The 110895-nt window shown below is 69.6% G+C and carries 116 protein-coding genes, 2 tRNA genes and 1 pseudogene (2 of these 119 only partly in view); 68 read left to right on the forward strand and 51 right to left on the reverse strand.

The window, feature by feature from the left end; all coding sequences use genetic code 11:
* Positions 1 to 1361: the start of a Na+/H+ antiporter subunit A gene (locus NQV15_RS01995; protein WP_255670291.1), read on the reverse strand. The gene continues 1516 nt to the left of window position 1, outside the view; 1361 of the gene's 2877 nt are visible here — the first part of the coding sequence; its start codon is at positions 1359 to 1361; its stop codon lies beyond the left edge, outside the window.
* 115 nt (positions 1362 to 1476) lie between these two features.
* On the opposite strand from NQV15_RS01995, the gene NQV15_RS02000 reads away from it, so the two are divergent.
* Together NQV15_RS02000 and NQV15_RS02005 are read left to right on the forward strand one after the other, a co-directional pair.
* A complete protein-coding gene (locus tag NQV15_RS02000) occupies positions 1477 to 2616 on the forward strand; it encodes a peptidoglycan-binding domain-containing protein (RefSeq protein ID WP_232403385.1) in 1140 nt (379 codons plus the stop codon).
* Positions 2617 to 2652: 36 nt separating this feature from the next.
* Positions 2653 to 3237: a hypothetical protein gene (locus NQV15_RS02005; RefSeq protein ID WP_232403387.1), complete on the forward strand. Its 585-nt coding sequence runs from the start codon at positions 2653 to 2655 to the stop codon at positions 3235 to 3237.
* 39 nt (positions 3238 to 3276) lie between these two features.
* Here the strand turns inward: NQV15_RS02005 and NQV15_RS02010 are convergent, their stop codons facing one another.
* Positions 3277 to 4536: an HNH endonuclease gene (locus NQV15_RS02010; RefSeq protein WP_232403389.1), complete on the reverse strand. Its 1260-nt coding sequence runs from the start codon at positions 4534 to 4536 to the stop codon at positions 3277 to 3279.
* 196 nt (positions 4537 to 4732) lie between these two features.
* Here NQV15_RS02010 and NQV15_RS02015 point away from each other — a divergent pair, with 196 nt between their 5' ends.
* Positions 4733 to 6283, forward strand: a complete 1551-nt coding sequence (locus tag NQV15_RS02015; RefSeq protein WP_232403390.1) for an amino acid permease — start codon at positions 4733 to 4735, stop codon at positions 6281 to 6283.
* A gap of 31 nt (positions 6284 to 6314) precedes the next feature.
* Here NQV15_RS02015 and NQV15_RS02020 read toward each other — a convergent pair whose 3' ends face one another.
* A complete protein-coding gene (locus tag NQV15_RS02020) occupies positions 6315 to 8138 on the reverse strand; it encodes an FUSC family protein (RefSeq protein ID WP_232403391.1) in 1824 nt (607 codons plus the stop codon).
* A 122-nt stretch (positions 8139 to 8260) separates the two neighbouring features.
* Between NQV15_RS02020 and NQV15_RS02025 the strand changes: the two genes are divergently transcribed.
* The 5 genes from NQV15_RS02025 to NQV15_RS02045 all read left to right on the forward strand — a co-directional run bounded on the left by NQV15_RS02025 (position 8261) and on the right by NQV15_RS02045 (position 13490).
* A complete protein-coding gene (locus tag NQV15_RS02025; RefSeq protein ID WP_232403392.1) occupies positions 8261 to 9622 on the forward strand; it encodes a glutamine synthetase family protein in 1362 nt (453 codons plus the stop codon).
* The gene (locus NQV15_RS02030) at positions 9619 to 10980 is read left to right on the forward strand and encodes an aldehyde dehydrogenase family protein (RefSeq protein ID WP_232403393.1); all 1362 of its coding nucleotides are present in this window, start codon (positions 9619 to 9621) and stop codon (positions 10978 to 10980) included. Before NQV15_RS02025 ends, NQV15_RS02030 begins: the two co-directional genes overlap by 4 nt.
* 97 nt (positions 10981 to 11077) lie before the next feature.
* Entirely contained in the window at positions 11078 to 11845 is a 768-nt protein-coding gene (locus NQV15_RS02035) for a 3-oxoacyl-ACP reductase (protein WP_232403394.1), read from the forward strand.
* A gap of 11 nt (positions 11846 to 11856) precedes the next feature.
* Positions 11857 to 12555, forward strand: a complete 699-nt coding sequence (locus NQV15_RS02040) for a gamma-glutamyl-gamma-aminobutyrate hydrolase family protein (RefSeq protein WP_232403395.1) — start codon at positions 11857 to 11859, stop codon at positions 12553 to 12555.
* A gap of 92 nt (positions 12556 to 12647) precedes the next feature.
* Positions 12648 to 13490 carry an exonuclease domain-containing protein gene (locus NQV15_RS02045; RefSeq protein WP_232403396.1) on the forward strand — a complete coding sequence of 281 codons (843 nt, stop codon included), beginning with the start codon at positions 12648 to 12650 and terminating at the stop codon, positions 13488 to 13490.
* 3 nt (positions 13491 to 13493) lie between these two features.
* On the opposite strand, the gene NQV15_RS02050 is transcribed toward NQV15_RS02045, so the two are convergent.
* Genes NQV15_RS02050 through NQV15_RS02060 form a run of 3 tightly spaced genes read right to left on the reverse strand, consistent with a single transcriptional unit; the run spans position 13494 to position 15819 of the window.
* On the reverse strand, positions 13494 to 14333 hold the full coding sequence (locus NQV15_RS02050) for an alpha/beta fold hydrolase (RefSeq protein WP_232403397.1): 840 nt from the start codon (positions 14331 to 14333) through the stop codon (positions 13494 to 13496).
* Positions 14334 to 14356: 23 nt separating this feature from the next.
* Complete coding sequence (locus tag NQV15_RS02055) at positions 14357 to 15115, reverse strand: lysophospholipid acyltransferase family protein (protein ID WP_232403398.1); 759 nt, start codon at positions 15113 to 15115, stop codon at positions 14357 to 14359.
* On the reverse strand, positions 15112 to 15819 hold the full coding sequence (locus NQV15_RS02060) for a lysoplasmalogenase (RefSeq protein WP_232403399.1): 708 nt from the start codon (positions 15817 to 15819) through the stop codon (positions 15112 to 15114). Before NQV15_RS02060 ends, NQV15_RS02055 begins: the two co-directional genes overlap by 4 nt.
* A 59-nt stretch (positions 15820 to 15878) precedes the next feature.
* On the opposite strand from NQV15_RS02060, the gene NQV15_RS02065 reads away from it, so the two are divergent.
* Complete coding sequence (locus NQV15_RS02065) at positions 15879 to 16217, forward strand: ArsR/SmtB family transcription factor (RefSeq protein WP_232403401.1); 339 nt, start codon at positions 15879 to 15881, stop codon at positions 16215 to 16217.
* A 1-nt stretch (position 16218) separates the two neighbouring features.
* Positions 16219 to 16695 carry an SRPBCC domain-containing protein gene (locus NQV15_RS02070; RefSeq protein ID WP_232403402.1) on the forward strand — a complete coding sequence of 159 codons (477 nt, stop codon included), beginning with the start codon at positions 16219 to 16221 and terminating at the stop codon, positions 16693 to 16695.
* On the opposite strand, the gene NQV15_RS02075 is transcribed toward NQV15_RS02070, so the two are convergent.
* Together NQV15_RS02075 and NQV15_RS02080 are read right to left on the reverse strand one after the other, a co-directional pair.
* Positions 16692 to 17630, reverse strand: a complete 939-nt coding sequence (locus NQV15_RS02075) for a sensor domain-containing diguanylate cyclase (protein ID WP_232403403.1) — start codon at positions 17628 to 17630, stop codon at positions 16692 to 16694. The two genes, NQV15_RS02070 and NQV15_RS02075, sit on opposite strands and share 4 nt — an antisense overlap.
* A gap of 52 nt (positions 17631 to 17682) precedes the next feature.
* A complete protein-coding gene (locus tag NQV15_RS02080) occupies positions 17683 to 18060 on the reverse strand; it encodes a VOC family protein (protein WP_232403404.1) in 378 nt (125 codons plus the stop codon).
* A 201-nt stretch (positions 18061 to 18261) separates the two neighbouring features.
* Here NQV15_RS02080 and NQV15_RS02085 point away from each other — a divergent pair, with 201 nt between their 5' ends.
* The gene (locus tag NQV15_RS02085) at positions 18262 to 18387 is read left to right on the forward strand and encodes a hypothetical protein (protein WP_255670292.1); all 126 of its coding nucleotides are present in this window, start codon (positions 18262 to 18264) and stop codon (positions 18385 to 18387) included.
* A 7-nt stretch (positions 18388 to 18394) separates the two neighbouring features.
* On the opposite strand, the gene NQV15_RS02090 is transcribed toward NQV15_RS02085, so the two are convergent.
* The 3 genes from NQV15_RS02090 to NQV15_RS02100 form a co-directional block, all read right to left on the reverse strand.
* Positions 18395 to 19807 (reverse strand): LCP family protein, encoded by a 1413-nt coding sequence (locus NQV15_RS02090; RefSeq protein ID WP_232403405.1) that lies wholly within the window; start codon positions 19805 to 19807, stop codon positions 18395 to 18397.
* 88 nt (positions 19808 to 19895) lie between these two features.
* Complete coding sequence (locus tag NQV15_RS02095; RefSeq protein ID WP_232403406.1) at positions 19896 to 20129, reverse strand: hypothetical protein; 234 nt, start codon at positions 20127 to 20129, stop codon at positions 19896 to 19898.
* Between the two features lie 63 nt (positions 20130 to 20192).
* Positions 20193 to 20948 (reverse strand): sigma-70 family RNA polymerase sigma factor, encoded by a 756-nt coding sequence (locus tag NQV15_RS02100; RefSeq protein WP_232403407.1) that lies wholly within the window; start codon positions 20946 to 20948, stop codon positions 20193 to 20195.
* A gap of 208 nt (positions 20949 to 21156) precedes the next feature.
* On the opposite strand from NQV15_RS02100, the gene NQV15_RS02105 reads away from it, so the two are divergent.
* The 11 genes from NQV15_RS02105 (at position 21157) to NQV15_RS02155 (ending at position 29051) form a co-directional block, all read left to right on the forward strand.
* Positions 21157 to 22020 carry a manganese catalase family protein gene (locus tag NQV15_RS02105; RefSeq protein WP_232403408.1) on the forward strand — a complete coding sequence of 288 codons (864 nt, stop codon included), beginning with the start codon at positions 21157 to 21159 and terminating at the stop codon, positions 22018 to 22020.
* The gene (locus NQV15_RS02110) at positions 22017 to 22211 is read left to right on the forward strand and encodes a hypothetical protein (protein WP_232403409.1); all 195 of its coding nucleotides are present in this window, start codon (positions 22017 to 22019) and stop codon (positions 22209 to 22211) included. The genes NQV15_RS02105 and NQV15_RS02110 overlap by 4 nt, the downstream gene beginning before the upstream one ends.
* A 51-nt stretch (positions 22212 to 22262) precedes the next feature.
* Positions 22263 to 23081: a hypothetical protein gene (locus NQV15_RS02115; RefSeq protein WP_232403411.1), complete on the forward strand. Its 819-nt coding sequence runs from the start codon at positions 22263 to 22265 to the stop codon at positions 23079 to 23081.
* Positions 23078 to 23485, forward strand: a complete 408-nt coding sequence (locus tag NQV15_RS02120; RefSeq protein WP_232403413.1) for a phage holin family protein — start codon at positions 23078 to 23080, stop codon at positions 23483 to 23485. Before NQV15_RS02115 ends, NQV15_RS02120 begins: the two co-directional genes overlap by 4 nt.
* Positions 23464 to 24024, forward strand: a complete 561-nt coding sequence (locus NQV15_RS02125) for a DUF3618 domain-containing protein (protein WP_232403415.1) — start codon at positions 23464 to 23466, stop codon at positions 24022 to 24024. The genes NQV15_RS02120 and NQV15_RS02125 overlap by 22 nt, the downstream gene beginning before the upstream one ends.
* Before the next feature lie 134 nt (positions 24025 to 24158).
* Positions 24159 to 24599 (forward strand): SRPBCC family protein, encoded by a 441-nt coding sequence (locus NQV15_RS02130; RefSeq protein ID WP_232403416.1) that lies wholly within the window; start codon positions 24159 to 24161, stop codon positions 24597 to 24599.
* Positions 24600 to 24640: 41 nt separating this feature from the next.
* Positions 24641 to 25822, forward strand: coding sequence for a zinc-dependent alcohol dehydrogenase (locus NQV15_RS02135; protein WP_232403419.1), 1182 nt, complete (start codon positions 24641 to 24643; stop codon positions 25820 to 25822).
* Positions 25823 to 25868: 46 nt separating this feature from the next.
* Positions 25869 to 27464: a phytoene desaturase family protein gene (locus NQV15_RS02140; RefSeq protein WP_232403420.1), complete on the forward strand. Its 1596-nt coding sequence runs from the start codon at positions 25869 to 25871 to the stop codon at positions 27462 to 27464.
* Positions 27465 to 27550: 86 nt separating this feature from the next.
* Positions 27551 to 27712 (forward strand): GPGG-motif small membrane protein, encoded by a 162-nt coding sequence (locus NQV15_RS02145; protein WP_232403422.1) that lies wholly within the window; start codon positions 27551 to 27553, stop codon positions 27710 to 27712.
* A gap of 139 nt (positions 27713 to 27851) precedes the next feature.
* Entirely contained in the window at positions 27852 to 28352 is a 501-nt protein-coding gene (locus tag NQV15_RS02150; RefSeq protein ID WP_232403423.1) for a hemerythrin domain-containing protein, read from the forward strand.
* A gap of 30 nt (positions 28353 to 28382) precedes the next feature.
* Positions 28383 to 29051 (forward strand): hypothetical protein, encoded by a 669-nt coding sequence (locus NQV15_RS02155; protein WP_232403424.1) that lies wholly within the window; start codon positions 28383 to 28385, stop codon positions 29049 to 29051.
* 70 nt (positions 29052 to 29121) lie between these two features.
* Here NQV15_RS02155 and NQV15_RS02160 read toward each other — a convergent pair whose 3' ends face one another.
* Together NQV15_RS02160 and NQV15_RS02165 are read right to left on the reverse strand one after the other, a co-directional pair.
* Positions 29122 to 29538 (reverse strand): Hsp20/alpha crystallin family protein, encoded by a 417-nt coding sequence (locus NQV15_RS02160; RefSeq protein WP_232403425.1) that lies wholly within the window; start codon positions 29536 to 29538, stop codon positions 29122 to 29124.
* A gap of 139 nt (positions 29539 to 29677) precedes the next feature.
* Positions 29678 to 30256 (reverse strand): TetR/AcrR family transcriptional regulator, encoded by a 579-nt coding sequence (locus tag NQV15_RS02165; protein WP_232403426.1) that lies wholly within the window; start codon positions 30254 to 30256, stop codon positions 29678 to 29680.
* Between the two features lie 19 nt (positions 30257 to 30275).
* Between NQV15_RS02165 and NQV15_RS02170 the strand changes: the two genes are divergently transcribed.
* Positions 30276 to 30824, forward strand: coding sequence for a hypothetical protein (locus NQV15_RS02170; protein WP_232403427.1), 549 nt, complete (start codon positions 30276 to 30278; stop codon positions 30822 to 30824).
* A 97-nt stretch (positions 30825 to 30921) separates the two neighbouring features.
* Here NQV15_RS02170 and NQV15_RS02175 read toward each other — a convergent pair.
* Both NQV15_RS02175 and NQV15_RS02180 read right to left on the reverse strand, forming a co-directional pair.
* Positions 30922 to 30994 (reverse strand) — tRNA-Lys (locus tag NQV15_RS02175).
* A 91-nt stretch (positions 30995 to 31085) separates the two neighbouring features.
* A complete protein-coding gene (locus NQV15_RS02180) occupies positions 31086 to 31247 on the reverse strand; it encodes a hypothetical protein (protein WP_232403428.1) in 162 nt (53 codons plus the stop codon).
* 73 nt (positions 31248 to 31320) lie between these two features.
* Here NQV15_RS02180 and NQV15_RS02185 point away from each other — a divergent pair, with 73 nt between their 5' ends.
* From NQV15_RS02185 to NQV15_RS02210, 6 genes are all read left to right on the forward strand, one after another.
* Entirely contained in the window at positions 31321 to 31461 is a 141-nt protein-coding gene (locus NQV15_RS02185) for a VOC family protein (protein ID WP_232403429.1), read from the forward strand.
* Positions 31462 to 31595: 134 nt separating this feature from the next.
* Positions 31596 to 33710 (forward strand): MMPL family transporter, encoded by a 2115-nt coding sequence (locus NQV15_RS02190; RefSeq protein ID WP_232403430.1) that lies wholly within the window; start codon positions 31596 to 31598, stop codon positions 33708 to 33710.
* Between the two features lie 24 nt (positions 33711 to 33734).
* Positions 33735 to 34889, forward strand: a complete 1155-nt coding sequence (locus NQV15_RS02195) for a sensor histidine kinase (RefSeq protein WP_232403431.1) — start codon at positions 33735 to 33737, stop codon at positions 34887 to 34889.
* Positions 34886 to 35530: a response regulator gene (locus tag NQV15_RS02200; RefSeq protein WP_232403432.1), complete on the forward strand. Its 645-nt coding sequence runs from the start codon at positions 34886 to 34888 to the stop codon at positions 35528 to 35530. Before NQV15_RS02195 ends, NQV15_RS02200 begins: the two co-directional genes overlap by 4 nt.
* A gap of 201 nt (positions 35531 to 35731) precedes the next feature.
* Positions 35732 to 36208 (forward strand): universal stress protein, encoded by a 477-nt coding sequence (locus NQV15_RS02205; protein WP_232403434.1) that lies wholly within the window; start codon positions 35732 to 35734, stop codon positions 36206 to 36208.
* A 59-nt stretch (positions 36209 to 36267) separates the two neighbouring features.
* Positions 36268 to 37860, forward strand: a complete 1593-nt coding sequence (locus NQV15_RS02210; protein WP_232403436.1) for an FMN-binding glutamate synthase family protein — start codon at positions 36268 to 36270, stop codon at positions 37858 to 37860.
* On the opposite strand, the gene NQV15_RS02215 is transcribed toward NQV15_RS02210, so the two are convergent.
* The 10 genes from NQV15_RS02215 to NQV15_RS02260 form a co-directional block, all read right to left on the reverse strand.
* On the reverse strand, positions 37853 to 39112 hold the full coding sequence (locus tag NQV15_RS02215; RefSeq protein ID WP_232403438.1) for a sensor histidine kinase: 1260 nt from the start codon (positions 39110 to 39112) through the stop codon (positions 37853 to 37855). The genes NQV15_RS02210 and NQV15_RS02215 overlap by 8 nt on opposite strands.
* Positions 39105 to 39998 carry a response regulator transcription factor gene (locus NQV15_RS18245; RefSeq protein ID WP_232403440.1) on the reverse strand — a complete coding sequence of 298 codons (894 nt, stop codon included), beginning with the start codon at positions 39996 to 39998 and terminating at the stop codon, positions 39105 to 39107. The genes NQV15_RS02215 and NQV15_RS18245 overlap by 8 nt, the downstream gene beginning before the upstream one ends.
* 1 nt (position 39999) lies before the next feature.
* Entirely contained in the window at positions 40000 to 40389 is a 390-nt protein-coding gene (locus NQV15_RS02225) for a hypothetical protein (protein WP_232403442.1), read from the reverse strand.
* Positions 40389 to 42188: an Ig-like domain-containing protein gene (locus NQV15_RS02230; RefSeq protein WP_232403444.1), complete on the reverse strand. Its 1800-nt coding sequence runs from the start codon at positions 42186 to 42188 to the stop codon at positions 40389 to 40391. The genes NQV15_RS02225 and NQV15_RS02230 overlap by 1 nt, the downstream gene beginning before the upstream one ends.
* Positions 42189 to 42333: 145 nt before the next feature.
* Positions 42334 to 42861, reverse strand: coding sequence for a TasA family protein (locus NQV15_RS02235; RefSeq protein ID WP_232403447.1), 528 nt, complete (start codon positions 42859 to 42861; stop codon positions 42334 to 42336).
* Between the two features lie 189 nt (positions 42862 to 43050).
* Positions 43051 to 43650, reverse strand: coding sequence for a signal peptidase I (locus NQV15_RS02240; protein WP_232403449.1), 600 nt, complete (start codon positions 43648 to 43650; stop codon positions 43051 to 43053).
* A gap of 323 nt (positions 43651 to 43973) precedes the next feature.
* Positions 43974 to 44501, reverse strand: a complete 528-nt coding sequence (locus tag NQV15_RS02245; protein WP_232403450.1) for a CalY family protein — start codon at positions 44499 to 44501, stop codon at positions 43974 to 43976.
* A gap of 297 nt (positions 44502 to 44798) precedes the next feature.
* Positions 44799 to 45326: a CalY family protein gene (locus NQV15_RS02250; RefSeq protein ID WP_232403450.1), complete on the reverse strand. Its 528-nt coding sequence runs from the start codon at positions 45324 to 45326 to the stop codon at positions 44799 to 44801.
* Between the two features lie 295 nt (positions 45327 to 45621).
* Positions 45622 to 46149: a CalY family protein gene (locus tag NQV15_RS02255; protein WP_232403450.1), complete on the reverse strand. Its 528-nt coding sequence runs from the start codon at positions 46147 to 46149 to the stop codon at positions 45622 to 45624.
* A gap of 146 nt (positions 46150 to 46295) precedes the next feature.
* Positions 46296 to 47507, reverse strand: a complete 1212-nt coding sequence (locus tag NQV15_RS02260; protein ID WP_232397982.1) for a sensor histidine kinase — start codon at positions 47505 to 47507, stop codon at positions 46296 to 46298.
* Between the two features lie 103 nt (positions 47508 to 47610).
* Between NQV15_RS02260 and NQV15_RS02265 the strand changes: the two genes are divergently transcribed.
* The 5 genes from NQV15_RS02265 (at position 47611) to NQV15_RS02285 (ending at position 52274) form a co-directional block, all read left to right on the forward strand.
* On the forward strand, positions 47611 to 49062 hold the full coding sequence (locus NQV15_RS02265) for an MFS transporter (RefSeq protein ID WP_232397983.1): 1452 nt from the start codon (positions 47611 to 47613) through the stop codon (positions 49060 to 49062).
* A gap of 124 nt (positions 49063 to 49186) precedes the next feature.
* A complete protein-coding gene (locus NQV15_RS02270; RefSeq protein ID WP_232397984.1) occupies positions 49187 to 49363 on the forward strand; it encodes a helix-turn-helix domain-containing protein in 177 nt (58 codons plus the stop codon).
* 62 nt (positions 49364 to 49425) lie between these two features.
* The gene (locus tag NQV15_RS02275; protein ID WP_232397985.1) at positions 49426 to 50043 is read left to right on the forward strand and encodes a DUF47 domain-containing protein; all 618 of its coding nucleotides are present in this window, start codon (positions 49426 to 49428) and stop codon (positions 50041 to 50043) included.
* A 3-nt stretch (positions 50044 to 50046) separates the two neighbouring features.
* On the forward strand, positions 50047 to 51069 hold the full coding sequence (locus NQV15_RS02280; protein ID WP_232397986.1) for an inorganic phosphate transporter: 1023 nt from the start codon (positions 50047 to 50049) through the stop codon (positions 51067 to 51069).
* 62 nt (positions 51070 to 51131) lie between these two features.
* Positions 51132 to 52274, forward strand: coding sequence for an NAD(P)/FAD-dependent oxidoreductase (locus NQV15_RS02285; RefSeq protein ID WP_232397987.1), 1143 nt, complete (start codon positions 51132 to 51134; stop codon positions 52272 to 52274).
* A gap of 6 nt (positions 52275 to 52280) precedes the next feature.
* Here NQV15_RS02285 and pstB read toward each other — a convergent pair whose 3' ends face one another.
* The 5 genes from pstB to NQV15_RS02310 form a co-directional block, all read right to left on the reverse strand.
* Positions 52281 to 53060 (reverse strand): phosphate ABC transporter ATP-binding protein PstB, encoded by a 780-nt coding sequence (gene pstB, locus NQV15_RS02290; RefSeq protein ID WP_232397988.1) that lies wholly within the window; start codon positions 53058 to 53060, stop codon positions 52281 to 52283.
* A gap of 21 nt (positions 53061 to 53081) precedes the next feature.
* On the reverse strand, positions 53082 to 54158 hold the full coding sequence (gene pstA / locus NQV15_RS02295; RefSeq protein ID WP_232397989.1) for a phosphate ABC transporter permease PstA: 1077 nt from the start codon (positions 54156 to 54158) through the stop codon (positions 53082 to 53084).
* Entirely contained in the window at positions 54158 to 55105 is a 948-nt protein-coding gene (pstC, locus tag NQV15_RS02300) for a phosphate ABC transporter permease subunit PstC (RefSeq protein WP_232397990.1), read from the reverse strand. Before pstC ends, pstA begins: the two co-directional genes overlap by 1 nt.
* A 107-nt stretch (positions 55106 to 55212) precedes the next feature.
* A complete protein-coding gene (gene pstS, locus NQV15_RS02305) occupies positions 55213 to 56316 on the reverse strand; it encodes a phosphate ABC transporter substrate-binding protein PstS (RefSeq protein ID WP_232397991.1) in 1104 nt (367 codons plus the stop codon).
* Between the two features lie 126 nt (positions 56317 to 56442).
* A complete protein-coding gene (locus NQV15_RS02310; protein ID WP_232397992.1) occupies positions 56443 to 57327 on the reverse strand; it encodes an NUDIX hydrolase in 885 nt (294 codons plus the stop codon).
* 54 nt (positions 57328 to 57381) lie between these two features.
* Between NQV15_RS02310 and NQV15_RS02315 the strand changes: the two genes are divergently transcribed.
* Positions 57382 to 58458 (forward strand): hypothetical protein, encoded by a 1077-nt coding sequence (locus NQV15_RS02315; RefSeq protein ID WP_232397993.1) that lies wholly within the window; start codon positions 57382 to 57384, stop codon positions 58456 to 58458.
* 15 nt (positions 58459 to 58473) lie between these two features.
* Here NQV15_RS02315 and NQV15_RS02320 read toward each other — a convergent pair whose 3' ends face one another.
* Positions 58474 to 60600: an RNA degradosome polyphosphate kinase gene (locus NQV15_RS02320; protein WP_232398015.1), complete on the reverse strand. Its 2127-nt coding sequence runs from the start codon at positions 60598 to 60600 to the stop codon at positions 58474 to 58476.
* Positions 60601 to 60693: 93 nt separating this feature from the next.
* Between NQV15_RS02320 and NQV15_RS02325 the strand changes: the two genes are divergently transcribed.
* Positions 60694 to 61737, forward strand: a complete 1044-nt coding sequence (locus NQV15_RS02325; protein WP_232397994.1) for an alpha/beta hydrolase — start codon at positions 60694 to 60696, stop codon at positions 61735 to 61737.
* Positions 61738 to 61759: 22 nt separating this feature from the next.
* Here NQV15_RS02325 and mshD read toward each other — a convergent pair whose 3' ends face one another.
* From mshD to NQV15_RS02340, 3 genes are read right to left on the reverse strand one after another with little or no spacing between them, the layout of a single operon-like run.
* Positions 61760 to 62587 (reverse strand): mycothiol synthase, encoded by an 828-nt coding sequence (gene mshD / locus NQV15_RS02330; RefSeq protein ID WP_232397995.1) that lies wholly within the window; start codon positions 62585 to 62587, stop codon positions 61760 to 61762.
* The gene (locus NQV15_RS02335) at positions 62584 to 64008 is read right to left on the reverse strand and encodes an acetyl-CoA carboxylase carboxyltransferase subunit alpha/beta (protein ID WP_232397996.1); all 1425 of its coding nucleotides are present in this window, start codon (positions 64006 to 64008) and stop codon (positions 62584 to 62586) included. The genes mshD and NQV15_RS02335 overlap by 4 nt, the downstream gene beginning before the upstream one ends.
* A gap of 36 nt (positions 64009 to 64044) precedes the next feature.
* A complete protein-coding gene (locus NQV15_RS02340) occupies positions 64045 to 64758 on the reverse strand; it encodes a winged helix-turn-helix transcriptional regulator (RefSeq protein ID WP_232397997.1) in 714 nt (237 codons plus the stop codon).
* 105 nt (positions 64759 to 64863) lie between these two features.
* On the opposite strand from NQV15_RS02340, the gene NQV15_RS02345 reads away from it, so the two are divergent.
* The 6 genes from NQV15_RS02345 (at position 64864) to NQV15_RS02370 (ending at position 68365) form a co-directional block, all read left to right on the forward strand.
* Positions 64864 to 65157 (forward strand): MoaD/ThiS family protein, encoded by a 294-nt coding sequence (locus NQV15_RS02345; RefSeq protein WP_232397998.1) that lies wholly within the window; start codon positions 64864 to 64866, stop codon positions 65155 to 65157.
* A 25-nt stretch (positions 65158 to 65182) separates the two neighbouring features.
* On the forward strand, positions 65183 to 65992 hold the full coding sequence (locus NQV15_RS02350) for a hypothetical protein (RefSeq protein WP_232397999.1): 810 nt from the start codon (positions 65183 to 65185) through the stop codon (positions 65990 to 65992).
* 28 nt (positions 65993 to 66020) lie between these two features.
* The gene (locus NQV15_RS02355) at positions 66021 to 66440 is read left to right on the forward strand and encodes a TlpA family protein disulfide reductase (RefSeq protein ID WP_232398000.1); all 420 of its coding nucleotides are present in this window, start codon (positions 66021 to 66023) and stop codon (positions 66438 to 66440) included.
* 274 nt (positions 66441 to 66714) lie between these two features.
* Complete coding sequence (locus NQV15_RS02360; RefSeq protein ID WP_232398001.1) at positions 66715 to 67155, forward strand: DUF4395 domain-containing protein; 441 nt, start codon at positions 66715 to 66717, stop codon at positions 67153 to 67155.
* Between the two features lie 65 nt (positions 67156 to 67220).
* On the forward strand, positions 67221 to 68069 hold the full coding sequence (locus NQV15_RS02365) for a sulfurtransferase (protein WP_232398002.1): 849 nt from the start codon (positions 67221 to 67223) through the stop codon (positions 68067 to 68069).
* Positions 68069 to 68365: a DUF1416 domain-containing protein gene (locus NQV15_RS02370; protein WP_232398003.1), complete on the forward strand. Its 297-nt coding sequence runs from the start codon at positions 68069 to 68071 to the stop codon at positions 68363 to 68365. Before NQV15_RS02365 ends, NQV15_RS02370 begins: the two co-directional genes overlap by 1 nt.
* 213 nt (positions 68366 to 68578) lie before the next feature.
* Here the strand turns inward: NQV15_RS02370 and dtd are convergent, their stop codons facing one another.
* Positions 68579 to 69001: a D-aminoacyl-tRNA deacylase gene (dtd, locus tag NQV15_RS02375; protein ID WP_232398004.1), complete on the reverse strand. Its 423-nt coding sequence runs from the start codon at positions 68999 to 69001 to the stop codon at positions 68579 to 68581.
* 36 nt (positions 69002 to 69037) lie between these two features.
* Between dtd and NQV15_RS02380 the strand changes: the two genes are divergently transcribed.
* The 5 genes from NQV15_RS02380 (at position 69038) to manA (ending at position 74335) form a co-directional block, all read left to right on the forward strand.
* Entirely contained in the window at positions 69038 to 69532 is a 495-nt protein-coding gene (locus NQV15_RS02380) for an FABP family protein (RefSeq protein ID WP_232398005.1), read from the forward strand.
* A complete protein-coding gene (gene ygfZ, locus NQV15_RS02385; protein ID WP_232398006.1) occupies positions 69525 to 70460 on the forward strand; it encodes a CAF17-like 4Fe-4S cluster assembly/insertion protein YgfZ in 936 nt (311 codons plus the stop codon). Before NQV15_RS02380 ends, ygfZ begins: the two co-directional genes overlap by 8 nt.
* Positions 70460 to 71014 carry an arsenate reductase/protein-tyrosine-phosphatase family protein gene (locus NQV15_RS02390; protein WP_255669591.1) on the forward strand — a complete coding sequence of 185 codons (555 nt, stop codon included), beginning with the start codon at positions 70460 to 70462 and terminating at the stop codon, positions 71012 to 71014. The genes ygfZ and NQV15_RS02390 overlap by 1 nt, the downstream gene beginning before the upstream one ends.
* 175 nt (positions 71015 to 71189) lie before the next feature.
* Positions 71190 to 73025, forward strand: coding sequence for a DEAD/DEAH box helicase (locus tag NQV15_RS02395; protein WP_232398007.1), 1836 nt, complete (start codon positions 71190 to 71192; stop codon positions 73023 to 73025).
* Positions 73026 to 73096: 71 nt separating this feature from the next.
* Entirely contained in the window at positions 73097 to 74335 is a 1239-nt protein-coding gene (gene manA / locus NQV15_RS02400; RefSeq protein WP_232398008.1) for a mannose-6-phosphate isomerase, class I, read from the forward strand.
* Here manA and NQV15_RS02405 read toward each other — a convergent pair.
* From NQV15_RS02405 to NQV15_RS02415, 3 genes are all read right to left on the reverse strand, one after another.
* On the reverse strand, positions 74304 to 75386 hold the full coding sequence (locus NQV15_RS02405; protein ID WP_232398009.1) for a mannose-1-phosphate guanylyltransferase: 1083 nt from the start codon (positions 75384 to 75386) through the stop codon (positions 74304 to 74306). The genes manA and NQV15_RS02405 overlap by 32 nt on opposite strands.
* A gap of 26 nt (positions 75387 to 75412) precedes the next feature.
* Complete coding sequence (locus NQV15_RS02410) at positions 75413 to 76882, reverse strand: fibronectin type III domain-containing protein (RefSeq protein ID WP_232398010.1); 1470 nt, start codon at positions 76880 to 76882, stop codon at positions 75413 to 75415.
* Between the two features lie 201 nt (positions 76883 to 77083).
* Positions 77084 to 78325: a hypothetical protein gene (locus NQV15_RS02415; protein ID WP_232398011.1), complete on the reverse strand. Its 1242-nt coding sequence runs from the start codon at positions 78323 to 78325 to the stop codon at positions 77084 to 77086.
* 126 nt (positions 78326 to 78451) lie between these two features.
* Between NQV15_RS02415 and NQV15_RS02420 the strand changes: the two genes are divergently transcribed.
* The 4 genes from NQV15_RS02420 (at position 78452) to NQV15_RS02435 (ending at position 80997) form a co-directional block, all read left to right on the forward strand.
* Complete coding sequence (locus NQV15_RS02420) at positions 78452 to 79381, forward strand: asparaginase (protein WP_232398012.1); 930 nt, start codon at positions 78452 to 78454, stop codon at positions 79379 to 79381.
* An 89-nt stretch (positions 79382 to 79470) separates the two neighbouring features.
* Positions 79471 to 79881 (forward strand): helix-turn-helix domain-containing protein, encoded by a 411-nt coding sequence (locus NQV15_RS02425; RefSeq protein ID WP_232398013.1) that lies wholly within the window; start codon positions 79471 to 79473, stop codon positions 79879 to 79881.
* Entirely contained in the window at positions 79878 to 80660 is a 783-nt protein-coding gene (locus NQV15_RS02430) for a hypothetical protein (RefSeq protein WP_232398014.1), read from the forward strand. The genes NQV15_RS02425 and NQV15_RS02430 overlap by 4 nt, the downstream gene beginning before the upstream one ends.
* Positions 80661 to 80730: 70 nt before the next feature.
* Positions 80731 to 80997, forward strand: coding sequence for a DUF2516 family protein (locus NQV15_RS02435; protein WP_232398017.1), 267 nt, complete (start codon positions 80731 to 80733; stop codon positions 80995 to 80997).
* 21 nt (positions 80998 to 81018) lie between these two features.
* Here the strand turns inward: NQV15_RS02435 and NQV15_RS02440 are convergent, their stop codons facing one another.
* Positions 81019 to 81312 carry a hypothetical protein gene (locus tag NQV15_RS02440; protein WP_232398018.1) on the reverse strand — a complete coding sequence of 98 codons (294 nt, stop codon included), beginning with the start codon at positions 81310 to 81312 and terminating at the stop codon, positions 81019 to 81021.
* 61 nt (positions 81313 to 81373) lie between these two features.
* Here NQV15_RS02440 and NQV15_RS02445 point away from each other — a divergent pair, with 61 nt between their 5' ends.
* Complete coding sequence (locus NQV15_RS02445; RefSeq protein WP_232398019.1) at positions 81374 to 81997, forward strand: alpha-ketoglutarate-dependent dioxygenase AlkB; 624 nt, start codon at positions 81374 to 81376, stop codon at positions 81995 to 81997.
* Between the two features lie 738 nt (positions 81998 to 82735).
* On the opposite strand, the gene typA is transcribed toward NQV15_RS02445, so the two are convergent.
* Entirely contained in the window at positions 82736 to 84601 is a 1866-nt protein-coding gene (gene typA / locus NQV15_RS02450) for a translational GTPase TypA (protein ID WP_232398020.1), read from the reverse strand.
* Between the two features lie 272 nt (positions 84602 to 84873).
* Between typA and NQV15_RS02455 the strand changes: the two genes are divergently transcribed.
* Together NQV15_RS02455 and NQV15_RS02460 are read left to right on the forward strand one after the other, a co-directional pair.
* Entirely contained in the window at positions 84874 to 86490 is a 1617-nt protein-coding gene (locus NQV15_RS02455; RefSeq protein WP_232398021.1) for a DHA2 family efflux MFS transporter permease subunit, read from the forward strand.
* 125 nt (positions 86491 to 86615) lie between these two features.
* Positions 86616 to 88127, forward strand: coding sequence for an acyl-CoA synthetase (locus tag NQV15_RS02460; RefSeq protein ID WP_232398022.1), 1512 nt, complete (start codon positions 86616 to 86618; stop codon positions 88125 to 88127).
* A 5-nt stretch (positions 88128 to 88132) separates the two neighbouring features.
* On the opposite strand, the gene NQV15_RS02465 is transcribed toward NQV15_RS02460, so the two are convergent.
* Positions 88133 to 88870 carry an SDR family NAD(P)-dependent oxidoreductase gene (locus tag NQV15_RS02465; RefSeq protein ID WP_232398023.1) on the reverse strand — a complete coding sequence of 246 codons (738 nt, stop codon included), beginning with the start codon at positions 88868 to 88870 and terminating at the stop codon, positions 88133 to 88135.
* 97 nt (positions 88871 to 88967) lie between these two features.
* Between NQV15_RS02465 and mshA the strand changes: the two genes are divergently transcribed.
* From mshA to NQV15_RS02485, 4 genes are all read left to right on the forward strand, one after another.
* Positions 88968 to 90221 (forward strand): D-inositol-3-phosphate glycosyltransferase, encoded by a 1254-nt coding sequence (mshA, locus tag NQV15_RS02470; protein WP_232398024.1) that lies wholly within the window; start codon positions 88968 to 88970, stop codon positions 90219 to 90221.
* Positions 90218 to 90700 carry a type III secretion system chaperone family protein gene (locus tag NQV15_RS02475; protein ID WP_232398025.1) on the forward strand — a complete coding sequence of 161 codons (483 nt, stop codon included), beginning with the start codon at positions 90218 to 90220 and terminating at the stop codon, positions 90698 to 90700. Before mshA ends, NQV15_RS02475 begins: the two co-directional genes overlap by 4 nt.
* A gap of 61 nt (positions 90701 to 90761) precedes the next feature.
* The gene (locus NQV15_RS02480) at positions 90762 to 91442 is read left to right on the forward strand and encodes a DsbA family oxidoreductase (RefSeq protein WP_232398026.1); all 681 of its coding nucleotides are present in this window, start codon (positions 90762 to 90764) and stop codon (positions 91440 to 91442) included.
* Positions 91443 to 91486: 44 nt separating this feature from the next.
* Entirely contained in the window at positions 91487 to 92230 is a 744-nt protein-coding gene (locus NQV15_RS02485; protein WP_232398027.1) for a phosphoglyceromutase, read from the forward strand.
* Positions 92231 to 92465: 235 nt separating this feature from the next.
* On the opposite strand, the gene NQV15_RS02490 is transcribed toward NQV15_RS02485, so the two are convergent.
* The gene (locus tag NQV15_RS02490) at positions 92466 to 93146 is read right to left on the reverse strand and encodes a response regulator transcription factor (RefSeq protein WP_232398028.1); all 681 of its coding nucleotides are present in this window, start codon (positions 93144 to 93146) and stop codon (positions 92466 to 92468) included.
* Entirely contained in the window at positions 93143 to 94279 is a 1137-nt protein-coding gene (locus NQV15_RS02495; RefSeq protein ID WP_232398029.1) for a sensor histidine kinase, read from the reverse strand. The genes NQV15_RS02490 and NQV15_RS02495 overlap by 4 nt, the downstream gene beginning before the upstream one ends.
* 132 nt (positions 94280 to 94411) lie before the next feature.
* Here NQV15_RS02495 and phoU point away from each other — a divergent pair, with 132 nt between their 5' ends.
* Positions 94412 to 95053 (forward strand): phosphate signaling complex protein PhoU, encoded by a 642-nt coding sequence (gene phoU / locus NQV15_RS02500; protein ID WP_232398030.1) that lies wholly within the window; start codon positions 94412 to 94414, stop codon positions 95051 to 95053.
* A gap of 82 nt (positions 95054 to 95135) precedes the next feature.
* Here the strand turns inward: phoU and NQV15_RS02505 are convergent, their stop codons facing one another.
* On the reverse strand, positions 95136 to 95747 hold the full coding sequence (locus NQV15_RS02505) for a hypothetical protein (protein ID WP_232398031.1): 612 nt from the start codon (positions 95745 to 95747) through the stop codon (positions 95136 to 95138).
* Between the two features lie 205 nt (positions 95748 to 95952).
* On the opposite strand from NQV15_RS02505, the gene NQV15_RS02510 reads away from it, so the two are divergent.
* Positions 95953 to 96438 carry a CarD family transcriptional regulator gene (locus tag NQV15_RS02510; RefSeq protein WP_056612020.1) on the forward strand — a complete coding sequence of 162 codons (486 nt, stop codon included), beginning with the start codon at positions 95953 to 95955 and terminating at the stop codon, positions 96436 to 96438.
* Positions 96439 to 96486: 48 nt separating this feature from the next.
* On the opposite strand, the gene ispF is transcribed toward NQV15_RS02510, so the two are convergent.
* Complete coding sequence (ispF, locus tag NQV15_RS02515) at positions 96487 to 96963, reverse strand: 2-C-methyl-D-erythritol 2,4-cyclodiphosphate synthase (protein WP_257125083.1); 477 nt, start codon at positions 96961 to 96963, stop codon at positions 96487 to 96489.
* Positions 96964 to 97021: 58 nt separating this feature from the next.
* Here ispF and NQV15_RS02520 point away from each other — a divergent pair, with 58 nt between their 5' ends.
* Positions 97022 to 98524 carry a molybdopterin-dependent oxidoreductase gene (locus tag NQV15_RS02520; protein ID WP_232398032.1) on the forward strand — a complete coding sequence of 501 codons (1503 nt, stop codon included), beginning with the start codon at positions 97022 to 97024 and terminating at the stop codon, positions 98522 to 98524.
* Here NQV15_RS02520 and NQV15_RS02525 read toward each other — a convergent pair.
* Complete coding sequence (locus NQV15_RS02525; protein ID WP_232398033.1) at positions 98521 to 99744, reverse strand: peptidase C39 family protein; 1224 nt, start codon at positions 99742 to 99744, stop codon at positions 98521 to 98523. The two genes, NQV15_RS02520 and NQV15_RS02525, sit on opposite strands and share 4 nt — an antisense overlap.
* Positions 99745 to 99845: 101 nt before the next feature.
* Here NQV15_RS02525 and cysS point away from each other — a divergent pair, with 101 nt between their 5' ends.
* The 3 genes from cysS (at position 99846) to NQV15_RS02540 (ending at position 103709) form a co-directional block, all read left to right on the forward strand.
* A complete protein-coding gene (gene cysS / locus NQV15_RS02530) occupies positions 99846 to 101255 on the forward strand; it encodes a cysteine--tRNA ligase (RefSeq protein WP_232398034.1) in 1410 nt (469 codons plus the stop codon).
* A 4-nt stretch (positions 101256 to 101259) separates the two neighbouring features.
* Complete coding sequence (rlmB, locus tag NQV15_RS02535) at positions 101260 to 102204, forward strand: 23S rRNA (guanosine(2251)-2'-O)-methyltransferase RlmB (protein ID WP_232398035.1); 945 nt, start codon at positions 101260 to 101262, stop codon at positions 102202 to 102204.
* 95 nt (positions 102205 to 102299) lie between these two features.
* Positions 102300 to 103709 (forward strand): MFS transporter, encoded by a 1410-nt coding sequence (locus NQV15_RS02540; protein WP_232398036.1) that lies wholly within the window; start codon positions 102300 to 102302, stop codon positions 103707 to 103709.
* Between the two features lie 25 nt (positions 103710 to 103734).
* Here NQV15_RS02540 and NQV15_RS02545 read toward each other — a convergent pair whose 3' ends face one another.
* From NQV15_RS02545 to NQV15_RS02560, 4 genes are read right to left on the reverse strand one after another with little or no spacing between them, the layout of a single operon-like run.
* Complete coding sequence (locus tag NQV15_RS02545) at positions 103735 to 104892, reverse strand: LLM class flavin-dependent oxidoreductase (RefSeq protein WP_257125084.1); 1158 nt, start codon at positions 104890 to 104892, stop codon at positions 103735 to 103737.
* A gap of 60 nt (positions 104893 to 104952) precedes the next feature.
* Complete coding sequence (locus tag NQV15_RS02550) at positions 104953 to 105465, reverse strand: hypothetical protein (protein ID WP_232398038.1); 513 nt, start codon at positions 105463 to 105465, stop codon at positions 104953 to 104955.
* A gap of 1 nt (position 105466) precedes the next feature.
* Positions 105467 to 106762 (reverse strand): D-arabinono-1,4-lactone oxidase, encoded by a 1296-nt coding sequence (locus tag NQV15_RS02555; RefSeq protein WP_232398039.1) that lies wholly within the window; start codon positions 106760 to 106762, stop codon positions 105467 to 105469.
* Positions 106755 to 107921 carry an amino acid deaminase/aldolase gene (locus NQV15_RS02560; RefSeq protein WP_232398040.1) on the reverse strand — a complete coding sequence of 389 codons (1167 nt, stop codon included), beginning with the start codon at positions 107919 to 107921 and terminating at the stop codon, positions 106755 to 106757. Before NQV15_RS02560 ends, NQV15_RS02555 begins: the two co-directional genes overlap by 8 nt.
* A 53-nt stretch (positions 107922 to 107974) precedes the next feature.
* On the opposite strand from NQV15_RS02560, the gene NQV15_RS02565 reads away from it, so the two are divergent.
* Positions 107975 to 108802 carry a hypothetical protein gene (locus NQV15_RS02565; RefSeq protein WP_232398041.1) on the forward strand — a complete coding sequence of 276 codons (828 nt, stop codon included), beginning with the start codon at positions 107975 to 107977 and terminating at the stop codon, positions 108800 to 108802.
* A gap of 74 nt (positions 108803 to 108876) precedes the next feature.
* Positions 108877 to 108952 (forward strand) — tRNA-Thr (locus NQV15_RS02570).
* A 34-nt stretch (positions 108953 to 108986) separates the two neighbouring features.
* On the opposite strand, the gene NQV15_RS02575 is transcribed toward NQV15_RS02570, so the two are convergent.
* On the reverse strand, positions 108987 to 110171 hold the full coding sequence (locus NQV15_RS02575; RefSeq protein ID WP_232398042.1) for an HNH endonuclease signature motif containing protein: 1185 nt from the start codon (positions 110169 to 110171) through the stop codon (positions 108987 to 108989).
* Positions 110172 to 110234: 63 nt separating this feature from the next.
* On the opposite strand from NQV15_RS02575, the pseudogene NQV15_RS02580 reads away from it, so the two are divergent.
* Together NQV15_RS02580 and NQV15_RS02585 are read left to right on the forward strand one after the other, a co-directional pair.
* Positions 110235 to 110396, forward strand: a pseudogene (locus NQV15_RS02580) (IS30 family transposase); the annotation flags it as partial.
* A gap of 105 nt (positions 110397 to 110501) precedes the next feature.
* Positions 110502 to 110895, forward strand: partial view of a nuclear transport factor 2 family protein gene (locus tag NQV15_RS02585; protein WP_232398043.1) — the 5' portion only. It continues 8 nt past the right edge of the window; only the first 394 of its 402 coding nucleotides appear in the window; its start codon is at positions 110502 to 110504; its stop codon lies beyond the right edge, outside the window.

Consider the following 110895-nt stretch of genomic DNA (forward strand, 5'->3'; position numbering starts at 1 on the left):
GCCTGGAACCAGGGCGAGAACTGCTTGGGCATGCAGATCGCGGTTCCGGGCTTGATGGCGAAGATGCCCCACACGAAGCGGGCCGAGTAGGCCACGGTCAGGATGCTGCCGACGACGATCCCGGCCAGCGCCAGCACCGACCAGCCGCCCCAGCCCAGGTCGTGCCCGAGGTCCTCGAAGGCGGCGAAGGCGCTTTCCTTGGCGGTGAACCCGAACAACGGGGGCAGTCCGGCCATCGAGCCGGCCGCGATGACCGAGACGACGAACAGGACCGGTCGCGCCTGGCGCATGCCGGACAGCTCGCGCAGGTCGCGGGTGCCGACGGACCGATCGACGATGCCCACCACGAGGAACAGCGTGGACTTGAACAGTGCGTGGGCGCAGACCAGGGCGAGGCCGGCGAAGGCGGCCGAGCGCGTCCCGGTGCCGACCATGGCGGTCAGGAAGCCGAGCTGGCTGACCGTTCCGTAGGCGAGCAGCAGCTTGACGTCGTACTGCCGCAGCGCCCGCAGGCCGCCCAGGATCATGGTCGTGATGCCCAGGACGATCAGCAGCGGACGCCACCCGGGCACGTCGGCGAAGGTCGGTGCGAGCAGCGCGATCAAGAAGATGCCGGCCTTGACCATGGCCGCGGCGTGCAGATAGGCGCTGACGGGCGTCGGTGCGGCCATCGCGCCGGGCAGCCAGAAGTGGAACGGCACCAGGGCGGACTTCGAGATCGCACCGACGAGGACCAGCATGACCGCGACCGTGACGACGGTGCCGGTCGGTCCGGCCGCGAGGATGCCCTGCAGGCGGGACGACCCGGCCTCGGCCGACAGCATCACGAGGCCGAGCAGCATGGCCAGACCGCCGAAGGTCGTGACCAGCAGGGCGTTCATCGCGGCGCGTCGGTTGGCCCGGCGCTCGGGGTTGTGCCCGATCAGCAGGTACGACAGGACGGTCGTGAGCTCCCAGAAGATGTAGAGCACGTAGACGTTGTCCGACAGGACGAGTCCGAGCATGGCTCCGGCGAACGCCGTCAGCACACCGGAGAACCGCCACATCTCCTGATCGGAGGGCCGGAAGTACCAGGTGCAGTACACCAGCACGAGGGCGCCCACGCCGGTCACGATCAGGGCGAGGATGCCGCTCAGTGGCGTGAGCACCAGATCGATGTGCAGGCCGATCGTGGGGATCCAGGTCAGGCGCTGCTCCAGCGGTGCGCCGCCGTCCGTGATCCGCAGCACGTGGGGCAGCAGCCAGGCGAACGAGCCGGCTGGCACGAGGGCGAGCATCAGGAAGGCTCGGCGGCCGATCATCCTGACGAGGACAGGAGCCCCCGCTCCTGCAAGGAAGTGGAGCGTCAGTAGGGCGATCATGGCGTCCCCCAATTCTAGCGGATGATGACTCGCCGTCAGTTCCCCCCGTATTCGGCGGACAGCCGAGGGGGATGGACCGCATCATGGAGGTCGTCTTCTCGGGGGTGGAACCGCCATGCGCAAGGTCTGGATCGTTGCCGTCGCGCTCGCGCTCGCGCTTGCGCTGGGCCTGACCGCGGCGCCCGCTGGCGCCGCGGCCGGCAAGCCCCCGATTCCGCTGCCGTCCGCTCCCACGGGGTTGGCGTCACCGGTCGCCCTGCCGCAGGTGGTCGACCCCGTCCCGGCCTACCAGCCGCAGGTCTCGTGCCATCCCGGCGACATGATCGGGCCGATCATGCTGCGGGACCTCGTCCTGGCCACCTATGGCATCGGCGGACGTGGCAACATCTCGCGGGGCTGCACGGAGGGGGTCTCCGAGCACAGTGAGGGGCGCGCCTGGGACTGGGCGGTCAACGTCAAGAACCCGGCCGAGCAGGCCGCTGCCGCCGACTTCATCGCCTGGCTGACTCGCGACGACGGGCTCAACGCGCGCCGCCTCGGGGTCATGTACGTCATCTACAACAAGAAGATCTGGGGCGCCTACAACACCCGGGCGGGGTGGCGCACGAGCTACGCGCACACCGATCACGTGCACATCTCGTTCAGCTGGAACGGGGCCCGCGGCAACACCTCGTTCTGGACCGGGACGGCCGGGACGACCGACCACGGGCCGTGCGCGCGCTTCAAGGGCTCGTACGCCGCACCGACCTCGGCGCCGCGTGCGGCACGGTGCGGCGCGCCGACCACAGCACTGGTCAAGACCTCGCGCCCCAATCGCCAGTACGGCAGCACCGGGGGGACGGTCGCGCGGCTGCAGACCCTGCTCGGCGTCCCGGTGACGCGCCGCTTCGACACCGCGACCCAGGCTGCGGTGCGCTCCTACCAGCGCGCCCACGACCTGCCGGTCACCGGCGCCGCTGACCAGCCGACCTGGGCGTCACTGGACCGCTCCAGCATCAAGAAGCGCACCGTCAGGGGATTCACGGCCTGGAAGGCGGCGAACCACGGTCGCAAGCACTACTCGCGCAACACGCTCTCGCAGGGGCGTGCGGCCAAGGCCGTGGTGATCCTCCAGACGGCGCTCGGGATGCGCGTGGCGGACCGCAATGGCTACTTCGGTCCGCTGACCCAGGCAGCGGTCATGAAGGTGCAGGCGAAGGCCGGGCTCGTCCCCGACGGCGTCGTCCGCGCCGAGGAGTGGCAGGCGATCCGGTGACCGAGCGCGACGACGAAGTGCTGCCATGATGGGCAGATGAGCACCGACGACTCGGCAGCCCGCCGTCCCGAGCACCAGGATGATGCCGTCGACCGCAGGACAGCGGGCCGGGCGGACGACGCTGGTCCGCAGCGGTGGGTCCGGCGGGTGGTCCTCGTTCTCGTCCTGATCGGCGTCGCTTATCTGGTCTACCTGATGTCGGCGGCATTCTTCCCGCGGTGGTGGGCGCAGCGCGTCGCCGACCAGGTCGGCGGCAGCATGTCGCGCGGCATCACGTGGGGCCTGTTCTACGGATTCGTGTTCACCGTCCTGCCGCTGCTGCTCCTGATGCAGGTGCGGCGGCAGTTCTTCAACTGGACGTGGCGCGGCATCGTGGCGTTGATCGCGATCGTCCTGGCCGCTCCCAACTGGCTGACGCTGTCGGTCGTGGCCGGCAACAGCAAGGCAGCGCACGCGGGCGAGCGGATCATGGACGTCGACGGTCCGGGGTTCCGGGCGGGGACGCTCATCGGCGTCATCGTCGGGGCGGTGCTGGCGCTGGGGATCATGTACGCCGGCGTGCGGATGCGCCAGCTGCGGCGCGAACGTGACGAGCTGCGGCGCACCCGCGACGACGGCTGACGGCGACACACGCGTGCCGGTGGGCCGCCGGACCAGAGGTCAGGCGGCTTGGCGGTAGCCGGTTCGTCTTCGGCGGCGCAGTGGGCGGCCAGCTCGGTTGGTGAAGGCGAACCCGTCCACGGCATTGCCCTCGATGTGCAGACGCCCACGGTGCAACAGGTGATGGCACCTGACGCAGAGCCCGATCAACTGGTCGACGTCGGTGCGACCACCCAGCGACCACCACACGACGTGGTGAATCTCGAGGTGGGTGTGGTTGCAGCCAGGAGTCGCGCACACCCCGCCCTGTCGGGCGATCACTGAACGGCGCTGCTTGAGGTTCGGCTGGTACTTCGCGGTGCCGGCGTTCAGGACCTGCGCCTGCCTGGTTCCGCCGTCCGTCTTCATCAGAAAAGCGGTGACCTCGCTGATGCACATGAAGTACATCAGCAGGTTGGGTCCGATCGCGCCGTGCCCGGCCAACGTCGCGGGCTCGGTCGGCGGCATCGGGTCGGGACGCAGGTACGGCTCCTCGGTCTGCTGACGCACCCGCTCAGCAGCGGCAGCAACGGTGTCGGCGTCAGCGAACACCGAAACGTGCGGCTTCAACCCCTTGTCCGAGGGCAGATGCCCGCTGCCGAGGATGCTCGAGAGCAGATCGTCCAGTCCTTGGACCCGCCGCTCGGACCCGGACCGGGTGTCCTCGGGGCCATCAGGCGCCGATACGGAGTCGAGGACCTTCTTCAGCTTCGCCCCGGTAATCGTGTTCAGGAACCCGGTCACGTGCCAGCCGTTGGGGAGTGCGTTGACCTGGAAGTCCTGCTTGTCCATGCCCTTCTCCCAGGCGTCGTCCAGGTCGTCGGGGTGGGCGCGGTCCTTCAAGTGCTTGACCGCCTCGAACAGCTCACCCGGCTCATGCTCACGGGCGACCTGGACGAACAGTTCTTCGTGCTGACGCATCAGCTCGAGCCCGACGTGGGCGAGTCCGTAGACGAACACCCGCACATGCGCGGCGCTGATCTGCCCGGTCACGGCGGCCTCGGCCACCAGCGACAGGTCGCGCAGGGCGCCAACGCTGCGCACCAACGCGGTCGCCTGACCGGCGTTCATCCGCAACTGGGTCCGCACCCAGGCGTTCAGCGTCGACGCTCCATCGATCTCGAAGTCCCTGGACGCCTCCAGCTCGGCCAGCGCGATCGCCTTCGCGGCGTCCAGGGCGTCCTGCGCCTTCTGGATCGCCACCGCACGCTCGCGCGCGTCCCCGACCCGCAACGACCGCGCGGCGGTCCGCATCGCGTCAATGGTGGGGGCCGGATCCATGCTTCATCCTACTCGAACACCTGTTCGAATCAATAGGGGCGAAGGTCCAAGACCTAGGTCCCGAGTTCCGCATCGGCAGGCGTGTTCCGTTGCGATTTCCGTACCGTGACGATCAAAAATCGCTGCAATCAAGGGTATTGCCAATCGCCTTTGCGGCAGTACAGTGCCTCAACTTCATCAGAGAGCTGGTGCACTCATGGCGGATCACCTCAACGACGACGAGCAGCTGCTCGCCAAGCTCGGCTACAAGCAGGAGCTCAACCGCAACTGGTCGAGCTTCTCGAACTTCGCCATCTCGTTCTCGATCATCTCGATCCTCGCCGGGTGCTTCACGACCTTCGGCCAGGCGTGGAACAACGGTGGACCGGTTGCCATCTCGTGGGGCTGGCCGATCATCTCGTTGTTCATCCTGATCATCGGGTTCACGATGTCGGAGCTGGTCTCGGCGTACCCGACCTCGGGCGGGATCTACTGGTGGGCCGCGAAGATGGGCGGACCGGCCGCAGGGTTCTTCACCGGCTGGCTCAACCTGATCGGCTTGCTGGCCGTCACCGCCTCGGTCGCGTACGGGTGCGCCACGTTCCTGGACCTGACCCTCAGCACGATCAGTGACGGCTGGGCCGAGAACTACTCGCTCACGCGGGTCTACCTGATCTTCGTGATCCTGCTGATCCTGGCCGCCGGGCTCAACATCTTCAGCGGGCACCTGCTGGCCGTGCTGAACAACATCTCGGTCTGGTGGCACGTCGCCGGCGTCGCGATCGTTATCGCGATCCTGGCGCTCGTCCCCGACAAGCACCAGAGCATCGGCTTCGTGTTCACCGAGCGCATCAACAACTCCGGCTACGACGGCGGCAGCATCGAGCACATGAGCTACTGGTTCCTGGTGCTCCCGCTCGGCTTCTTGCTGACGCAGTACACGATCACCGGCTTCGACGCCTCGGCCCACCTCTCCGAGGAGACCTCCGGCGCCGCAGAAGGTGCCGCGAAGGGCATCTGGCGCTCGATCGCCTACTCGGCGCTGGGCGGTTGGGTCCTGCTGCTGGCGTTCCTGTTCGCGGTGCAGGACAAGGATGGCGTCACCGAGGGCGGCGGCGCGGTCGACGTCATCTTCTCGCAGGCGCTGCCGGAGGGCTGGCACTTCATCGTGCTGGCCATCTCGACGGCCGGCCAGTTCTTCTGCACCGTGGCATGCCTGACCAGCGCGTCGCGCATGACCTTCGCCTTCAGCCGCGACGGCGCGATCCCGGGTTCGTCGCTGTGGTCGAAGGTCAACCCACAGACGAAGGTGCCCGCCAACGCGGTCATGTTCGTGGCCGTCATCGGGGCGATCATCACGCTCCCGGCGCTCAAGGGCATCGGCGGCATCCCGATCGCGTTCTTCGCCGTCACCTCGGTCGCCGTCATCGGGCTGTACCTGGCCTTCCTGATCCCGATCTACCTGCGCTGGCGGATGGGCGACGAGTTCGAGCCCGGCTCGTGGACCAATGGTCCCAAGTACAAGTGGATGAACCTGGTCGCGGTGGTCGAGATCGCGATCATCTGCGTGTACTTCGTCCTGCCGTTCGTCCCGGCCGGCATCCCGTTCAACGACGACTTCAGCTGGGAGAGCGTCAACTACGCGCCGATCCTGACCGGCGGCACGCTGATCGCGCTGGCGATCTGGTGGCAGGTGTCGGCCAAGAACTGGTTCACCGGGCCGAAGCAGACGATCGACACGGCCGTGACAGATGCCTTCCGGGACTAGGAGAACCACCAGGACCAGTGGCCCGCCGGCCTCAGACGGTCGCCGGCAGCGTCCGCAGCAGGGCACGCTCGGCGTCGCCGGCCTGCTGGGCCAGGTCCAGCGCCATCGAGGACGCCTCCTGGGCCGGCGCGCCCGCGCGGCCGTCGTCGAGGGCGGGGACGGGTGCCCCCGCCGGGCTGAGCGCGCGCACGACGCGGTCCAGCGCGGCGGGGTCCAGCCGGGTCACCTCCGACAGCGCGGTCAGGTCCTGCAGGCTGGTCCTGAGCCGGTCCAGCTGGTCGAGCTGCGCATCGTCCAGGTGGTCGTGATCGGGCACCAGCTCCTCCTGCTTCTGCACGGCCTGGCGCTGCAGTGCCGCGTGATCGGGCCGGGCCGGCGCCGAGCCGTTGGAGGAGGCGCGCAGCGCGGCGGCCGTCGCCTCGGTGGCCGACTGGATGCGACCACGCAGCGGCGGGGCGCGGAACGCAGGAACGACCGCGAACCCGACGACCAGCCCGACGACCACGGCGGCCGCCGTGAGGCCCACGTACTGCAGCAGCAGGTTCACAGGATCCAGGTCGCGGCTCACGGCGTTGAAGCCGACGCTCACGACGACCATGAACCCGTAGCCGAGCGCGGGGCGGCTGACGATGTACCACAGGCCCAGGCACAGGGAGACGGCTGCGATCGCGACCAGAAAGCGTTCCGGCACGACCAGCAGGATCACCGCGGCCGCGATCGAGCCGCTCGCCACGCCGATGACCTTGTTGGTCGCCTTCGTCAGGGTGTCACGCCAGCTGGCCTGCAGGATGCTGAAGGTCGCCAGCAGCACGGTGGAGACCAGCGGGTCGCCCCGATCCAGGCCGGACGTGATGATCAGCATCAGCAGCAGGCCGAGCGCCATGCGCAGAGCGTGCCGCAGCTGGATCGACTGCACCCGGTCGGAGGGGTGCAGCAGGGCGCCCTTGAGCTGGTGGCGCTGGTCGTGTTCGATCTGGACGGGGGTGGTGTCCCGCTGCCGGACCGCCTGCTCGATGTCGTCCAGGGCCCGGCTCGCCGCGGCGAGACCGGCGTGCTCGGGAACCGGGGCCTGCGGGGAAGCGGCGTCCTCCGGGTCGGCCGGCTTCTTGCCGGGCTTGGCCTTGATCTGGTCGGAGAGCCGCCTGGCCCGGTCGTGCAGGGCAACCACATCGTCCGCGGGGACCGTTCGCGACCGCTCGGCGATGTGCAGGTCCGCCCGGTAGCGCGAGGACGCATCCAGGACGTCCGCGAGCCATCGCGGCCGGCCGTCGTCGAGCCACATGCCGAACGCGTGGGAGGTGGCGGTCGTCGGGTCGTCGGAGACCAGCACCTCGGCAACCTGCTCGCGGGTCGGCTTGGAAGGGTCGCCGGCGCTCATCAGGAGCCGCAGCGCAAGGGCCACCGCGACGCCGGCGACAGCCGCCGCGAAGACCTGCCGGTGGTCGGCGCCACCCTGCGGGGCGTACCCGTAGCTGAACACCGTCGTCATGCCCAGTCCCATGCCGGCGTTGGCGAACCGCGGGCCGAGCACCGGCAACAGTGCCGCCACGAATCCCAGCAGGACGACGAGCGCGATCGCCGCCGGGCGGGAGCTCTCGGCCACGAGTCGCGGGACGGCCGCGGCGAAGACCAGCAGGGGCGCCATCACGGTCACGACCCGCAGGTCGGCGCGCAGCGATCCGCCCATGAACACCACCAGGGAGAACAGCCCCGTCAGGCCGCCGATGATCCCGGCCGAGCCGGCTCCCCACTCGTCCGCGAGCACCACCGCAGGGACCACCACGATCAGCATCAGCGCGAACAGCATGGGGCTGCCCTTGGGTGGCTTCTTCAGGTGCTTGCCGCCAGCTGCCACGATCGCGCCTCCTTCGTGGCGGCACGGCGTGCCCCCGTCTCGACCGTAGGGAGCAACATCCGGTGCCAGCAGGGGCTTTCGACCCGCGGCACCGCTCCGGCGTCCGATGTGAAGGAGAGCTCATGACCGTCCGCAACTCCCGCTACCTGAGCCTTGACCAGCTCCGCGCCCGGATCGCCGAGGGCGAGATCGACACCGTCGTCGTCGCGTTCACCGACATGCAGGGACGGCTGCAGGGCAAGCGCCTGCACGCGGCCTACTTCCTGGACGTGGTGATCGAGCACGGCACTGAGGGCTGCAACTACCTGCTGAGCGTCGACGTCGACATGAACACCGTCGACGGCTATGCCATGAGCTCGTGGGAGACGGGCTACGGCGACATGGAGTTCGAGCTGGACATGGACACCATCCGCGTCCTGACCCACCTGCCCGCGACCGTCATGATCCAGTGCGATCTGGTGTGGCTCGACCACAGCCCCGTGGTGCAGTCCCCGCGGACGATCCTGCAGGCGCAGGTCGAGCGGGCCGCGGAGTCGGGGTACGTCGCCTTGGCCGGCACCGAGCTGGAGTTCATCGTGTTCGACACGACGTACGAGCAGGCGTGGAGCTCCGGCTACCGCGACCTCGTCCCGGCCAACCAGTACAACGTCGACTACTCGGTGCTCGGGACGTCGCGGGTCGAGCCGTTGCTGCGCGACATCCGCAACACCATGTACGCCGCCGGGATGAACGTGGAGGGCGCCAAGGGCGAGTGCAACTTCGGCCAGCACGAGATCGGCTTCCTGTTCGACGACGTCGTGGCGACCGCCGACAACCATGCCGTGTACAAGACCGCAGCCAAGGAGATCGCCGCCCAGCACGGCAAGGCGCTGACGTTCATGGCCAAGTACAACGAGCGGGAGGGGAGCTCGTGCCACATCCATCTCTCGTTGCGCGGCGAGGACGGCGAGCTGGTCTTCTGGGAGGACGGCCGGCGGACGCCGGTGTACGACCAGTTCATCGCCGGCATCCTGGCCACGATGCGCGACTTCACGCTGCTGTACGCGCCGAACATCAACTCCTACAAGCGGTTCGCCGACGGCTCGTTCGCGCCGACCGCGGTCGCGTGGGGCCTGGACAACCGGACGTGCGCGGTCCGGCTGGTGGGCCACGGCGAGAGCGCGCGGCTGGAGAACCGCGTCCCCGGCGGCGACGCCAATCCGTACCTCGCGCTGGCGGCGATGCTCGCCGGCGGCCTGTACGGCATCGAGCACCAGCTGGAGCTCGAGCCCGAGCAGACCGGCAATGCGTACACCTCGGGCAACGCCAAGGTGCCGACCACGATGCGCGAGGCCCGGGAGGCGTTCCACGGGTCCACGATCGCCCGCAAGGTGCTGGGCGACGAGGTCGTCGACCACTACACGAACCTGGCCGACGTCGAGATGAAGGCCTTCGATGCCGCCGTCACGGACTGGGAGCTGCGCCGGGGGTTCGAGCGCCTGTGACCGCGATCCACACCGTCGTCAACCCGGCGACCGAGCAAGCTGTCACGGACGTAGAGCTGGCCGATCTCGCCATGGCGGATGCCGCGATCGAGCGGGCCGCCGATGCGTTCCCCGCGTGGCGGGACGTCCCGCCGGGGGAGAAGGCCGCGCTGCTGCGCCGGTTCGCGGCCCTCGTGGACGAGCACGTCGAGGAGCTGGCCGAGCTGGAGGTGCGCAACTCCGGCCACACCTGGGGCAATGCGACCTGGGAGGCCGGCAACGTCCGCGACGTCCTCAACTACTACTCGGCGGCGCCCGAACGACTGACCGGGCACCAGATCCCGGTCGCCGGGGGCATCGACGTGACGTTCCACGAGCCGCTGGGCGTGGTGGGTGTCATCGTCCCGTGGAACTTCCCGATGCCGATCGCCGGCTGGGGGTTCGCGCCGGCGCTCGCGGCGGGCAACACCGTCGTGCTCAAGCCGGCGGAGCTGACCCCGCTGACGGCGATCCGGCTCGGCGAGCTGGGGCGGGAGGCCGGGCTGCCCGAGGGCGTGTTCACGGTCGTGCCGGGCAAGGGATCGGTCGTCGGCGAGCGGTTCGTGACGCATCCGGCGGTCCGCAAGGTCTGCTTCACCGGCTCCACGCAGGTCGGCAAGCAGATCATGGCCGGCTGCGCCGACCAGGTGAAGCGGGTGACGCTCGAGCTGGGCGGCAAGTCGGCCAACATCGTGTTCGCCGATGCCGACCTGGCGCGGGCCGCGGCGTCCGCACCGGCGGCCGTGTTCGACAACGCCGGGCAGGACTGCTGCGCCCGCTCGCGCATCCTGGTGCAGCGCTCGGCGTACGACGAGTTCATCTCGCTGCTGGAGCCGGCGGTCAAGGCCGTCAAGGTGCTCGACCCGTCAGACCGGTCGAGCGAGATGGGGCCGCTGATCTCGGCGGCGCAGCACGCGACCGTCGCCGGCTACGTCGACGCATCGCAGGTCGCGTTCGCCGGGTCGGCCCCGGACGGACCGGGCTTCTGGTTCCCGCCGACGGTCGTCCTGACCGACGACCCGCAGCAGCAGGTCTGGCGTGAGGAGGTGTTCGGGCCGGTCGTGGCGGTCATGCCGTTCGACGACGAGGCGCACGCGGTGCAGCTCGCGAACGACACGGAGTTCGGCCTCTCGGGGTCGATCTTCACCCGCGACATCGGCCGCGCGCTACGGGTGTCGCGGGCGGTCGAGTCCGGCGCGCTGAGCGTCAACTCGCACTCGTCGGTGCGGTACTGGACGCCGTTCGGCGGGTTCAAGCAGTCCGGCATCGGACGGGAGCTGGGGCCCGACGCCCCGCACTCCTTCACCGACGTCAAGAACGTCTTCATCAGCAACGAGTAACCACAACCCCGCTGGGCCTGACGTTCTGACCGACGCACACGGCGTGTCGACGTCAGAACGTCAGGCCCAGCGGGGACGTACCCCTAGGAGGCAGTGCATGGCTGGACGCATCGCGGGCAAGACGGCTGTCGTGACGGGCGGGTGCTCGGGGATCGGGCTGGCGACCGTCCGGCGCTTCGCCGAGGAGGGCGCCAAGATCGTGATCGGCGATCTCGACGACGACCGGGGACGCGACCTGGCCAAGGACGTCGGCGGCATCTACGTGCACGTCGACGTCACCGACAAGGACGGGGTCGACGCGCTGTTCGCGACCGCCCACGACACCTACGGCTCGGTCGACATCGCGTTCAACAACGCCGGCATCAGCCCGCCGGAGGACGACTCGATCCTGGACACCGATCTGGAGGCCTGGAAGCGGGTGCAGGACGTCAACCTCACCAGCGTCTACCTGTGCTGCAAGGCCGCGCTGCCGTACATGATCGAGCAGCGGTCCGGCTCGATCATCAACACCGCATCCTTCGTCGCCGTCATGGGCGCCGCGACATCGCAGATCTCCTACTCCGCGTCGAAGGGTGGCGTGCTGTCGATGTCGCGCGAGCTCGGCGTGCAGTTCGCCCGCGACGGCATCCGCGTCAACGCGCTGTGCCCCGGTCCGGTCAACACGCCCCTGCTGCAGGAGCTGTTCGCCGACGACCCGGAACGCGCGGCGCGCCGCCTGGTGCACGTGCCGGTCGGACGCTTCGCGGAGCCGGTCGAGATCGCCAACGCGGTGCTGTTCCTGGCCTCGGACGAGTCCAGCTTCATCACCGCGTCCACCTTCCTGGTCGACGGCGGCATCTCCGGTGCCTACGTGACCCCGCTGTGACCGGACCGGGCGTGACGCGCCCGCTCATCGGGATCTCGACCTACCGGGAGCAGGCGCGGTGGGGTGTCTGGGACCAGCCGGCCGATCTGCTGCCGACGGGGTACGCACGATCGATCGAGCGGGCCGGCGGGGTGCCGGTGCTGCTGCCGCCCGGTGACCCGGAGGCCGCCCGCACGGTCGTCGCCCGCCTCGACGGGCTCGTCATCGCCGGCGGTGCGGACGTCGAGCCCGCCCGATATGGCGCCGAGCCGCACGCGAGGACCACCGGATGGCGCGAGGACCGCGATGCCTGGGAGCTCGCGCTGCTCGACGCCGCCGCGCCCGACCTGCCCGTGCTCGGCATCTGTCGCGGCATGCAGGTCATGGCCGTCGCGGGCGGCGGATCGCTGGACCAGCACCTGCCGGACCGGGTGGGCAGCGACGCCCACTCGCCCGGCGGCGCCGCGTTCGGCCGGATCGACGTCGACGTCGTGGCCGGCACGATGCTGGCCGCGGCCATCGGCGACAAGGGCAGCGTCCGGTGCCACCACCACCAGGCGGTGCGCGACCACCCTGATTTCGTCCCGGCGGCGTGGGCCGCCGACGGGACGCTGGAGGCGATGGAGGACCCGGGGCACCGGTTCCGGCTCGCGGTGCAGTGGCACCCGGAGACCGCGGACGACGCCGGGCTGTTCCGTGCCCTCGTGGCTGCTGCGAGCCACGACGACTGACGCCTGCGTGTCGCTGGACGGACCTGTCATCGGCTGCGGCTAGCGTGACCCGCAGAGGTCGTCCGTGATGAACGAGCAGTGAGAAGTGCCCCGTGAGAACCAACAAGTACGCCGGACTGTGCGCCGACTGCGGTGTGATCGTCGCCATCGCAGCGGGCTGGCTGATCGGCCTTCCCGGTGCCTGGCGGACGATCTGCCCGGGATGCCAGCCCAAGCCCCCGGCGCGCGCTGACCACCCCGGCTGGCACGAGGTCCCGCTGGCCTCGCTCGACTTCGAAACGACGGGCGTGGACCCGCTGACCGACCGCGTGCTGAGCTTCGCACTGCTGGACGACCGGGGGCACGACTACACGGGCCTGATCGACCCGGGCGTCGAGATCCCGCCGGGCTCCGTGGCGGTGCACGGCCTGACCGCCGAGTCGTTGCGCGGTGCTCCCGCACCGGCCGAGGCGCTCGTCGAGGTGATCGCCTGGGTCCAGGACCTCATCGACCGCGGGGTGGGTCTGGTGGTCTTCAACGCGGCCTACGACCTGACGATGTTGCGCGCCGAGGCCGACCGCTGGGGACTGGGCCAGCCCGACTGGCACCGGCTGCTGGTGGTCGACCCCTTCGTCATCGACTGGGGCATCGAGCGCGGCGCACTCGGCCCGCGCCGGCTCACCGACGTCGCCGCGTACTACTCGGTGACGCTCGACAATGCGCACGACGCCGGCGCCGACGCCCGGGCGGCCCGCGAGATCGCGTACGAGATCGGTCGGCGCCAGCCGACCATCGCCGCGGGGACGCTGGACGACCTGATGGGGTGGCAGCGGTACTGGTTCGCCGAACGGGCGGAGGACTGGAACCGCTACGCGGCAACCGCCGGGCGCAGCCTTGACGACCCGCAGGGATGGCCGCTGGCGCGCACCACGGTCACCGCGGCGCGGACCGCCTGACGATCAGCCGAGCGCGCGGGCGAGGATCGCCTCGGTCAGTGCTTCTGGCGCCTGCTCGGGGATCCAGTGCCCGATGCCGTCGAGCCGGACGAACCGGAAGTCGGCGTCCACGAAGTCGCCGCAGGCCAGCGCCGCGACCGATCCGATCGCCTGGTCCTGGTCGCCCCACACGAACGTCGTGGGCACCTGGGTCCGCGGGGTCCGGCCCAGGTCGCCGGTCATCGCGCGGTACCAGTTGAGCACCGACGTCAACGCTCCCGGCTCGGCCAGGTGGGCGATATAACGGACCACGAGACCGACCGGCACGGCCGCCCCGTACATCGCGGTGAGCCGCCGTGCGCCGTCGGCCAGCAGCAGGTCCTCGGCCTTGCCCTCCTGGCGCAGCAGCGAGATGTACGACGCGCGCTGCTGCTGGTCGGGGTCGCTGCGCAGGGCCGCGTTGTAGGCCGACAGGTGCGGGATCGACACGGCCGTGAACGTGCGCACGCGCTCGGGCCACCGACCGGCGACGACCCATGACACCGCGCTGCCCCAGTCGTGCCCGACCAGGTGGAACCGGTCGATGCCGAGGGCGTCGGCGACCCCGATCACGTCCCCGGCCAGCAGCTCGGTCGCATAGTCCTGCACCAGCGCGGGACGAGCGCCGGGGGAGTAGCCCCGCTGGTCCAGTGCGATGACCCGCAGCCCGGCATCGGCCAGCCGGGGGGCGACCTGGTTCCATGACAAGGAGGTCTCCGGGAAGCCGTGCAGCAGCATGATCGCCGGTCCGTCCTCCGGGCCCGTGGTGCGCACGTCGAAGACCAGCTCGCCGACCGCGACCTGGGTCATGTCGTCATATGTCATGGGCTGTCCTCTCGATGGGTCTGTCACTCGAAGGTATCGCCGATGCGCGCAACGGCATCACGATCGAGCACGGCCGCGGTCTGCGGATCGGGTGCGCTGCCTCCCCGGTCGTGGGGCAGCCACCACCGGTCGGCGTCGTCGCGCGGCGCCTCCGGATAGGAGTCGATCGCCTCGGTGAGCAGCCGTTCCATGCGCCCGTGCAGACGGCGCGACAGCTCGTCGACCGATTCGCCGCCCCGGGCGTGCAGCGGCTCGCCGACGATGATCGTGATGGGGACCCGTCGCCGCAGCGACCAGTGACCGTCGACGGTCAGGACGCGGTGACCGCCCCACACCACCACCGGGACCAGCGGCACGCCGCGGTTGGCCGCGAGCGCCGCGGCACCGGGGCGGAACGGCTTGAGCAGCCAGGAGCGGCTGATGGTCGCCTCGGGGAACACGCCGACCAGCTCGCCGGCGTCGAGAAGCTGCAGCCCGCGCCGGTAGGCGCTGGCGCCGTGCATCCGGTCGACCGGGACGTGGTGCATCGCGCGCATGAACCGTCCGACGAGGGGCAGCCCGAACACCGAGCGCTTGGCCATGAACCGGATGATCCGGCCCCGGGTGCGGGCGGCGTGGCCGATGAAGGTGAAGTCGAGGAAGCCGATGTGGTTCCCGGCGATGACCGCAGGGCCGTGCGCCGGGACGTGCTCGGCGCCGCGGACGTCGAACCGGTAGCCCATGACGCGGAAGCCGGTCGCGAACAGGCGGACGGCGGTCCGGTAGGTCCGGTCCCGGCTCACTGCTGGGACGAGGGGACCCGCGGCCAGCAGTCGGTGTGGATCGTGGGGTCAAAGCTCGTGCCGGCGGCGACCGTCCGGCGCTCGCGGGCCATGATGCCCGTGGTCAGGCAGTAGATCGCCAGGCTGTACAGGGCCATGATCGCCAGCCCGGTCCACGTGGCGTCCGCGTCGATGCGTCCCGCCTCGCCCAGGGCGATGATGCCGTCCGACACCAGGAACAGCGCTCCGCCGATGCCGGCCAGCCGGTCGGTCGACCACGACACGGCTGCGGTGCCGACCAGCAACGCGGCGTACACCGGGATCGGCGCCTTGAGGCCCGGCTCCAGGCCGCCCCAGCACCAGGCGACGAGCGCGATCGCGGCCACGACGTACCCGATCAGGGGCAGCGGGTTCGCACGCAGGCGGTCGAGCGCCCCGCGCTGGACGAACAGTGTGATGAAGCTGATGTGGGCGATGGCGAAGGCCGCCATGCCGAGGATGAACATGCCCTCGATCTCGAGGAACAGGTCGCCCAGGAAGCAGAAGGCCAGCGCCACCACCAGCAGGCGCGGCCCGCGCTGCTGGACCACCCACGCGGCGAGCAGCGGTGCCAGCAGGCACTTGGTGATGCTTGCCCAGGGGGCGAGGTCGGCGCCGTTGAGGACCAGGTGCACGACGGCGGCCGTCCCGAATGCGATGAGCCAGATGCTGCGCGGGGCGGTCATGGACGCCACCGTATCGGCAACTGTTGACAGGCGGACAGCACCGACGAATACTTAAGTACATGGTTAAGTATTCGGAGCCTCTCGACACGATGTTCCGTGCACTCGCCGACAGCACCCGCCGCGCCATGGTCGAGCACCTGGTGCGCGGGCCCGCCTCGGTGAGCGAGCTGGCCCAGCCGTTCGACATGTCGATGCCCGCCGTCGTCCAGCACCTCACGGTGCTCGAGGACGCCGGGATCGTCACGTCGCACAAGACCGGCCGGGTCCGCACCGTCCAGCTCGCACCCGATGCCCTCGTGGCCGCGGGGGAGTGGATCGGCCGACAGCGGCTGCCGGCAGAGCGCCGGCTCGACCGGCTGGGAGAGCTCCTGGCCGCAGACGACACCGAGGAGAACTGACATGACCAGCACACGTACACAGACCCACGCGACCTTCGTCGTGGAGCGCGACTACGCGGCTCCGCTCGAGCGGGTGTGGGCGGCCTTCGCCGATGCCGACGTCAAGCGGCAGTGGTTCGGCGGACCGGAGTTCACCGATGTGGAGTTCTCGGAGGACTTCCGCGTGGGCGGCACCGCGATCGACAACGGGACGATCGGCGGGCACCGCAGCGAGTTCCGGGCCAGCTACACCGACATCGTCGAGCACGAGCGCATCGTCTACACCTACGACATGTGGGCCGACGGCGTCCATGCCTCGACGTCGATCAGCACGATCGTCCTGGAGCCGACGGACACCGGCACGCACCTGACGATCACCGAGCAGGGGGTGTACCTGGACGGGGTGCACGGTCCGGGGGCGGAGGCGGCAGCCGGCCGCGAGCAGGGAACCAGCGACCTGCTCGACAAGATCGCCCCTCTGGTGGAGGCCGCCGGCTAGGCTCGGCGGACCAACTTGGTCCGGTACATCGCGGCATCGGCGTGGCCGAACGCCTCGGCGACGCCGACATCGCCGGCACTCGCCGCGGCGTGCCCCGACGAGGCCCGGATGCCCTGAGCGGTCAGGGCGTCGACGAAGCGCGCGAAGTGCGCGTCCAGGTCAGCGAGCGGCACGTTGTTGGACAGGATCGCGAACTCGTCGCCGCCGTAGCGGGCCACCCGGTCGTCGCTGCTCGCGGTCGCGTCCAGCGTCGCGGCGGCACGGCGCAGCAGCTCGTCGCCGGCGGTGTGCCCCTGGGTGTCGTTGACGGTCTTGAGGCCGTCCAGGTCGATGACCGCGACGGCCACCGGGTCGCCGTACGCCGTGACCCTCTCCTGGGCGTCCTGGACCAGGAGGTCCCAGCCGCGGCGGTTGACCAGGCCCGTGAGGCCGTCTGTCTGGGCCAGTGCCTCGGCCAGCTCAGCGGCACGGCGCTCGCGGTCGGCGATCCGCGACATGTGCAGCTGGGAGGACAACAGGTCGCCCATCAGCTCGACGAGCTCGGCGTCGAGGTCATCGCTGCGGTGCAGCGGCTCGGTGCCGACGCCGCACAGGGTGCCGAACGTGTGGCCCTCGTCGTCCAGGATCGGGGTGCCGGCGTAGGCCCGGATGACGCTCGCCTCCGGGTGGTCGGAGTAGTCCGGATCGGCCAGCGCATCAGGGACGACGCGTGCGGCGCCCTTGGACATCCGGATGCAGAACGTGTCGTCCCACGGCACGCGTCGTCCGACGTGGAGCATGCCCTCGTCGTGCACGTGCAGATGGACCTGCTCGCCGCCGGCGACCCGCGAGACCGACCAGTCGGTCAGTGGCGTGTGGCCGTTCAGGTAGTCCACGATGCGCTGCGCGGCGGCGCTGAACAGGTCCGCGCCGTTCAGGGCGGTGGGAGTGGTCACGGCCCCATTGTGCCGGTCGGGCGACCGGCCCGTGGCGGCTGTGGCGAACCCCTCAGGTGACCAGGCAGAACGGGTGCCCGGCCGGGTCGGCGAACACCTGCCACACCCCGTCGTCCTCCGACTCGTCGATGACCTCGGACAGCTGGCGGGCGCCCAGCTCGAGCACCCGTGCCCGTGCGGTCTCCAGGTCGTCGACCTCGAGGTCGAGATGGCTCTGCTGCTCCCCGCTGGTGCCGGGCCACGCCGGGGGTTCGTAGCCGGGGGACACCTGGAAGGCCATGCGTGGACCGCCGGGTGAGGGCTCCAGATCCCACCAGTCGTCATCGCGGTTGACGATCGGCCGGTCCAGCACCGCCGACCAGAACTGCGCGAGCGGCTCGGGCGCGCTGCACTCCAGGACGATCGTGCGGATGCTCGCGACGGCCGTCATGACGGTTCCTCGTCGATCCCGTCGGCATCGGGGTTGGTGGCGCTCGGCTCAACGGGCTCCGGCTGGCCGTCGTTCTCGACGGGGGCGGACAGGGGCTCTGCAGGCTTCTCGGTCATGGCCGGCCCGTACCCATCGGCTCGGTCGGCATGCATCGGCCGGTTGCGGGTACGGAGGCGATGACATCGACCGCAGGGAGACCAGATGACCGACCAGCCCGACCCGAAGCCCACCGCGACGCCCCGACCGGGCAATCCGGCCAGTGCGCCCACCGACCCCGACTCCGAGGGCAATCAGGTCACGCCGCCCAATCCCGCAGAGGCGCCCTGACAGACGCTCAGCTGCAGAGGGTGTCGGTCGCCTTGCGGGTCGTGGCCTTGACCGGCTTGGGCTTGACCGGGTCCGTGCCGGCCTCGATCCGGTCCGAGCCGAGGATCAGCCAGACGCCGGTGATCGGCTGCTCGACGATCTGCGCCTCGAAGCCGAAGTCCGCATTGAGGGTCTCGGCGGTCTTGCGGGCCTCGGGCGTCCCGTCCACGAAGATGCGGGTCGCCGTCGCCGGCTTCTGCGCCGTGGCGACGCCGGTCACCGTGTAGCCCAGGCCCACCATCGAGGTCTGGGCCGAGGTGCCCAGGCCGGAGGTCTGCGCTGCGTTGAGCACCCTGACCGGCGTCGAGCGGGGATTGGCCGGCGGGGTCCCGCCGGAGTCGCCCGCGCCCTTGTCCGGGGTGTTCTCGCCCTCGACCGGCATCTCCCGATCGGCCTTGATCGCCTTGAAGATGACGTCCGCGTCGTCGGTCTTCACGACCCGGTTGGGGTCGGAGGGTGCGGCCCCGTTGGGCATCGACACGAAGGTGATGCCCGAGTCGGGGACGGCGCGGGCGCGCTTGGCCAGACCGGTCAGCTCGGGGATCGAGGAGATGCCCTCGTCGACCGTGATCGACTTGGTCAGGGCGTTGACGAACTTGAACAGCCGATCCGGCCGGGTCAGGACGCTGGTGCTGCGGGCCTGGCTGATGATCGAGGACATCACGACCTGCTGGTGGCCGAGGCGGCCGATGTCGCTGCCGTCGCCGACGGCGTGCCGGGTGCGCGCGAGCGCCAAGGCGTCCTTGCCCTTGATCTTCTGCTTGCCGGCCGGGAGGTCGAGCTTCGCGAGCGGGTCGACCAGCGGCTCGTCGAGGCAGACGTTGACCCCGCCGAGTGCGTTGACCATCGACGCGAAGCCCTCGAAGTCGAGCTGGACGAAGTGGTCGATGTGCACGTCCGAGAGCGTCTCGACGGCACGGACCGAGCACGCAGGCCCGCCGTCCAGCGCGGAGTTGATCATGACGTTCGCACCACCGGCGAAGGAACCGCTGCCGGTGTCCTTGCAGGCCGGCAGCTCCAGGATCGTGTCGCGGGGGATCTGCACCGCGTCGATCCTGGTGTTGCCCTTGGAGAAGTGCACCAGCATCAAGGCGTCGCTGCGCTGGGTGCCGGTCCCCTTGCCGTACTCCTTGGTCTTGAGGTCGCGCGAGTCCGATCCGATGAACAGGATGTTCAGCGCGCCCTTGGGTGTGTCGTCCTTCACGACCGAGCTGCCGAGCTCAGCGGTGTCGATGTTTCCCTGCAGCCTCCAGATGGCGGTGGCTGCTCCGACACCCAGCACGAGCACGAAGATGCCGGCGCCGAGCAGCACGCGCCGGACGATCTTGCGACGGCGCGAGGGCTCAGCCCTGCGCTTCGGCGCGACGTGGGGGGTCGTCACTCATGTCTCCTGTGCTCGGCAGAACTCCCAGAATACGAGGCTGACCTAAAACCCGGACGCGAACGGGGGGTGATGTGTCGCGCAGGCATCAGTCCAGGACGAGCTCGAAGTCCGCCCGCGCGCTGATCGCGCGGGCGTAGCCGGCGATGTCGTCCGCGCTCGGCTGCGCCTGCAGATGGGCGAATGCACGCTCGATCTCCGGCACGATGACGTCCGGGTCGAACCCTGAGAAGTTCTGCCGAAGCGCCTGGTCGGCGGCCTCGATCTCCTGACGTACGGCGGGGTCGGGCGTGCCGGACCGTGAGCTGACCTCGATGAGCATGCTGTGACGATAGGGCTCGCAGAGGACGGGCGCACGCGGACGTCCGGGCCCGGCGCGTGCCGGCTACGCCGCGTCGACGAGGGCGCGTTCGCGCAGCGCGTCGATGATGCGCCCGAGCGACCGGGACACCTGCTTCTGGGTCGAGTGCACCCTCTCCGCGATCTCGCGCTGGCTGAGCTCCTCGACGAACCGCAGCCGAAGGAGCTCCATCTCGTTCTCCTGCAGCTCGGTGCAGACCGAGGACAACAGGGAACGCGCCTCGGCGGCCTCGTACGGATCGTTCGAGTCCGCGAGCTGTTCGGCCAGGACCGGGCCACCCTCCTCGATGGGACGGTCCAGCGACAGGGAGCGGAAGCCACCGCGGGCGACCAGCACCTCGGTCACCAGGCAGGCATCGATGCCGAGGCTCTGCGCGACCATGCCGATGCGCGTCTGCTGGGGGAGATCCTCCCCGAGGTCGTGCATCGCGTCCAGGACCCGCGACTGCAGGTCCTGCACCTGCCGCGGCGGGCGGATGCACCAGGCGTGATCGCGGAAGTACTTCTTGATCTCGCCGAGCACCGTGGCCGTGACGTAGCCGCGCAGGCTGCCGGCCGTGGGGTCGAAGCGGCGCAGGGCCTTGACCAAGGCCAGATCCGCGACCTGTTCCAGGTCCTCAAGATCGACACCCCGAAGGCGGTACCGGCGCGCCAAGGAGTGGCTCACTGGCCGGTAGGCGGTGACGATCTCGGTCTCGAGCCGAGCACGCTCGGACGGTGGCGCGCCCTGGCAGGCGGCCAGGAGGCTCAGGATCGGTTCGTCGTCAGGAAACGGGGACATGAGAGCACCTCGGGGACGGCTGGCACGTTTCCCGGCTGCTCTTTAACCAGTGGTGTTGCAAGTGCCCCGCGAGTGCCGGTTCCAAACACGCCGCCTCGGCGGCGGCGTGGTCGATGGGGTGCGGCGAGCGGTCTGGCATCCCGAGGAGCCGGGTAACGGCACCGGCAAGCGGTCGCCCGGCCGTCCCCGAATCGCAGGAGGAAATTGTATGTTCACGCATCAAAAAGCTCCCCAGTTCGCCGCACGTCCGGAGGGCCCCGACCCGGCGTTCGCGCGCAAGTTCCAGGAGGTCCTGGGCGGCAAGTGGGGCGAGATGACCGTTGCGATGCAGTACCTGTACCAGGGCTGGAACGCGCGGCTGCCCGGCAAGTACAAGGACATGCTGATGGCGATCGGCACCGAGGAGCTGAGCCACGTCGAGATGATCGTGACGGCGATCGACCAGCTGCTCGACAAGGCGCCCCCGATGTCCGCCGACGACACCACGGGCTCGACGCAGGCCGCCGAGTTCGGTGCCGCGAACCCGCAGCACACGATCGTCAACGGCGGCGGTGCCTACCCGCACGACAGCAACGGCATCCCCTGGTCGGGCGCGTACGTCACCGCCAGCGGCAACCTGATGGCCGACTTCCACCTGAACGTCACGGCCGAGATGCAGGGCCGGCTGCAGGTCGCCCGCCTGTTCCACATGACCGACGACCCGGGCATGAAGGACCTCATCCGGTTCCTCACGACGCGTGACCACATGCACCAGATGCAGTGGCTGTCGGCGATCGAGGAGCTCAAGGCCGATGGGCTCGACGGGCTCCCGACCCCCGAGGCGTTCCCGCTGGAGGAGGAGTTCGACGAGTTCTCCCGCGTGTTCATCCAGGCCTCCGACGGTGAGGCCGCCACCGAGGGGCGCTGGGCCAGTGGGCCGGCTCCCGACGGCCGTGGCGACTTCCAGAGCGCGCTGATCCAGGCGCACGGTGAGCACACGGACCTGGCTCCGGGCGATCCTCGCCTGTACGGCACGAACCCGCTCATGGAGACCAAGGGCCTGATCGACAAGGCGAAGGACGCCCTCAAATGATCACCGTCGGCGACGGATTCTTCAGCGTCCTGGTCACCACGATGTTCGTGACCCTGCTGATGATCGCCGGCGGGATCGGCGTCGCCCTCGGGGTCACGCTCGCCGCATGCGGCATCTACCGCGCGCGCTGCTCACCGCTTCGCCTGCCGCGCGTCGACCGAGGCCACCTGCGAGACACCGTGCACGGCTGATGCCCGCAGGCACACACACGCCCCATCACGTCAACCAACCATGGAGGAAAGATGAGCACACCCACATATGGAGAGAACGATCCGCTCAGCACGCCCCACGTCGACCCGCTCGACACCCCGACGCCGATCGGTGACGGACTGATCGGCGAGGCAGGAATGGGGGAGCCCTCGTCCGCCGGCACGCCCCCCGCCACCGCCTCGTCCGGGACGTCCTCGAGCGGGCAGGACTCCTCCGGCGGAGGCGTCGACGCCGCCAAGGAGAAGGCCTCGGACGCGCTGGGAAGCGCAACCGAGCACGGCTCCGACGTCGTCGACACGGCCAAGGACGAGGCCGTGAAGGTCGCGACCGAGGCCAAGGAGAAGGCCACCGACCTGCTGGCCGACCTGCGCTCACAGGTCGAGGAGCAGTCCAAGACCCAGCTGAAGGGCCTGTCCGCCAAGCTCGGCGAGCTGGCCGACGAGATCCAGAGCATGGTGTCCTCGGCCGAGCAGAACGGCACCGTCAAGGACGTCGCCCAGCAGCTCGCCGACAAGACCCATCAGCTCAGCTCGCACCTCGAGGGCCGTCAGCCGGCGGACCTGCTGGAGGACCTGCGGGGATTCGCCCGTCGTCGTCCGGGAACCTTCCTGGCCGGAGCAGGGATCGCCGGTGTGCTCGCGGGTCGTCTGACCCGTGGCGCGAAGGCGGCGCCGGACACGACGTCGAGCTCTGACTCGAGCTCCGGCTCGAGCACGGGAACAGGCGGGTCGAGCCCGCTGGCGTCGACCGGGACCGTGAGCGATCCGCCGACGTTCGACGTCTCGCCGACGCCGGTCGGCACCCCGGGCGAGGACGTCCCGCTCGGGCAGAACACCGGAGGCCGGCAGTGACCGAGCAGCCGTCGACCGCAGCCCCTCAGGACGGCCGGTCGATCGGCGACATCGTCGGAGACATCGCTACCGATCTGAGCGCGATGGTGCGCTCCGAGCTGGAGCTCGCCAAGACCGAGGCCAAGGCCGAGGTCACCAAGGCCGGCAAGGGCGCGGGGATGCTGGGCGGAGCGGCCCTCGCCGGCTACTTCGCCCTGCTGTTCCTCTCACTGTTCGTCATGTACCTGCTCGGCGAGGCCATGGATCTGCAGTGGGCCGCACTGATCGTGTTCGCCGTGTGGCTCATCGCGGCGGCCGTGCTCGCCGTGCTCGGCCGCAACCGGCTCAAGACCGTGGACCCCGCACTCGACAGAACGCAAGAATCCCTCAAGGAGGATGTCCGATGGGCAAAGAACCAGAAGTGATCGAGGAAGACATCCAGAGCTCGCGCGAAGACCTCTCGCGCGACCTGGACGCCCTGGCCGACCGGGTGAGCCCCGGCCGGGTCGTGGGCCGCAAGGTCGACGGCGTCAAGGGCCGGCTGACCGGTGCCAGGGATGCCGTGATGGGCGCCGCAAGCTCGGTGACCGATGCCTCGGGATCGGCGGCGGGGTCGGTGTCCGGCACTGTCTCCGCCACGCCCGGCAAGGTCTCGAGCCAGGCCGCGGGCAATCCCCTGGCGGCCGGGATCATCGCCTTCGGGGCGGGATGGCTCGTGTCCTCGCTGCTCCCGGCCAGCAATGCCGAGGCGAAGCTGGCCGGGCAGGCGGTGGACATGGCCAAGGAGCAGGGCCAGCCGCTGATGGAGCACGCCAAGTCGGTGGGCCAGGAGATCGGTGACGATCTCAAGGACAAGGCCACCCAGGCCGCGTCCGATGTCAAGGACACTGCGACGGAATCGGCGCAGCACGTCAAGGACGAAGGACAGACAGCGACCGAGGGCGTCCGCAGCGACCTGTCCTGATCGCTGGCCCGTCACGCACCGGTCGGTCCACCTCGTGGGCCGACCGGTGCGTTGCTGTTAGGCCTCCGTCGGGAGGGGTAGTAAAAGAAGGTGGCACCGGACGCCACCTACGACCGAGCCTTTGGGAGAAGTCCATGAGCGTCAACAGCCGCATCCTCCGCACGACCCCCGAACGGGTGTGGGACGTCCTCGCCGACGGCTGGCTGTACCCGCTGTGGGTGGTGGGTGCGTCCCGAGTCCGCGACGTGGACGATTCGTTTCCGGCCAAGGGGTCACAGATCTACCACTCGGTCGGCGTCTGGCCGGCCCTGATCGACGACTCGACCGAGGTCCTGGACGTCGATCCGTACCAGCACATCCGGCTGCGGGCGCGCGGCTGGCCGATCGGTGAGGCCGAGGTCGTCATCGAGCTGGGGCCGTCCGGCGCCTTCACCGAGGTCGTGATCCGAGAGGACGCCGTCGCGGGCCCCGGAACCCTGATCCCCGAGCCGCTGAAGGGCCTGTCCCTGAAGTGGCGCAACACCGAGACGCTGCGACGGCTGGCCTACATCGCCGAGAACCGCACCGCGTCCTGATCCCACGATCCACCCCGAGCACCGACCCCGAGGAGACATGCATGAAGGCACTGACCTGGCAGGGCACCGAGAAGGTCTCGGTCGAGGACGTCCCCGACCCTCGCATCGAGCAGCCGAACGACGCGATCATCAAGGTGACGTCGGCGGCCATCTGCGGCTCCGATCTGCACCTGTACAAGGTGCTGGGCGCGTACCTGCACCCCGGAGACGTCCTGGGTCACGAGACGATGGGCATCGTCGAGGAGGTCGGGCCCGAGGCCGGTGACCTGAAGGTCGGCGACCGGGTCGTGGTGCCGTTCAACATCTCGTGCGGACACTGCTGGATGTGCTCCCGGGGTCTGTTCGCGCAGTGCGAGACGACCCAGGTCACCGAGTACGGCAAGGGAGCATCGCTGTTCGGGTTCACCGACATGTATGGCGCCGTCCCCGGCGGCCAGGCGGAGTACCTGCGCGTGCCGCAGGCCCAGTTCGGCCCGGTCAAGGTGCCCGAGGGCGTCTCGGACGAGCGGTACCTCTACGTCTCGGACGTCCTGCCCACGTCGTGGCAGGCCTTTGAGTACACCGGCCTCTCCAAGGGTGAGACGCTCGCCGTGTTCGGTCTGGGCCCGATCGGGCAGATGACCACACGCATCGCGCTGCACGCCGGCGTCCGTGTCATCGGCGTCGACCGGGTGCCCGAGCGGCTCGAGCTGGCCAAGGCCTGGGGTGCGGAGGTCATCGACCTGGACCAGGCCGGCGACGTGACCGCCGCGATCTTCGACCTCACGCAGGGGCGTGGCGCCGACGCCACCGTCGACGCCGTGGGCATGGAGGCGCACGGCAACCCGATCGCCGAGAAGGTCATCGGCGCGGTCGGCCTGCTGCCCGACGCGCTGGGCAAGCCGGCGATGGAGAAGCTCGGCATCGACCGGCTCGCGGCGCTGAACCTGGCGATCAAGTCGGTCCGCCGCGGCGGCACGGTCTCGGTCAGCGGTGTGTACGGCGGCGCGGTGGATCCCATGCCCATGATGGAGATGTTCGACCGCGGCATCACGATGCGGATGGGCCAGTGCCACGTCAAGCGCTGGACCGAGGACATCGTCAAGGTGCTGCAGCAGGACGAGGACGTGCTGGGCACCGAGTCACTCGCCACCCATCGCCTGCCGCTGGCCGAGGCGCCTGCCGCCTACGAGATGTTCCAGAAGAAGCAGGACGGTTGCGTCAAGGTCGTGCTGAAGCCGTGACGCACAGCTCGGGGGATCTCGAGGTCGCGCGGCGTCGGCCACCGGCATGACGGCACGCGCCCACGACGCCGTCGTGATCGGCGCCGGGCCCAACGGGCTCGTCGCCGCGAATCATCTCGCGGACGCCGGGTGGTCGGTGCTGGTGCTGGAGGCGCAGGACGATGTCGGCGGCGCGGTGCGAAGTGCGCGCGACGTCCACCCCGAGTTCGTGCACGACACGTTCAGCGCGTTCTATCCCCTGGCGCATGCCTCGGCGACGATCCGCTCCTTCGGCCTGGAGGAGCACGGACTCACGTGGAGGCATGCGCCGGCCGTCCTCGGGCACCCGACTCCCGACGGCAGCTGGGCCATGCTGCACCGCGACCGCGAGGTCACCGCCGGCCTGTTCGACCGGGCCCACGCCGGCGACGGCGAGGCGTGGCTCGCGCTGTGCTCCCAGTGGGACAGCATCGGCGACCAGATGATCGGTGCGCTGCTGTCGCCGTTCCCGCCCGTGCGCCACGGCCTCGGGGCGCTGACGAAGCTGCGCAGCGTCGGCGGTCTCGACTTCGTGAAGATGATGCTGACCCCGGCCAGCGATCTGGGCGCCTCGCGATTCGGGGGTGTCGGACCGCGGCTGGTCATCGCGGGCAACGCCGGTCACGCCGACATCCCGCTCAATGCCCCGGGGTCCGGCCTGATGGGTGTCCTGATGTCGATGCTCGGCCAGACGGTGGGCTTCCCGGTGCCCGAGGGCGGCGCCGGCGAGCTCACCCAGTCCCTGCGCCGCCGGTTCGAGTCGCTCGGGGGCGAGGTGCGGTGCTCGGCCGAGGTGACGCGCATCGAGGTCGCCGACCGCCGGGCCACCGCCGTCCGCACCCGGGACGGGGAACGATTCGCCGCCCACCGGGCCGTCATCGCCGATGTCGTGGCTCCGCACCTGTACGGCGGCCTTGTCGCGTGGGAGGACCTGCCCGCCAGGACGGCCTCGGGCATGCGGTCGTTCGAGCTGGACCCGTCCACCATCAAGGTCGACTGGGCGCTGGACGGCCCGGTGCCGTGGGCATCCCCGCCGCCGTACGACCCCGGCACGTTCCACGTCGCGGACTCGGTCGAGCAGATGACCGAGGCCCTCGGCCAGCTCTCGGCGCGGACGATCCCGGCCGCTCCCTTCCTGCTGGCCGGCCAGATGACCACCACCGACCCGACCAGGTCACCGGGCGGGACGGAGTCGATGTGGGCGTACACGCACGTGCCGCAGGAGTCCGTGGCCGATGCCGGCGGGGAGATCCGTGGCGTGTGGGACCGGGACGACTGCGAGAGGTTCGCCGATCGCATGCAGGCGCGCATCGAGCGGCTGGCGCCCGGTTTCGGCAGCAGGATCATGGAGCGTCGGGTGCTGGGCCCCCGCGAGCTGGAGCAGCGTGACAGCAACCTGATCGGCGGCGCGATCAACGGCGGCACGTCCCAGCTGCACCAGGAGCTCGTCTTCCGGCCGGTGCCCGGCCTGGGTCGGGCCGAGACACCCATCCGCGGGCTCTACCTGGGCTCGGCCTCCGCGCACCCGGGCGGGGGAGTGCACGGGGGTCCCGGCATGAACGCGGCCCGGGCCGCACTCACACACAGCCGGATACGTCGAGGGACCTTTGGCCTCTTTCGGTGATCGGATGATTACGTCCGGCGCAAGCGGGTACCCGGATGCCACACGCGGCGGGCCAACTCGGCCCGCTACCGACGAAAGGTCGTGACATGGGATTTCTTCTCTGGATCGCTGCGGTGATCCTCGTGATCGCCGGCATCGTGACACTCATCAATGGCAGCCTCCTGCTGGGCATCGTGCTCATCGTGGTCGGCCTGGCCGTCGGCCCCGGTGGCTGGAGCATCTTCAACAAGCGCGGAGCCCGCGCCTAACTGCGGACGCACCGGGCCCGCCCTGTTCTTCGGAACGGGGCGGGCCTGTCTGTTTTCCGGGCACGCCGCGGTTGTGGACGTCCCGAGGGGGTAACCGCCCTGTGTCCGCGCCCAGCCCGATGCCAGCCCAAGGAGCCCCGTGTCCACTGATGCCATCGTCCTGCTCAAAGAGGACCACAAGCACATCCTCAAGACCTTCAAGGATTTCCAGGACGCCGGCGACGACGCCCACAAGACCAAGGGCGATCTGGTCGACCGGATGATCGAGCTGCTGACCGTGCACACCTACATCGAGAACGAGGTCATGTACCCGCGTGTGCGTGAGCTGCTGCCCGAGCTGGAGGACGACGTCCTCGAGTCGTACGAGGAGCACCACGTCGCCGACGTGCTGGTGATGGAGCTGATGGGCATGAAGCCCACCGATGAGCGGTTCACGGCCAAGACCACGGTGCTGATCGAGAACGTCACGCACCACATCGAGGAGGAAGAGGACGAGTGGTTCCCCAAGGTGCGGGAGGCACTCGGTCGCAAGACGCTGCAGGAGATCGGTGCGGAGATGCTCGAGGCGAAGAAGAAGGCGCCGCGCAGTCCCGCCCAGCCCAGCGCGTTGAAGAAGACCATCGACGCCGTCGTCAAGTAAGCGGCCGTGCGATCCGGCGCGGGGGCGCGCATGGCGGCCGGCGTCGCCACCGTGCCGGGACTGGTCCTGCAGGCAGCCGCCGGGATCGCAGGACTCGTCCGGCCGGCTGCCAAGCCGCTGCACCCGGCGGGGTCGCTCGTCGCCGTCACGATCCACCGGTACGGGATGCGGGACGTCGAACGTCTCGGGGTGCCATTCGTCGACGAGCCGGGAACGACCGAGGCCTGGGTCAGGTTCTCCCGCGCCGCGGGCCTGCCCCGTTCGCTGCCTGACGTCCACGGCATCGCGTTGCGGATCCCCGGTGCGGCGGCGGACGGCGCAGACGCGGACGTCCTCCTGGCGACCACCGGGATGGGACGGATCTCCCGCTTCGTCCTGGTCCCCGCGCGATCACGCGGCAGCGCGGCGTACTCGACGCTGCTGCCGTACCGGTCGCCGCGCGGTGCGGTGGTGCTCGCGGCCGTGCCCGAGGACGAGGACGCCTCGACGATGACGCTGGCGGCGGCGACGCCCGGGGGCCAGTGGATCGCGTTCGCGGACCTGTGCGTTGCGGAGAGCTCCGCCTCCGGATCGGGGGACGAGATCTCCTTCGACCCGATCCTCAACATGCTCGACGGGCTGTCGTACTACCTCTGGGCCACACGGCTGCGCGAAGGTTCGTATCGAGCGGCACGGTGGTCGCGCCGAGTCCGCGACTGACCGGCGCACGTCGCGCGGACACAGGACGAGGCTCGATCGAGCGTGTCGACCGAGCCTCGTGTCCGTGACGCTAGGCGGAGATGGAGGTGTGGTCGTCCTTGGTGGACAGCGCGATCTTGCGCGGCTTCGAGCGCTCGCTGACGGGGATCATCAGCGAGAGCACCCCGTGGTCGTAGCTGGCCGAGATGCGCTCGGTGTCCAGCCCTTCGCCGAGGGTGAACTGGCGCATGTAGCTGCCCGCCCGGCGCTCCTGGACGAGCCACTGGGCGCCCTCATGCGGCGCGGGGGTGCGCTCGGCGCGGATCGTCAGCAGGTTGCCGTCCAGGTCGATGTCGATCGAGCCCGGGTCGACGCCCGGCAGGTCGGCGTTGAGGATGTAGCTGTCGCCTTCCTTGACCAGATCGACGGGAACGGCGCGGGGTCCGGTGCGCAGCTGGGTCAGCCCGTTCGCCAGGCGATCGAGCTCGCCGAAAGGATCAAAGGTCATAGCGTTCATGGCAGATCTCCTTCCAGTTCAAAGTTGAGTCCGATCGGCTCAACTAGGACTTTTATAGGGCCGGCTCAAATATTCGGTCAAGTAGGTTTTCTGAGAAATCCCTGAGACTTCTGCGACCCTGCTGCGGCACTCAGCGCAAGGCGTCGGCGTGGGCTCCGCCCCGGATGACGGCCCGGCAGCTGCGCAGGAATGACGCTCCCACGGTCGTGGGATCGCCGAGGTAGCCGGCGACCATGACGCCGTCGCGCAGCAGCATCAGGTCGTCGGCGACGGCCGCCGGGTCCGGCAGGTCCAGCGGCGCCACCAGCTGCTCGTAGGCGCTCTTGCACCATGCCCGGTGGGCGTCCACTGTCTTGCGCACGGCCGTCTCGGGATCGGGGTACTCCGCTGCGGCGTTGATGAACGGGCAGCCGCGGAAGCTGGCGGTGCACGCGGCCGTCCCGGTGTGGTCGGCGATCAGTCGCAGGGCTTCGTCGACGTCCCCGTCGGCATGGGCGATGGCGGCCCCCATGCCGTCGCGCTCGGCGGCGGCGCGGCCCTCGAGATAGGCGACCACGAGCTCGTCCTTGCTGCGGAAGTGGCGATAGAACGTCACCTTCGTCGTGCCGGCGCGCTCGATGACCTTGTCGACGCTGACCGCGCGCAGACCGTAGGCGTAGAACAGCTCGTTCGCGGCGTCGATCAGACGTTCCCGCACGGATCCCGGCACGGTCCCGATCATAGGTGCCATGTCCACCACCGAGACCCCGCGCATCGCCCCGGCGCTGCGCCAGCTGTACCTCGTCCGATTCGGCTTCGCCGTCATCTGGGCTGCCTTGCTGTTCGCCACCGGCTCCGACATCGGAGTCGTGAGCGGGACGCTGTTGATCGTCTACCCGCTGTTCGACGTCGCCGCCGCCCTCTTCGACCTCCGCACGTCCAGGGGCACCCGGCCCGCCGCGGGCCTGTACGTCAACATCGGCCTCAGTCTGCTGACTGCTATCGGACTGGCCGTCGCCGTCGGCTCCGGCATCCCCGACGTGCTGCGGGTGTGGGGCGTCTGGGCGATCACGGCCGGCCTCGTCCAGCTGGTCGTGGCGCTCGGGCGTCGTGGCATGGGTGGCCAGCTGCCCATGATCCTCAGCGGTGGCATCTCCGTGCTGGCCGGCGCCGGATTCGCGACGCAGGCATCTGCCGGCGACCCCTCGCTGACCAACCTCGCCGGCTACGCGACCCTCGGCGGCATCTTCTTCCTCGTCTCCGCGCTGCGCCTCGGGCGCACCGCGAAGGAGGCCTGACATGCCGGCACCAGCTTCGACGTCATCGTCATCGGCGCGAGATCTGGCTGCGCCTGCTGGAGACGTACGGCCGGGACGCCTGAGCGGCGCGGTTCGGTGGGCCCCGTGGGACTCGAACCCACAACCCGCGGATTAAAAGTCCGCTGCTCTGCCAATTGAGCTAGAGGCCCGGGTCGTGGGACGTCATGCACAAACCGACTGCACGGTGTCCGTACCCGATCACGAGTATCGCAGAGGTGTCCCGCCGGCGGCGGGCGGAGCCTACGCCGAGGTGCCCGCGCCGCCGATCGTCCGCAGCAGCGCGGCCGCGATCGGGGCTGAGTCGACGTCGCCCCGCACCGCCAGCTGCAGGCTGTAGCCGACGCAGATCGTCACGAACGCCTCGGCGGCCTGCTCGGCGCGCGATTCCGCCGCTGCGGGCATCGACGCGACGACGCTGGCGCGCGGCTCAGCCAGCTGGCGAGTGACCGCCTCGGCCAACGCTGGGGTCAGGGCCGTGGCACCGGATCACGACCAGGAGCTGGATCGCCTCCGAGGCCTCGGGGCGACCGTCGTGGCCGAGCAGACCGCCGGCAGCCTGCGGTGGACCACGCTCGCGGACCCCGAGGGCAACGAGTTCGACCTCATCGCGGGCTAGGACGGCCCGCTGAATCGCGGTTGAGCTCCGTCGATGTGCTCAACCGACCGGCCGGTCGTACGCCGAATGGAGTACGCCATAGTGCCTGCCGTGGCCGGACGTTTCGGCGCCGCTGGAATGACAGCGTGATCGGCATGACTATTCAACTCCCGGCGCCCGACCACACCGGTGCCGACAAGAAACCCAAACGATCACCGGCCAAGACCCTGCTGCCCTGGCTCGTGCTGGCTGCGTGGATCGGGCTGCTGGTGGGCGGCTTCTCGCTCGCCGGCAAGCTCGACTCCGTGACCCGCGACGGCCAGGCGGACTACCTGCCGGCCAACGCCCAGTCGACCAAGGTGCTTCAGGCTGAGGCAGGGCTGCCCGGCGGTGAGAACGGCCTGCTCGTGATCTTGTACGAGCGACCCGGCGGCCTCGACCCGGGCGATCGGGAAGCGGTCGTGAGCGGCCAGGCCGAGCTGGCGGAGCGGCTGGGCACCGACGCGGAGGTGTCGCCCGAGATCGTTCAGTCCGACGACGGCACGTCCCTGATGTACACGGCGTCGCTGGGGGGTGAGGCGGTCGCCGAGGAAGCCGGAGCCACCGCCGATGCGCGCAAGGCACTCACCGGCCATCCGGACGGTCTGGACGTCTACGTCACCGGTCCGACCGCGCTGGGGGCCGACATGGACGAGGTCTTCGACGCCGTGGACTCGACCTTGCTGCTCGCCACGGCCGTGGTGGTGGCGCTCCTGTTGATCGTGACGTACCGCAGTCCACTGCTGTGGCTGGTCCCGCTGGTCTCGGTCGGGGCCGCCGCGATCGCGTCGATGGGTGTCGTCTACGCACTGACCCAGATGTTCGACTTCACGATCACGAGCATGAGCTCAGCGCTGCTGATCGTCCTGGTCTTCGGCGCGGGCACCGACTACGCCTTGCTGCTGGTGGCTCGCTACCGCGAAGAGCTGCACCGCCACGAACGACCCATCGACGCGATGCTGGCGGCACTGCGCGGAGCCGGACCGGCCATCCTTGCTTCGGCCGCGACGGTGGTCGCGGGCCTGTTGTGCCTCCTGGCCGCGGATCTCAACAGCATCAGCAGTCTCGGCCCGGTGGGTGCGGCGGGCATCGGCGCCGCACTGGCGGTCATGCTGACCCTCTTCCCGGCCCTGCTGGTCCTGCTCGGACGCCGGATCTTCTGGCCGTTCGTGCCGCGCGTCGGCGATGAGGTCCGCGCGTCCGGATCGAGGTGGGCTCGACTCGGCGAGCTGGTCGCGCGCCGACGCGTCATTGGCTGGGTGGCGCCGCTGGTGGTCCTGGGCGGTCTCGCGCTGGGCACCGTCGGCGTCAACAGCGCACTTCCACAGCTGGAGCAGTTCGCCCGTTCGACACCGGACTCGGTGACCGGGGCGAAACTGATCGAGGATCGCTATCCCGACCAGGGCGGTCAGCCGCTGACCGTGATGAGCCGACCGGACAACAGTCGTGAGGTCCTGGCAGCCGTCGAAAGCACGTCGGGGGTCGCCAGCGCCGAGATCGGCCGGGCCGGCGCCGACTGGGTGGAGATCTCGGCGATGCCGGTCGACGCGGCGGAAAGCGCGGGCGAGACCGCGACGATCAAGGACCTTCGGGAGAACGTGCGAGAGGTCGCCGGTGAGGACGCGCTGGTCGGCGGCTCGAGCGCCGAGAAGCTCGACGAGGCCGAGACCAACAAGAGCGACCGCAATCTGGTGATGCCGCTGATCCTGCTGGTGGTGCTTGCCATCCTCGGGCTGCTGCTGCGGGCAGTCGTGGCACCGCTGGTGCTGGTCGCCACCGTCGTGGTGTCCTACTTCGGAGCCCTCGGACTGTGCAACCTGGTGTTCGACCACGTGTTCGGGTTCGCCGGGATGGAGTCGTCGGTGCCCCTGATCGGGTTCCTCTTCCTGGTCGCGCTCGGTGTCGACTACAACATCTTCTTGATGAGCCGGGTCCGTGAAGAAGCCGTCCGGCACGGGACTGTCGAGGGCACGAAGCGTGCCCTTGCCACGACCGGTGGCGTGATCACCTCGGCCGGCGTCGTGCTGGCGGCGACGTTCGTGGTGCTCGCCTCGCTGCCGCTGGTCATGCTGGTCGAGATCGGGGTCCTGGTGGCCGTCGGCGTGCTCATCGACACCTTGCTGGTGCGGTCCATCGTGGTTCCAGCGCTGACGATGTCGCTGGGTTCGCGGATATGGTGGCCCAGCAGGCTCTGGCGTGCAGAACAGGACCGTGTCGATGACCGTGCGTGAACGATGATGGTGCTTCGTCCGCCAGTGGCCGATTGGCTGCTGGCGGCGGGGTCGTTCGTGCTCGGCGTCGTCGGCGCGGTGACGCTCGAGTCGGTTGACTACGACGGCGAGCGCCGTGTCGATCTGTTGGCGATCGCGCTGCTGGGCGCGATGTCGGCGCTGTTGCTGGCTCGCCGGCGATGGCCGATCCTCGTCGTCCTGGCGGTCATCGCCGTGTCGACGCCGTACCACCTGCTCGACTACCCCCACGAGGCCACGATGGCGGCCTCACTGGTGGCTGCCTTCACGGCGGCGCGCTACAGCGAACCGCAGCGGCGGGCGGTCGCCGCGCTGGTGGCGGTGGCCGCGGTGACCGTGCCGGTCCTCGCCGACGAGGCATCAGGGGGATCCGGCGATGCCCTCCTCGGCGCCGGCTGGCTGTTCATGGCCTTCTTTGCCGGGCTGGCGGTCCGCTTCTACCAGAACTGGACCGCCGCCGTCGCCGCGCGGGTCGAGCAGGAACGGGCCGACGAGGTCGAGCGGCGGGTCGCCGAGGAGCGGGTGCTGATCGCCGCCGAGCTGCACGACGTCCTGGCGCACGGCCTCGCGATCGCCAACGTCCAGGCATCCGTCGCTGCGCACCTGATAGACCAGCTGCCGATGCGCGGGGATGCGTCGCTGCGGGAGGTGTCCAGCACCTTGCACGGCCTGGCAGACACGAGTCGGGCCACGCTGCATGAGCTGCGTGCCGTGCTGGACGTGCTCCATGGTGGCGAGGGCGAGCCGACCGAGCCGGCGCCCCACCTCGGTGAGCTGCAGAGGCTGGTGGAGATGGCCGAGGCGGCTGATCTCCGGGTCGATGTGGAGGCGGACGGGCTGTCGGGCGAGCTGCCGGCGACGGTTTCCGTCGTGGCCTATCGGATCATCCAGGAGTCGCTCACGAACGTCGTTCGACACTCGACGGCCGATCACGCGACCGTCCGACTCGACCAGGACGGCCGCCGGCTCCGCATCGCGGTTGTCGATCAGGGGCCCGCGCGACCGAGCCCAGCCCGGGCGTCACCCGGATTCGGGATCGTCGGCATGTCGGGGCGAGCGCAGGCCGTCGGTGGACAGCTGTCCGCCGGGCCGGGGGAGTCCGGAGGATTCGAGGTGTGGGCCACTCTGCCTCTGCCGGATGCCTGGCCGGTGCCATCATGATCCGGGTGCTGCTCGCCGATGACCAGGCTCTGGTGCGCGGCGCCTTCGCGCTGCTGGTCAACTCCGCTGATGGCATGGAAGTGGTCGGGGAAGCCGGCACCGGCGACGAGGCAGTGGCGCTGACTCGGGACCTGCGCCCGGATGTCGTCCTGATGGACATCAGGATGCCGAGCACCGACGGCATCGAAGCCACGCGGCGGATCTTCGCCGACGAGGGAGCCACCAGCAGCAAGGTGCTGATCCTGACCACGTTCGAGACGGACGTGAACGTACTGCGGAGCCTGCGCGCCGGGGCGTGCGGATTCCTGCCCAAGGACACCCGCCCGGATGCGCTGCTGGAGGCCATCCGTACCGTCGCGGCGGGGGCGGCGCTGCTGTCACCCGGCGCAACCAGAGCGGTCATCACCCGTGCGCTGAGTCGTCCCGACGCGACCGCGCCCGAGCGGCTGGCCAGCCTGACGGCGCGCGAACGTGAGGTGCTTCAGCTGGTCGCCGCGGGCCGAAGCAATCAGGAGATCGCGGACGAGCTGATCGTCAGCCCGCTGACGGCCAAGACCCATGTGGGCCGCATCCTCGCGAAGATGGGCGCTCGCGACCGGGTCCACCTCGTGATCGCCGCATACGAAGCAGGACTTCTCTAGGTTCTTCGCCAAGCAGGGCGTTGCTGTCCGAGGGCATGATGCGGACCGGTTGCGCGTCGCCGAGTGGGAAACATGAGCGCATCTTCCCTTGCAGTGCCGGGGCCGAGGGCCGCCCAGCGCCCCGTGGGCCGACCGTACGGCAACCGCGCTGTGGGTGGAAGGCTACGGTGAGAGCCCGGTAACAATGTGGATGGAGAAGACATGACGGTCAAGCGCGACATCACAGTCAATGGCGGCATCCTCGTGGCCCACGACGGCTCCGACTCGGCCGATGCTGCGTTGCAGACCGCACTCCACGTCGCGGGCGCGTTCGGCAACAAGGTCGAGGTCGTCCGCGCCTGGAGCCTCGCATCGGCGCCGACCCCGCCCACGCAGGAGATCGGCTACGTGCCGCCGCTGGACGACTTCGAGGCAGCCACCCTCGCGGCCCTGGAGAGCGATGTCGCCGCGGTCCGCGCCGAGTATCCCGACGTCACGATCACCTGCTCGGTGGTGAACGGCAACGCCGCCGAGAAGCTCATCGAGGCATCGGAGCACGCTGACCTCCTCGTGGTCGGCAGCCGCGGGCGCGGTGGTTTCGCCGGCTTGCTGCTGGGCTCGACGAGTGACCAGGTCGTCCACCACGCCAAGTGCCGTGTGCTGGTCGACCGCGGCGGTCGCAGGTCCTCAGCCGACTGAGAGCTACCCACCGTCGCGTCGCGTGGACAACTACTCGGACGCAGAGTAGGACTTGAACAATGAGACTCGGACGGATCGTCGCAGGGGCGGGTGTCGCGGTCGGTGCCGTGGCGGCACGGGACCTGATGCAGAAGAAGCACGCGCTGATGCGCAACTACCCGGTGATCTCGCACGCGCGGTACCTGCTGGAGACCATCGGCCCCGAGCTGCGTCAGTACATCGTCACCGGCAACGACGAGGAGCGTCCGTTCAGCCGCGATCAGCGGTCCTGGGTCTACGCCTCGTCCAAGCTGGAGAACAACTACTCCGGCTTCGGCACCGACAACGACATCGAGCACATGCCGGGCTACGCGATCATCAAGCACCGGACGTTCGCCAACTCGCTGCCGCACGATCACGCCGAGGGCATCGGGCTGCCCAGCGCCAAGGTGCTGGGCGGTCCGCGCGGACGCGCCAAGGCCTTCCGCCCTGCGTCGGTCGTCAACATCTCGGGGATGAGCTTCGGCTCGATGTCGGCCAATGCGATCAAGGCCCTCAACGAAGGCGCCAAGATGGCGGGCTGCCTGCAGAACACCGGCGAGGGCGGGTTGTCGTCGCACCACCGCCAGGGCGGCGACATCATCCTGCAGATCGGCACGGCCTACTTCGGCTGCCGCAACCCCGACGGCACCTTCTCGTTGGAGCGGCTCAAGGCCGTCGTCGACTCGGCACCCGTCCGTGCCATCGAGATCAAGTTGTCGCAGGGTGCCAAGCCCGGCCTCGGCGGGCTGCTGCCCGCCGCCAAGGTCACCGAGGAGATCAGCCAGATCCGTGGCATCCCGATGGGACAGGACTGCGCGAGCCCTTCGCGGCACACCGCGTTCACCGATGTCGACAGCCTGCTGGACTTCGTCGAGCTGCTCGCCGACGAGACCGGGCTGCCGGTCGGCATCAAGAGCGCCGTGGGAGAGATGGGGTTCTGGGACGAGCTCACCACCCGGATGGCCACCGAGGACCGAGGCGTCGACTTCGTGACGATCGACGGTGGTGAGGGCGGCACCGGCGCCTCGCCGCGGGTCTTCGCCGACTCGGTCGCGCTGCCGTTCCGGATGGCGTTCGCCCGGGTCTACGCGACGTTCGCCGCCGCCGGCCTCGCCGACGACGTGACGTTCATCGGCTCGGGCAAGCTTGGTCTGCCCGACAACGCCGTGGTCGCATTCGCGCTGGGCGCCGACATGGTCAGCGTGGCGCGCGAGGCGATGCTGTCGATCGGCTGCATCCAGTCGCAGAAGTGCCACACCGACCGGTGCCCGACGGGGGTGGCGACCCAGGACCCGTGGCTCGCGCACGGGCTGGACCCGGCGTCCAAGGCGGTGCGGTGCTCGCAGTACATCCAGACGCTGCGCAAGGAGCTGGTGAAGATCTCCGAGTCGGTGGGCGTCGCGCACCCGGGGCTGATCACTCCCGACGACATCGACATCCTCAACGGCGACTACGAGGCCCGGTCGTTGCGTGATTCCTATGGCTACCTGGACGGCTGGGGGAATCTCGGAGCCCGACTGGCCGAGGAGATCACCGAGCTGATGGCACCGGGTGGTTCACGCCCCGAGTCCGGCTCGATCGAGCAGGGTGAGGGCGAGAAGCCCCTCGGTCAGGACACCGAGATCACCTGACGTCTGCGCCCGCCTGGGCGTCGATGCCGGACTCTGCGCTGCGTGCGGGAGCCAGGACGAGCGCGACGGTGGTCGTGGGTACGTCGACGACCCCGATGAAGCCGCCGAGCGACTCCGCCCGGGTCGCCGCCTCGGTCAGACCGCTCCCGGACCCGTCGGGCGAGGCGTGGACGATCCCCGGCTCGATGCCGCGGACGCCCTCGTCGCTCACCCGCAGCCGGAACTGGCCGCCTTCCGTGACGATCTCGACCGTCACGGTCCCGGTTCCGTGCGCCAGCGCGTTCTCGATCAGCACGTCCACGATCCGCTCCACCGGAGCGCGCACCGTCCGCACCACGGCCGGGCGGGACGCGACCAGCACGAGGGGCCGTCCCTCGGTCCGGGCACGCGCCGACCAGCGGTCCGCCGCATCGGCTGCGACGTCGTTCAGGTCGAGGTCGGTCTTCTCGCCGAGGCGGCCGCCGTCACCTTCGAGCAGCGTCGTGACGACCTCGCCGAGCCGGTCGACCTCCGCCAGGCTGTGGTGCAGCTCGTCGGCGACCGCGGGCGGGATCTCCGGCCACAGGGTCATGTCCTCCAGCGACAGTCGAAGGGCCGTGAGCGGCGTGCGCAGCTCGTGCGACGCCACGACCGCCAGCTCCCGCTCACGCTGCACCAGTGCTTCGAGCTGGGTCGCGGCGGTGCGCAGCGCGGCGCCGAGCTCTGCGGCCTCCCGGATGTACGAGCGGTGCACCGGGGTGTCGAAGTGGCCTTCGCCGATGCGGGTGGCGTCGGCGGCCAGGCGGCGGAACGGCCGGGCGAAGCGGGCGGCCATCAACCAGCCGATGATCCCGGCAAGCGCGGCCAGGGTCAGGCCCAGGACGACCAGGGGCAGCATCTGATCCGAGATCCGATCGGAGCTGACGGATGCGTCCTGCGTCAGGATCACGCGTCCTCCGCCGTCCTGGACGGGGCGGGTCGCCGACACGTCGTTGTCGTGACGCGGTGTCGTCCGCGTGCTGGTCGTCGTGCCGTCGGCGGCCACGTAGGTGATCGTCTGGCCGGGGTGGGTCAGACCGTCCAGGAACGACCGGGTGGCTCCCTCCTCCACCTGGCCGGAGATCGCGACGGCCGCGAGGTCGGCGGCCTGGGCGACGGCTTCGTGATCCTGGTCCCTGACGAGGTCGGCCGTGGAGTAGGCCAGGACCGCGCCGAAGGCGACGATCATGGCCACGGTCATCGCGACCAGCGTCACGACCAGCCGTTCACGCATCCGGGTGGTTCTCCAGCCTGAAGCCCACGCCGCGCACCGTCACGATGCGCGATGTCGTCGGGGTGTCCTCCAGCTTCTGCCGCAAGCGTCCGATCGTGGTGTCCAGCGTCTTGGTGGAGCCGAACCAGTTCTCGTCCCACACCTCGTCCATGACCCGTTCGCGGGTGAAGACCGCCCCCGGGCTGGAGTGCAGCAGTGCGAGGACGTCGAACTCCTTGGCGGTGACGGTGAGCTCTTTCGGGCCCACCCACACGCGCCGTCCATCGGCGTCGACGCGCAGCGCGGTGCTCGGGGCGCGGTCCGATGGCGAACCGGTCCGGGCAGAGGCATCGCCCGCCCCACGATCGGACGCGTCGCCGCTCCTGCGGTCGGCGGGTCCGCCGGTGCGGTCGCTGCTTCGTCGTCCGTACGGGCGCACGGTCGGGTCTTCGGGCAGGATGCCGCCGCGGCGCTCGAACGTCGGGCCGGGCTGCGGGGATGCGGCTCCCGCGGCAGCGCCGGCTGCGGCTCCCGCGGAGGGCGCCGCGCGGCGCAGCAGTGCGCGGGAGCGGGCCATCAGCTCGGCCAGCCCGAAGGGCTTGGCCAGGTAGTCGTCCGCGCCCACGTCCAGGCCCACGACGCGGTCGAGCTCGCCGCCGCGGGCGGTCAGGATCATGACGCCACCGATGTAGCCGCCGGCGCGGATCCGCCGGCACACCTCGAGACCGTCGATGTCGGGCAGTCCCAGATCCAGGAGCACCAGATCGACGCCGCCGGCCTGGACCCGTTCGACGGCCGCCAGGCCCGCTGACACCCGTTCGACGAGATAGTCCTCCCGCTGGAGGGTACGGATCAGGGGCGCGGAGATCTGGTCGTCGTCCTCGACGAGCAGCACGAGGTGGGGCATTTCAGGAAGCATACGGTGACCTGCTGCGACGCTCAGTGACTCGCCGCGGCAGGTCGGCCACCAGGAGTGCGATCACCACGATCGCCAGGGAGAACACCGCCGCGGGCAGGACGCCCCAGGTCCGGTCCTGGCCGGGCAGCCCCAAGATGGCAGGAACAAGGGCGCCCAGGCAGCTCAGCACGACCAGGAACCCGACGCCGAGCCGGGATTCCACGCTGTTGTCACGCAGCAGCTTGGCTGCCCCGGCGGCGGTGGCAGCGGCTTGAGCGAGCAGCAGCGCCTCGATGTAGGTGTCGTGGTCGCCGTGAAGGGCCAGGAACAACTGGACGAGGGCGAGCAGCATCGTGGCCAGACCGGCGGACCGCGACGCGGGCGTGTGGGCGAGAGGCATCAGAAGTCCACATCCGACGGGCCGGTCTCGCTGACGTCGGTGGTGCTGACCGAGTTGCCGGCCAGATCGGTCATGGAGCTGGATGGCGTCCACACCATGGTGGCCGGGTCGGTCACGCGCTGCCCAGTGCTGGGCGTGCTGAGGAGCTTGACGGTGACCACCGTGCGTCCCAGGTCGTCGAGCTGGGCCGAGACCGTCATGTTGGCGGTGGCGTCGACCAGCCACAGCGCGAAGTCTGCGTTCAGCTCGACCGACCCGATGCGCAGGTTGCTCGGGCTGGAGATGTCGAAGGAGTCGCTGACGAAGAAGCCGCCCTTGACCTTGAGGGTGCCGGACGTTGCGTCACCCGACCAGCCGGAGTAGATCGAGCTGAGGTCCATCTGCTCGCTGAACGTGTAGACGACCGTGTCGCCGCTGTCGACCTTGCCGTTGATGCCGGAGCCGTTGGTGGTCTGGATGTCGATGCCCGTGGCCCGCGTGTTGTCGACGATGCGGTCGGCGACCACCTCGGAGATGGTCTGGGTGCCGTTGTTCTCGGTCAGCACGGCGCGCAGGTCGTAGGTGCCGTCGGCGACGCCGGCGGTCGCGAACGTGCAGCTGTACGGCGAGTTGGTGTCCGTGCAGATGTCGGTCCAGCTGTTCGATCCGGCGCCGGCGCGCTGGATCTTGACCGAGCGGATCGTGGTGCTCGCCTCGGCCTGTGCCTGAAGCGTCACGTTTCCACGCAGGTGGGTGCTGGGCGGGGTGAGCGTGACGAAGGTGTTCTTGACGACGACGCGCCGGATCTCCGCCGACGTCGTGGAGTTGCCGGCCCTGTCGGTTGCGACGGCGCGGAAGGTGTAGGTGTCGTTGTCCAGCTTGTTGGTGTCGTACGAGCAGCGGGAAGGGGTGCCCGTCGCTGTGCACAGGTCGGTCCACTTCGTGCCGGAGCTGGCCTGGAAGACGACCTCGGCGATGCCGGAGTGAGCGTCTGTCGCGGTTGCTTCGAAGGTCTTGGTGCCGTTCAGGGGGGTGCCCGGGTCGGTCATCTTGACACCCGTCGGAGCGGCGTTGTCCACGATGACCTTGCTGACGACCGGGGACGTGTAGCTGGTGGTGCCGACGACGGCGATGGCCCGCAGGTCGTAGGAGCCGTTCGGGGCAATCTTGGTGTCCACCGAGCAGGTGTACGGCTTGGCGGTCGAGCTGCAGATCGTCGTCCAGTTCGTGGTCCCGGTCGGCGCGAACTCGACGCGAACCGATGACACCTGCAGTGCGCCGACGTTGCTGAGCGTCACGGCGGTGGTGACGGGGCCGCGCAGGAAGTCGCCCGGACGGTCCAGCGACACCGTCAGGCGGTTGGAGACGTTCGCGCGCACAGTGGCGGACGTCGACGTGTTCCCGGCGGTGTCGAGCGCGACAGCGCGCAGGTCGTAGGATCCGTCCGCCAGGGACGTGGTGTTCCAGTCGCAGGCGTACGGGGTCGTCCGCGTCTCGCAGACGGTGGTCCAGGTGGAGCTGCCGGCAGTCGCACGCTGGATCGTGACACCAGCGACGCCGGAGACGTCGTCGGTCGCGACGGCGGTGATCTTGGTCGTGCCCGACACCGTCCCGGCCGGCGGGGTCACCGCGATCGTCGGCGGCGTCCAGTCGGCGGCGGCGGAGACCGTGCCGGTCGAGGCGGTGCTGGAGACGTAGGAGGCCGACGACGAACCCGTGAGGGAGATGGACGCGACGACGGCCGCCAGGACGACGATCATGACGGACAGGCGACGGGGCATCGGGTTCACCTTCTCTCGGTGTCGGGGTGTCGAGCTCATGTGTTCACTCTAGAAAAAGCCGCTCCACGGGACTTCCACACGATTGCCTCAAGAGCTACACATCTGCCGAGACGACGACGTGCCGCCGACCGGGTGGTCGACGGCACGCGTTGAGGCGAGAATCGGGGCGGCGCAGGCGCCCGGGTCACTGGTTGGTGGTCGTGCCGCTCTCCTGGACCGAGTCCCACTTGAACGCAGCCGTGGCGGTCTTGCCCTGGTCGGTGTTGGGGGTGGCCTGGTCGAGCTTGACGCTGAAGGTGAAGTTGTTCGCGACACGGGGGTTCACGAGCCCGAGATCCTGGGGGGCGCCGTCGGCGAGCCCACCGAAGGCGCCGGTGTAGACCACCTTGTTGGTCGTGGTGTTGGTGATGACCAGCGTCAGGTTGCTGCCGGTGAAGGTGTTGGTGGAGGCCGTCTCGGTGAGGGAGAACCTCGCCGGCAGCGAGCCGGTGTTCGTGATGGTCAGGCTGCCGTTGGCGACGTCACCGGGCTTGATGTTGGTGAGGTTGAAGACTGCCGCGTTGGCCTTGGAGTTGCTCTGGCTCAGCGTGCCCGCCGTGACGGAGCTGATCGTGTTGGTGCTGGTGGAGGTGAAGGTCGCGCCCGATCCGACAGCGATCGCGCCGGCGGCGACCAGCGTGGCGAGCGGCAGGAGGATCTTGGTGAGCTTCATCGGGGTTCATCCTTCAGCGGTGGTGTCGTGGGTGTTCGTTGGCTTGTGACACCAACCTATGGAGCCGCGATCCACGCGTTCTCCACACGATGTCCTCGAGAAATCCACACTTCGGAACCACCTGCCGCACCACGCACATCGGCCGGCGGGCGCCCCTGGGCACTCGCCGGCCGAAGACCGAGGGGTTGTTCAGGCGTGGGTCAGGATCCCGTTGCGCTGGCCGGAGTCGGCGGCCTTGCGGCGGTTGCCGATGCCCAGGCCGCGTCCGAGCTCGACCAGGCTGAGCAGGGCGATGATCGCAGCTGGAACGCCCACCACAAGCATGCGGGTCTCGCGATCGGCCATGGCGACGAAGACCCAGCCCACGTGCGGCACGGTTGTCTTGACGACGGGCTGGGTGTCCGCCGTGAGGCTGAACTTCCACGGATCCGGATCGGGGTTCGCGTCGCCCTGTGTCTGCAGCTGACGGACACCCGTGTCCAGGATCTTGTCGCTGATGATGCGGTGCGTCACCAGGTTGGTGACACCGCTGTCCGGCGGCGGCAGGTACGTGATGACATCGCCTACCTTGACGTCCTCCACCGGTACCGGCTTCTCGAAGGCGACCGAGCCCTTCTCGAACGTGCCGGACATCGACCCGCCGGTGATGACGTAACGCTCGTACCCGAACAGGCTCGGTGCGAGGTAGCCGATGCCGGCCAGGGTCACGGCGATCACGACGACGTTGACCAGACCGGAACCGACGCGAGCAAGGATGCTGCGGCGGGGACGGGCGTGGGAACGGCTCATGATCGGGTCCTGTCAGTGATGGGCGAGCGGTCTGGCGTGATGCGGTGGTGCGCTTGCTGATGAGATCAACTTATTGAGTTGCGGTCCACGCGATCTCCACGCGATCTCCACATTCGCTCCACACCTTTGCGCCATCGGACGAGGGGACAGGAAGCCGGAAGTCACTGCTCTGCCGAACGAGGAACCGGTCGGTGGGCGTCGTGGACGCTCACCGACCGGTTGGGTCGAGTGCTGTTGCTCAAGTGGTGATCGGTGATGGGATGCCCACCACGAACATCTGGATCTCGCGATCAGTCGTGGTCATCAGCACCCGGCCTCGCAGGTCACTGCTCGCTGGTGGTGGCGGCCTGCTGGACGGAGTCCCACTGGAAGGCGGCGGTGGCGGTCTTGCCCTGCTCGGTGTTGTCGGCGTCCTTGTCCAGCTGGGCGCTGAAGACGAAGTCGTTGGCGGTGCCCGCAGCGATGGTGCCGAGTGCCTTCTTGTCGCCGTCCTTGAGGCCACCGAAGGTGCCGGTGTAGACCTCGGCGCCGGTGGTCTTGTTGGTGATCGTCAGCCGCAGGTTCTCGGCCTTGAAACCGTTGGTCGAGACGGTCTCGGTCAGGGTGAAGTCGGCGGGCAGCGAGCCGGTGTTGGTGATCGTCAGCTTGCCGTTGACGATGTCGCCGGGCTTGGCGTTCGTGAGGGTGAAGATCGCGGCCTGGTCCTTGGAGTTGGTCTGCGTCAGGGTGCCGGAGGTGACCGAGCTGATGGAGTTGGCCGTGGTCGAGGTGAAGGTGGCGCCCGATCCGACTGCGATGGCGCCGGCGGCGACGAGGGTTCCGAGGGGGAGCAGGAGCTTGGTGATCTTCATGGTGGTGGTCCTTTGTGGTGTCGTGGTGGGGGGGTGGTGCGTTTGGCTTGTGACATCAACTTATTGAGGTCAGATCCACGCGTTCTCCACACAACTTCCCCACCCGTTCCACACTTGTGAACCAGTTGCCCGGGACGTCCAGGCCGGAAAACGAGGAACCGGTCGGTGGGCGTCGTGGACGCTCACCGACCGGTTGGGTCGAGTGCTGTTGCTCAAGTGGTGATCGGTGATGGGATGCCCACCACGAACATCTGGATCTCGCGATCAGTCGTGGTCATCAGCACCCGGCCTCGCAGGTCACTGCTCGCTGGTGGTGGCGGCCTGCTGGACGGAGTCCCACTGGAAGGCGGCGGTGGCGGTCTTGCCCTGCTCGGTGTTGTCGGCGTCCTTGTCCAGCTGGGCGCTGAAGACGAAGTCGTTGGCGGTGCCCGCAGCGATGGTGCCGAGTGCCTTCTTGTCGCCGTCCTTGAGGCCACCGAAGGTGCCGGTGTAGACCTCGGCGCCGGTGGTCTTGTTGGTGATCGTCAGCCGCAGGTTCTCGGCCTTGAAACCGTTGGTCGAGACGGTCTCGGTCAGGGTGAAGTCGGCGGGCAGCGAGCCGGTGTTGGTGATCGTCAGCTTGCCGTTGACGATGTCGCCGGGCTTGGCGTTCGTGAGGGTGAAGATCGCGGCCTGGTCCTTGGAGTTGGTCTGCGTCAGGGTGCCGGAGGTGACCGAGCTGATGGAGTTGGCCGTGGTCGAGGTGAAGGTGGCGCCCGATCCGACTGCGATGGCGCCGGCGGCGACGAGGGTTCCGAGGGGGAGCAGGAGCTTGGTGATCTTCATGGTGGTGGTCCTTTGTGGTGTCGTGGTGGGGGCGGTGCGTTTGGCTTGTGACATCAACTTATTGAGGTCAGATCCACGCGTTCTCCACACAACTTCCCCACCCGTTCCACACTTGTGAACCAGTTGCCCGGGACGTCCAGGCCGGAAAACGAGGAACCGGTCGGTGGGCGTCGTGGACGCTCACCGACCGGTTGGGTCGAGTGCTGTTGCTCAAGTGGTGATCGGTGATGGGATGCCCACCACGAACATCTGGATCTCGCGATCAGTCGTGGTCATCAGCACCCGGCCTCGCAGGTCACTGCTCGCTGGTGGTGGCGGCCTGCTGGACGGAGTCCCACTGGAAGGCGGCGGTGGCGGTCTTGCCCTGCTCGGTGTTGTCGGCGTCCTTGTCCAGCTGGGCGCTGAAGACGAAGTCGTTGGCGGTGCCCGCAGCGATGGTGCCGAGTGCCTTCTTGTCGCCGTCCTTGAGGCCACCGAAGGTGCCGGTGTAGACCTCGGCGCCGGTGGTCTTGTTGGTGATCGTCAGCCGCAGGTTCTCGGCCTTGAAACCGTTGGTCGAGACGGTCTCGGTCAGGGTGAAGTCGGCGGGCAGCGAGCCGGTGTTGGTGATCGTCAGCTTGCCGTTGACGATGTCGCCGGGCTTGGCGTTCGTGAGGGTGAAGATCGCGGCCTGGTCCTTGGAGTTGGTCTGCGTCAGGGTGCCGGAGGTGACCGAGCTGATGGAGTTGGCCGTGGTCGAGGTGAAGGTGGCGCCCGATCCGACTGCGATGGCGCCGGCGGCGACGAGGGTTCCGAGGGGGAGCAGGAGCTTGGTGATCTTCATGGTGGTGGTCCTTTGTGGTGTCGTGGTGGGGGCGGTGCGTTTGGCTTGTGACATCAACTTATTGAGGTCAGATCCACGCGTTCTCCACACAACTTCCTCACCAGCTCCACAGTTCGGCACCACCTGCCGAAGGAGCTGTCCGACCGTCAGACCGGCAGGTCGAACCAGACGCTCGTGCCGCCACCGGGGGCGTTCTCCATGCCGCTCGCGCCGCCGTGCGCGCTGATGATGCGGCGGGCTGTCGCGAGCCCGATGCCGTGGCCCGCCGTGGCCGAGGGCACGCGGGTGAACAGCTCGAACACCGCCTCGTGCCGATCCGCGGGCACGCCGATGCCGTTGTCGGTGACCCGGATCCGCCAGTGCTCGGTCAAACGCTCGGAGGTGATCGACACGATGGGGCGGGTGCCGGGTCGGGCGAACTTGATCGCATTGGTGACCAGGTTGAGCACGACCGGATAGAGCAGGGCCGGATCTGCCGTCACATGGGGCAGCGGGCCGACGCGGATGTCCGCGTCCTCGCGCCGGATCATCGGGTCGACGTCGGTGAGCACGAGCTCGACGATCTTGGTCAGGTCGGTCTCGACGAGGCGCAGGCGTCCGTCCTCCTGCGCGAAGGCCAGCATCTCCTCGATCATGGAATCCATGCGGTGACCTGCCGCGCTGAGCGCATCGACCATCTGGGCCACCTCGGTGTTCTCCTCGACGACCGGCTCCATGGCGAGCAGCTCGGCGTTGAGCAGGATCGCTGTCAGGGGAGCCCGCAGGTCGTGGCTCACCTGCCCCGCGAACTGCGAGAGATGGGAGTTTGACCGCTTCAGCTCGTCGCGGACGTCCATCAGCTCCTGCAGGGAGTCCTCCAGGGCCCGGCCGCGATAGCGCAGGTCGAGCAGCACGGTGACCTGGCCGGCCATGATGCTCAGCGCCTTGGTCTGCACGTCGGTGAGCTCACGCGGGACGGTGTCGAGGACGGCCAGTCGTCCGAGCGGGACGCCGCCCGGGCTCAGGACGGGGGCCGACGCGTGGAAACGCACGGAGCCGTCGGCACCGGTCATGTGGGGGTTGCCGGAGAAGCGGGGGTCCAGGGCGGTGTCCGGGACGACCACCGTTCCCGGGTCGTCCAGGATGGCGCCACACATCGACTGGTCGCAGGAGCACGAGCTGATGTCGAAGCCGAAGCTCGCGATCTGGTGGTGTCGTTCGCTGCCCACCATCGCGATCGCCGCGTACGGCGCCTCGCAGATCGCGGCCACCAGGTCGACCAGGGACTGCAGGTCCCGGCCCGGGTCGTCCGGGTCGAGCCGCCCGTAGCGTTCGATCTCCCGGTCGACGACGGCCGCGTCGCGGACTGACGATTCCATGCGTTCCCCGATGCCTGGATAGGACCTAAGTCCCCATCGTCGCACGTCCGGTCCCGGGACGGGACGAATCGCGGGTGCACCCCTGCGGCCGTAGCGTGGTCTGGTGACGGAGACGACCGAACCCCAGCTGGCCCCCGAAGAGCGCGACCGCCGCTGGCCGGCGCTGGCGGTGTGCCTGCTCGCCGGCGCGATGACCCTGCTGGACGTCAGCATCGTCAACGTCGCGCTGCCCTCGATCCGCGAAGGGCTCGACGCCGGCAACAGCACGATCCAGTGGGTCGTGGCCGGTTACGCCCTGGCCTTCGGCATCGTGCTCGTCCCGGCCGGCCGCCTGGGCGACGCGCGCAGCCGCAAGACCGTGTTCATGGCGGGCGTCGCATTGTTCACCGTGGCCAGCGCGGTGTGCGGCGCCGCCCAGGAGCCGTTGTGGATCGGCGTCGCCCGCGTCGCCCAGGGCATCGGCGGCGGTCTCATCACGCCACAGGTCTCCGGGTTCATCCAGAACCTGTTCAAGGGCCCCGAGCGGGGCCGTGCATTCGGTCTGTTCGGCGCCACGATCGGTGTGTCGACGGCGATCGGGCCCGTGCTCGGCGGCCTCCTGATCCAGCTGGGCGGCGAGGAGTCCGGCTGGCGACTGGTCTTCTACGTCAACGTGCCGATCGGCATCCTGTTGATGGTCATGGCCCACCGCTACCTGCCGGCCGCCGTGCGTGGCCCGAAGCAGTCCCTCGACCCGGTGGGCGTCCTGCTGTTCGGCGCCGCGATGTTCTTCGTGCTGCTGCCGCTGGTCACCGGCGGCCAGGACTCGTCGTTGTCACAGCGCCCGTGGTGGTTGCTGGGCATCTCGGCCGCACTGCTGATCGCCTTCGTCCTGTGGGAGCGGTACTGGGCCGGTCGCGACCGGGAGACGTTGCTGGACATGTCGCTGGTGAAGGTCCGGTCCTTCGTCCTCGGCGTCGGCCTGGGCACGTTCTACTTCGCCGGGTTCACCTCGATCTTCATCGTCCTGACCCTCTACCTGCAGCAGGGACTCGGCTACTCCGCCCTGGAGGCGGGCCTGACCCAGCTGCCGTTCGCGGTCGGCTCGGCGGTGGCCGCGTTGCTGGGCGGACGCCTCGTCGAACGGATGGGGCGCGCGCTCGTCGTGACGGGCCTGGTGCTCATCAGCGTGTCCCTCGTCATCGTCGACATCCTGGTGCCGCACCTCGGCTCGGACGTGGGCCTCAAGCTCGCGCCGGTCCTGCTGCTCGCCGGCCTCGGTGGCGGCCTGGTCATCTCGCCCAACATCACGCTCGCGCTGGACGAGGTCGAACCCGCCCGGGCCGGTGCCGGGGGTGGGCTGCTGCAGACCGCGCAACGGGTCGGTTCAGCGATCGGCGTGGCGATCGTCCTGGCACTGTTCTTCGAGCGGGTCCGGTCCACCCGTGGCGACTTCGCCGATGCGCTGTCGTACAGCCTGCACGTCACGATCGGGTTCGTCCTGGTCGCACTCCTGCTCGGCATCGCCGACCTGGCACGCCGGGCACGTGACGCGCGCCCCACGACCGACCACTAGGAACGGCAGTGTCACTGTGAGTGACACACTAACCTCGGGGGTGGGGGAGGTCAGCAGGGTCGGCGCAGCCGGCGGTGCGCTCCCCGTCGATGCCGCAGTTGAACCCGACCCGGGAGCCCCCCTGATGCCCGAGCCACTGGACAGTCGTCTTCGCGACGACCAGGCGCTGGACGAGATCGAGCTGACCAGTCGGCTCATGATCGCCGCCTCGTCCAAGGACGGACCCCTGTCGCAGCGGGAGATCGACGAGATCCTGGGAATTGCGACAGTCGGTCGGCCCGTCAGCGGCACCCGCGATTGACAGGCGCAAACGGCCAGCATCTAGCATGGGCGTGCCCTACTCAGCATTGACAGGAGCTAGTCGTGCGTTTTCGCATTCGACCAGTTGAAGCATCTTTTTACGATCTGTTCACCGAGATGGCGAACCACCTCGTGGAGGGTGCAAATCTGCTGGCGCAGATGCTCGACCCAGGAACCGACAAGAACGCTCTCGGTGACCTGATGCGAGAAGCAGAGCACCAAGCGGACGAGACGACCCACAAGATCATCAAGCGGGCCAACTCGACGTTCATCACGCCGTTCGACCGCGAGGACATCTACCGTCTCGCGAGCAGCCTCGACGACGTCATGGACTTCATGGAGGAGACCGTCGACCTCGTGGGCCTGTACGAGCTCGGCGAGCTGCCGGCCGACTTCGCCCCGCAGGTCGAGGTGCTCCAGCGTGCGACCCAGCTGACCGCCGAGGCCATGCCGCGTCTGCGGACGATGAAGGACCTCGACGAGTACTGGATCGAGATCAACCGCCTCGAGAACCAGGGCGACCGCTCCTACCGTCGCATCGTCGCCCACCTGTTCAGCGGCACGTACAAGTCGCTCGAGGTCCTGAAGCTCAAGGACGTCGTCGACTCGCTCGAGCACGCCATCGACGCGCTCGAGTCCGTTGCGAACACGGTGGAGCAGATCGCCGTCAAGGAGTCCTGAGCAGTGGATCTCGTTCTCGGCCTGGTCATCGCCACGGTCGTCATCGCACTGTTCTTCGACTACACCAACGGCTTCCACGACGCAGCCAACGCGATCGCCACCTCCGTGTCGACGCGTGCCCTGACGCCTCGCATCGCGCTGATGATGGCTGCGATCCTCAACTTCGTGGGGGCGCTGCTGGGCGTCGGTGTCGCCAAGACGATCAAGGAGATCCTCGTCGGCTTCGACGACATGAGCTCCGAACATGCCTTGACCGTGGTGATGAGTGCCCTGGTCGGGGCCATCACGTGGAATCTCATCACCTGGTACTTCGGCATCCCCTCGTCGTCCTCACACGCCCTGATCGGCGGCCTGATCGGCGTCGGCCTCGCGGCAGGCGTGACCGTCGACTGGGACAAGGTCGTCGACAAGGTCGTCATCCCGATGGTCATGAGCCCCGCGCTCGGCTTCGGTGGTGCATTCCTGGTGATGCTGACGATCATGTGGGTCTTCCGTCGAGCCAATCCGCACACCGTCAACCGTGGGTTCCGCCATTCGCAGACCGTCTCGGCGGCAGCACTGTCGCTCGGCCACGGCCTGCAGGACGCGCAGAAGACCATGGGCGTCATCGTCCTGGCGCTCGTCGCCGGCGGCTACGGCCCCACGGCCGGCGAGCGGGAGATCCCCGTCTGGGTCGTCTTCGCCGCCGCTGGCGCGATCTCCCTCGGCACGCTGTCGGGTGGCATGCGCATCATGCGCACGATGGGTCGCCGCATCATCGCGCTCGACCCACCGCGCGGATTCGCGGCCGAGTCCACGGCTGCTGTCGTCCTGTACGGCATGGCCATCGGCCTGCACGCCCCCGTCTCGACGACCCACACCATGACCTCGGCGGTCATGGGCGCCGGCGCGACCAAGCGGTTCAGCGCGGTGCGCTGGGGAGTGGCCCGCGGCATCGTCACCGCCTGGATCGTCACGATCCCGGCTGCAGCTGGTGTCGGTGCGCTCACGTACCTGCTGCTGCGCCTGGTCATCCCCGGCAACTGATCGCACCGGGCCTCGCCCCGATTCGTGCCACCCCGTCGCTCGACCCATGGTTGAGTAGCAGGGTGAGCCATGCCTCGGTCGTCATCATCGGCGGCGGGGCGATGGGGGTCAGCGCGGCCTACCACCTGGCCCGTGCTGGGGTGCGGGACGTCGTCCTGCTGGAGCGGGGCGCCCTGGGCGAGGGATCGACGTGCCGGGCGGCCGGGGGTGTGCGGGCGCAGTTCTCCGACGAGGTCAACATCCTGCTCGGGCACCGTAGCCTCGACACCTTCGAGAGGTTCGCCACGACCTTCCACCAGGAGATCGACCTGCACCAGGTGGGCTACTTGTTCTTGCTCGACACAGCCGAGAGCGTCACCACCTTCGAGGCGAACATCGCGCTGCAGAACTCGTTGGGGGTCTCGACCCACATGATCAGCCCGCGTGAGGCGCTGGCTCTGTCACCGGGCATCAGTACCGACGGCTTGCTGGCAGCCGCCTGGGCTCCCCGCGCCGGCCACTGCTCGCCTGAGTCGGTGGTGCTGGGCTACGCGACTGCGGCCCGACGGCTCGGGGCGCAGCTGGTCACGGGATGCGAGGTCACCGACATCGAGGTCGTCGACGGTGCGGTCGCCGCCGTCGTGACCGATCGCGGTCGCATCCATACCGACACCGTGGTCTGCGCCGCTGGTGCCTGGTCAGGCCAGGTGGGTTCGCTCGCAGGCGTCGACCTGCCGGTCACCCCGCTGCGCCGGCAGGTACTGATCACCGAGCCCGTGGCCTCGGTCAGTGCCACGACGCCCTTCACGATCGACTTCTCGACCAGCTACTACTTCCACCACGAGGGGAAGGGCCTGCTGCTCGGGATGTCCGACCCGGACGAGACACCCGGCTTCGAGCTCGGCCGCTCGGAGGCTTGGTTGCCGCGCCTCGGCGAGGCGATGGCCCGGCGCACACCCAGCTTCACTGAGGTCGGGATCAGGGGTGGATGGGCCGGGCTGTACGAGGTCACGCCCGACCACAATGCACTGATCGGCGAGGCGAACGGCGTCTCGCGTTTCCTGTACGCCACCGGGTTCTCGGGCCATGGGTTCTTGATGGCCCCGGCCGTCGGCGAGATCGTTCGCGATCTCTACCTGGGGACGCCGCCCGTCATCGACGTCAGCAGCCTTGACGTCGCCCGGTTCGACGCCGGCGCCGCGCGCCCCGAGACAACGATCGTCTGAGCGCGCCTACCCGAACCGGCCCTGGATGTAGGCCTCGGTGGCGGGCTCCTGCGGGTTGGAGAAGATCGTCTCGGTCCGTCCGGTCTCGATGAGGCGGCCGGGCTTGCCCACCCCGGAGAGGTTGAAGAACGCCGTCTCGTCGGAGACGCGGGCGGCCTGCTGCATGTTGTGCGTGACGATGACGATCGTGTACTCGCTCTTCAGCTCGTGGATGAGATCCTCGATCACGCTGGTCGAGATCGGGTCGAGCGCCGAGCAGGGCTCGTCCATCAGCAGGATCTCCGGCTCGACCGAGATCGCGCGGGCGATGCACAGGCGCTGCTGCTGACCTCCCGACAGGCCCGATCCGGGCCGGTCCAGGCGGTCCTTGACCTCGGCCCACAGCCCTGCACTGCGCAACGACCGCTCGACGACGTCATCGGCGTCCGCCTTCTTCATCCGCTTGCTGTTGAGCCGCTGGCCGGCCAGGACGTTGTCGTAGATCGACATCGTGGGGAAGGGGTTGGGGCGCTGGAACACCATGCCGATCATGCGGCGCACGTTCACCGGATCCACATCCGATGCGTACAGGTCCTGACCGTCGATCAGCACCTTGCCCTCGACACGGGCGCCGCGGATGACTTCGTGCATGCGGTTCAGGGAGCGCAGGAAGGTCGACTTGCCGCAGCCGGACGGGCCGATGAAGGCCGTCACCGACTTCGCGGGGATCTGGATCGTGACGTCCTCGACGGCGAGGAAGTCGCCGTAGTAGATGTTCAGGTCAGAGACATCGATGCTCTTGGCCATGGTGCAGTCCTTCCGAGAGGCTTAACGCTCGCCCTTGGGCGAGAAGAAGTGGGAGACGAGGCGGGCGATCAGGTTCAGCAGCATCACGATCACCAGCAGGGTCAGGGCGGCGCCCCAGGCCCGGTCGATGCTGAACTCAGGCGGGATGCCGGGATTGCGGATCGACGTGTAGGCGAACACCGGCAGCGTCGCCATGCGGCCGTCGAAGAGGTTGAAGTTCATCGAGTCGGTCATGCCGGCGATGATCAGCAGCGGGGCGGTCTCGCCGATGACCCGGGCGATCGCGAGCGTGATGCCGGTGACGATGCCGGCCAGCGCGGTCGGCAGGACGACCTTGGCGACGGTGCGCCACTTCGGCACGCCCAGGGCGTAGGACGCCTCGCGCAGCTCGTTCGGCACCAGCTTGAGCATCTCCTCGGTCGACCGGACGACCACCGGGATCATCAGGACCGACAGCGCGACCGAGCCGCCGATGCCCATGCGGACCCCCTCGCCGAAGAACAGCACGAACAGCGCGTAGGCGAACAGGCCGGCCACGATCGACGGGATGCCCGTCATGACGTCGACCATGAAGCGGATCCAGCGCGACAGCCGGTTGCCGTCGGCGTACTCGACCAGGTAGATCGCCGCGAACAGGCCGATCGGGACGGAGATGACGGTGGCGGCTCCGGTGATCAGCAGCGTGCCGGTCAGGGCGTGGTAGATGCCACCGCCCTCGCCGACCACGTTGCGCATCGAGTACGTGAAGAACTGGGTCGACAGGACGGGCGCGCCCTTGCTGATGATCGTGATCAGGATGCTGAACAGCGGGAACATCGCCAGCACGAACGATGAGGTCACCAGGACGGTGACCAGCCGGTCGGTCGCCTTGCGGCGTCCCTCCACGGCAACGGACAACGCGGGCAGCGACAGGGTCAGCGCGAGCACGAGCAGGGCGGAGAGCACCAGGTTCAGGCCCGCCACCAGGTAGAGCACCGCCGCGATGGCCACGGCGCCGCCGATCACCGCGCGGGGGAGCCACGTGGGCAGCCGCTGGCCGTAGAGCTGCTGCTGGACGTCGAGGGGGCCGGGCTTGCGGGGGGTGAGAGTGGTCGTCATCAGTTGGCTCCGGAGAATTCCTTGCGGCGATCCACGATGGCCCGCGCAGCGAAGTTGACGAGGAAGGTGATCACGAACAGCACCAGGCCACTGGCGATCAGTGCGTTGACCGTCTTGCCGCTGGCCTCGCCGAACTTGAGGGCGATGTTGGCCGCGATCGTGCTGGGGTTGGTGCTGCTGATCAGGTTGGCGGTCACCGTGCCGACGCTGACCGACAGCACCATCGCGACGGCCAGCGTCTCGCCGAGCGCCCGCCCCAGCCCGAGCATCGCCGCCGAGACGATGCCGGAGCGGGCGTACGGGAAGATCGCCATCCGCGCCATCTCCCAGCGGGTCGCGCCGAGGGCCAGCGCCGCCTCCTCGTGCAGGCGTGGCGTCTGCAGGAAGATCTCGCGGCACATCGCGGTCATGATCGGCAGGATCATGACCGCCAGCACGATGGACGCCGTCAAGATGGTGCGGCCGGTGCTGGAGGCGGGGCCGGCGAAGAACGGGATGAAGCCCAGGTGCCGCTCGAGCCACTCGTAGACCGGCGCCAGCTTGGGCGCGAGGAAGCCGATGCCCCACAGGCCGTAGACGACGCTCGGCACGGCGGCCAGCAGGTCGATGAGGTAGCCGAGGACCTGGCCGAGCTGGCGGGGGGAGTAGTGCGAGATGAACAGCGCCACCCCGATCGCCACCGGGACGGCGATGATCAGGGCGATGGTGGCGGCGAGCAGGGTTCCGTAGACCAGCGGCCAGACGAAGGGCAGGAAGCTCTCGCCGCTCTTCACCTCGTCAGGGCTGGCAGTGATGCCCGGGATGCCTTCGATCGTCAGGAACGCGGCCACTCCGGCCAGGACGAGCAGGATGACGATGCCTGCGCTGGTCGACAACCCGGCGAAGATGCGGTCCCCGAGGCGGACGACGGTCGAACGCTTGCGACGGGGATCCAGCGTGCTGGTCACGAGCGGGGCCTTTCAGCGGTGGTTGGTTCGGTGTTCTCTCGGCGGTCCGTGACCGCCGATCGTCCCCGGGCCCGGAAGAGGTTCCTCCGAGCCCAGGGACTGGTGGGTCAAGCAGCCTTGATCGTCTTGACCGCGGCCTGGACCGTGCTGGCGAAGTCGCCCGACAGCGGTGCCGAGCCGGCGGCCTTCGCCGAGGCGTCCTGCCCCTCGGGACTGGTCACGTAGGTCAGCCATGCCTTGACCAGATCAGCCGTCTCGGCGTCGGGGTAGCTCTGGCACGCCATCTGGTAGGACGCGAGGACGATCGGGTAGACGCCCGCCGCCTCGGTGGTGCGGTCGATGTCGATGGCGATGTCGGTGGTGGCGCGCCCGGCGACAGGCTTGGCCGTCTCGAGCACCTTGGCGGCGGCCTCCGGCGTGGGGGCGACGAACTCGTCGCCGACCTTGACCTTGGCCATGCCGAGCTTGCCGGCTTGGCTCTCGTCGGCGTAGCCGACCGTGCCGTTGCCACCGCTCACGGCCGAGATGACGCCCGAGGTGCCCTCGGCGGCCTCGCCGCCCTTGACCGGCCAGGTCTGCGCCGGCTCGTCGGTCCAGACCTTCGGGGCTGCCTTGCTGAGGTAGTCGGTGAAGTTCTGCGTCGTGCCCGAGTCGTCCGAACGGTGCACGGGGGTGATCTTGGTGCTGGGCAGCTTGGCATCGGGGTTGTCGGCCTTGATCGCGGCGTCGTCCCACGTGGTGATCTTGCCGGCGAAGATGCCGGCGACCGTGTCGGGCGACAGGTTCAGGTCGTCGACTCCGTCGAGGTTGTAGACCACGGCGATCGGGCTGACGTACGTCGGCACCTCGACGACCTCGCTGTCGCAGCGCTTCTTGGCGCCGGCCAGCTCGTCGTCGGTCAGGTAGGCGTCCGAGCCGGCGAATGACACGCCACCGGCGATGAACTGCTCACGACCGCCACCGGAACCGACCGGGTCGTAGTTGACCGTGGCATCGGGGTTGGCGGTCTGGAACTGCTGCTTCCAGGCGGCGACGGCCGCCTCCTGGGCGCTCGAACCGGCACCGTTGAGCGTGCCCGAGACGCCGTCCCCGGCGGCGGCGGAGGTCTCGCCGGCCGAGGCGTCTTCGTTGCCGGCGCCGCAGGCGCTGAGGCCCAGCGCAAGAGCGAGCATTGCCGCGGGAGCGGCAATGCGCAGGTTTTTGCGGTTCACGGGGGTCCCTCTCTGGGATCTGTTGGTGCGTACTCCGTGAGGGTAGGCAGCCCAGGTGTATCGATCTCGGTCCGAGGGTGAACGCAGGGTGAACGGTGCCGAAACGGTCGTGATCGACCGCGGGGATCAGCCCAGCGTCTCGGTGGCGTGGACCGTCCCACCCCGGTGGTGCACGACGATGCCGTCACCCGGCGCGAGCTGCTGCAGCTCGACCCCGATCGCCTCCAGCACCCAGGGCAGGGTGGGGCGGTGCGTGCAGAGCACGACGGGCTTCTTGCGATCCCGGAGCGCGTCGATCGACCGCTGCACCTGCCCTGCGGTGGTCTCCTCGGAGAGCCGGTCGTCGATCTCCAGGAAGGTGCTGATCGAGTGCGCGTACGGCTCGACGGTCTGGGCGCACCGCACGGCAGGGCTGCTGACGACCCGGCGGATGCCGTACGCATCGAGCACCGGGACGAGCTGCTTGGCGCGGGCAGCGCCGGAGGAGGTGAGCGGACGCTCGAGGTCCTCGACGTCCGCCGACCGTGGCACCGCCTTGCCGTGCCGCAGGACGATCAGCGTGCGGGTGCGGTGGGCCTGGCGCTCGCACAGCTCGCGGAACTCATCGAGCAGCGCGATGTCGTGCTCGTAGGTCAGCAGTGCGCGGGCCTCCCCGACGCCGACCCAACGGATCTCGTCCACCTCCTTGTTGGGCACGAACGGCGTCTCCTCGTCCGCCCCGACGACCCGCGCGCACCAGTACGACACCTGCTTGGTGCCGCCGCTGACCGGATAGGTGATCAGCTGCAGCGGATGTCCCAGCCGCACCCGGACGCCGGCCTCCTCGCCGATCTCGCGCACCGCCGTCTGCTGCAGAGTCTCGCCCGGATCGGTCTTCCCCTTCGGGAAGGTCCAGTCGTCGTAGGACGGCCGGTGGACGACGAGGACCTCGATGCGGGGATCCGGTCTGGCGCCCGGCCGCCTGCGCCACACGACCCCGCCGGCTGCCGGGATGATCCGTTCGGTTGCCATGGTGCGTATTGTCCCCCTGGGAAGTGAACATTCGATGCAGGAGGTGTTGACGCGGTGCGTCCTGGCCCGGTGGTGCGCCTCGCGCTGGTGCCGCTGCTCGCGATCGCCGTCGCCGTCGCGATCGGCACCTGGGCCTCGGCCCGTCAACCCGACCCACGCTCATCCCTGACGTCCGCGCTCGACTCGCTGCCCGAGGCGACGCTGGTCGCCGGGTTCACCGACTGGGCCGCCATCCGGTCCGACCTGGACCTCGGATCGGCCTCCACCGGCGCCGCCCGCACGAAGCTGGCCGAGCGGGGCGTCCTGCGCGACCTGACCACCCGCTCCGTGCTGGGTGGGCTCATCGCCGACATGCACGCGGCGTACGGATGGTCCGCGGCGGACCTGGAGTGGGAGACCTACGGCCAGGCGCCGGACGGTGCCGCGATGGTCGCCCGGTTCTCCGGCTCCGTCTCGATCGGCGACGTCGAGCGACGGCTGCGCTCGCTCGGCTACACGTCCCGCGACGGCGTCTGGACGCTCTCCGAGGTGCGGGCCACCGACGTCGGGCCGGAGCTGGCGGCCACGCTCGGCAACCTGGCGATCGACACGCGCCGCCGCCTGGTCGTCGCGGCGACCCGGGCGGATCATGTCCGCGACGTGCTGGAGGTCATCCGCGGGGACGAACCGTCCGCCTTGTCCGTACGCGCGCTGAACGACGTGGCCGCCAGCCTCGCGGGCTCCGACACCGTCCTGCTGCAGTCGGGTCCGTTCGCCTGTCGCTCGACGTCGCTGAGCCAGCTGGGGCCCGACGTGCTGGCCCAGGCGGACGCCGCCGTGGCGCGCGCCGGGGCACTCGTCGCCCCCACGTTCACCGGGCGGGGTCTGGTCGACGGGCGGGATGCGCAGAGCATCCGGTTCGCGGCCGCCTTCGGCTCCCCGGCGCAGGCCGCCGAGCAGCTGCGCGTCCGCACGGCACTGGCGACCGGCCCCTTCATCGGACGTTCGGGCCGGGTGGAGGACGCCCTGGACCTGCGCTCGGCGACGGTCGACGGCAGCGTTGCCGTCCTGCGCTTCGCGCTGGACCCCGACGAGGGGGCCTTCATGAGCGGTGAGGGACCGGCGCTGTTCGCGGGCTGCCCCAGAGGGTAGGGCGCCCCGCCGTCCTCAGGTCTGGCGGGACCGACGCGAGCGGGCGCGATCGATCAGCACCGACTGCAGATCGGAGCTGCCGACGTGCCGGGTCCACTCGCCATCGGCGTGCAGGTGCCACGACGTGGTGTCGGGATCGACCGAGCGCGCCAGGAGCGAGCCCAGCGACTCGGTGTGCTCGGGGTTCGGGACCCGGACGAGCACCTCGACCCGGCGGTCGAGATTGCGGTGCATCAGGTCGGCCGAGCCGATCCACGCCTCGGGCTCACCGCCACCCGCGAACCAGTACACCCGGCTGTGCTCGAGGAAGCGCCCCAGGATGCTGCGCACGCGGATGTTCTCGCTCAGGCCCGGCACGCCGGGACGCAGCGTGCAGATGCCGCGGATCACCAGGTCCACCTTGACACCGGCGCGCGAGGCCTCGTACAGCTTGTCGATCACGGTCTCGTCGACCAGCGAGTTGACCTTGATGCGGATGCCCGACGGGCGTCCGGCCCGGTGGTGCTCGATCTCGGCGTCGATGCGCGCCACGATGCCGTCGCGCAGTCCGGCCGGGGCCACCATGAGGCGCTGGTAGGAGAAGTCCTGGGCGAACCCCGACAGGTTGTTGAACAGATCGGTCAGGTCGTGGGTGATCGCCGGATCGGACGTCAGGAGCCCGAAGTCCTCGTAGAGCCGGGCGGTCTTGGGGTTGTAGTTGCCGGTACCGATGTGCGCGTAGCGGCGCAGGCCGTCCGCCTCGTCGCGCACGACGAGGGCCAGCTTGCAGTGCGTCTTGAGCCCGACGAGCCCGTACACGACGTGGCACCCGGCGCGTTCGAGCTTGCGGGCCCAGCGGATGTTGGCCTGCTCGTCGAAGCGGGCCTTGATCTCGACCAGCACGAGCACCTGCTTGCCGGCGCGCGCGGCGTCCACCAGCGAGTCGATGATGGGGGAGTCGCCAGACGTCCGGTACAGCGTCTGCTTGATCGCGAGGACGTGCGGGTCGGCGGCCGCCTGCTCGATGAACCGCTGGACGCTGGTCGCGAACGAGTCATAGGGATGGTGCACCAGCACGTCGCGCTTGCGCAGGGCGCTGAACAGATCGGCCGGCTTGGCCGTCTCGACCTCGGCCAGGTGCTGGTGGGTGCCGGGGATGAACGGCTCGTAGCGCAGCTCGGGGCGGTCCAGGTCGGCGATCTCGTTGAGGCTGCGCAGGTCGAGCGGGCCCTTCAGCCTCACGACCTCGTCGGCCTTCACCCCGAGCTCGGAGACCAGCAGGTCCAGGACGTCCGGGGTGATCGACTCCTCGACCTCCAGGCGCACCGGGGGGCCGAACTTGCGGCGCAGCAGCTCCTGCTCCAAGGCCTTGAGCAGGTTCTCCGCATCGTCCTCCTCGACCTCGAGGTCCTCGTTGCGGGTCACGCGGAAGGCGTGGTGCGCGATGACCTCCATGCCGGGGAACAGCAGGTCCAGGTGGGCGGCGATGACCTCCTCGAGCGGCACGAACCGTCCCCGGTCGGCCTCCATCCAGCGGTTGATGATGGGCGGCACCTTGACGCGGGCGAAGTGGTCCTTGCCGGTCGCCGGATTGCGCATCACGAGCGCCAGGTTCAGCGAGAGGCCCGAGATGTACGGGAAGGGGTGTGCCGGATCCACGGCCAGCGGGGTCAGGACGGGGAACACCCGGTCGCGGTAGAGCCCGCTGATGCGCTGCTGCTCCTCGGGGCGCAGGTCGTCCCAGTGCAGCAGCTCGATGCCCTCGGCGGCCAGCGCCGGCAGGAGATCGTCGTGATAGGTCGTGGCATGGCGCTCCATCAGCTCCTGGCTGGCGGCGAGGCTGAGCGACAAGACGTTGCGCGGGTTCAACCCGCTGGCGGACGGCAGCGCGACACCGGCGGCGATGCGGCGCTTGAGGCCGGCGATGCGCACCATGAAGAACTCGTCGAGGTTGCTGGCGAAGATGGCGGCGAACCGGACCCGCTCGAGCAGCGGGAGGGCGTCGTCCTGGACCAGCTCCAGCACCCGGGCGTTGAACGCGATCCACGACAGCTCGCGATCCAGGAACCGGTCGGCGGGAAGCGCGCCGCTCGCCGGGTCGAAGGGCGGGTCGACGTCGAACTCGTCGGGTGAGTCGGGGGCCTCGAGGTCGACGATCGCCATGTCATGTGTGTCCACCTGTCCAGAGTGCCAGACAAATGTGAACTCCGACTGAACGAACCGGTCCAGCGGTGCCGGGGGCGATAGCGTGTGCGCATGGCTCTCGTCCCCCAGCTGATCGGTGCCGCGCGCGGCGCTGCCGCCCGGTCACTGCTGCAGCTGCCCAGCCCCGTCATCGCCCGGCTGGCCGGCGCCCCGGTCGTGGTGGACGGGCGGACCCTCGATCCGGAGATGCAGCTGGTGCTGCGGCTGCAACGCCTGGACGGCCCTGCGGTCGAGGAGCTCTCGATCCGCCGGGGTCGTCGGGCCATCGTGGCGTCCTCCCGGGTGGCAGGTGGCAACCAGCCGATCGGTGCCGTCACGGACCGGACGATCGACGGACCGGCCGGTCCCCTGGGGTTGCGGTTCTACACCCCGCGGGGGCTGTCAGGACGATCGCCCGCGCTGCTGTTCCTGCACGGCGGTGGCTGGATCTACGGAGACCTGGAGAGCCACGACGCGCTGTGCCGTGTGCTGGCCGAGGAGGCGCAGGTCCGGGTCGTCGCGGTCGACTACCGGCTGGCGCCCGAGGCCCCGTTCCCGGCAGCGGTCGAGGACGCGCTGGCGGCGTGGGACTGGCTCGTCACGCACGCGGCCGGCCTCGGCATCGACCCCTCCCGCATCGCGGTCGGTGGTGACAGCGCGGGTGGAAACCTGGCGGCCGTCATCGCGCAGCAGACCGTCGCCGCCGGAGCAGCCTCGCCGGCCTTCCAGCTCTTGATCTACCCGGCGACCGACTTCGCCGAGAAGGCCCCGAGCCGCCACACCTATGCCGAGGGGTTCTTCCTGACACGGGCGTTCATGGATCTGGCCGAGGACAACTACCTGACCGGCGCCGAGGACCGGACCGATCCGCGACTCTCACCGCTGCACGGCGACGTGGCCGGTGTCGCGCCGGCCTATGTCGTGACGGCCGGGTTCGACCCGCTGCTCGACGAGGGCGCGGCCTACGCCGACAAGCTGCTGGACGCCGGGGTCCGGGTCGAGCAGGTCTGCGAGCCGGGTCTCATCCACGGCTTCGCGAACATGGTCGCCATGGGCAAGGTGGCGCCCAATGCCGTCCGTCGTGCCGCCGCCGCCCTCCAGCGCGGCCTCACCTGACCCGCCCCTTGGGCGGTGGGTCTCAGGGGGTCTTGTAGAGGGTGTCGATCTTCCAGTCCTGGAAGCCCAGGTTGCGGTAGACCTTCAGGGCCGGGGCGTTGTCGCCCTCGACGTACAGGTCGACGACCGGGATGCCGCGCTCGTACATGTGCCGCAGACCGCGCGCGGTCAGGGCCGTGCCGAGGCCGCCACCCTGCGCGTCGGGGTCGATACCGACGACATAGACCTCGCCGACGGGCCCCTCCTCGGGGGTGTCCTCGATCTTGGTCCAGTGGAACCCGATGACCCGCCCGTCGCGTTCTGCGACGAACAGCCCGTCCGGGTCGAACCAGTCCGATGCCATGCGGCGATCGAGATCGGCACGATCCATCGCACCCTGCTCGGGATGGTGCGCGAAGGCGCGCGCATTGACCCGCACGATCGCATCGGCGTCCTCGTCGCGATACGTCCGCAGCGTCACGCCCTCGATCGTCCGCTCAGGCGCCGGTGGCCCGTCGAACACGAGCCGCAGGACCAGCAGCTCCCGGCCCACGACCAGCCCGGCGGATGCCGCCAGGGCCTGCGCGGCCGGCAGGTTGCCGTGGGCCCAGAAGCGGTCCTCGCCGTCGGCGAGGAGCTCGTCCAGGATGCGGCGGCCGATGCCGGCGCGGCGCCGCTCGGGGTCGACGACGATCTCGACCGGCGCATCCCCGGTGGCGTACGCCGCCGCGACGATCGCGCCGTCGCGGTCGGACTGCTGGACGAGGACGCGGGCCCGGGCGCCGTCGCGCAGCGCGAACAGGGCGGCCTCGTTGAACGGGGCGACGCCATCGGCCCGGGTCGCTCGCTCGGCGAGCTCGAGGATGCTCATCGTGCCCTCAGCGCCACGAGCTGGGCGCCGACCTCGGCGGCGACGGCGCGAGCGAACGACTCCGGGGTGTCGCCGGGCGGCTCCGGCACGATGTGGTGCACCGTGCCGCTCTCGAACAGGTCGAGCGCCCCCACGCGTTGGGCCTCGGCCATCTGGGCGGCGTGCTCGAGATCGCCGTGGACGATCGCGCTGGCCCCCTCGGGCGGCAGCGGGGAGAGCCAGGCGTTCTCGGCCGCGATGACCACGTCGGCGGGCAGCAGCGCCAGCGCCCCACCGCCGCAGCCCTGCCCCAGCAGGACCGAGACGGTCGGCACCTTCATCGTGGACATCCAGCCGATGCAACGCGCGATCTCACCGGCGATGGCGCCCTGCTCGGCCTCCGGCGACAGCTCGGCGCCCGGGGTGTCGATGAACGAGACCAGGGGCAGCCGCAGCTCGTTGGCCAGCCGCATGCCGCGGCGCGCCTCGCGCAGCGCCGCCGGGCCCATCGGCTTGAACCGGGTCTGGGTCGTCCGGTCCTGGCCGATCACGACACAGGGCTGACCGTCCAGGCGCGCGAACGCCACGATCATGGCGCTGTCGCGCTCGCCCTTCTCGGTGCCCTGCAGGCGCACCGTCGCATCGCTGCCGTAGCGCAGCACCTCGCGGACGCCGGCGCGGCCGGGCGAGCGGGTGATCTGGATCGACTCCCAGGCCGTCCGCTCGCGGTGGACCTCGGCCGTGCGCAGCTCGCGGGTCCGCGGCGTCGGCGGGTCGACCAGCAGCCCCAGCGCCCGATCGACCAGCAGGGGCAGCTCATCGGGCAGGACGACGGCGTCGATGATGCCCCGGTCGGCCAGGTTGTCGGCGGTCTGGACGTTCGGGGGGAACGGCCGTCCCTCCATGATCTCGTAGACCTTGGGGCCCAGGAAGCCGATGAGGGCGCCGGGCTCGGCGATCGTGATGTGCGCGAGCGAGCCCCAGGAGGCGAAGACTCCGCCGGTCGTGGGGTGGCGCAGGTAGATGAGGTACGGCAGGCCCGCGGCGCGGTGGTCCATGATCGCGCGGGTGATGTCGACCATGTGCACGAAGGCCGGCGTGCCCTCCTGCATCCGGGTCCCGCCCGACGCCGTCGTGGCCAGCACCGGGATGCCCTCGGCGGTCGCGCGGCGCACCGCCGACACGATGCGCAGCGCCGCGGCGCGCCCGATGGATCCGGCCAGGAAACGGAACTCGTTGACCACGACCGCCACCGGCCTGCCGCGCATGAGGCCGCGTCCGGTCAGGACGGACTCGTCGGTCCCGGACCGCTCGGCGGCGGCGGCCAGCTCCTGCTGGTAGACCGGGTCCAGGCCCGTCCGATCGACGGGCTCGTCCCAGGACTCGAACGATCCCTCGTCCAGGACGAGATCCAGCAGACCCTGCGCGGTGAGATGAGCCATGCGCTCACTCTGTCAGGCCGTGGTGGCGCGCTCGGCTCAGGCCTGCGCGGCGGCGGGGTCGCGGGTCGGCTCGGTCTTGGTCGCCACGAAGCGGTAACCGACGTTGCGGACCGTCCCGATGAGGGTCTCGTTGTCGGTGCCGAGCTTGGCGCGCAGGCGCCGCACGTGGACGTCGACGGTGCGGGTGCCGCCGAAGTAGTCGTACCCCCACACCTCCTGCAGCAGCTGCTGGCGGGTGAACACCCGGCCGGGGTGCTGCGCGAGGAACTTCAGCAGCTCGAACTCCTTGAACGTGAGGTCGAGCGTGCGGTTCTCCAGCTTGGCCGTGTAGGTCGCATCGTCGACGACCAGGCCGCTGGAGGAGATGACGTGGCTCTCGGTGTCGCCGTCGCGCGAGGAGGAGATGCGGCCGATGCCCAGGCGCAGGCGGGCCTCGAGCTCGGCGGGCCCGGCGGTCGTGAGGATGACGTCGTCCATGCCCCAGTCGGATGCTGCGACAGCCAGGCCGCCCTCGGTGAGGATCAGGATGAGCGGGCACTCGACGCCGGTCGTGCGGATGACGCGGGTGAGACTGCGTACCTGCGCCAGGTCGTGGCGGCCGTCGACCAGGACCGCGTCGCACGGGGGAGCGTCCAGCAGGGCGCTGGCCTCGGCGGGAAGGATCTTGACGTGATGCGGAAGCAGCGCCAGGGCGGGCAGCACCTCGACCGAGGACTGGGTGCTCTTGGTGAGCAGGAGCAGATGGGACATCGGTGCTACCTCCGGGCTGCTATTCGTGCGGGGCACTGTGTGCAGATATGCAAAAAGGCCATGGTGAAACACCGTGGCCTCGTTGCATGCCCGAGAATACTTGATGTGTCCGATCAATTGCCACCAAGTGTCACGAATGAGAACGACGTCACAGTTCGGTACTGGGCGGCTGCGCGTGCGGCCGCCGGGATCGCCGAGGAACGGGTCGCCGCGGTCAACCTGGCCGATCTTCTCGACGAGATCAGCCGGCGCCACGGCCACCGTGACCGTTTCGACGACGTCATCGAGATCTGCTCGATCCTGGTCGGCGAGACCCCGGTGGGCGCCAAGGAGCCATCGCAGGTGGCTCTCCCGCCCGGGGTGAACGTCGAGTTCCTGCCACCGTTCGCGGGCGGTTGAGCCGGCGACTGGCATCATTCGTGAGGTGTCACGACTCGGATCCACGCTGCTGTCCCTCGCACTCGCCGGGGTCATCACCTTGGCGGCGTACGCCGATCCGGTTCTCGTCGGTGTCGCGGTGGTGCTCGTCCAGGTCCTCGTCGCGGTCTCCCCGCCGCTGCTGACCCCGGCCGGCACGGTCGTGCCGTCGCCGCGTTTCGTGCCGGCGGTCCTGGCCGGGGTCGTCGCGACCGTGCTGACCCTCGAGCCCGATCTGCTGGGCGGCGCGGACGGCACGTCGTCCGATGTGCTCGGTGCCTCCGACACCGGGATGCTGTCGGCGATCCTGCCGGCGGTCGCGGTCGCACTGTTCGCGGCGCTGATCGCGCAGATGCTGCGCAAGGACGGCCGCCAGCAGCTCGTGCAGTCGGTGTCGTACGCGGTGACGCTGGCGGTCGTCGCCGCGCTGGCCGCGGGATGGATCGGCACGGTGCAGTCGCTGGGCGATGCCGATGCCGTCGCCGTGGCCGCCGCCGGGCTGGGTGCCGGGCTGCTCGCGTGGATGCTGCCGATCGACCGCTGGGTGTGCATCGGCGTGTCGACCGTGGCTGGTGCTGGCGGTGGTGCCGCCGTCGCCGCGACGGTCGACTCGACCATGACGGTGTTCTTCGGCGTCGTGGTCGGCGCGGCCGCGGCGCTGTTCGCGATCCTCGGCCAGGCGGTGGCCCGCGTCATCGCGCGGGGCAACCTGCAGCCGGCAGCCCAGTGGGGATTCCCCGGAGCACTCGCGGTGGCCTTCGCCGCCCCGGCGGCGTACCTCGGCGGTCAGCTCCTGACGGTTCCGTCCCTGCGGTGATGGAGCAGCCCGCGCGTAGGCTGATCCGGTGACCGGCCTCCTCGTCCTGCTCGCCGCCCTCGTGGGCGCGGCCGCCGTCGCGGCCCTGATGCGCTGGAAGAACGGCCGCTTCTCGGCGTCCCCGCAGCCGGACGACCGCGAGCGGCTGACCGCGGAGCAGATCGGCGTGCCGCTCGGTGAGCGCGCGACGATGGTCCAGTTCTCCAGCGCCTTCTGCAGCCCGTGCCGGGCGACGCGGGTGCTGCTGGCCGATGTGGCCGCGAAGGTCCCGGGCGTGGTCACCGTCGAGATCGACGCCGAGGACAACCTGCAGCTCGTGCGCGACCTCGACATCATGCGGACCCCGACCGTCCTGGTGCTGGACGCCGACGGGGCGGTGACGACCCGGGCCTCGGGACTCCCGCGTCGTGAGCAGGTCCTGGCGGCGCTGGACCGGGCCGTCGGCTGACCTGACGTCCGCGCACGACGAGTTTTCGGTGTCAACCGGGCTCAGACGCCACCATGTGAGACGACTGTCCACATGATGGGATCAATGGGTGTGCCGACGACGACGTGCCCCTACGCTGGACCCATGTTCCGGACGACACACCTGACGCGCCGACGTGCAGTGGACAACTGCCGCACGCGCTCGTCGCTGTGTCGCGCACGCTGATCGATCGCCCCCATCAGCCCGGGCACGCCTGCCTTCGAACAGGTCGTGCCCACCCTCGCGCAGGAGCATCATGTCCCAGCCCACCCAGGTGGACCCACGCGGTCTTCGGGTCGTCGCGGCCATCACCGCCGTCGTCCTGGCCGCTGTGCTGCTGATCCCGTCCGAGACCGTGCGCACGATCCTGCTGGCCGTGCAGGTCGCGGTCTTCGCGGTCGCCGCCGGCATCGGGCTCGGGGTGTCGCCGTATGCGGTGCTGTACCAGCGGCTGGTGCGTCCGCGCATCGGTCCGCCGGTCGAGCTCGAGGACTCCCGGCCGCCGCGCTTCGCGCAGGTCGTCGGCCTCGTCTTCACCGGTGTCGCCCTGGTGGCGCTGCTCGCCGGCGCGACGACCGTGGCGCTGGTCGCGACGGGCTTCGCGCTCGTGGCCGCCCTGCTCAATGCGGTCGTCGGCCTGTGCCTGGGCTGCGAGCTGTACCTGGTGCTGCGCCGGCTCTCGCCGGCCGGCGCCTGAACCGTCCCTGAACCACTCGAAATCAACATTCCAACCAACGCCCAGCCGGGCACAACGGAGGTAATATGAGCCGCGATTCTGCGCTCGTCACTGCAGACTGGGTCGAGGAGCACCTGGGCGACCCGAAGGTCGTTCTCGTCGAGGTCGACGAGGACACCGAGGCGTACGACAAGGGCCACATCCCCGGCGCCGTGAAGCTGGACTGGAAGAAGGATCTCCAGGACGGCGTCCGTCACGACTTCGTCTCCAAGGACAAGCTCGAGGCGCTGCTGTCGGCCAAGGGCATCGGCAACGACGACACCGTGGTCTTCTACGGCGGCAACAACAACTGGTTCGCCGCCTACGCGTACTGGTACCTGAAGTACTACGGCCACGAGAACCTGCGTCTGCTCGACGGCGGCCGCAAGAAGTGGGAGCTCGACTCCCGCGAGCTGAGCACCGACGTGGTCGACCGCCCGGCCACGACGTACACGGCCAAGGACGCCGACACGTCGATCCGCGCCTACCGCGACGAGGTCATCGACGCCATCGGGACCAAGAACCTGATCGACGTCCGCAGCCCCGACGAGTTCGCCGGACGCCTCCTGGCCCCCGCGCACCTGCCGCAGGAGGCCGCCCAGATCGGCGGTCACATCCCCACCGCGGGCAACGTGCCGTGGAGCAAGGCCGCGAACGACGACGGCACGTTCCGCAGCGACGACGAGCTCAAGGCGCTGTACGCCGGTGCCGGCCTCGACGAGGGCAAGGACACCATCGCGTACTGCCGCATCGGCGAGCGCAGCTCGCACACGTGGTTCGTGCTCAAGGAGATCCTGGGCTACGACAACGTCAAGAACTACGACGGATCGTGGAGCGAGTACGGCTCGCTGCGCGGCGTGCCGGTCGCCCTGGGCGACGAGCCGGGTGTCGCCTGATGTGCGGCGCGGTCAAGGGTGGCCCCAGCCTCGAGGGTGTCGACGTGGCGAACCAGGCCGTCATCCAGGGCGTCGTCACGCGTGACGGCCAGCCGGTCGGCAATGCGTACGTGCGTCTGCTCGATCGCACGGGCGAGTTCACCGCCGAGGTCCCGACCTCGGCCACCGGACAGTTCCGCTTCTTCGCCGGACCCGGCGAGTGGACGCTGCGCACCCTCGCCCCGAAGGCGGTGTCGGTCGACAGCTCGGTGACGGCCGCCAAGGGCGTCGTCGCGGAGGTCGCGGTCGCGGTCTGACCGACAACGCCGGTTGAGCTTGTCGAAACGCCCGTTGAGCCTGTCGAAGCGGACGTTTCGACAAGCTCAACGGGCGAAGCGACGTTTCGACAAGCTCAACGGGCGTAGCGACGTTTCGACAAGCTCAACGGGCGAAGCGACGTTTCGACAAGCTCAACGGGCGAAGCGACGTTTCGACAGGCTCAACGGGCGTGGTGGCTCAACGGGCGTTTGTCACATCTCCAGCAGGAGGGTCGTGGGGCCGTCGTTGGTCAGCGTGATGGCCATGTCCGCGCCGAAGACGCCCTCGGCGACCGTGGCCCCCAGATCGCGCAGCGCCTGGCAGAAGTGGTCGTAGATCGGCTCGGCGACCGGCCCCGGCGCGGCGGCGGTCCACGACGGCCGGCGGCCCTTGCGGGCATCGCCGTAGAGGGTGAACTGGCTGACGACCAGGATGCCCGCCCCCAGGTCGGCGGCGGACTTCTCCTCGTCCATGATCCGCAGCGTCCAGATCTTCGCCGCCAGCCTGTCCGCGGTCTCGATCGTGTCGTCGTGGGTCACGCCCAGCAGCACCATGAGACCGGTCCCGATCTCGCCGACCGTGCGACCGTCTGTCTCGACGCTTGCCCGCGTGACCCGTTGCACCACCGCTCTCATGCCGCGAGCCTAGTGGCGAGCAGTAGGATCGAGACCATGCCGTTCGAGATCCCGTCCGACCTTCATCCCGATCTGATGCCGGTCGTGTGGTTGCTCGGCAACTGGCACGGCAACGGGCAGGGCGACTACCCGACGATCGATCCGTTCTCGTACGAGCAGGACGTCATCTTCGCCCACGACGGCCGGCCGTTCCTGCACTACTTCAGTCGCACCTGGATCACCGACGAGTCGGGCGAGCGCGTGCGCCCCGGCGCCCTCGAGACCGGCTTCCTGCGTCCGGCCGGAGACGGGCAGCTCGAGCTCGTGCTGGCACACCCCACCGGCTACGCCGAGGTCTGGTACGGGGAGGTCGAGGGGGCGCGCATCACGCTCGCGACCGATCTGGTGGCCCGCACCTCGACCGCCAAGGAGTACACCGCCGGTCACCGGATGTACGGGCTGGTCGACGGCGACCTGATGTACGCCTACGACATGGCCGCCGAGGGCCAGCAGATGCAGTCGCACCTGTGGGGACGGCTCAAGCGTGTCTGACAGCCCGTTGCTCGCCATTCACGGCGCCGTCGCCGGTGACGCCCCCGACAACGCGGTCGCCGCGCACTACGGCGCGATCACGGCGGAGCAGCGCCGGCTCGTGGCCGGTGGGACGTTCGTCGACCTGTCGCACCGCGATGTCGTCACGATCAGCGGACCGGACCGGCTGACCTGGCTGCACTCCTTGACGACGCAGTTCCTGGAGAACCTGGCACCCGCCGTTCCCACCGAGGTGCTGCTCCTGTCACCGCAGGGCCGGATCGAGCACGGCTTCTCCGGGATCGACGACGGTGAGACGTTCTGGGCGCACACCGAGCCCGGCGCCGGCGCCGCCCTGGTGGAGTTCCTGGACCGGATGAAGTTCTTCATGCAGGTCGACGTGCAGCTCGTGACCGACGAGTGGGCCGTCATCGGCCTGCCTGGCCTCACGTGGCGGATCGTCCCGCGGGTGTCCCTGCCCGAGCTGCCCGCGGAGCTGGGTGACCCCGTGGGCCTGTGGGCCTGGGAGGCCCTGCGCATCGAGGCGGGGATGGTGCGCATCGGGCTGGACACCGATGACAAGACGATCCCCAACGAGGTCGGTCTGCTCGGCGTCGCGGTGCACCTGGACAAGGGCTGCTACCGCGGTCAGGAGACGGTCGCGCGCGTCCACACCCTCGGACGTCCGCCGCGGCGGCTGGTCAGGCTGCTGCTGGACGGCTCGGTCGACCACCTGCCCCCGCACGGCGCTGACGTCACCCTGGACGGCGTCCGGGTGGGCTTCGTGGGCACCGCTGCCCGCCACCACGAGCTCGGCCCGATCGCACTGGCGATGGTCAAGCGCAACGTCGACGTCGGTGCCACCCTGTTGGCCGATGGCGTCGCTGCGGCCCAGGAGGTCCTGGTCGACCCCGAGGCCGGCCTGCACGTGCGACCGGTCCTGTCCTGATGAGCGACGGCGTGTTCTCGATCCTGGCGGTCTGCACCGCCAACATCTGTCGGTCGCCCCTCATGGAGATCCTGCTGCGTGCCCGGCTCGACGAGACCCGCTTCGAGGTGGCCAGCGCCGGCGTCCGCGGATGGGACCGCAAGCCGATGGACCCGGCCGCCGCCGCGGAGCTGACGAGGCTTGGCCACTCAGCCGACTCGTTCGAGTCGCACCCGATCAGCTCCCGGCTCGTCACCTCCGCCGATCTGGTCCTGACCGCGACGCGTGAGCACCGGTCGGCGGTCCTGGCGCTCACCCCGCAGGCGCTGCGCCGCAGCTTCACCCTGGTGGAGTTCGCCGAGCTCACCGACCTGGTCGACGCCCCAGACCCGCGCGCACTTGTCGCCGAGGCGGCCATGCGGCGCAGCCTCGCGCCGGCCGATGCCGACGTCAAGGACCCGTACCGTCGCGGTCCGGACGTCCACCGAGCGACAGCCGATCAGATCGACGCGGCCGTCACGCGGATCGCCGACCGGCTCAACGCCCTGGTGGCGACACCCCAGGACGCGCCCTAGTCGGTCCGGTTCGGCCCGGCCTGACGGGCAGTGAGTCCGGAAGCACGTCCTGCGGGTTTCTCGGATCGCGGGGTGGACCGATACCGTGGGTACTGCGCGTGTATTTGCCTGTCGACTGTGAGGTTGCACCGGTCCCGGCCGATCTGGTCCCGCGTGACACGACCCAGGAGCACCCATGACCACCGAAATTCCCGTTGAGACACCGACCTTCGCCGACCTCGGCCTGATCGACGTCCTCGTCGAGCGCCTGTCGGCGCTGGGCTACGAGACCCCCACGCCGATCCAGGCGAAGGCCATCCCGACCATGCTCGAGGGCAAGGACGTCGTCGGCCTCGCGCAGACCGGCACCGGCAAGACCGCCGCGTTCGCGCTGCCGATCCTGCAGAAGATCGATCCGAAGAACAGCAAGACGCAGGCCATCGTCCTGGCCCCGACCCGCGAGCTCGCGCTGCAGGTCTGCGAGGCCATCGCCACGTATGCGGTCAACATGCCCGGCATCCGCGTGCTGCCGGTGTACGGCGGACAGGGCTACGGCTTCCAGCTGCAGGGTCTGCAGCGCGGCGCGCACATCGTCGTCGGTACGCCGGGACGCGTCATCGACCACCTGGAGCGCGGCAGCCTGGACCTGACGGCGCTGGAGTTCCTGGTCCTGGACGAGGCCGACGAGATGCTCAACATGGGCTTCGCGGAGGACGTCGAGCGCATCCTGGCCGACACCCCCGAGTACAAGCAGGTCGCCCTGTTCTCGGCCACGATGCCCAAGATGATCCGCAGCCTGGCCAAGAAGTACCTGCACGACCCGGTCGACATCGCGACCCCCAAGGCCACCACCTCGACCGCGACGGTCCGCCAGCGCTGGATCCAGGTCTCGCACCACCACAAGCTCGACGCCCTCACGCGTCTGCTGGAGGTCGAGACGGGCGACGGCATGATCGTGTTCGTCCGCACCAAGTCGGCCACCGAGGAGGTCGCGGAGAAGCTGCGCACGCGCGGCTACACCGCCGCGGCCCTGAACGGTGATCTCGTCCAGGCCCAGCGTGAGCGCACCGTCTCCCAGCTCAAGGGTGGCCAGATCGACATCATCGTCGCGACCGATGTCGCCGCCCGCGGCCTGGACGTCGAGCGCATCACCCACGTCATCAACTACGACATCCCGCACGACACCGAGGCGTACGTCCACCGCATCGGCCGCACGGGTCGCGCCGGACGTACCGGCGAGGCGATCTTGTTCGTCACGCCGCGCGAGCGCCGCATGCTGTCGGCGATCGAGAAGGTCTCGGGTCGCCCGGTCGAGGAGATGAGCGTCCCGTCGGCCGAGGAGGTCAACGAGCGTCGCGCCGGCCGGTTCGCCCAGGCCATCACCTCCAGCATGGGCTCACCGCAGTTCCACGCCTTCCGGGCGCTGGTGGAGGAGTACGCCAGCGAGAACGACGTCTCGATGACGGACGTCGCCGCGGCCCTGGCCGTCATGAGCCAGGCCGACAAGGACTTCTTCCTGCGTCCCGACCCGCCCAAGGCGGCGCCGCGTGCGCGCGTCGAGCGCGAGGAGTGGAGCGGCGAGGGTCGCAAGAAGCCGGCCGGATTCGGTCGCAGCGACCGTCTGCCCGCCGAGGGGGCTGCGGTGTACCGCGTCGCGGTCGGCAAGCGTCACAAGGTCGGTCCGTCGGCGATCGTCGGTGCACTGGCCAACGAGGGCAGCCTGAAGCGCTCGGACTTCGGCAAGATCACGATCGGTCAGGACCACACGCTCGTCGAGCTGCCCGCCGATCTGCCCGACGCGGTGTTCGAGGCGCTGGCCAACACCCGGATCTCGGGCAAGCTGATCGACCTGCAGCCCGACTCCGGCCCGCCGATCCGTCGCACCCGCGAGGACCGCAAGCCCTACAAGAAGTCCCACGAGAACCGTCCGTACCCGTCGCGGGCCGCTGACCGGGAGTCGTACACGAAGAAGAGCCCGCGCTCCGGCGACGCCCCGACCGGCGACTCCACCCGTAAGCCACGCCACAAGTAGCCGTCGATGGGGGAACCTTCGACGCCCTAGACTGAACCCCTGCCACGAAGTACACGACAGGGGTTCAGCGGATGTACCTGCTCGACAACGCGTCTCGCGCGTACGACTGGGGATCCGCGTCGGACATCCCGCGGTTCCTGGGGCAGGAGCCCGACGGGGGACGCATGGCCGAGGTCTGGATGGGGACCCATCCGCTGGGGCAGTCCACCGTGATCGGCCCCGATGACGTCGAGGTGCCGCTGTCCGAGGTCGCCGGCGAGCTGCCGTTCATGTTCAAGATCCTCGCCGCCGACCGGCCGCTGTCGTTGCAGGTCCACCCGAACGCTGCGATCGCACGGGCCGGATTCGCGGCCGAGGAGGCGGCAGGCGTCCCTCTCGACGCGCCGCACCGCACGTACAAGGACGCGTCCCACAAGCCGGAGATGGCCTACGCGCTGACCACGTTCGACACGCTCGTGGGCTTTCGGCCGACGGCCGAGATCCTGCGGGTGCTGCACGGCCTCGACACGCCGCTGACCGAGCGCCTCGCCGACGAGCTGCACTCCATGCCGGGTTTCCGGGGTGTCGTGCGGTTGGTGGAGCGGCTGCTGACCGAGGGCGTCCGCCCCGGCGAGATCGCTGCGGTCGTCCAGGCGTGCCGCGAGCTCGTCGACTCCGGCGTCGACGTCAAGCGGGCCTATGTCACGGCCCTGGAGATCGCGGAGTACTACCCCGACGACATCGGTGTGATCATCTCGCTGGCGCTCAACCGGCTGACGCTGCAGCCGGGGGAGGCGGCATTCCTCGGCGCCGGCATCATCCACGCGCACCTCAAGGGCATGTGCCTGGAGGTCATGGCTGCCTCGGACAACGTGCTGCGCGCGGGCCTGACCACCAAGGCGCTGGACCCGCAGGGCCTGGTCCAGTGCCTCGAGGAGGGCATGTCGCGGCTGGCTCGCGTGACCCCTGAGCCCTTCGGCTTCTCCACCGATGTGTTCAACCCCGATGTCGAGGAGTTCGCCCTCGCGGTCAGCCAGTGCTCGAAGGCCGAGCCCGAAGGCACCCTGCTGCCGTCGGCGTCCCGCCGGATCGTGGTGTGCACGGGCGGCGAGGTCGAGCTGTTCAACGCGTCCGGCCAGCACATCAAGCTGGGGCGCGGCGAATCGGTCTACGCCGGTCCCGAAGACGGGGACATCCGGGTCATCGGCACGGGTGAGGTGGCCCAGGCCTACCGGGCCGACCCGGACGTGCCGGTGGGCCACCTGGTCGACCTGGTGGCGACCTACGGCGAGCGGGAGCTCAGACGAGGTCGTCCCGGCCCCGGCGCTTGAGCTCGGCGACGACGGACTTGACCTGCTGCGCGTGATCGCGGGCCACGACCAGCAGGGCGTCATCGGTGCGGACGACGATCACGTCGTCCAGCCCGACGACCGCGATGGTCGTGCCGTCCTCGGAGATCGCCAGGCCACCCGCGTCGACCCAGATCGTCTCGGGCGACGAGGCGGCCCCGACATCCTGCAGCGCGGCGAAGTCACCCACGTCGTCCCACGTGAACTCGCCCGGGACGACGGCCATGCCACCCTCCAGGGCCACGGGCTCGGCGATGGCGTGGTCGATCGCGATCTTGGTGAGGGCCGGCCAGGTGGCGTCGAGGACGTCCTGCCGCTCGGGTGCGGCCCACGCCGCGGCGATGCGCGACAGCCCCTCGTGCAGGCCGGGCTGCAGGCGGGCGAGGTGGCCCAGCAGGACGTCGGTGCGGGTCACGAACATCCCGCCGTTCCAGCTGTAGGCGCCGCTGGCGACATAGGCCGTGGCGGTGGCGGCGTCGGGCTTCTCGACGAAGGACGTGACGGCGCAGGCCGACTCGGCCCCCTCGACGGCGAGCCGCTCGCCGGACTGGATGTAGCCGAAAGCCGTGGACGGTCCGGTGGGCGTGATGCCGACCGTCGTGACCAGCCCCGAGCGCGCGACGCAGACGGCCTGGCCGATGGCCTCGGCGAACGACACCTGGTCGTCGATGATGTGATCGGCGGCGAACGAGCCGATGATCGCATCGGGGTGGGCGGCGCCGATCACCGCGGCGGCCAGGCCGATCGCGGGCATCGAGTCACGTGGTGACGGCTCCACGAACAGGCTGGTCAGCTCGGGCAGCTGCTCCTGGATGGCGGCGGCGTGCGCGGCGCCGGTGACGACATGGATGCGCTCGGCGGGGACGAGGTCGTTGAGCCGGTCCCAGGTCTGCTGCAACAGTGAGCGCCCGGAGCCGTCCAGGTCCAGCAGGAACTTGGGCCGGGAGGCGCGCGAGAGCGGCCACAGCCGGGTGCCGGCACCGCCGGCCGGGATCACTGCGTGGAACGAGTCAAGATTCTCCGGCGACGTCACGCGCGTCATCCTAACGAGCCGGAGGGCTACGGAGCCGGGGCGGCCGGGGCTGTCCCGGTCGCCGGCAACGGCTGGGTCGGCGTCGGGGCGCCCAGCGACACCGATCGCGCATCCAGGGCCACGACGGCGCTGATGGCGTTGTGGTCGGAGACGACGGGCGTCGTGTAGCGGCCGTTCGTGATCCGGACGAGCTGCGACCAGGAGTCGACCTCGAAGTCCGGCGTGACCCACACGTGGTCGATCAGCGCCCCCGAGGCCAGCACCGAGGTGCTGAACGTGTGCCCGCTGTTGATCCGGGCGTTGGTGACGTCCTTGGTGAGCAGCCGGGCGTTGGCGAGACCGGCCGCACGCATCTTGACGCCCGGGGCGTCCTCGGGCCGATGGGTGCCGGAGTTGAAGTCGCCGGCGTAGATCATCGGCTTGTCCGTGTCGTTGATCAGGGCCATCTGGGCCAGCATCCGGTCGGTCTCCCGCGCACGCCGGGCGTTGGCCGCCTTGTCCTTGCCATTGTCCAGGTGCACGTCGACGAAGTAGAAGACTCGGTCGGTCGTGCGGACGCGGAACTTGGCCCAGGTCGTGTCGCGCCCGTCGCCGATGTCGAAGCTGCCGCCGCTGAGCTGCTCGAACAGCTCGGGTCGGTAGAAGATGTAGCGGGCCTTGGCGCCGCCGTCGGCGCGGACGAAGCCTTGTGACCCGCCCGAGAAGATCGAGTTGGTGACTGCGCCGACCCGCACGCCGCCGGCCTCCTGGAGCCCGAAGATGTCGACCTCGTTGGCGTTCAGGAACTGCGCCATGGTGCGTGCCCGGCCGGCATAGCCCGAGCACTTCTCCGAACAGACGTTCCACGTCGCGACCCGGAACGACGACTCGCGCACGCCGGTGCGGAACGCGACAGGCTTGCTGGGCTCGCCGATCTGGTCTCCGTTGACCCCGCGGACCCCGAACCAGTACTTCGTGGCCGGTTGGAGTCCCTTGGACACCAGCTCGGTCGCTCCGCCGACCGTCCGGACCGTGCTGGCAGCCTTCGTGAGCGACTTGTTGCGGGCGATCGTGATATCGAACTGGCGCGCGTTGTCGACCGGCTTCCACTCGGCGCGGAACCCGCCGGCCGATGCCGCGGTGACCTTGACGCCGCGCACGGGCCCGGGCACGAGTGCGAAGCGGCCGGTGCGGGACGAGCGCACCTCCCCGTCGCGGACCGCGTCGACACGGAAGAACCGGTCGGTGCCCGGCGTGGTCGGGGTGACGTCCGTCAGCGTGACCTGCGTGCCGGTGGCCGGGACCTCGGTCGAGACGGCGGTGGTGAGCGCGCGGTCCTGGCCCACCGTGACGACGTACGAGTCGACGTTCTCGGATCCGGCCCAGCCGATCTGCACGCTGTTGGGGGACAGGGGCTTGGCCGAGACGGCCGTCGGTGCCTCGAGCCGGTCCTGCTCGGCGTAGGTCATGGCGAGCCCGCCGCCGAGCGCGCCGAGGAGCAGCACGCTGACCAGCACGATCAGCAGACGGCCGCCGCCTCGTCGACGGCGCCGTCCTGCGACACGGCGGGGAGCGGGGGATCGCTGGGAGAGACCGGCACGACGCTGCGGCGCAACGATCCTTCTTCGGGTGGCGACGGCGAGACTCCAGGAACGAGACGGCGGGGTGCTTGAATTCTAGGGCGCGTGGCGGGCGGTCGCCCGCCACGCGAACGGGCATCAGCCGATGCGCAGGTCCACGACGATCGGGCTGTGATCGGACGGGATCGGCTGCGCCCTGTTGCCGTTGGCACCCAGCCGCTCGAAGTTGCGCCAGGCGTCGACACGCACCTTCCACGGGTCGACCCACACCTTGTCGATGTGGTTGCCCCACTTGACGCTCATGACGGGCTTGGTCTTGAAGCCCTGGTAGCTGCTCTGGTGCTGCCCCGTGACGTTGCGGGCCAGGTCGAAGGCGTCGTAGTGCTTGACGGCGTGCAGCGGCGGACGGACGGAGTCGCTGGGCTTGGTCTCACGGTGCGAGTTGATGTCGCCGGCGTAGACGACCGGCAGTCGCTTGGCGTTGACCTGCTTGATCGAGGCAATCATGTGGTTGACCTCGGCACGCCGGTAGTCGGCGGAGGCCTTGGTCTTGCCGGTGACGGTGTGCAGGCTGACCATCAGGACGCTGCGTCCCGTGGTCCGCTCGACGAGCTCGGCCCAGACGGCGTAGCGGCAGCCACCACCGTGGCGTCCGAGGAAGATCTCACCGGTCGCACCGGCCGGATCGGACGAGACGCGGCACTTGGTGACCGGATCGGTCGCCGGCTTGAAGCTGACCGGTGGGGTCGTCGCCCCGGGGACCTCGAAGCGTGCGGCGTTGTACCAGATCTGCTTGGCGCTGAAGTCGACCGCAAGGGTGTACCCGGGCAGCACGTCGAGGTTGTCGGCCTCCTGGGTGGCGATCACGTCGGCACCGGAGGACGTTGCGCGCTCCCACACGGCGGGCTGGCGCGAGATCCACGGGTAGCCGTTGTCGCCGCACACCCGGCTGCAGACGTTGTAGGTCATGACGCGCATCGGCATGAGGCCGGTCGAGGGACCCGGCCGCAAGATCGTGGTGCGGCCCACGACGGCCGACTTCGGGCCGTGCTTCTTGCCGTTGACGCCACGGACCTGGAAGAAGTAGTCCTTGCCGCGGATGAGCTTCTTGATCCTGGTCTTGCTCGACTTCTGGACGTACTTCTTGGCCTTCTTCATCGAGGAGTACCGGGACACGAAGATCTCGTACTTCTTGGCGTGCCGGGCATCGGGCCAGTCCAGCGAGAGGCTGGTCCGGTTGGACTTGCGGTCGTAGTCGGCCTTGACGAAGGACACGAGCGCGACCTTGGCCGGCTTCTTCGCGGCGGCGCTTGCCGGCATGGCCTGCAGCCCGGTGAGGACCAGGAAGCCGACGATAACGGCCACAAGAGATTTACGCATGGGGGAAACCCTAAGTCATCGCCACAGCCTGTTCGCGAGGCGTGGATCACACTGACTGCGTGTCGGTCGTCTCCCCGTGCCGTCCGCAGGCTGCTGCCGCGGCCTCGGGAGTCGTAGGCTCGTCGTGTGGAAGTACTCGCAGAGGTCGTCCGTTCAGGGCTCGTGGAGAGCCGTCACCGTGGCGTGGCCGTACGGGTGGACCCGTCCGGCGAGGTCGTGTGGTCGCTGGGCGACCCCGGGACGGTGATCTTCCCGCGGTCGGCGAACAAGCCGATCCAGGCGATGGGCATGCTGCGGGCGGGCCTGCCGCTGGACGGGCGACTGCTCGCCCTCGCGTCGGCGAGCCACTCCGGTGAGCCGTTCCATCTCGACGCCGTGCGCGAGATCCTCGCCCTGGCCGGGCTCGACGAGTCGGCGCTGCAGACGCCGCCGTCCTATCCGTTGGACCCCCACGTGCACGCCGACCTGCTGCGCGCCGGCGGCGTCCGCGCACCGATCCTGATGGACTGCTCGGGCAAGCACGCCGCGATGCTGCTCACCAGCGTCGTCAACGACTGGGACGTCCGGACCTACCTGGCGCCCGACCACCCGGTGCAGCAGATCATCACCGAGACCTTCACCGAGCTGACCGACGGTCCTCCCTCGACGATCGGTACCGACGGCTGCGGTGCCCCCTTGCTCGCGACACCGCTGCAGGAGCTCGCCCGGGCGATCGGTCGCATCGTGCAGGAGCCTGCGGGCTCGCCCGGCCAGCGGCTGCGCGCCGCGATGATCGCGCACCCCGAGTACGTCAGCGGCACGGGTCGCGCCGAGCGGGCGCTCATGGAGGCCGTCCCCGGGCTGGTCGCCAAGTCCGGCGCCGAGAGCGTCTACGTCGTGGCGCTGGCCGATGGCTCGGCGTTCGCGCTGAAGATCGAGGACGGGGCCGAGCGTCCGCTCTACGCGGTCATGGGCCGGATGCTCGAGCTGGCCGGCGTGGAGGCGGACCTGCTGCGTGAACGCCCCGTCGTCCTGGGTGGCGACCGGCCCGTCGGTGAGGTCAGGACGACCTTCTGAGCCGCGGGAAACCGCCGTGTAACCGGCTGTGACAGGGGTCGCAAACTGATTTGCTTGCATTTGCTAACTTTTGCAAGCACACTGGAGGCATGGCCAAGTTGAACATGCAGAGAACCGTCGAAGGGCTGGGCGAATACCTGCGTGAGCAGAGGGGCCAGGCACAGATGTCGCTGCGACAGCTGGCAGAGCTGGCGGATGTCTCCAATCCGTACCTCAGCCAGATCGAGCGAGGCCTGCGCCGCCCGTCGGCAGAAGTCCTGCAGCAGATCGCCAAGGCGCTCAGGATCTCGGCCGAGTCGCTCTACGTTCGCGCCGGCATCCTCGATGCCGATGAGAGCGGAGCGCGCATGGTCGAGGACGCCATCGCCCTCGACCCGCAACTCACCGAGCGTCAGAAGACCGCACTGCTCGACATCTATCGCTCCTTCGTCGGCACCGAGGAAGCGACCGACACCGAGCTGGCCGCGACAGTGACAGAAGCCAACCAGGAGGAAAAATGACCACCATCACCGACACGATCACCACGCAGGTCAAGTCGCTCGTCGACGACGTGCGCAGCCTGCCTGAGACCGTCAAGAGCATCGACGTCGCCGACCTGCAGAAGCAGGCCCAGGAGCTGGCGCAGACCGCTCTCGGCACCGCGACCACGACGTACGCCGAGTTCGCCAAGAAGAGCGAGGGCTTCGTCAACCTGGCCAAGGGCCTCACGATCGACGACATCCGCAAGTCCGCTGACGGCTTCTTCGACAAGGCCGAGGACAGCGTCGAGGACGTCGTCGACGACGTCACCAAGCAGGCCAAGGGCTTCGCTGCCGACGCGCAGAAGCTGGCCTTCGACTACGTGTCGGTCGCCAAGGCGCAGGTCACCCGGGTGACCTCGAAGGCCCCGACCACGGCTCGCAAGGCTGCCGAGAAGGTCGACACGACGGTCAAGAAGACCCCCGAGCCGGCCAAGCGCACCTCCGCCCCGGCTGCCAAGAAGACGACCGCCAAGAAGGCTCCGGCCAAGAAGGCTCCCGCGAAGGCGGCTGCCAAGAAGACCGCTGCCAAGACGACCACGGCCGCCAAGAAGACCACGCCGGCCAAGAAGACCACCGCCGCCAAGAAGACGACACCGGCCAAGAAGACGACCGCTGCAGCGAGCAAGACCGCCGCCTCGACGTCGACCGCCGCCAAGAAGGCGCCCGCCAAGGCCGCTTCCGCGCAGAAGGCCCCGGCGAACGCTGCTCCGGCCGCCAAGCAGGACACCACGTCGCAGACGTCGTCCTCGAACAGCTGACCTGACGCATTTCACGAGAGGCGGACCCCGACGGGGGTCCGCCTCTCGTGCTTCCCGGTAGCCTTCGGTCATGTTCGAAGTCCAGGGTGGCCTGATGATGATCTTGTCGATCGTGCTGTTCGTGGCCAAGGCGTTCGCCCTGGTCGACTGCGTGGGTCGCAGTGCCGCGCAGCTCGACGGGCTGGACACGCTGCCCAAGCGAACCTGGCTGATCATCCTGTCGCTGGCGGTGCTGGCGCACGTCTTGTTCTGGTACCCGCTGGGGCTGCTGAACCTGGTCGGCACCGTGGCGGCGCTGGTCTACCTCGCGCAGGTGCGCGGCTCGATCAGCCGCTGATCCCCGTCCTGCCCCCGCGGGTCAGCGTGGGCGGGCGGGGTGCAGCCAGCGGGTGATGATGCGCCGCAGGTCGGCCAGGTCGGTGTCGGGGTCGACCTCGGGGTGGGTCGCCCGGACCGTCCGGTAGCCGGCGACCAGCCCGCACAGCCAGCGAGCGATGTCGTCGGCCCGCAGCTCGGTGTCGATGTGACGGTCGCGGATCGCCTCGGCGCCGAGGCGCGCGAACGTCTGCTCGGTGTCGTGGTCGACGGGGGTGGTCGGGTCTGCCGCGAGGTGGTCGATCAGCTCGAGGAGCTGGTCCCAGGCCGATTCCATGGGGTGAGCCTAGTGGGTTCACGGGGTAGAACATGTGTTCGATCGGACGTATGCTCGGAGCATGTCGGATTACTACCAAGGGTCGCTGCTGGACGCCGGGCAGCAGCCGGTCATCGGCGAGCTGCGGCCGACGCGCACGAACCTGACCCGCGGCGCCTGGGTGGACTCCTGCCCGGGGTGGATCACCGGCTCGGACGAGCTGTTCCTGCGCCTGCAGAACGATGTGCCGTGGCGGGCCGAGAGCCGCGAGATGTACGACCGGGTGGTCGACGTGCCGCGGCTCCTGTCGTTCTACGGAGCCCGCGACCGGTTGCCCGATCCGCTGCTGGAGCAGATGCGCGACCGGCTGAGCGCGCACTACGCCGACGAGCTGGGGGAGCCGTTCGTGACCGCCGGGCTGTGCAACTACCGCGACGGCAACGACAGCGTCGCCTGGCACGGTGACCGCATCGGTCGCAGCCGTGAGCAGGACACCATGGTCGCGATCGTCTCGATCGGTGCCGCGCGCCGGCTGTCGCTGCGTCCGCGTGGAGGCGGCGAGCAGATCGGGTTCTCCCTGGGCCATGGCGACCTGGTGGTGATGGGCGGCTCGTGCCAGCGCACCTGGGACCACGCGATCCTGAAGACCGCCCGCCCCGTCGGCGCCCGCATCAGCATCCAGTTCCGCCCCCGCGGCGTCCTCTGACCCCGGCAGGGCGGTGCCTGAGCCACCTGTCCACGCGGTGGGCGGTGCCTGAGCCACCTGTCAGGGGTGCCGATGCGTGGCTCTGCCACCGCCTCCACAGGTGACGCGCAGCGAGGTCGCGTCCACAGGTGTCGAGCAGCCACTGGGCGGCGCTGAACGGTCGAGATGCACTGGCCTGATGGCACCCCGACCACGTATCCCGGAGTCTCTGCGCGGACGACCGTTCTCCCGCCGCGAGGCGCTCGCCGCCGGCATGACCTCACGCCAGCTCGACGGCAAGCACCTGCGCAGACTCTTCCCTCAGGTGTACGTCGAGCGCGATCACGTGATGACGGCCGATGACTGGGTCCTCGCGGCGACCCTGGCCATGCCCGACCGCGCCCACCTGAGCCACGTGTCACGCATCCGGGCACTCGGGCTGGACACCGGCGATCTGTGGCCCGTCCACTTCACCGTGGCTGGGGATCTTCATCTGGACATGGATGGTGTCTTCCTGCACCGCACGGAGGTCCTGCCACTGCTGGATGCCCGGGCCATGTCGGTGACCGAGTCGGAGGTGCGGACGCGGCTGCAGGTCGCCGGGCTGCCGCGACCGGAGGTCAACGTGGAGCTCCGGGTGGACGGCGAGCTGTCGGCCGCAACGAGAAGAGCGGTGGCCCAGCCACGCATCCGAGGCTGGATGCGTGGCCGAGCCACCGCTCATCGAAGGGACAGGTGGCTGAGCCACCGCCCCTGGGGTTACTTCTTGCCGCGGTTGGCGCGGTTGCGCTCGGTGGCGTCCAGGATGATCTTGCGGATGCGGACGTTCGCCGGGGTGACCTCGACGCACTCGTCCTCGCGGCAGAACTCCAGGCACTGCTCGAGCGACAGCTTGCGCGGCGGCACGAGCTTCTCGAACTCATCGGCGTTGGAGCGGACGTTGGTCTGCTTCTTCTCGCGGACGATGTTGATGTCCATGTCGTCGGCGCGTGAGTTCTCGCCGACGATCATGCCCTCGTACACCTCGGTGCCCGGCTCGATGAACAGCGTGCCGCGCTCCTGGATGTTCGTCATCGCGTAGGACGTCGCAGCGCCCGCGCGGTCCGAGACCAGCGAGCCCGACGGGCGGGTCGAGATCTCGCCGGCCCAGGGCTCGTAGCTCTCGAACGTCTGGTGCGCGATACCGGTGCCGCGGGTGTCGGTCAGGAACTCGGTGCGGAAGCCGATCAGGCCACGAGCCGGGACGATGAACTCCATGCGGACCCAGCCGGTGCCGTGGTTGATCATCTGCTCCATGCGACCGCGACGGACGGCCAGCAGCTGGGTGATCGCGCCGAGGTACTCCTCGGGGGCGTCGATCGTCAGGCGCTCCATCGGCTCGTGCACCTTGCCGTCGACCTCCTTGGTGACGACCTGGGGCTTGCCGACGGTGAGCTCGTAGCCCTCGCGACGCATCTGCTCGACCAGGATGGCCAGCGCGAGCTCGCCACGGCCCTGGACCTCCCACGCGTCGGGACGATCGGTGTCGACGACCTTCAGCGACACGTTGCCGATGAGCTCGCGGTCGAGGCGGTCCTTGACCAGGCGCGCGGTGACCTTGGTGCCCTTCTCGCGTCCGGCGAGCGGCGATGTGTTGGTGCCGATCGTCATCGAGATGGCGGGCTGGTCGACCGTGATCAGCGGCAGCGCGACCGGGTTGTCGGGATCGGCCAGCGTCTCGCCGATCATGATGTCCGGGATGCCGGCGATGGCGACGATGTCGCCGGGGCCGGCGCTCTCGCCGGGCACGCGCTCGAGCTCCTTGGTGACCAGCAGCTCGGTGATCTTGACCTTCTCGACGGTTCCGTCGACCTTCATCCACGCGACCTGGGAGCCCTTCTTCAGGGTCCCCTCCTTCACGCGGACGAGGGCCAGACGGCCGAGGAACGGCGAGGCGTCGAGGTTCGTGACGTGCGCCTGCAGCGGCGCGCCCTCGGTGTACTCGGGGGCCGGGACGGCCTCCATGATGGTCTGGAACAGCGGGATGAGGTTCTCGCTGTCGGGCAGGCCGCCGTCCTCGGGCTTGTTCAGCGAGGCGCGGCCGGCGCGAGCCGAGGCGTAGACGACGGGGAAGTCGAGGGCGTCCTCGCTGGCGCCGTCCTCGAGCAGGTCGAGGAACAGCTCGTAGGTCTCGTCGACGATCTCGCTGATGCGCGAGTCGGGGCGGTCGACCTTGTTGACGACCAGGACGACGGGCATCTTGGCCGCGAGGGCCTTGCGCAGCACGAAGCGGGTCTGGGGCAGCGGGCCCTCGGACGCGTCGACCAGCAGGATCACGGCGTCGACCATGGACAGGCCGCGCTCGACCTCACCGCCGAAGTCGGCGTGGCCGGGGGTGTCGATGATGTTGATCGTCACGCCGCCCTCGGGGGAGCCGGGGCCGTTGTAGCGGACCGCGGTGTTCTTCGCGAGGATCGTGATGCCCTTCTCGCGCTCCAGATCTCCCGAGTCCATGGCACGTTCGGCAAGCAGGTGGTGCTCGTCGAAGTGCCCCTGCTGCTGGAGCATGGCGTCAACCAGGGTGGTCTTCCCGTGGTCGACGTGGGCGACGATTGCGACATTGCGCAGGTCGGAGCGAATGGGCATGCGAAAAAAGTCCTAAGCGTGGGGAATGCTCACAATTCTGGAGCCTCCCCATTCTAGGGGGGCGCTGTGCGCGCGGACTAATCGCGTGACGCAGAACTCACGGTCCGTACGGCGCGGATTCCGTTTGGAGAAAGGTTGTACTAGCATTTCTGCGCCGCCACCGGCCTCGACGCCGAACGCCACACCACACACCAGTGCGACGACCTGCATCGCGCCCTGACCAACATCCTCGCGGGCGACGCCCTCTGCCCGCGGACGAACCAGGAGTGCCCATGACCAGCCAGGTCGAACACCACACCGATGACGACGACAAGATCACTCCGGAGCTGCTGAAGATCGCCGGCGTGGTGGTGCTCGGCGCCATCATGTCGATCCTCGACGTGACCGTCGTCAACGTCGCCCTTCCCACCTTCCAGACCGAGCTGTCCAGCAATGGCGAGCCGCTGGCGTACTCGACCGTCGCCTGGACCGCGACGGCCTACATGCTGGCGCTGGCCGCCGTCATCCCGTTGACCGGATGGGCCGCGGACCGCTTCGGCACCAAGCGGCTCTACATGACCGCGATCACCCTGTTCACGATCGGCTCGCTGGCGTGCGCGACGGCGTGGAACATCGAGGCGCTCATCGGCTTCCGGGTGCTCCAGGGTCTCGGCGGCGGCATGCTGATGCCGCTGGGCATGACGATCATGACCAAGGCCGCCGGCCCGCACCGCATGGGTCGCCTGATGGCGATCCTGGGCGTGCCGATGCTGCTGGGCCCGATCCTCGGCCCGATCATCGGCGGCGTCCTGATCGACGCTGCCTCGTGGCACTGGGTGTTCCTGATCAACCTGCCCATCGGCATCATCGGCCTGGTCCTCGCGGCCCGCGTGCTGCCCAAGGACGCCCCGGAGCCGACTGAGGCCCTCGACGTCATCGGCATGATCCTGCTGTCGCCCGGCCTGGCCGCGCTGCTGTACGGCGTCTCCTCGATCCCCGAGGAGGGCACCGTCCTGGCGACCAAGGTCCTGGCCCCGGCCATCATCGGCCTCGCGCTGATCATCGGATTCGTGTTCTGGTCGTTCAAGCCCAAGCACCCCCTGCTGGACCTGCGCCTGTTCAAGGACCGCAACCTGACGCTGTCGGTCATCACGATGTTCCTGTTCGCGTCCGCGTTCTTCGGCGCGCTGCTGCTGGTGCCCACGTACTTCCAGCAGGTGGACGGCTACTCGGTCAAGAAGGCCGGCCTGCTGATCGCAGCGCAGGGTGTCGGCGCGATGCTCACGATGCCGATCGCCGGTGCGTTGAGCGACCGGATCCCCGTCGGGCGCATCGTCCCGTTCGGCTTCCTGGGCATCCTGGTCGGCCTGTGGGGCGTCGCGGAGAGCACCGCCCCGGAGACGTCCGACTGGACGATCATGGCGTGGCTGTTCGTGACCGGGCTCGGCATGGGCGCCACGATGATGCCGCTGTTCACTGCGGCGCTCAGGACGCTCAAGGCCACGGATGTGGCCCGCGGCTCGACGCTGCTGAACGTGACGCAGCAGGTCGCCAGCGCCGCCGGCATCGCGACGATCTCGGTCGTGCTGACCAACGGCATGAAGGCCGGTGCCATCATCCCCGGATCGGACCAGATCCCCGGTGTCGAGGAGGGTCTGACGCCCGCCCAGCTGGCGGCCGGCTCGCACACCGAGCGGGGCGCGCAACTCGTCGACACGCTCAAGGTGCCCGGCTCGGTCCTGCAGGACGGCTTCAACGACCTGGCCGACGCCTTCTCGACGTCCTACTGGGTGGCCTTCGCCGTCCTGCTGGTGACCCTGATCCCGGTGGCCTTCCTGCCTCGCAGGCGGCAGGAGTCGAATCTGCAGGACGGTGAGGACGGCGTCACCCCGCCGATCATGATGCACTGATCGACCGCTGACACGAGGGCCCTGCCGGTATCCGGCGGGGCCCTTGGCGTTCCTCGGGTGTGATCCGCATTACGGTGTCACCTGTCGGGGGACGCGCGAGCCCGCGGCGAGGAGGTACGACGCCCATGATCGGCTCGAGCACCGTCGACGGCATGCTGCGCCGCAGCGCCGCCCGCCACCCCGACCGCACCGCCCTGCTGTTCGCCGACCGCACGTGGACCTACGCGCAGCTGGACGACGCCGTGACGCGTGCAGCGGGCGTGCTGCTCGAGCTCGGACTGGAACGGGGCGACCGGGTCGCGACCTATGGACGGAACTCCGATGCGTACCTGCTGGCCTACCTGGGATGCGCGCGAGCCGGCCTGGTGCACGTGCCGATCAACTACGCACTGACGGGGGAGGAGCTGGCGTACCTCGTCGCCGACTCCGGCAGCCGCGCCGTCCTGGTCGACCCGTCGCTGCGTCCCGCGCTGGACGCCGCGCGGCTGTCGGTGCGGACGGTCCTGGCGCTGCGCGACGAGGACGACTCGCTGCTGACCAGGGCATCGCAGGGACCCGTCGCGGAGCTCGACGTCGACGTGGCCGACTCCGACCTGGTGCAGCTGCTCTACACATCGGGCACCACCTCGCGACCCAAGGGTGCGATGATGACGCACCGGTCGCTGGTGCACGAGTACCTCTCGTCGATCGTCGGCCTGGATCTCACCGAGACCGACGAGCCGCTGCACCCCATGCCGCTGTACCACTCGGCCGGCATGCACGTGTTCCTGATGCCGTACCTGGCCGTGGGTGCCACGAACCACCTGATGGAGGCCCCGGACATCCCCGAGATCCTCCGGCTGGTCGAGGAGCGGGGCCTGCGGTCGTTGTTCCTGGCCCCGACCGTCTGGGTTCCGCTGGCGCAGCACCCGGACTTCGCGACGCGGGACCTCAGCAGCCTGCGCAAGGCGTTCTACGGGGCGTCGATCATGCCCCAGCCGGTCCTGCTTCGGCTCCAGGACGCGCTGCCCGAGCTGGGCTTCTGGAACTGCTTCGGCCAGTCCGAGATCGGCCCGCTGGCGACCGTCCTGCGCCCCGAGGAGCACGCCGAGCGATCCGAGTCATGCGGCCGCGCGGTGCTGTTCGTCGAGCTGCGCGTCGTCGACGAGACCGGCGCGGACGTCCCGCCCGGCGAGGCCGGCGAGGTCGTCTACCGGTCGCCGCAGCTGTGCGAGGGGTACTGGGGCAAGCCCGAGGAGACCGCTGCGGCGTTCCGGGACGGCTGGTTCCACTCCGGCGACCTGGTGCGGGTCGACGAGCAGGGATACCTGACCGTCGTAGACCGCATCAAGGACGTCATCAACACTGGCGGGGTGCTGGTCGCGTCCCGAGAGGTCGAGGACGTCCTCTACACGCATCCGGCCGTCGCCGAGGTGGCCGTCATCGGCACGCCCGACGAGCGCTGGATCGAGGCGGTCACCGCGGTCGTGGTCGTCAAGGAGCCCGTCACGGCCGAGGAGCTGATCGCCCACGCGAAGCAGAGCCTGGCCGGGTTCAAGGTGCCCAAGCGCATCCACCTCGTGGACGAGCTGCCCCGCAACCAGTCGGGCAAGCTGCTCAAGCGGGTGCTGCGCGACGACCTGGAGCGCGTCGACTGAGGTGCTCAGCCCTCGCGGTGCACCTTGTGCGGCGCCGCCTGGGCCAATGGCTTGAGCACCATCAGGTCAATGTTGACGTGGGCCGGACGCGTCGCGACCCAGACGATCGCATCGGCGATGTCCTCGGCCACCAAGGGGGCGTCGACCCCGGCGTAGACGGCATCGGCACGGCCGGGGTCGCCGCCGAAGCGGTTGAGGCTGAACTCGTCGGTGCGGACCATGCCGGGCGCGATCTCGGTGACCCGGACGGGCTGGCCGTTGAGCTCGAGCCGCAGCGTCTCGGTCATCGCGGCGACCCCGTGCTTGGCCGCGACGTAGCCGCCGCCGCCCTCGTAGGGCGTGTGCCCCGCGATCGAGCCGAGATTGACCAGGGTGCCGGCGCCGCTGGCCACGAGGGCGGGCAGCAGGGCGCGGGTCACGTGCAGGGTGCCGATGACGTTGACCTCGTACATCCGGCGCCAGTCGTCCGGATCGGACGCCGCAACGGGATCGGTGCCGATCGCGCCGCCGGCGTTGTTCAGCAGCAGGTCCAGCGTCGGTCCGACCGCCTCGGCGAGGGATGCGACCTGGGCCTCGTCGGTGACGTCGCAGCTGACCGCGGTGCCGCCGATCTCGGCAGCGAGGGCCTCGATGCGGTCGGTGCGGCGGGCGACACAGAACACGTGGAAGCCGGATGCGGCCAGGGCGCGGGCCGTGGCGGCCCCGATCCCGCTGCTGGCTCCGGTCACGACGGCGGTGGGCATGGGCCCATCGTGGCAGACCCCGCCTCGGGCGTGCACGCAGACTGAGGAGGTGGGACTGGGAGGCGGGTGGGACGATGGAGCCGAAAGGCGGGTGCACATGCTCAGGCGAATCGCGATGCTCTCGGCGCACACGTCCCCGCTCGACCAGCCGGGCAACGGTGACGCTGGCGGCATGAACGTCTACGTGCTCGAGCTGTCCCGTCAGCTGGCGGCACGCGGCATCGAGGTCGAGATCTTCACCCGCGCGACCTCTCGCCACCAGCCCGATGTCGTGGACCCCGAGCCCGGCATCCGGGTCCACCACGTGGCGGCCGGACCCTTCGAGGGCCTGGTCAAGAACGACCTGCCGTCGCAGCTGTGCTCCTTCGTGCGCGACGTGCTGCGCGCCGAGGTCGAGCGCGAGCCGGGGCACTTCGACCTGGTCCACTCGCACTACTGGCTGTCCGGTCAGGTCGGCACGGTCGCCCGCGAGCGGTGGAACGTCCCGCTGGTGCACACCATGCACACCATGGCCAAGGTCAAGAACGCGATGCTCGCCGAGGGCGACGCCGCCGAGCCGATGGGCCGTGTCTACGGCGAGGAGGAGATCGTCCGGCTCGCCGACCGGCTGATCGCCAACACCGAGGAGGAGCGCCGCGAGCTCATCGAGCTGTACGGCGCCGATCCCGAGCGGGTGGCGGTCGTGCACCCCGGCGTGGACATCGAGGTGTTCCGTGCCGGGCGTCAACGCGAGGCCCGCCGGCTCCTGGGCATCCCCGAGGACGCCGCGCTGGTGCTGTTCGCGGGACGCATCCAGCCGCTGAAGGCGCCCGATGTGGTGATCCGGGCCGCGGCGATCATGCTCGAGCGCGATCCGTCGTTGCGCGACCGGCTCATGGTGGCCGTCGTGGGTGGCGCGTCCGGATCGGGCCTCGAGCGTCCGAGCGCGCTGGCCGAGCTCAGCGCCGAGCTGGGGGTCCAGGACGTCGTGCGGTTCGTCCCGACGGTCGGCCAGCGTGAGCTCGCCGACTGGTACGCCGCGGCGTCCGTCGCGTGCGTCCCGTCGCACAACGAGTCCTTCGGCCTGGTCGCGATCGAGGCGCAGGCCTGCGGGACGCCCGTCGTGGCCGCCCGGGTCGGCGGTCTGACGACCGCGGTGTCCGACGGGGTGAGCGGCATCCTGATCGACGGCCACGACCCCGCCGACTACGCCTCGGCCCTGCACCCGCTGCTGACCGATCCCGGGCTGCGTGAGGCGATGAGCCACAAGGCCGTGCGCCACGCCGAGGGATTCGGCTGGGACGTCACCGCCGACCGCACGCTCGCCGTCTACGACCAGGCCATCACGACCCACAGGGAGTTCCACGCATGACCGAGCCCGTCCGCAGCACCATCGTCGACGCCCTCGAGGCGGCCGACCTGGCGTACACCGAGCACCAGCCGGGGACGTTCGAGGTCACCCTGCCGGGCGAGCGCAAGCTGCAGACCACGTGCCGCCTCGAGGTCGGCAAGCACGCGCTGGGCATCCACGCCTTCGTCGTCCGCAACCCGGACGAGAACCACCAGGTGGTCTACCGCTGGCTGCTGGAGCGGAACCTGAAGATGTACGGGGTCGCCTTCGCGGTCGACTCGTCCGGCGACATCTACCTCGACGGACGGATGCCGCTGCACGCCGTCACGACCGAGGAGGTCGACCGGCTGCTCGGCGCCGTCCTGACCTACGCCGACGAGTCGTTCAACACGATCCTGGAGCTCGGCTTCGCCAGCTCCATCCGCAAGGAGTGGGAGTGGCGGGAGTCGCGGGGCGAGTCGACCCGCAACCTCGACGCCTTCAAGCACCTCAAGCCGTGAGCGACGGACATCGGCGGCCGGGCCTCGCGGCACGGACCCGATCTCGCGTAGCGTTGGCGCCGTGAAAGCCATCGTGTTCGCCGACGTGACAGACCCGTGGGCGTACATCGGGGCGACCCGGTTCGAGCGTGCAGCGGCGATGTTCTCGATCCTGACCGGTGAGCCGATCGAGATGACGTTGCGCGCCTTCCAGGTCGAGCCGGATGCGCCCAGCGACGGCCGGTTGCTCATGGAGGCGCTCGAGCAACGTCTCGGCGGCCGCGACAAGGTCGAGCTGGTCAACGCGCAGGTGACCGCCGCGGCCCGCATCACCGGCATCGACCTGAACTTCGAGGAAGCCGTCGAGGCCAACTCCTTCGATGCGTGGCGGTTGCTGACGTGGGCGGACGAGGCCGGTCCCGGTCTCCAGCGCGACCTGGCCCACCAGCTGTGGCGGGCGCACTTCCTCGAAGGTGCCGACATCGCGGACCCGTTCACGCTGGCGACCCGCGCCGGGCTCGTGGGCCTGGAGCTCGAGACGGCCGAGGCGCTCCTGGCCAGCGCCGAGTACGCCGAGGAGGTCCTCACCCAGGTCGCCACCGGGGAGGCCCTGGGCATCACGCAGCTGCCGTTCGTCGTGATCGAGCAGCAGTGGACGCTGGCGGGCATCCACTCGCAGAACGACTACGTGCAGGCGATCAGCCAGATCTACTCGGAGTGGAAGGCCGGCGAGGAGCCGGACGGCCCGGGAGCGGCGGGCTAGAGCCCACCACCCTTGGGGGCCGAGGAGGTAATAGGCTCACCTCCATGAGCACCTTGATCCTGCTGCGCCATGGCCACAGCGAGTGGAACGCCAAGAACCTGTTCACCGGATGGGTCGACGTCGACCTGAACGAGCAGGGCGTCGCCGAAGCCGTGAAGGGTGCCCAGATGCTGGCCGAGGCCGGCCTGGCCCCCGACGTCTCGCACACCTCGTTGCTGCGCCGCGCGATCCGCACCTCCCAGATCGTGCTGGACGGCATCGACCGCCACTGGATCCCGGTGAAGCGTTCGTGGCGCCTGAACGAGCGCCACTACGGTGCGCTGCAGGGCAAGGACAAGAAGGCGACCCTCGCCGAGTACGGCGAGGAGCAGTTCATGACGTGGCGTCGTTCGTACAACACCCCGCCGCCGCCGCTGGCCGATGACTCGGAGTTCAGCCAGGCCGAGGACCAGCGGTACGCAGCGCTGCCCGACGAGCTGCTGCCGCGCACGGAGTGCCTCGCGGACGTCCTCGACCGCATGCTGCCGTACTGGTACGACGCGATCGTCCCCGATCTGCTCGACGACAAGGTCGTCCTGGTGACGGCCCACGGCAACTCGCTGCGGGCGCTGGTCAAGCACCTCGACGGCCTGGGTGAGGACGAGGTCGTCGGGCTGAACATCCCCACCGGCATCCCGCTGGTCTACGAGCTGGACGCCGATCTCAAGCCCATCGTCAAGGGTGGCCAGTACCTCGACCCCGCAGCCGCCGAGGCCGCCATCGCCGCGGTCGCCAACCAGGGCCGCTGACCCCGCCCCCACCCCCATCCGCTGACGCGTGGGTTACGTCGGCTGAGGCGTGGGTTGCGCACGCTGAGGCGTGGGTTGCGTCGGCTGAGGCGTGGGTTGCGTCGTCCGTGCGTCGTACGCAAGCCACGCGTCATGGTGCATAACCCACGCGTCGGGATGCGTAAGCCACGCGTCGGCGTGCATAACCCACGCGTCGGCGTGCGTAAGCCACGCGTCGGCGTGTGTAAGCCACGCGTCAGGCGTCGTACTTGTAGCCGAGGCCGCGGACGGTGGTCAGGATGACCGGATGGGCGGGGTCGGGCTCGATCTTGGCCCGCAGACGCTTGACGTGCACGTCGAGGGTCTTGGTGTCGCCGACGTAGTCCGCACCCCACACCCGGTCGATCAGCTGGCCGCGGGTCAGCACGCGTCCGGGATTGCGCAAGAAGAACTCCAGCAGCTCGAACTCCTTGAGCGGGAGCTTCGCGACCTCGCCGTCGACCGTCACGAGGTGGCGGTCGACGTCCATCCGCACGCGCCCGGCCTCCAGGGCCCCGTGGTCGTCGGCGTCGTCGGTCGTGCCGCGGCGCAGCACCGCACGGATGCGGGCGACCAGCTCGCGCGGGGAGTAGGGCTTGGTGACGTAGTCGTCGGCTCCCAGCTCCAGCCCCACGACCTTGTCCACCTCGGTGTCCTTGGCGCTGACCATGATGATCGGCACGGACGAGACCTGCCGCAGCGCACGGCACACCTCGGTGCCCGACAGGCCCGGCAGCATGAGGTCGAGCAGGACGATGTCGGCCCCGCCCCGGTCGAACTCGGTCAGTGCATCCGGTCCGGTCTCCGCGATCGCGACGTCGAACCCCTCCTTGCGCAGCACGTAGGCCAGCGCCTCGCTGTAGCTCGCCTCGTCCTCGACCACCAGTACCTTGGTCACGCGGTCTCCTCATCGATGTCGTTCTGGTGTGCGGGCAGGACGAGGGTGAACGAGGAGCCGAGGCCCGGTTCGCTCCAGACCTCGACGGTGCCCCCGTTGCTGGCGGCGACGTGCTTGACGATCGACAGGCCGAGACCGGTGCCGCCGGTGGTTCGCGCCCGGGCCGGGTCGACGCGGTAGAACCGTTCGAAGATCCGGTCCAGCTCGTCGTTGGGGATGCCGATGCCGTTGTCGGTCACGGTGAGCCGGACGTCATCGTCGTCGCGATGGGCGATGACGGAGACCCGCGAGCCGTCCGGGCTGTACGTCACGGCGTTCTCGACCAGGTTGCTGACTGCGGCGTGCAGCTCGGATCGGTCGCCGTGGACGAGCAGGCCGGGCTCGACGGACGTGGCGATCTCGATCTGCTTGTGCTCGGCCTCCGTGGCCGAGTGCTCGCAGGCCTCCGCGACCAGGTCGTCGACCCGGACCGTGGCGGCCTCGTCGCTGAGGGTGTCGTTCTGCAACCGCGACAGGTCGATGATCTGCTGCACGAGGCGGGTCAGGCGTTCGGCTTCCACGTGCATCCGGCTGGAGAACCGGGCGACCGCCTCGGGATCGTCCTTGGCCTCGCCGACGGCTTCCGCGAGCAGGGTCAGGGCACCGACGGGAGTCTTGAGCTCGTGGCTGACATTGGCCACGAAGTCGCGGCGGATGGACTCCACGCGGTGCTCACGGGTGCGGTCATCGGCCAGGACCAGGATGAGGCGTGAGGTCAGGGGTGCGACCCGGGCGTGGATGTACGAGGTCGTCCCCCGCTTGGGGTGCAGCGCGACCTCGGCCTCGCGCACCTGGCCGTCACGGCGCACCCGGCGTACCAGCGCCATCAGCTCCGGTGGCTCGAGGCGGTCGTCGGTGATCAGGCCCACTGCGAACGCCGGGGCCGATGCCTGCACGACGGTGTCGGCCGAGTCGATCAGGACAGCGGAGGAGGACAGGACCGACAGGACCAGCTCGGCACCCGGAGGGACCACGGGTGTCGTCTCCTCCACGGTCCGCTGCTTCCTCTCGCTGAAGCGCCACAGGTAGGTGACCATGGCGCCGATGACTCCGCCGATCGCTCCTGCGATCACGAATCCCGCGCTGGTGTCCACACCACGATCGTAGGGGGCGCCCGCACGCGCGGACGTCCGCGTGGCACGGCGGCGAGGTGGCTTTCCGCTGGCGTTCATGCGCTGTTCACCCGGGGTCGCCGTCCGTTCACCCGGCCTGCCTACGGTCGGAGCATGCGCGATCAGTATTACGAACAGCTTGATGCCATCGTCGACGACCTGGTGCAGCTGACCGGCACCGTCCGGCGTGCCGTGGCCGATGCGACCAAGGCACTGCTCGAGGCGGACGGCTCCATCGCGGAGTCCGTCATCGCCGGCGACAAGGACGTCGACGAGGCGACCGAGACCATCGAGGAGCGGACGCTCCTGCTGCTGGCGACCCAGCAGCCGGTGGCGAGCGATCTGCGCCAGCTCATCGCCACGTTGCGGATGCTGGCCGATCTGCAGCGGATGGGGGACCTGTCGGTGCACGTCGCCAAGATCGCCCGACGCCGCATGCCCGACTCGGCGGTCCCGCAGCACCTGCACCCGACGATCCGGTCGATGGCTGCGGTGGCCGACTCGATGATCGACTCGGCGTCTCGCATCGTGGCCAACCGTGACGTCGCCAAGGCCGCCCAGCTGGAGTCCGAGGACGACGAGATGGACATGCTGCGCAAGGACCTGTTCAGGTCGCTGCTCGGTGAGTCGTGGGACCACGGCATCGAGCCGGCGGTCGACGTCGCCCTCCTCGGCCGGTACTACGAGCGCATCGGCGACCATGCCGTGTCGATGGCCCGCCGCGTCGTCTACCTCGTGACCGGTCAGCTCAGCTGACCGTCGCCGGTCGCACCGGCCCCGGAACCGACGAGACCCCGCTGCTGCCGCAGCGGGGTCTGGTCATCGGTGCAGGGGACTGCTACTCGGTGTCGTCCTCGTCGCCCGTGCCGGGCGTGGCCTGGGTGCTGGGAGCGGCCGAGCTGGCGGGTGCCGTGGGGGTCGCGTTGCCGCTGACCTCGTTCGGGACCAGACCATCGCCACCGGCGACGGAGTCGTACTCGGCGGCGTGCTCGGTGCGGGCGACGACGGGCACCTCGATCGTGAGATCGCCGGACTTGCTGAAGGTGTAGGTCAGCTTGACGTAGGCGCCGGGCTCGGCGCCCTCGGTCACCACGAAGGCCGTGCTGGCGCCCCCGATCGTGATCAAGACGTCGCTGGGCAGCTTGACGGCGCTCTTGGGCGCGCGGACGGTGAGGCTCTCGCCGTCGGCACCGGTGACGGCGACGGACGTGATGGTCTCGTCGGCGTCGGTCGTGTTCAGCAGGGCCGCCGACAGCGTCGCCGACCCGTCCTCGTTGCCGACCAGCAGCGTGTTCTGGGACTCGATGTCGCCACGGGCGTTGGCACCGACGGCAGGCTGGTAGACCTGATTGGTCTGGGCACCGAAGCCGGTCCCGCAGGCGCTGAGGGCCAGGCCAGCCACCAGGGCCAGGGAGGCGGCGGACAGACGGCGACGTCGTACGGAGCTCACCAGGTCACACTCTCTTCGAGGGTCGAGTTCGTTCAGGGGGACGCATCTGGGCCCGAGGGGCCCGCCTTGATCGTATCCGAGCGCCGCCGCCGGAATCCTTTGACCTGCTGCTGCGTCGTCTGCTATGGGGTCCCCGGCCTGAAACTGCAAGGGTCTTTGTGGGGTTCTCATGGTATTCTGGGTATCTACGAAGGGTGTTTTCTCTATGACTTTTACTGTCGGCGAAACCGTTGTCTATCCCAATCACGGCGCTGCAGTCATCGAGGACATCGAGACCCGGACGATCAAGGGCGAGGAGCGTGATTACCTCGTGCTGCGCATCGTCTCGCAGAACGATCTGGTCGTGCGCGTTCCTGCGTGCAACCTTGATCTGGTCGGAGTTCGCGACGTCGTTGACGAAGCAGGACTCGAGCGGGTTTTCGGGGTCCTCCGTGCCGAGCATGTCGAAGAACCGACCAACTGGTCGCGTCGTTACAAGGCCAACCTGGAGAAGCTGCACTCCGGTGACGTGCTGAAGGTGGCCGAGGTCGTCCGCGACCTGTGGCGCCGCGATCACGAGCGCGGCCTGTCCGCCGGCGAGAAGCGCATGCTGGCCAAGGCCCGTCAGATCCTGGTCTCCGAGCTCGCGCTCGCGGAGAAGACCAACGAGGACAAGGCCGAGACCCGTCTCGACGAGGTCCTCGCTTCCTGATCTCCGAACGAAAGCCCCCGGTTCCTATGGAGCCGGGGGCTTCGTCGTTCAGTGGGGCAGGACCAGGGCGGTCGCGATGGCTGCGATGCCCTCGCCGCGTCCGGTCAGGCCCAGGCCGTCGGTCGTGGTCGCCGACAGGGTGACCGGTCCGCCGATCGCGTCGCTGAGGATCTGCTGGGCCTGCTCGCGGCGGGCGCCGATCCGCGGCCGGTTGCCGATGACCTGCACGGCGACGTTGCCGACGGTCCAGCCGTGGTCCTGGAGGCGGCGCCTGGTCTCGACCAGGAAGTCGACACCGGCGGCCCCTGACCACTGCGGGTCGGCGGTGCCGAAGTTGCTGCCGATGTCACCGAGGCCGGCAGCGCCCAGCACCGCGTCCACGATGGCGTGCGACACGCAGTCACCGTCCGAATGACCCTCCAGGCCCTGTGGCTCATCGGGCCACGAGAGGCCGGCGAGCCACATCGGGCGCCCGTCGACGAGCCGGTGGACGTCGGTACCGATGCCGATGCGCGCAGATGTCACGCGTCGATCATGCCATTTCGTCCGGCGCACCTTGACCGTTCGCGCAACCATGGCTGCTGTGAGAGATCGAATGACCGCCGCAGCCGGCGTCCTGGCTGCCGCGGCGGCGATGGCGGCCACCGAAGGGCTGGCGGCCGTTCTCGACTTGCGCGAGTCCCCGCTCGTGTCGGTGGGCCAGTCGGTCATCGCGCTGACGCCCGGCCCGATCGCCGAGGCGATCATCAACGTGGTCGGGACCAAGGACAAGCCGCTCGCGGTCACCAGCGTGGTGATCGCGGTCCTGCTGATCGGCGCGCTGGTGGGCACGCTGTGGCTGGGGCGGCGGCTGGTCGCCGGCGGACTCGTGGCGCTGTTCGTCGTCCTGGCCGCCGCATCGGTGCTGTCCCGCCCCTATGCGTCGCCTGCGGGCGTGTTCGCCGCCGTCGCCGGCGGGGTCGTCGTCGTGGGCGTGCTGCAGCTGCTGCTGCGCGACCAGGATGCAGCCGGGGTGAATCTCTCGCGGCGCAGGTTCCTGCGCACCGCTGCGGTGATCGGCCTGGCGACTGTCGTCGTCGGTGGCGCGGGCCAGGTGCTGGCCGCGCGGCACCGACGCCGGCAGGCCATCGAGAAGGTCCGCGCTGCGCTCACGCTGCCCGTGCGGGCGGAGGGCGTGCCGGCCGGCGTCGACCTGGGCGTCAAGGGCCTGGGCCCGTGGCTGACGCCCAACCGCGACTTCTACCGCATCGACACCGCGCTGAGCCCGCCGCTGATCGATCCGGCCAGCTGGACGCTGCGCATCCACGGCATGGTCGACCGCGAGCTCACCCTGACCTACCAGGACCTGGTGGACCGCGGACTCAGCGATGCGTGGATCACGCTGTGCTGCGTCTCCAACCCCGTCGGTGGTGACCTGGTCGGCAACACCGTGTGGGGAGGCGTGCCGATCAAGGACATCCTCGACGAGGTCGGGGTGCAGGCCGGCGCCGACGCGCTGCTGTCGACGTCCGACGACGGGTGGACGTGCGGCACCCCGCTGCGCGCGCTGACCGATGGCCGCGACGCCCTGCTGGCCCTGACCATGAACGGTGAGCCGCTGCCGATCGCGCACGGCTTCCCGGTCCGTCAGGTCGTGCCGGGCCTGTACGGCTACGTCTCGGCGACCAAGTGGGTCACCGAGTGGGAGGTCACCCGGTTCGCGGACTTCCAGGCGTACTGGACGCAGCGGGGCTGGGGCGAGCGCGGGCCGATCAAGACGCAGTCACGCATCGACGTGCCGCGCGAGGGCAGCACGGTCGCGGCGGGGACGTCGGTCATCGCGGGGGTCGCGTGGGCCCAGCGCGTCGGCGTTCAGAAGGTCGAGGTCGCGGTCGACGACGGGCCGTGGCGCGAGGCGACGCTCGCGGGCGTCCCGAACATCGACACGTGGGTGCAGTGGCGCCTGGGCTGGGACGCCGAGCCGGGGCGCCACACGATCCAGGTGCGCGCCACCGACCAGGACGGCACCACGCAGACGTCCGAGCGGGCGGACGTTCTGCCGGACGGCGCGACCGGCTACGACAGCGTCAGCGTCGAGGTGGACTAGCCCGGAAGGGCGACGCTGGTGGGGCGGATGACGTACACGACGCCGCCGCTGCCGCCCAGCCAAGCCTTCTCGAACTGCGCGCGTGAGTAGACGCGACGCACCGCGGAGTTCTTCGACCCGGCCGGGTCGTTGGCGATGACCTGGCCGCTGCTCGTGAAGCCGCGGATCACCATGAGGTGGCCCGGGGTGGACGAGATCGGCGAGCCGTTCAGCTGCCCGCGGCCGAAGGCGACTGACGCGACCAGGGGGATGCCGGCCTTGATGTAGGCCTCGGCGTCACGCAGGGAGTCCAGCCGCGTCACGAAGGTGTCCAGTGAGTAGCCGGCCGCGTAGGCGGTGTTGAAAGGCCAGTTGCCGGTGCCCTTGTACTGGTGGTCGTAGGTGTACCGAGCCGCGTGGTCGACGAAGGAGTCGGCGCCCTTGGAGAAGGAGTATGCGGACTTCTTGGGGCCCTTGCCGAAGAAGCGCATGACCATCGACGTCGAGGTCGGCGAGCACCAGGCCTCGCCACCGCCGCCCCACTGCGGGAAGTGGCCGCGGTGGATCATCTGGGACGAGGCGGGCACGGCCAGGTCGGTAGTGGCGGTCATGGTGGTGGCGCTGGTGGGGGCCGAGCGCGTCGCGTAGGAGGCCGCGACGGCGTTGACCGCGTGCAGCGTCGGGGTGGACTTGCTGCCCTTGGGGCGGTGCAGCATCACCCGCACCTGGTACCGGTTGAAGTTCTTGCCCGCATTCGCGGTCACGACGTCGGTCGAGACGCGGGCCAGGTCGTCGGTCTGGCTGGAGTACGACGAGCGCTTGACCCGCGAGGTGCCGTTGGACCAGCGGGCGACGGTGTCCCAGCTGCCGACGGTCGTCCCGTTGCGGACGCGGACGTCGATGCGCGCCCAGGTCCCGCCCGGCGTCGTGATGCTCCACGACGGGATCAGCGTCCTCGCGTCGAACCCGACCGACTGCCACGGGCTCTGCCACGAGCCCTTGTCGTACGACTTCTTGCCGCCGGACACGCGCGGGTCCTTGTACTTGGTGACCGATGTCCCGGTGCCGATCGTCATCCGGCCGGACTTCGCGGCCAGGCCCTTGGAGGTGCCACGGCCGAAGTCGCCGGTCGTGGTCCAGCGGGTCAGCGAGGACTGATCGGCGGCCGCCGCGGCGGGCGGGGCCGGCACGAGGGCCAGGCCGACGACGACGGCGGCAAGAGCGGGAAGGATGCGGCGCATCTCACCATGGTAGGTGCCAGATGGGACGTGTGGGGCGGATGTGACAGCCGAACCCAGATCGACTGCGAAGCCGGGCCGCCGCGAGCCGATAGGGTTGAGGCGTGGCATTTCACCTGTATGACACCGCGTCCCGGCAGATCCGCGCGCTCGACCCGGTCGTCCCCGGTCGGGTCTCGATCTATCACTGCGGCCTGACGGTGCAGGGCCCCCCGCACATCGGCCACATCCGCAAGGAGGTCGTGTTCGACGTCCTCCGCCGGTGGCTGGAGCGCTCGGGCCTGGAGGTCTCGATCGTCGCGAACGTGACCGACATCGACGACAAGATCCTGGCCAAGGCCGTCGAGCAGGGCCGCCCGTGGTTCGCCGTCGCCTACGAGAACGAGCGTGCGCTGCACGCGGCGTACGAGGTGCTGGGCTGCGTCCCGCCGACGTACGAGCCGCGCGCGACCGGGGTCGTGCCCGAGATGATCGAGATGATGCAGACCCTCATCGAGCGCGGTCACGCCTACGCGGCGGACGACGGCTCGGGCGATGTCTACTTCGACGTCCGGTCGTGGCCCGCGTACGGCGAGCTGTCGAACCAGAAGGTCGACGACATGCTGCCGGCCGAGGACGCCCCGCTCGAGGGCAAGCGCGACGGCCGTGACTTCGCCTTGTGGAAGGGGCACAAGGACGGCGACCCGGAGTCGGCCTCCTGGGCGACGCCGTGGGGCCGTGGACGTCCCGGGTGGCACCTGGAGTGCTCGGCGATGGCCGCGAAGTACCTCGGCCGCGAGTTCGACATCCACGGCGGCGGCCTGGACCTGCGCTTCCCGCACCACGAGAACGAGCTCGCGCAGTCCCGGGCGGCCGGCCAGCCATTCGCCCGGTACTGGATGCACAACGCGATGCTGAACCTGGCGGGCGCCAAGATGTCGAAGTCGGTCGGCAACACCTTGATGGTCAGCGAGGTCGTCAAGCGGGTGCGGCCCATCGACCTGCGCTACTACCTGGCGGCCTCGCACTACCGCTCGATCGTGGAGTTCTCCGAGGAGTCGCTGGCCGAGGCCGCGACGGCCTTCCAGCGCATCGAGGGCTTCGTCAAGCGCGCTGCCGCGCTGGTCGGCTCCGGCGAGGTGGGCGACGTGCCCGAGGCCTTCGCCGCGGCGATGGACGACGACCTGTCCGTCCCGGCGGCGGTGGCGGTGCTCCAGGGCCGCATCTCGGACGGCAACTCGCTGCTCGCGGGTGGCGCATCCGGTGAGCTCGGAGCCGTCCTGGCACAGGTTCGCGGCATGCTCGACGTGCTCGGTTTGGATCCTCTGTCCTCCACGTGGGATCGTGGGGGTGACGATGCGGCCTATGCGCAGGTGATCGACACCCTCGTCGAGGGTCTGCTCGAGCAGCGCCAGGAGGCACGTGCCGCCAAGGACTTCGCGAACGCAGACCGCGTGCGTGATCAGCTCACGGCGGCCGGCATCGACATCGAGGACACGCCGCAGGGTGCGCGCTGGTCCGTGAAGGGCTCATAGGACCATGCCAGGAAACAGCAAGCGCAAGGGCGCCATCAAGAAGACCGGAAAGGGCAACCCCACCGCAGGATCGGGTGGACGCCGCCGGCAGGGACTCGAGGGCAAGGGCCCGACGCCGCGCGCCGAGGACCGGCCGAACCACAAGCTGTACAAGATGAAGAACGCGACCGCCAAGCGCGAGCAGGCCCGCCCCAAGCGCAAGCAGGGCGAGGCCGCCGAGTGGGTCGCGGGACGCAACTCGGTGCTCGAGCTGCTGCGCGCGACCGTGCCGGTGCACGCGCTGTACGTGGCCGAGGGCACCGACCGCGACGAGAAGATCCGCGAGATCTTCAAGCTCGCCGCCGAGCAGCACGTCAGCCTGCTGGAGATCGGCCGCGTCGAGCTGGACAAGCTCACCGGTGGCGCCGTCCACCAGGGCATCGCCGCCAAGCTCAACGCCTACGAGTACGCCGATCCGCAGGACCTGATGGATCTCGCGGCCGAGCGCGACGAGCCGGCCCTGATCCTGGTGCTCGACGGCATCACCGATCCCCGCAACCTGGGCGCGATCATCCGCTCGGCCTCGGGCTTCGGCGCGCACGGCGTCGTCATCCCGGAGCGTCGTGCCGCGCAGATCACCGCCGCGGCCTGGAAGACGTCCGCCGGCGCTGCCGCCCGCGTGCCCGTCGCCCGCGTCACCAACATCACCCGCACGCTGAAGCAGTTCCAGGACGATGGCTGCATGGTCATCGGCCTGGCCGCCGACGGTACGGTCGACATCGCCGAGTCGCAGATGATCGACGGCCCGCTGGTCGTCGTGATCGGCAGCGAGGGCAAGGGCCTGTCGCGGCTCGTGGGGGAGACCTGTGACGAGATCGTGTCGATCCCGATGTCGACCGGGCTGGAGTCGCTGAACGCCGGTGTCGCAGCGGGCATCGCTCTGTACGCGATCAGCCAGCAGCGGGACTGACCGACTGTCACTGACGTCACACCCTCGCGGAGGGCTCTGAATCGGTTGCGTCACGCATCTGTCTGTATCGTTCTCAGGTCGAACGAGGAGAACAAGTGACACAACCTGAAACAGAGATCGCGCGCACGCCGGTCCTGGCCGTGGCAGCCCTGTGCTTCGGTGGCCTGAGCGCCGCCCTGACCCAGACCCTGGTCATCCCGATCCAGAGCGAGCTGCCGCAGCTGCTGGACACGAGCGCGTCGAACGCCTCGTGGGTCGTGACGATCACGCTGCTGGCCGCGGCGGTCTCGATGCCGGTCGCGGGCCGCCTGGCGGACCTGTACGGCAAGCAGCGCCTGCTGGTGGCCTGTGCGGCGCTGCTGGTGGTCGGCTCGGTGGTCACCGCACTGTCGAGCACCCTGATGCCCGTGCTGATCGGCCGAGGCCTGCAAGGCGCTGCGATGGGATTCATCCCGGTCGGCATCTCCTTGATCCGTGAGATCACCCCACCGCACATGACGTCCACGGCGGTCGCCTCGATGAGCGCGACCCTCGGCGTCGGCGGTGCGATCGGCCTGCCGCTGGCCGCCTGGATCGTCGACATCGGGAGCTGGCACACGCTGTTCTGGGTCGCCGCCGGAGCCGGCGTGCTGATGATGGTGGGCGTCATCGCGCTCGTCCCGCACGTCCACGACGCCCACGAGGGCCGCCTGGACGCTGCGGGTGCGCTGGGTCTCGCGGTCGGCCTCGTGTCGTTCCTGGTCGGTCTGTCCAAGGCCAACGACTGGGGCTGGGCCTCGGGTCGCACGATCGGCATGATCGTCGGCGGCATCGTCGTCCTCGTGCTGTGGGGCATGTTCGAGCTGCGGCAGGACGATCCCCTGGTCGACCTGCGCGCATCGGCCAAGCCGGCCGTCCTCATGACCAACCTGGCCGCGCTCGCCGTGGGCTTCGGCATGATGGCGCAGTCGATCGTCGTCCCGCAGCTGCTGCAGCTGCCGAAGGAGACCGGCTTCGGACTGGGCCAGACGATCCTCGCCGCGGGTCTGTGGATGGCCCCGGCCGGTCTTGCGATGATGCTGTTCGCTCCGGTCTCGAGCCGGATCATCAGCACGCTCGGCGCACGGATCGCGCTCATGATCGGGGCCGCGGTGCTCGCGGCGGGCTATCTCGCGTCGACAGTCCTCATGGGTGCGCCGTGGCAGCTGCTGATCGCCTCGTGCATCGCCACGGCCGGCGTCGGCATCGGATACGCCGCGATGCCCACCCTCATCCTGGACTCGACCCCGCCGCACGAGGCCGCTGCGGCGGTCGGGCTCAACTCGTTGGCACGTTCGGCGGGCACGACGATCGCCGCGGCCGTGATGGCGACCGTGCTGACCAGCAACACCGTGGCCTTCGGAGGGATCGAGCTGCCGAGCGAGTCGGCGTTCCGCTGGTGCTTCTTCATCGGCGCCTTCGCGGCGCTGCTGGGTGTGGCCCTCGCGGCGTGCGTGCCGGCCCGCCGGCGTGCCGCGGTGCGGTAGGCCTCAGCACAGCAAGGCCGGGACGTCATCCCGGGCGTGGCGCAGATGCCACGCCCGGGATGACGTCCCGCTTGCGCAGGATCGGCAGGACGCCCTCGGCGAACCAGTACGCCTCCTCGACGTGCGGGTAGCCGGACATCACGAACTCGTCGATGCCGATCTCGGCATACTCCCCGATGAGGTCGGCGACCTCGGTGTGGCTGCCGACCAGGGCGGTGCCGGCGCCGCTGCGCATCAGTCCGACGCCCGCCCAGAGCCCGGGGTGCACCTCGAGCGAGCGGGCGTCGGCGCGGTCGAAGGCGCCGCCGTGCAGCTCGCGCATGCGCTTCTGCCCTTCGGACTCGCTGGCCGCGAGCGCCTCCTGTGCCTGCGCGACCTGGGCCGGGTCGAGCCCGGCGAGCATGCGGTCGGCGATCTGCCAGGCGTCCTGGGAGTGGTCACGGCTGATGGTGTGCAGCCGGACGCCGAAGCGCACGGTGCGGCCCTGCTCGTCGGCGAGCTTGCGGATCCAGGCGATCTTGTCGGCCACGGCTCCCGGCGGCTCGCCCCACGTCAGGTAGACGTCCGTGTGGGCCGCGGTGACCGGGCCGGCGGCGGCCGACGAGCCGCCGAGGTAGATCTGCGGCACCCGGGCGGGGCGACGGGTGCGGGCGTCCTGGACGTCGTAGTGCTCGCCGCGGAAGGTGCTGCCGGCCTCCGTGAAGGCGCCCCGGAAGACCTGCAGGAACTCCGCCGCCCGGGCGTACCGGTCGTCCTTCTGCACGCGGTCGCCGAAGCGCAGCTGCTCGGACGGGTCGCCACCGACGACGACGTTGAGCAGCAGCCGGTCGCCGGACAGACGCTGGAAGGTGGAGGCCATCTGGGCCAGCAGCGTCGGTGAGATCAGCCCCGGACGCAGGGCGATGAGGAACTTGAGCCGCTCGGTCTCGGGGATGAGCGCCGACGCGACGACCCAGGCGTCCTCGCAGGGTGTGCCGGTCGGCGTCAGGACGGCGTCGAAGCCGAGGTCCTCGGCCGTGCGGGCCACCTGCACGAGGTACTTCAGATCGGGCTCGCGGAACCGGCCCGCGGTGTCCAGCGGGCCACCCTCACGCCCGAGGTCGGTCGGCACGCTGTGCCCCCCACCGACCAGGGCACGGCTGTCGCCGGTCGTGGGCAGGAACCAGTCGAACGTCAAGCTCATGGCCTCGAGTCTGGCGCGCGCGCACGCCGCGGATCGACGCGTCTTGTATCGCGGACGCGGTCAGGCGGGGTGGGCGCCGTACGCCTGCAGCGCCGCGACGAACTCCTTGGCGTAGCCCTGCTCGCGCAGGGTCTTCATGGTGTTGCGCGAGAAGCGGTTGATCCGCTCATGGCTGACGGTGCAGTGGATCGTCCACGTCGGGCCGACCAAGCGGACCGGGCCGATGACGCCGCGTCCGACACCCAGCTGGGCGCACGGCACCGCCCAGGCCGCCACCTCGGCATCCGCGGGGAAGAACGACAAGATCCCCTCGGAGAGCTCGAGCCGGCCGGCCTCGGCGCCCAGCGTGACACCCAGGGCCCCGGCGAGATCGTTGCCGTGGAGCATCGCGTTCCACGTGCCACCGATCAGCCCACGGGAGCCGTCGGACCGCGGCTCGGTCAGGCGCATGCCGGTGCCTGAGTGCGGTCGGCGGCGCATCGCGAACAGCAGCACCGCGACGAACAGGCCGAACAGCAGGAGCCCTGCGGGGAACAGCAGGGAGAAGAAGACGGGGACCGCTGCTTCGTCCATGTCAGCCGAGGACGCGGTCGAGGTAGGGGTTGCTGAACGTCCGGCCGGGGTCGATCTCGTCGCGCACCGCCACGAAGTCGTCGAAGCGGGAGTAACGCTGGGCGAAGTAGCCCGCGTCGAGGGTGTGGATCTTGCCCCAGTGCGGGCGTCCCTCGTGCGCGGTGAAGATGTCCTGGGCCGCGGCGAAGTACCTCGCGTAGTGGCTGCGCCAGTACTGGTGGACCGCGACGTAGCAGTTGTCGCGCTCGTGGCCCGTGGACAGCCAGGAGTCGTCGGCGGCCGTGAACCGCACCTCGATGGGGAACGAGATGTTCTCGTGCCCGGCGCCGAACCAGGCCGCCAGCTCGCCGAGCACGTGCGGCAGCGCCTCGCGGGGCATCGCGAACTCGGACTCGCGGAACCGGACGGTGCGCGGCGACACGAACACGTTGTAGGAGTCGTCGACGTACTCGCGCGCGCTGAGCGTCGACCCCGCGACGGCGTTGAGGCGCGGGATCCACGACCGCCGATGGGTCACGACCCGGTTGAGCCCCTCGAAGACGGTGTTGCTGAGGAACTCGTCGTCCAGCCAGTGCCTGAACCGCCCGAGCGGACGGGCCTCGGTGCCGCCCGGGACCGGGTTGTTGCGCTTGGTCAGCGTCTTCTCGGTGTGCGGGAACCAGTAGAACTCGAAGTGGTCGTTGTCGGCGACCAGGTCGTCGACCTGCTCCATGACCGCGGGCAGGGCCATGGGCTCCTCACGGGCGTGCAGCAGGAACGCCGGGACGCACTGCAGCGTCACCTCGGTGATGATCCCCAGCGCGCCGAGGCTGACGCGGGCGGCGCCGAACCACGGGTGCTGCTCGTCGATCTCGACGACGTCGCCGGTGGCCGTGACGACCTGGACGCCGACGACGGACGAGGAGATGCCGAACAGCTTGCCGCCCGTGCCGTGGGTGCCGGTCGAGGTGGCACCTGCCACGGACTGCGGGTCGACGTCACCGAGATTGGCCAGCGCCAGCCCGCGAGCCTTCAGCTGCGGGTTCAGCTCGTGCAGCGAGATGCCGGCCTGCACGCGCACCCGGCCGGTGGCGTGGTCGGTCGCCAGGATCGTGTTCATGCGGTCGAGCCGCAGCAGGACCCCGTCGGTCGCCGCGATCGCGGTGAACGAGTGGCTCGCGCCGACGGCCTTGACCTGCTGGCCGGCCGCGACGGCGTCCCGGACGACCGCGGCGACCTCGGCGGTCGAGGCCGGATGCGCGATCCGCACGGGGTGCGCCTCGGCGCTGCGGCCCCAGTTCTGCCAGTGCTCAGCCAAAGTTCTTCCCCTCACCCCGGTACGTCGGCACGATCTCGGTGCTGCCGTCGGCCTCCACGATCGCGATCCGGTCGAATCGCTCGCACATCTCACCGGCCTTGGCGTACCGCAGCACGACACGGTCGCCGATCGACAGGTCGCGCGCGGCCTTGCCCTTGAGCGGCGACTGGACCTCGCCGGCGCCCTCGGTGCCGATCGGGGTGAGCCCGGTCGGCCACACGGGCAGGGGTTGCCGGTTCTTGTTGGTCGGGCCCGACGCGATGTAGCCACCGGCGAACAGCGTCGCGATGTCCTTGGCCGGCTTGCGGACGACCGAGAGCACGAAGTACGCCGCGGGACGGGAGGTGAAGGCGTCGTAGCCGTCGAACAGCACGGGGGAGAACAGGCCGGATCCGGCAGTGAGCTCGGTGATGGCGGGGTCCTGGCCGGTGACCTCGAGGCTCCCGGTGCCGCCGGCGTTGACGATCTCGAGCCGGGCGTGCTCGCTCACCGCGGACACGACCTTGGCGCGGCGGTGCAGCAGCTCGGCGGCGGAGCGCTTCTTGACCAGCCGCACAGCGCGCGAGGAGTCGGGCAGACCGGCGATCTGCGCGTCGTAGAACATCAGGCCGACCAGGTCGAAGCCGCGGCGCTGCTCGATCGCGGCGGCCAGCTTCTTGGCTTGGCGCGCGGTGTGGACGGGGGAGCGGCGCACCCCGAGGTGGACGGGGCCGAGCTTCAGCGACGAGTCGACGTCGATGCACACGCGGATCGGCGGGTGGCCGGGTCCGCCGAGCAGCGAGTCGATGTGGTCCAGCGACTCGGTGCTGTCGACCATGACCGTGATCGCGGTGCGGCGCCGCTCGTCTGCCACGAGGTCGTGCAGGCCCTGCCGGCTGGTGGTCGGGTACGCCAGCAGGATGTCGTCGTGGCCCTCGTCGGCCAGCCAGTTCGACTCGGCCAGGGAGTACGACATGATCCCGGCGAACCCAGGTCGCTGGAGCGTCTCGTCGATGACCCGGCGCACGCGGACCGACTTGCTCGCGACCCGGATCTTGACCCCTCCTGCACGGCGCACCAGGTCGTCCGCATTGGCCCACAGGGCTGGGGCGTCGATCAGGGCGAAGGGGGTGTCCAGCGATGCGGTCGCCTGCAGGAGGCGCTCGAAAGGAGACGGCACGTCGCCAGTATGTCGCACTGGGGATCCATGCGGTGGGCATCGATACTGGGGCGATGCGCAGCCTGCTGATGACCCTCGTGGCGGTGCTGCTGGTGGCGTCGGGCTGCACCAGTGGCTCGGAGACGGACCAGCCGACCCGGCCGGCCGAAGCCGTCCCGACCGACGCCGCCGCCGACCTGGTCGCGGTCGGCGTCGACTGGCCGCGGGCCGACGGCGTCCTCGACGTCGCCGCCGCCCCGGCGGCGCCGGCCGGCTTCTCGGCGGAGATGGTCGAGCGCATGGCGGGCGTCCTCGCCGACTGGGCGACTGCCACGACCGTCGACCGGGACGTGTGGCACAGCGCCACCCCCGTCGACGATGTCGTCAGGGCATTGCCGGCCGAGGTCGGCGCGTCACTGCGCACGCAGACCAAGGACTCGGTCTCGCCCGGTCTGGCGGTCGCGAACGTCTTCGCCGACGAGGTGACGGTCATCGGGGCCCCGGCCGTCACCACCGCGTGGAGAGTCTCGACCGAGACCGACGACGACGGCCAGCAGCTCGTCGTGCTGCAGCTGCAGACCCGCGCGGCCTACGAGGTCCGCCTCGGCGACGACGCCCCGACCAGGGTCATCGGCGTGCTGCGCGTCCACGGCCTCAGCGCCTATCCCGGCACGACGACCGACTTCGGCGTCAGCGGAGGCTGGCAGGAGTTCGGCGCCGGCGACTGCGCCCTGGCCCTCGACGACGAGCTGGTGCCCGGCGGCGACGTCGCCGAGTCCGCCGAGGATCTGAAGGCCTTCGTCAAGATCGGCGACGGCGACGAGCTGACGATGCCGGCGCTTGACCCCGACGACCGGGTGGACGCCGGATACCTCCAGCGCTGCCGCGACAACGCGACCTGACGGTCCCGACCGGAGCCTCGGAACCGTCCATTGCTCCAGACCACTACGATGGCATCTCGGACTCCGGTCCGTACGCCTCTGTAGCTCAGTTGGTAGAGCGCCTTACTTGTAATAAGGATGTCGCGGGTTCGAATCCTGTCGGAGGCTCCAGGCAACACATGTGCGCACCGCGGGCGCACGCGCGTCAGGCGGGGACGTACTCCACGTCGATGGTGGGCGCTGGCTGGTAGATCTCGATGACCATGGGCTTGGTCGGTGGTCTGGGTTGGCTGGTGGACCAGTGCAGCAGGCCGTGGCCTTTGAGGTTGTGGTGTCGTCGGCACAGCGGACCCATGTTGTCGCCGGTGGTCGGACCGTGTGGGTGGGGTATGCGGTGGTCGAGGTCGCACCGTTCGGCCGGGACCATGCACCCGGGTGCCTGGCAGACCCCGTGTAGGAACTGCAGCGCCGCCGCGAGGGTGTCTGGGGCGAACCGGCCCAGGTATTCGTGGGAGAGGACGTCGTCCTTGACCGGGTCGACCACGATGCGGTGCCAGAAGGTGCTGCCGGTGGCGGCTACGTCGGCGATCCACGATGCGGGAACGGCCCAGCGGCCGTCGGTGGACTCCGCGAACCCGGCCGCCGCGCCAGCCAGGACGTCGGCGGCGACGGTGACGGCGATGTTGGCATCGACCGCTGATGTCGCGGCGTCGGAGCTGGTGCACCAGGCGACCAGGAGATCGGCTTCGCGTTGGGCGACGGTGCGATCGTCGTCGGGATCAGCGGGTTTGCGGGCTGCTGTCCGCAGTCGCGCTTCGATGGCCGCGGCCAGGTGCGAGGGCAGGTAGGCGTTCAGCCACGCCATCGCGTCATCCCCGTGAGCCACCGAGACATGGCGTTCGGCGCGCTCTGCCTCAGCCCGTTCGACGGCCAGGTCGGCCTCGACCCGCTGGACGAACCGGCGCAGCCATTGCCGCAGCTCGGCCCCGGTATGGGAGGTCGCATAGGCCAGGACCCGGTTGTCGAGGCGGGCGATGGACTCGTCACGACGGAGCTTCTCGATGGCCGCACTGATGTCACGGACCCTCGAGAAGTCGAGGCGCCCGTCGATGAACGCGTCCCACACCTGCGGGGTCTTGGCGCGGACCCGGTCGGCGATCGAGAGCCGCAGCTGGACCTGCGCCTCGGACATCCCCGTGGCCTCACCGATGGTCAACGCGATCGCGGATCGTTCGATCTTGCGCCGCAACGACGACTCGATCAATGCGGTGCGCGCCATCTCGGCGTCGCGGTAGTCGATCATCGCCTCGACGGTGCGCGCCTCGGCCATGGACTGCCACCGGACCGCGTGCGACAACGACTGCGTCGTCGGTGCTGTCGTGGTGGCCATACCTCAAACCTAGTGGTCGCCACCGACACTCTTTTCTGCTGCAAATCCAGGACATGCGCGGGGACCAGGGCACTGCTGCGCCAGTACTTCCCGAAGGGCGCCGACCTGTCCAAGTGGGGTCCTGGTCACCTCGACTACGTCGCGACCGAACTGAACAACCGACCCCGCAAACGCCACCAGTGGCGTACTCCCGCCGAGGTCCTCACTGAGCTACGGTCCGAATAGTCAGATCGGCCTGATGTTGCGACCACCGCTTGGATCCGGCCGCAGTTTCGCGTTGAAAACCCATGGGGCGTTAGGTCTGAGAGCCACCCGGGAGAGGATGCAGCCATGAGTGAGCTGATCGAGGTCCCTTCGGCTGACGGAATCGCCGAGGCGTACGCGTTGGCGCAGAGGTGGTTGCCGGCCTTCCTGGCGGGGCACCGGGCCGACGACGACGTGTACGCCGAGGACGTGGCGACCTGGCACAACACCAGCGAGACGGTCTCGAAGATCCAGCAGACCCCGTCGCGCACCCGGGCCAACGCCGCCGGCGCCGACCTGCGGGTGGAGAACCCACGGATCAAGGTCTTCGACGGCGGCTGGGTCCTCCAAGCCACCACGGTGGGCACCACCGCCGACGGTGATCCCGTGCGAATCCCCAACTGCCTGGTCGTGACTGTCGAGAACGGTCGGATCGCCCGGTTCGAGGAGTACGCCGACTCGCGCGCGGTCGAGGTCCTCT

Source organism: Aeromicrobium wangtongii, assembly GCF_024584515.1.
GTDB classification, from domain to species: Bacteria; Actinomycetota; Actinomycetes; order Propionibacteriales; family Nocardioidaceae; genus Aeromicrobium; species Aeromicrobium wangtongii.

Bases quoted from the DNA above. Each gene is read 5' to 3' on its own strand.
- NQV15_RS02000 (WP_232403385.1), top strand. From the start codon at position 1,477: ATGCGCAAGGTCTGGATCGTTGCCGTCGCGCTCGCGCTCGCGCTTGCG.
- NQV15_RS02005 (WP_232403387.1), top strand. From the start codon at position 2,653: ATGAGCACCGACGACTCGGCAGCCCGCCGTCCCGAGCACCAGGATGAT.
- NQV15_RS02010 (WP_232403389.1), bottom strand. From the start codon at position 4,536: ATGGATCCGGCCCCCACCATTGACGCGATGCGGACCGCCGCGCGGTCG.
- NQV15_RS02015 (WP_232403390.1), top strand. From the start codon at position 4,733: ATGGCGGATCACCTCAACGACGACGAGCAGCTGCTCGCCAAGCTCGGC.
- NQV15_RS02025 (WP_232403392.1), top strand. From the start codon at position 8,261: ATGACCGTCCGCAACTCCCGCTACCTGAGCCTTGACCAGCTCCGCGCC.
- NQV15_RS02035 (WP_232403394.1), top strand. From the start codon at position 11,078: ATGGCTGGACGCATCGCGGGCAAGACGGCTGTCGTGACGGGCGGGTGC.
- NQV15_RS02050 (WP_232403397.1), bottom strand. From the start codon at position 14,333: ATGACATATGACGACATGACCCAGGTCGCGGTCGGCGAGCTGGTCTTC.
- NQV15_RS02060 (WP_232403399.1), bottom strand. From the start codon at position 15,819: ATGACCGCCCCGCGCAGCATCTGGCTCATCGCATTCGGGACGGCCGCC.
- NQV15_RS02065 (WP_232403401.1), top strand. From the start codon at position 15,879: ATGGTTAAGTATTCGGAGCCTCTCGACACGATGTTCCGTGCACTCGCC.
- NQV15_RS02070 (WP_232403402.1), top strand. From the start codon at position 16,219: ATGACCAGCACACGTACACAGACCCACGCGACCTTCGTCGTGGAGCGC.
- NQV15_RS02080 (WP_232403404.1), bottom strand. From the start codon at position 18,060: ATGACGGCCGTCGCGAGCATCCGCACGATCGTCCTGGAGTGCAGCGCG.
- NQV15_RS02085 (WP_255670292.1), top strand. From the start codon at position 18,262: ATGACCGACCAGCCCGACCCGAAGCCCACCGCGACGCCCCGACCGGGC.
- NQV15_RS02095 (WP_232403406.1), bottom strand. From the start codon at position 20,129: ATGCTCATCGAGGTCAGCTCACGGTCCGGCACGCCCGACCCCGCCGTA.
- NQV15_RS02100 (WP_232403407.1), bottom strand. From the start codon at position 20,948: ATGTCCCCGTTTCCTGACGACGAACCGATCCTGAGCCTCCTGGCCGCC.
- NQV15_RS02105 (WP_232403408.1), top strand. From the start codon at position 21,157: ATGTTCACGCATCAAAAAGCTCCCCAGTTCGCCGCACGTCCGGAGGGC.
- NQV15_RS02110 (WP_232403409.1), top strand. From the start codon at position 22,017: ATGATCACCGTCGGCGACGGATTCTTCAGCGTCCTGGTCACCACGATG.
- NQV15_RS02115 (WP_232403411.1), top strand. From the start codon at position 22,263: ATGAGCACACCCACATATGGAGAGAACGATCCGCTCAGCACGCCCCAC.
- NQV15_RS02125 (WP_232403415.1), top strand. From the start codon at position 23,464: ATGGGCAAAGAACCAGAAGTGATCGAGGAAGACATCCAGAGCTCGCGC.
- NQV15_RS02130 (WP_232403416.1), top strand. From the start codon at position 24,159: ATGAGCGTCAACAGCCGCATCCTCCGCACGACCCCCGAACGGGTGTGG.
- NQV15_RS02135 (WP_232403419.1), top strand. From the start codon at position 24,641: ATGAAGGCACTGACCTGGCAGGGCACCGAGAAGGTCTCGGTCGAGGAC.
- NQV15_RS02140 (WP_232403420.1), top strand. From the start codon at position 25,869: ATGACGGCACGCGCCCACGACGCCGTCGTGATCGGCGCCGGGCCCAAC.
- NQV15_RS02145 (WP_232403422.1), top strand. From the start codon at position 27,551: ATGGGATTTCTTCTCTGGATCGCTGCGGTGATCCTCGTGATCGCCGGC.
- NQV15_RS02155 (WP_232403424.1), top strand. From the start codon at position 28,383: ATGGCGGCCGGCGTCGCCACCGTGCCGGGACTGGTCCTGCAGGCAGCC.
- NQV15_RS02160 (WP_232403425.1), bottom strand. From the start codon at position 29,538: ATGACCTTTGATCCTTTCGGCGAGCTCGATCGCCTGGCGAACGGGCTG.
- NQV15_RS02170 (WP_232403427.1), top strand. From the start codon at position 30,276: ATGTCCACCACCGAGACCCCGCGCATCGCCCCGGCGCTGCGCCAGCTG.
- NQV15_RS02180 (WP_232403428.1), bottom strand. From the start codon at position 31,247: ATGCCCGCAGCGGCGGAATCGCGCGCCGAGCAGGCCGCCGAGGCGTTC.
- NQV15_RS02190 (WP_232403430.1), top strand. From the start codon at position 31,596: ATGACTATTCAACTCCCGGCGCCCGACCACACCGGTGCCGACAAGAAA.
- NQV15_RS02200 (WP_232403432.1), top strand. From the start codon at position 34,886: ATGATCCGGGTGCTGCTCGCCGATGACCAGGCTCTGGTGCGCGGCGCC.
- NQV15_RS02205 (WP_232403434.1), top strand. From the start codon at position 35,732: ATGACGGTCAAGCGCGACATCACAGTCAATGGCGGCATCCTCGTGGCC.
- NQV15_RS02210 (WP_232403436.1), top strand. From the start codon at position 36,268: ATGAGACTCGGACGGATCGTCGCAGGGGCGGGTGTCGCGGTCGGTGCC.
- NQV15_RS02215 (WP_232403438.1), bottom strand. From the start codon at position 39,112: ATGCGTGAACGGCTGGTCGTGACGCTGGTCGCGATGACCGTGGCCATG.
- NQV15_RS18245 (WP_232403440.1), bottom strand. From the start codon at position 39,998: ATGCCCCACCTCGTGCTGCTCGTCGAGGACGACGACCAGATCTCCGCG.
- NQV15_RS02225 (WP_232403442.1), bottom strand. From the start codon at position 40,389: ATGCCTCTCGCCCACACGCCCGCGTCGCGGTCCGCCGGTCTGGCCACG.
- NQV15_RS02230 (WP_232403444.1), bottom strand. From the start codon at position 42,188: ATGAGCTCGACACCCCGACACCGAGAGAAGGTGAACCCGATGCCCCGT.
- NQV15_RS02235 (WP_232403447.1), bottom strand. From the start codon at position 42,861: ATGAAGCTCACCAAGATCCTCCTGCCGCTCGCCACGCTGGTCGCCGCC.
- NQV15_RS02240 (WP_232403449.1), bottom strand. From the start codon at position 43,650: ATGAGCCGTTCCCACGCCCGTCCCCGCCGCAGCATCCTTGCTCGCGTC.
- NQV15_RS02245 (WP_232403450.1), bottom strand. From the start codon at position 44,501: ATGAAGATCACCAAGCTCCTGCTCCCCCTCGGAACCCTCGTCGCCGCC.
- NQV15_RS02250 (WP_232403450.1), bottom strand. From the start codon at position 45,326: ATGAAGATCACCAAGCTCCTGCTCCCCCTCGGAACCCTCGTCGCCGCC.
- NQV15_RS02255 (WP_232403450.1), bottom strand. From the start codon at position 46,149: ATGAAGATCACCAAGCTCCTGCTCCCCCTCGGAACCCTCGTCGCCGCC.
- NQV15_RS02260 (WP_232397982.1), bottom strand. From the start codon at position 47,507: ATGGAATCGTCAGTCCGCGACGCGGCCGTCGTCGACCGGGAGATCGAA.
- NQV15_RS02270 (WP_232397984.1), top strand. From the start codon at position 49,187: ATGCCCGAGCCACTGGACAGTCGTCTTCGCGACGACCAGGCGCTGGAC.
- pstB (WP_232397988.1), bottom strand. From the start codon at position 53,060: ATGGCCAAGAGCATCGATGTCTCTGACCTGAACATCTACTACGGCGAC.
- pstA (WP_232397989.1), bottom strand. From the start codon at position 54,158: ATGACGACCACTCTCACCCCCCGCAAGCCCGGCCCCCTCGACGTCCAG.
- NQV15_RS02310 (WP_232397992.1), bottom strand. From the start codon at position 57,327: ATGGCAACCGAACGGATCATCCCGGCAGCCGGCGGGGTCGTGTGGCGC.
- NQV15_RS02320 (WP_232398015.1), bottom strand. From the start codon at position 60,600: ATGGCGATCGTCGACCTCGAGGCCCCCGACTCACCCGACGAGTTCGAC.
- NQV15_RS02325 (WP_232397994.1), top strand. From the start codon at position 60,694: ATGGCTCTCGTCCCCCAGCTGATCGGTGCCGCGCGCGGCGCTGCCGCC.
- mshD (WP_232397995.1), bottom strand. From the start codon at position 62,587: ATGAGCATCCTCGAGCTCGCCGAGCGAGCGACCCGGGCCGATGGCGTC.
- NQV15_RS02335 (WP_232397996.1), bottom strand. From the start codon at position 64,008: ATGGCTCATCTCACCGCGCAGGGTCTGCTGGATCTCGTCCTGGACGAG.
- NQV15_RS02340 (WP_232397997.1), bottom strand. From the start codon at position 64,758: ATGTCCCATCTGCTCCTGCTCACCAAGAGCACCCAGTCCTCGGTCGAG.
- NQV15_RS02360 (WP_232398001.1), top strand. From the start codon at position 66,715: ATGTCCCAGCCCACCCAGGTGGACCCACGCGGTCTTCGGGTCGTCGCG.
- NQV15_RS02365 (WP_232398002.1), top strand. From the start codon at position 67,221: ATGAGCCGCGATTCTGCGCTCGTCACTGCAGACTGGGTCGAGGAGCAC.
- NQV15_RS02370 (WP_232398003.1), top strand. From the start codon at position 68,069: ATGTGCGGCGCGGTCAAGGGTGGCCCCAGCCTCGAGGGTGTCGACGTG.
- dtd (WP_232398004.1), bottom strand. From the start codon at position 69,001: ATGAGAGCGGTGGTGCAACGGGTCACGCGGGCAAGCGTCGAGACAGAC.
- NQV15_RS02380 (WP_232398005.1), top strand. From the start codon at position 69,038: ATGCCGTTCGAGATCCCGTCCGACCTTCATCCCGATCTGATGCCGGTC.
- NQV15_RS02390 (WP_255669591.1), top strand. From the start codon at position 70,460: ATGAGCGACGGCGTGTTCTCGATCCTGGCGGTCTGCACCGCCAACATC.
- NQV15_RS02395 (WP_232398007.1), top strand. From the start codon at position 71,190: ATGACCACCGAAATTCCCGTTGAGACACCGACCTTCGCCGACCTCGGC.
- manA (WP_232398008.1), top strand. From the start codon at position 73,097: ATGTACCTGCTCGACAACGCGTCTCGCGCGTACGACTGGGGATCCGCG.
- NQV15_RS02415 (WP_232398011.1), bottom strand. From the start codon at position 78,325: ATGCGTAAATCTCTTGTGGCCGTTATCGTCGGCTTCCTGGTCCTCACC.
- NQV15_RS02425 (WP_232398013.1), top strand. From the start codon at position 79,471: ATGGCCAAGTTGAACATGCAGAGAACCGTCGAAGGGCTGGGCGAATAC.
- NQV15_RS02430 (WP_232398014.1), top strand. From the start codon at position 79,878: ATGACCACCATCACCGACACGATCACCACGCAGGTCAAGTCGCTCGTC.
- NQV15_RS02435 (WP_232398017.1), top strand. From the start codon at position 80,731: ATGTTCGAAGTCCAGGGTGGCCTGATGATGATCTTGTCGATCGTGCTG.
- NQV15_RS02440 (WP_232398018.1), bottom strand. From the start codon at position 81,312: ATGGAATCGGCCTGGGACCAGCTCCTCGAGCTGATCGACCACCTCGCG.
- NQV15_RS02445 (WP_232398019.1), top strand. From the start codon at position 81,374: ATGTCGGATTACTACCAAGGGTCGCTGCTGGACGCCGGGCAGCAGCCG.
- typA (WP_232398020.1), bottom strand. From the start codon at position 84,601: ATGCCCATTCGCTCCGACCTGCGCAATGTCGCAATCGTCGCCCACGTC.
- NQV15_RS02455 (WP_232398021.1), top strand. From the start codon at position 84,874: ATGACCAGCCAGGTCGAACACCACACCGATGACGACGACAAGATCACT.
- NQV15_RS02460 (WP_232398022.1), top strand. From the start codon at position 86,616: ATGATCGGCTCGAGCACCGTCGACGGCATGCTGCGCCGCAGCGCCGCC.
- NQV15_RS02465 (WP_232398023.1), bottom strand. From the start codon at position 88,870: ATGCCCACCGCCGTCGTGACCGGAGCCAGCAGCGGGATCGGGGCCGCC.
- mshA (WP_232398024.1), top strand. From the start codon at position 88,968: ATGCTCAGGCGAATCGCGATGCTCTCGGCGCACACGTCCCCGCTCGAC.
- NQV15_RS02475 (WP_232398025.1), top strand. From the start codon at position 90,218: ATGACCGAGCCCGTCCGCAGCACCATCGTCGACGCCCTCGAGGCGGCC.
- NQV15_RS02485 (WP_232398027.1), top strand. From the start codon at position 91,487: ATGAGCACCTTGATCCTGCTGCGCCATGGCCACAGCGAGTGGAACGCC.
- phoU (WP_232398030.1), top strand. From the start codon at position 94,412: ATGCGCGATCAGTATTACGAACAGCTTGATGCCATCGTCGACGACCTG.
- NQV15_RS02510 (WP_056612020.1), top strand. From the start codon at position 95,953: ATGACTTTTACTGTCGGCGAAACCGTTGTCTATCCCAATCACGGCGCT.
- NQV15_RS02525 (WP_232398033.1), bottom strand. From the start codon at position 99,744: ATGCGCCGCATCCTTCCCGCTCTTGCCGCCGTCGTCGTCGGCCTGGCC.
- rlmB (WP_232398035.1), top strand. From the start codon at position 101,260: ATGCCAGGAAACAGCAAGCGCAAGGGCGCCATCAAGAAGACCGGAAAG.
- NQV15_RS02545 (WP_257125084.1), bottom strand. From the start codon at position 104,892: ATGAGCTTGACGTTCGACTGGTTCCTGCCCACGACCGGCGACAGCCGT.
- NQV15_RS02550 (WP_232398038.1), bottom strand. From the start codon at position 105,465: ATGGACGAAGCAGCGGTCCCCGTCTTCTTCTCCCTGCTGTTCCCCGCA.
- NQV15_RS02565 (WP_232398041.1), top strand. From the start codon at position 107,975: ATGCGCAGCCTGCTGATGACCCTCGTGGCGGTGCTGCTGGTGGCGTCG.
- NQV15_RS02575 (WP_232398042.1), bottom strand. From the start codon at position 110,171: ATGGCCACCACGACAGCACCGACGACGCAGTCGTTGTCGCACGCGGTC.